This window comes from Empedobacter tilapiae (assembly GCF_004785645.1).
GTDB lineage: Bacteria > Bacteroidota > Bacteroidia > Flavobacteriales > Weeksellaceae > Empedobacter > Empedobacter tilapiae.
Map to the genome: position 1 here is coordinate 173,015 of NZ_SRPE01000006.1, position 115,343 is coordinate 288,357.

Sequence of the window (115,343 nt, forward strand, 5' to 3'; positions counted from 1 at the left end):
GTAATAAACTAACCAATTAAATAAAATTTATAATCTAAATAGCTATGGCATATCATCGAAAAAATTATTTGGAAAAAGTTCTGAAAGTTCAGCAAATAACACTTGAGCATCGTAAACAAGGATTGTATTTTAAAGAAATTTATTATCAATATATAGAAAATTCGTTCAATATAAGTAAACGAACATATGACTCTTATTTGGGAATTAATGTCAAAAAACAACTTAAAGAACTTACAGAGAATGTATAAAATTTTAATGAGTTAAAGAAAAACAGCTATTTATAAGAAAATATAAATAGCTGTTTTTTTTGATTATTACTATATTGATTGTTTAGAAATCATACTTTAATTCATTTTTTAAAGTTACTTTATCATAAGTACCTATGCGTTCAATAGTGTTATTTCGCCCAAAATAACTACATTCATACTGTAATAAATAAACATTAAGTGTTGATTTTTCATCATGGCTAAATCCTTCATCAATTAAACTTAGTTTTCCAGTAGATTTAGTTTCTAAACCTTTTAAAATTTCATGAACTTTATCTATATAAGTTAAGAAGAAATCATCTGTTCCGTGCTCAGAAGTATTATGAAATTGTCCATATGATAATCTACATACAAGAGTTGCTATAGGAGATTTTTCTTTATGATTTACAGTCCAATCAATTAATAAATTATTCTTCGTTACAAGTTCTGTATTTGTTTCATCAAAGTCTTGTTGACTATATAAATCAATATATTGTGGTTGCGAAATTCCTTCTTTCGTAAAAATATTGATAACATCTTCTTTGGAAAATTCATTGACGATTTTATGATATAATTCTTTCATTTTTTATAATTTTATTAGTTAGTTGCATTTTCTGCATTAATGATGATACGTTGGAACATTTCTTTGAACCAAGTTTCTAAATCTGAAGAACTCATTCCATTTCCTTGTCCATTATTAGAAACTTGAACTCCGCCTTTGATGAAAGAATCAATCTTAATTTCAATTCGTTTTTCTTGGCTAGCTTGTTGTGTTACACTGTTGATATCTTCTTTTACTTGTGGAGGTGAAAAGTTTTTGGCGGTTGATTTATTTACTTTGTTTTGATTAGTGTATAAACTTCTTTTTCCTGAGTTGACTTTATTATTAAGAGTGTTTTGTATTTCTGGTGTAAAAATACTTAATAAGGCATCATTGCCTTGTTTCATTAATTTGCTTTTCTCTCCATCTGTAACCAATTTATTCTCTATTCTAATTTGATTAATACGTTTTAAAGCTTTTGTGGACAATCCTGTTGGATCAAACTCTTGAATAGTTTCTAAAATTTGTTGCAATGGTTTAAGAAATCTATCCATTAATACAATGTGAATACGTATTAAACCACCTATTATTCCGTCTGTTTTAAATGCTTCTACAATGCTGTCCCAATGATCTTTTATAGCTATAAAAGCATTAATAACCCATCCTATAGGACCTAAGAATTGTAACATAGCTGCTCCCCATTCATCATAATAATTGATAGCAATAGCAATATAAGCTACTAGAGCCGCAATACCAATTGCTATTGCTCCAACAGGATTTGCAAACATAATTGCATTTAATGAAGTTAATAGAGGAATTAATGTTTCTGCTATTCCAATTACAGTAGAAAGACTTTCCAAATAAGGTAAAATACCACCAACTTTATCTGCTATAGAAGCTTCAATATTTGCCATAATATTTTTTATTCCATCACCAGCACCTTTAAAATTTTCTAATTTATTAGGATCTATGTCTGTACCACCAAGTCCCTGTATAAAATTGACTCCTGCTTCTTGTCCTGTTTCAGCAAAAATTGATGTTAAAGCTGCCTTTTTTGCTGGGTCATTGGCTTCTTTTAGCATTGTTTGTAAAATATCAAAAGAAGATCCAGCTTCTAAATTTTTGGGATTGATGTTTAAGGAAGAAGCTATATCATTTAGTTTATTTTCATCTAGGCTTTCTATTGCAGCAATAGACTGTTCTAATCCACTAAAAATACTATCAGACGAACCTCCTTTTTTAACACCATTGGTCATTACACCTAGGTAATCTTCTACACTTAATCCCATTTCTCTAATTTTGGGAAGGTTTTTTTCTAACTGGTTTAACATATCTCCATTCAAATTACCTCCTTTTTCGTAAAATTGCTCCAAAACGTGCATATTACTTTCCATTGATCCTCCTAACCCATTAGCCATCATATTAGAAGTTTGTAAAATTAGTTTACTTGAATCTCCCCACCTTTTTTCAAGAGAATGTGCTTGGGCATTCATTTCTTCTGGATTTGGAATTCCTATTTGTTGAAGCATCATTTTATTATTTTGTAATCCTTTTGTGAATTGTAATCCATTTTTTAATGTTTCAAAAGAATTTAATAAACCACGTATATTTTTAGAACTAAATGCTTCTCCCATTTGGGAAGAAATAGTGCTAAGACTATTCTTTATTTGAGAAGAAATAGAATTGATAATATTTTTAATATTATTGAATACTTTTCCGAATCTTGTAGTAAAAGGTTCGAGATTAGCCAAGACTTTATTTGTAGCTCCTCTTATCCGTTCGTGTAATATAATAAAGCTAATTCCTGCGTCAAGAGCGAAGGATTTTAATTTAGCTTTCATTTTATCTGTTACATTATTTAATCGTTGTTGAATATTGTTTAATGAATTATTAAACAGCTTGTCAGATAATTCGTGTAGACTTTCTAATTTGTTTACTGCCATACTTGTTTTTTGAGTTAATATTTTACTTGACTTTATAATATATTGTTTGATATATAAAGTTTTCTGATGCAAAATTCCAAGAAAAAACAAGCGATTTGCTAATAAGATTGCAACCCTTGCCGACTATTTTTGATTGGGCAAAATTCCGTCTAATCTTTGCCTTGTCAAATAAATAATTTAATAACTCAATGAGCAATCTTAACGGAATTACAATTCAAAAAGGAAAATTAGGTGCGAACAGAACTAACAATAAAAGAAGCGTTTCTGCTTTGATTATTAGCTCTGCTATAGTAGCAAAACTGGCATACAATACACCTATTACAATTTACAGTACTGACGATTTAGAGCAGTACGGATTAACAGCAGAATTTGATGCTGTAAACAATGTTCATGTTTATCGACATGTTTCAGAGTTTTATCGAATGGCTGGAGCAGGAACAGAACTGCATTTAATGTTAGTCTCACAAACTGAAACATTAAAAACTATTGTTGAAAGTGAAACAGCTAAAACTTTATTAGCTTCTGCAGATTTTGAGATTAGACAATTAGCTATAGCAGTAAATCCAACAGAAGCTCCAACTGTAGTAAAAGGTTTACCAGAGGAGTTAGTGGAATCTATTCCATTGGCACAAGGATTAGCAGATTGGGCATTTAAACAAAATATGCCTTGTCATATTTTCTTAGAAGGTTATCATTTAGATGGAGCATCTAATATAGTAGAAAATTTACGTGAAATTGAGAATGTCCAAGCGACAAAGGTTTCTGTCGTAATTGGGCAGGATTGGAAATATGCTGAAACAAAAACTGGTTTAGCTCAAAAATTCGCAGATGTAGGAACTGTATTAGGAGTTTGTTCAGCTGCATCTATTGAACAAAATATCGGAGATAATGAAGCTTTTGATATTAATGATTCTAAAAAAGATGCTTGGATGATTCCAGGTTTATCTAGTCATAAGAAGAATACAGAGGTTTATTCTCAGCTTCAAAACTTTGAAGATAAAGGATATATTTTCGGTCTAAGTTATTCTGGTTTAGCAGGAATTCGTATCAATAATGATCATGTATGTGCTCCTGTAGTTGTGGATCAAGAAGGAAATATGAACGAACATACTATTGCTTATGGGCGTATTATGGATGATGCAATTAGACAATTAAGATCTGTTTACTTACCAAAAATAAAAAGAACATATCCAGTAGATGAAAATGGAAAATTATTATCAGGATCCCTTGTTTCATTAGAAGGTGTAGGAGACAAAGTATTTGAAGACATGATTGCTTCTGGAGAAATTTCTTATGGAAAAACAACTATTGATTCAACAAGTGATTTATTAGTAGAAAAGGAACTTATTGTAAGCTTTGCTATCGTGCCTATGGGAAGTATTGGAGAAATTAAGGGTACAATTAATATCAAGAATAACATTTAATAATCAAATAAAAATAAAGTTTAATGGCAACAATTAATAGAAACGGAAAAACATATGATAGTGTTGATGTGACAGCATTTATTGATGGAATTCCAATTGAAGTAACATCTTTAACATATGGAAATGAACAAGAACATCAATTAAACTGGACATTAGGATCTTCTCAAGCAACAAGTTGGAGCGCAGGGAAACGCACACCTTCTGCAACAATGGGAGTGATGATGCATGATATTGCTCCAATTGAAATGGCTGCTAAAGGAAGTATTTTGGATATCAAACCATTTAAATTGATTGTAAGTTTTACAAATGAATTTAATGCTCCTGTTTTCGATGAGTTAACAGTTAAGTTTCAGAATGAAGGTAGAGAAGTTACTGGGGAAATGGGCTTGAAAAAAGAATATACAATGTTCGCATTGTCAGTGAAATTAAACACAAAACCTTAATCAATAATTAAAATTTTATAAAGCCTGTTTTAGGCAGGCTTTATTACTTAATAATTTTTAAAATAATCAAAAAATATAAATAAAATGGCAACAAATAAAAATCAAAAAACAGTATCTCAAGAAACAATTGATAAAGTAGGAGGGAAACAAAATTTAAGACGATTGGTTTTACGTGATGAATTTCAAGATTTAGAATTAGAAGTTATTAGCCGTATTCCGGATCGTACAACAATGGGAGAATATTTGAAATATGCGAATGTAAATCCTAAAAAAGCGCAAGAAGTATTGGTAAATGGGTGCTTACTAACTGATCGAGATGAGGTTTTGTCAAGTGATGCTCTATTTAATTCTTGTGTTGCAGGTATTGCCGAAACAATCCCTATGGCTGCAGCAAAAGTGGAAAAGTACTAACCGATTGTACAGGTTTGATAGATGATGACGAATATGATCAGATTTTCAAAATTAATGCATTCATCAGTCATTTTCTACACATACCATTTCCTGAACAATTGGATGATGATACATGGGCCCTAAAATGGGCTCAAGTAAAATGGTTGATGGAAAAAGGAATTATAACCCCTAAAAAAGCAGAGAATGGCTTATAAAAATTATAGCAAAATTTTAAATGATAGCATCAAATCTCCTCAGAATATAACCATTGATTTAGCATCTCGTTTTGCAGCAGCTTTTGGATTAAATGCAGCATCTAAAGTAGTGTCTAAGGTTTTTGGAGAAAAAATGGCAGGTAAAATAAAAGGATTCGAGTACTATCCTTCAACTAATACGAATGTAGAGTATGTTAAACTAATAACTCCTCAAAAAGATTCTTTAGAATTTTCTGCAGTGTTAGATAGTGCTAGAGGTAACGTTTTTGCACCACCATTAATGATGACTTTTTCTCAAGAAAAATCTTTGATTGAAACAGAGGTTAATGATGACGATCCTATTGTAATAGAACGATGGGGAACAAAACCCTGGAATATAGAAATGAAAGGTCTACTTATCGATTTAGATAACCGAATTTATCCAACAGAAGAGATTAAAAAATTAAAAAAGGTCTGGAGCTATAATGGAGTTATAGCAGTTGAAGGAATACAATTTCAAGAAAAAGGAATAGATAGTATTTATTTCAAATCGATTGATTTTTCACCTATAGAAGGATTTCAAGATACGATGCAAGTAAGTATTAGTGCAAGTAGCATTAAGTCTGTAAACTTTATATTGGGTAAGGGTAAAATAATTACAGATGAATTAAATCAAGAGCCAGACCCTGTAGACAAAAGTGAGGAATATGGATACTAACATAAAAAATCATTTATATCATAATATTAATATTAAGATTTTGATTGTTGGTAATGATGATCAAGGTCTTCATTTTTCTAGATGTACATCTGTTCAAATAGAAAAAAGTGTTCAGAACTTGACAAGTACAGCTAAAATTGAATTACCTCGTGAATTTAGAAACGTGTTAAAAGAATCAGATAACCAATTAAATAAGACGATAAGTATAGAAGGTAAATCAATTTTAGATTTTATTCGAAAAGGTGATAGAGTTGAAATAAGATTTGGTTATGATGGAGAATATAACTTAGAGTTTGTAGGGTATATAACAAAAATAAGTGCTGATACTCCTTTAATTATTGAATGTGAAGACGAAATGTATCAACTAAAAAAAGCAAAAAGATATTCTGGTTATTTCAAATCTGGGAATCTCAAAGAAATTTTACAAGCTGTATTACCTGAAAATTTTCAAAAAAGGCATGATTTGGAATATGATGCAGATTATAATGTTGGAAAATGGAAAATAGAAAATGCAACTCCTTACGAAGTATTGCAACAACTGAAAGAAAAAACATTTATTCGATCTTGGTTTTCTAGAGCAGAAGGGTCTGAATATACTAAACAGTTGAATATTGGAATGACTGCTGATTTTTTTACACGAGATTTAAAAACACATAAACTCAATTTCTCTCAAAACATTAGAAGAGGCTCTGATATCAAATTTATAAATGATAAAAATGACACAAAATTATTTTTAACTGTAAAGTCTAAACAAAATAATGGAAAAATTTTAGAAGGGACTGCTGGAGAAAAAGGTGAAATAGAAGAGTCTGTAGAAATGCCTCCGAATATTGATAAAGCTACTTTGCAAGATATGGCGAAGAAATTACATAAAGGTAGAGTAACAAATAGACTTGAAGGTTCTATCAATACATGGTGTTACCCTATCGTAGAACCAGGTGATGCCGTGGATATTGTTCGCCCTTTTTATCCTGATAAACATCAAGATGGAAGATATTTTGTGGAGGGAGTTACTATAAATGTTAACGCTTCAGATGGAATAAAAAGAAATGTAAAAATTAGCTATATACTATAATGGAACTAGGAGAATTATTTGAACAAGCAGTAAAGCTAACCAATAAAAAAGGAGTTCGGAGATTTCCATTAATGATGGAAACTGTTGTAGCTGTAGATGAAAATACTTGCGAAACTTCAGATGGAATAGATGATATAAAACTCAATGCAATAGATGATAAATTAGGTTCAAAACTAACAGTTTATCCAAAAATAGGTTCACAAATCATTTATGGAAGACTTAATGATACAGACGATTTGTTTGTGATTAAATATTCAGAAATAGACCGTGTGGTAATTAGAATAGAAGAGCAGGAATTCGAAATGAAAGAAGGAAAATTCAGAATTTTAAACAAAGAAGCTAATCTAAAAAATATTCTAAATGATCTTTTCCAAACACTCGAGAACGCAATTATTCAGACTCCATCAGGACCAGGAAAATTTATAGAAGTGAATACACAAGTGTTTAAAGACTTAAAACAAAAAACAAATCAACTTTTATTCTAATTATATGGCTTTAAATAAAGAACAATTTGTGCAAAATATTATTGCGATTCAAGATGAAATGATTAGATCCGAAGATTACGAATCAGGAAAAAGGATTTATGCTGAGAAACTAGCATTAGCTATTGAAAGTTATTTATTAACAGCAACAATTCAAATTACAGGAACTTCTAATCAAGGGCCATTTACAGGAACAGGAAAAATTGAATAATGAAAGATTTTTTAAGAAATGAAAAAAATGATTTGGTAATTAACAAATTAGGAGATTTTGATTTAGGAGAAAGTGATCAACAGCATGTGGGAGATATTTTTATTGCTCAGAAAGGAGAGTTTAAAGAGTTTCCCTTACTAGGATTTGGAGCTATAAATTATGTAAAAACAACGATATCTGAATACCAATTTGCAAGAGAACTGAGTATCCAACTTGAATATGATAATTACTTAAATCCTACAATTGATACAACAGAAGGTATTGAAAAAACAAAAATTATAATTTAATGAATGAGATACTCATAACAATAACAGGATTAATCAGTGTTGGAGGCAGCGCTTTTTTTGGATGGATTTTCGGAAGAAGAAAATCAAATGCAGAGGCTCAGACTACAGAAATAGACAATGAAATAAGAATGTCTAATTATTATAAAGAAATGCTTGATGATTTACGAAATCGTTATGAGAAGAAATATCAAGATTATGAAGCATTAATGAATTCGAAAGAAAAAGTATTGAGAGAAGAAGTGACAATCCTCAATAGGAAAATAGAAATGCTCCAAACTGAGAATACTGAATTACGTAAAAGAGTGATAGAACTAGAAAGATTAACAAAACATGGAAATAAAAGTCTTACATAATCAAACCTTACTGGATGTTTCTATCTATCTATTCGGAACCGCCAAAGGAGCATTTCAGTTAGCAGAAGTTAATAATTTATCTGTAACAGATGATATTATAGCTGGACAGATTTTAGAAATTCCGAATGACTTAGATTTTGGCGAACGCTTAACTGTAGAATATTATCAATTAGAAAACTTAAAACCAGCAACAGCTATACAGTTAGAGACCTTAGAAATAATTGAATTACCATCAGGTATCGATTATTGGGCAATACAAATTGACTTTGAAATACAATAAATTATGAGTGTAGAAAGCTATAAAAATGAAATGATTGCAGCTAAAGAAAATAATAGTTCTTTAAGAGGATTAACTAGTAATTCTAAAACCTCTATTTGGGGACAAATGTTTTACGTAATGGCATATAGTCTTGATCTTTTAGCGCAATTATTTACAACACATCGAAAAGAGATTGATGAAAAGATAAAAACTCAAAAAACACATCGGTTAGAATGGATTAGACAGTTATACCTCAACTTTCAATATGGTAAAGCAATAGGAAAAGATATTTATCTAAAACCTGAAACGGATATTTATGATAATACAGGATTAACAGAAGATCAGGTAGAGAGATCTAAAATTATCAAATATTGTGCAGTAAGCGAAAGTAACAGTCAAAAGGAGGTTTTGATAAAAATTGCTACAGAAGATGAAGATAAAGAATTGTCGCCAATTACAGATCAAGATGTTATAAAAGCAGTCGAAGCTTATACTAAAGAAGTAAAAGGAGTTGGTATTCCTTATCGTATCATCAATTCTTTACCAGATTTATTACAATTAATAATTACAATCTATAGAGACCCTCTTGTATTAGATAGTCAAGGAGGATTTGAAGGAGAGTATCCTGTAAACGAAGCTCTAAAAGAATTTATGAGAGAACTCCCTTTTGATGGAGAGTTAAGACTTCAGGACTTATCGAATAAGTTAGAAAAAATAGATGGAGTGAAATTAGTTGATATTGAAGCTGCTAATAGTTCTTGGATTGATGCAAGTACTCGTTCATACGGAGGACTTATAAACTTTAAAGTAAGAAAGACACCTGCAAGTGGATATTTCAAAATAACATTCGATAAGTCAGAAGAATCAATCGATTATAAATCAATTATTAAATATGCGGTATAATATAGATTTTAATAAGCTGATAGTATTATTGCTCCCTACTTTTCTGAGAAATCCTCGCTTAATAGGTTTTTTGAGAGCAGCTGTAAATCCTTTGTCTAAGCTATATGATGATTTTAATAAATATAGAACAGAAGATCATAAAAGATTAGATCATAATTGGCAAAAATGTTACTTCGAAAAAAGGTTAAATGACATTTATGATTCTACAGAGAGAAAAATAAAAATTATAGAAGGTGAAAAATATTCTAGAGAATATATCTATACTCATGGAGAAAGAAAGCCAATAAACTTAGGAATTATTTACATAAGATCAAGTAATGATTTTGCGGATACAGGCTCTGATTTTACAATAGATATGAATAAAGTGAAAGCAAATGAAGACGATTTGAATGCACAAATTAACTTTTACAAATTAGCAGGAACGAGATATAATATTATTAATCTTCCTAAAAGATTTCAATTAACAGACAATATTCAAAGAATATGAATAAAATAGATTTTCAACAAACAGGAGGGTTCCCTCTAGAAACAGATACATTAGATGCTATGCAAACAGCTTACAATATTTTCAATTCCTTAGGAAATATTATAGCTCCTTTAGCAATTATTAGCGGTTGTGACCAAATAGGAAACCAAATATCTAACGGTATAGTTTACATAAATGGAGAGGTTATCGAGTTTCGTGGAGGAACTCCTACACAATTTGTTATTATTGGAGAAGAAGTTAAAAGCAGACTTTTCTATGAAGAAACTAAAGAAAAACCTGTTTACCGCACACGTTATGCAACATTTGGTGAAAGTGCAGGGAATAAAAATTACAGATGGTCAGATTTTCATCGTCCATTTTCTTTGAAAGACATAGGAAATCGTTTGGTACATCCAGGATTTATTCAGGATTATTATGGAGATATTAACCAAATTCCTTATGGTTGGTTTTTATGCAACGGACAAAACGGAACTCCTGATTTACGAGGAATGTTCATTGTTGGATATGACGATAGAAATGCAGATTATAACGCTATTGGTAAAACAGGTGGTGCAAAAGAAGTTACCTTGAATGTTAATCAAATACCTGCACATAAGCATAGTGGTATAACTAATACAGATGGTGATCATGTGCATATTGGACTTAAATTAAGAGGTTCAAATGCTGATAATGGAGATCCTGGTAATTATGTGAATACTTCAAAAGTTCAAGATAATGGTTTACAAGATAATGCTGGTTTTACTGAAAGAGCAGGAGCTCACGGGCATACTTTTGAAACGAATGAAGTTGGAGGTAATCAAGCACATGAAAACAGACCACCATACTATGTTTTAGCAAAAATAATGTACAAAGGATAAGATAATGGCAAATATAGAAAATCAACAACCAGAATATAAGTATACAGAAAAAAGTACTTTAAAAAATTGGTTCAAAAGTAAATTAAAGCCCACTCAAGCTCAATTTTGGGCTTGGATGGACAGTTATTGGCACAAAGGAGAAAAATTGCCAATTAGTACAATTGATGGATTAGGAGAAGCAGTAGATGGAAAAGCTCCATTAGTCCATTATCATGATCAATATGCTACGAATGATGCAACTTCATTATCAAACGAAAATGTAGAACAATGGAAAAAGAAATTGGATGTAGATAATTTACAATTCGATGATCAAGCAATTTCTTTAACGAATGAATATGTAGATTTTGGTTTAACAAATGTTTCAAAACAAGCTCAATTTAACCAAGCAATTTACGAATCAAATGCAAGTAAATTAAAAGAACCTACTTATGAAGGAGATAGCAAAGAATATCCTTATTTGGTAGGAATTGATGAAGAAGGTTATTCAGCCAAGATTTCTGTAAATACAATAGGTAAAGTAAAAACTGTAAACAATCAAGAACCTAATGAAGAAGGAAATATTGAATTAGAGAAAAATGAATTTGTAAAAAATGGTTTAGGTTGGTCTACAAAATACAGAAAAAATAATCCGACATTTTTTGGTATACTAGGGGAAAACGCAGTCGACTTAAGCCATTCTTTAGGGGCTAGTACTGTTGATGGATTTTTGTTTGGGGCTAATGGTATGAATAGTTTTGTTGGGGGGGTATCGAATTCAGCTATGGGAGCAGGTAGTGTAGTTTTTGGAGGGCAAAATTACTCGCAAGGCCAGACTAATCATATTATATCATATAGAAGTATAATAAATGAAAATAGAGGTACCGTTAACAAAGGTAAATATGCCAATGGTATTTTTGGAGGAGAAGCTAATACCATAACTAATAGTATTGGAAGTGTCATAGCTGGAGGTTCTTGGAATGAAATTACAGGAGAATCTGAACCTAGAGCGGGTAATTCTTATAATTCTAATAATGCTATAGTTGGAGGTTATAGAAATAAGATAATATCAGCATCTGGAACTTCAAGACAATCTTATGGGACAGTTATATTTGGAGGAGAAGAAAATATAGCCCAAGGCCATTACAATATGATTGCAGGTTATAAAAACCATGCAGTAACTATTGGTGAGACATTATTTGGAATGTATGCCACTGTACAGAACACATCACTAAGTGGTTTTGATTATATAGTTGATAGTAGGATATTTAGTGTAGGTGTAGGTTATTCAAACTCGAATGGTTCAGTAGTGCGTAGAGATGGTTTATCTATATATAGAAATGGACTTGTGACAGCTCCTACAATAACAAATACACTTATTAATAATAATCCTAAAGCATTAGTAACAAAAGAATTCGTTGAAGATAGAATATCTAATTTCACATTACCAACTAACTGGTCTAATGCTTCTCATACATTTAATGCTATACCTAACAAAAGTAAAGTAGCAACAGCATCAGAGTTTATTGTAAGAGATTCAGTAACTAAAGAGCTAGGTTATGCAGATGGAACAATACCTTTTAAATCTCTACCTGATAATCTTACAGATTTTGAAAAGACAGAATGGAAAACTAAAATGAATGGGGGATGGACAACTGCAACTATGAGTGTAGGTTTGATAACTCCTATGGTGATTAAATTAGAAGATTCACCTTCATGGTTGATGCTGAAAGGTGCTAATTTGAATTTGAATCCAACTAATTTCAAAATTGAGATAATGTCAAAAGATGGTTTGACAGTTTTAGCTACTATTCCTAATTCTCAAGTTCAATTATATACTAATGGTACCGATTTAACATTTTGGTACAATTTCTATTCATTAGGTATCAATGAATATAAAATACGTCTTAATAATGGTATTGCTACTTATATTGCACCTTTAACTTTTCGAGTTTCTCAAAATATTGATTTTATTGATTTATCAAATAACACTTGGGAAGTCAAAGTTTATGATGATAAAATAAACAGTACTGTGCAGACAGGGCAAAGAACTGTGTCATTTACAAATGATTCGAATGTAAAACCTATTGCAATTGATAATAGTATAACTATTACAGCTACTACAAAACCTTTGTGTACAATGGCTGATGATTTTGTTATCGAGTTAAGTATAAAATCAACACCAAAAGGCGCTAGAAGAGGTGGCGCAGGAATAACACTGAATACTGACAACAATCTTGTTAATGATATGTTAGCTTATGCTCGTGAGTCTGATGCAAGTTGGTTCAATAGTGTAAGTAACTCTACTGTAGTTGGTAACATAGATGTTACTTTGTTTTTAGTAAAGCAAGGCAATATATTATCAGCTATTATGGTAGGTGCTTCTAATACAGTGGTAGGTAATATGGCGGTAACATCTGATGTTAATACAGTTGTAAGAGTGAAGCAATATATTGAAAATGGATTTACAGCCACCTACTCAACTAATATAATTAATGCATATAAATTTTAATAAAAACTACTAATGGAACAAATTGTAAAAGGAAGAATACTTTTAAAATAACAAATCTCAAATTTTTAAAAATTCAGTACAACATTCATGATACAAGTTATGGTATTGGAAATCAAGAAATAGATCGTCATATTGTCGATATTATGCTAAAAAACAATATGAAAGATTGGGTATATGCCTATTTTGAAAATAGAATACCAATTAATTGTTATTAATTAATCATCGGATTTTTCGGTTCAATTTCTTCTTTAGAGAAAAATAACAATTTAAACAGCATTTAAATCAATTTAAAAACATGTGTAAAATTACACGTGCAGGATAATTCATTTTAAAAATTAAGGAATGAATATAAAAAAAATGGAACCTAACTTATAAAATATGGCAAATATAGAAAATCAACAACAAGAGCAAATCTATACAGAAAAAAGCACATTAAAGAACTGGTTTAGGAGTAAATTAAAGCCCACTCAAGCTCAATTTTGGGCTTGGATGGACAGTTATTGGCACAAAGGAGAAAAAATGCCAATTAGTACAATTGATGGATTAGGAGAAGCAGTAGATGGTAAAGCACCAATTGTACATTATCATGATCAATATGCAACGAATGATGCAACCTCATTATCAAACGAAAATGTAGAACAATGGAAAAAGAAATTGGATGTAGATAATTTACAATTCGATGATCAAGCAATTTCTTTAACGAATGAATATGTAGATTTTGGTTTAACGAATGTTTCAAAACAAGCTCAATTTAACCAAGCAATTTACGAATCAAATGCAAGTAAATTAAAAGAACCTACTAATGAAGGAGATAGCAAAGAATATCCTTATTTAGTAGGTATTGATGAAGAAGGTTATTCGGCTAAGATTCAGTCAGGAGATATAGGAAAAAACTTTGCGAATACAGATTTAGTTGTAACAACTAATCGTAAACATACAGGTCCAGCGAGTGTTGAATTAGCTATGTCGTTCATTTGTTCTAATTCTTCTGTGCGTTATTCGGGCATTGTTGACAAAAGTGCTGATGCAACTTTTAATATTTTTCCTGTATTAGATAGTAGTGGAAATTTAGCTAAATCGACAAATGCTATTAATGCAATGATAGCTACTATGAAGATAGCTACGCCAGCACAAAAAGTGGCATTTATGAAAGAAATGAATGGGCAATATTCATCTGGTCAAATAACAACTACAATGATATTAATGCCTGTTGTTGCTATTGGTGATAATACAGAAGGTTTATCAAAAATTGACATATATGGAACTGAGCTCAACATAGACCCTGATACTTCTTATGTAAGAATTAAAGAGTTAGGAAATGTTACAAATTGGCAAGATTGTGCATGGCAAAGTATAGATTCAACAAGGTTAGAAGTTTATATTGATAATTCTTTTATAGATGTAAATAAATCTTATGTTTTCGAACTAAAACATGGTATTCAGGTTCATACTACCACAGTATCCTTAGATGTTGTTTCGAATTTAACAGATATTGATTTGTCTACATTAATTTATACACAAACAAAAGATAATGTACCTGATAATTACATAAATGTAACAGTTGATGCTACAGGATTTATTACACACACTGTTAAAAATTCAGCCAACCCAGCAAACTTAGATGGTCAAATTCTTAAAAAAATAAAAACCCAACCAATCGCTAACTATGATGATAACTTAATACTTATAATAGATTTCAATTGGAGTTATCCAACAAAAGGTTATGAGTTTCCTGTTCAATATGATTTTATGGGATTATCTAAAGTGATTGAATATCCTGAAAACGATGTTTCTAATAATATAGTAGCAGGTGTTGGAACAGGATTCCAAAGCAATATTAATTCGAATATGAGAACAAGAATTATAGGCGGTGGATTTATTCCTAAAAGTGGAATAGGACAAGCAATAATAATCAAAAAAGGTTCAGTTTTAACAACGGTGTTAATTATGGGTGGAACTATTATTAGATATACTTCGAACGCTACTATTACTTCTGAATACGCCGTAGAATTTAATTTCGTAGGTAGGTATCTTGATCCGAAACAAGTAGGTACTTATAAGATTTCAAGCATTCAAAAATTTTAAATAATGAACAAAATAATCAGACAAAGAATTTCAAATCATCCTACATTACCTGATTTAGAACGTGATGTAGTTGTTTATCGTTGCGCAGATAATATGGATGTACAACAAATGCCTATTTCTGCAAGAATAGAGCACTTTAAAGAAGTAGATGGAGTAAGAACTCTTTTACCAGAATTTACTAGAGAGGTTAAAGATTGAATTGTCTCAAATGACTATCAGATAAAAAAAAGAGATACTAAAAACCAAATTGGTTTAGATGATGAAGGAAATGAAGTAAAAGTGAATGCTTTTGATACTTATCAAAATTTAATTGTTCAAGCGTTAGAACCTATTCTGAAACAAGGTATATTGAATGATGATACAGAAATGAAACGCTTTGATCGATGAATATTATTTTAGTCATTCTCGCAAAATTGATTTATTTAGCCGTTGAGCCTATCAATTTCATTTATGTGATTCTCGTCAAAAAGAAATTCACTTGGAAAAGACTTAACGGTTATTTCCGTGATGAAGCTCTTGCAATTGACAGATTTGGAAATTCGCAATATCGTTCAATATTTAATACGTGGTTTGTAGCTGAAAAAGGTTACAAACATGGAAACATAAACGAAACTATTTCATCAATTTTAGGGAAAAATGAGTATTTCGATACACTTACAAAAACAGGAAAATTTCTTGTTAAAATTCTAAACTTCATCGATAAAAATCATTGCGCAAAGTCAATCGACTGGGACGTTTAAACATCATTTAAAACACAATTAAAATCAATCAAATTACACTCGTAAAACATACGAGTGAGGATAAACTCATTTAAAATTTTAATATGAAAACAGGTAAAACAGGACTTGAACTCATCAAGAAATATGAAGGTTTTTATTCAAAACCTTATCTCGACCCAATTGGTATTCCAACGATTGGATATGGTGCTACTTATTATCCGAATAAAGTAAAAGTAACGATGAAGGATAAGCCATTGACGGGAAAAGAAGCATCAGAACTATTAGTACAAATGCTAAAAGTATACGAAAATCAAGTAGCATTATTAGTGACAAAACCAATCAATCAAAATCAATTTGATGCTTTAGTTTCTTTTACATATAATCTTGGAGCTACAAATTTTGGAAAATCAACATTGTTGAAGAAAATAAATGTAAACCCAAATGATCCAACAATACGTCAAGAGTTTGAAAAATGGAATCGTGCAGGAGGAATTGTATTGAATGGCTTAACAAAAAGACGTAAAGATGAAGCAGCTTTGTATTTTTCTTAGTATACTTTTTTTGCTCTTTTCATGTGCAACAAAACAAAAGACAAAAGATGTAACTGTAAAAGAAATTAAAACTGAAAAACTATCTAAAACTGATTCAATTTTAGATATAGAAACAAAATTATCAAAGGTAGAAACAGTAGAGGATTATAATCAGTTTGAAAATGTTTTTAATGCATTCTCTATTGAATATAATGGAGATCAGAAAAATGAATTAAAAATTTTAATTAAAAAAAAGAATAATGAAACAGAATTAAATATTAAAGGAAAAGGAAAAATATTATTGAATGAGAATAAGATTAAGACTGAAAATACTCATTATTATAATAGTTTTTTAGCTGTGGATTCTATACATAAATCAAAGTCAGAACAACATGAAATAAAGAAAAAAGAATCATTGATTAATTCTGTACAGAAAAAGACTGAAAAAAGTACAAAAGGCTTACAATTTGGAGTTTATTTATTCATTTTTGGTTTGATTATTTTTATTTTATTAGTCTATATTTCTATTCGATATTTTAAATCATTTAAACGATAAATAACCAAAAGCTTGAAACAAAACCTAGTTGTTTCAAGCTTTTTTGTATTTTTGAGAGATTAAAGTTTAATGATTAGTTAGAAATGAGAAAATTTACTTTATTAATTTGTCTTTTTTTAATTCAATTTTCGTTTGCACAACGCAAAGGATATTGGCAACAAAAGGTAGATTATAAAATTGATGTTGATATGAAAGAAAAATCATATCAGTATGATGGAAAAATGCAATTGAAATATACGAACAATTCAGGACAAAACTTGAATAAAGTTTATTTTCATTTGTATTTTAATGCCTTTCAACCAGGAAGTATGATGGATAATCGTTTGCAAAACATTCCAGATCCGGATAAACGAATGGCAACAAATGTCGGAACAAAAGAAAACCCAAAATATGTTAGCCGTATTTCTGAGTTAAAACCAGATCAAATCGGTTATCAAAAAGTAACTTCTCTAAAACAAGATGGGAAAGTTGTTTCTTATAAAGTAGACGGAACAATCTTAGAAGTTACATTGGCAAAACCAATCGGAGAAGGTCAAACTTCTACTTTCGATATTGTTTGGAATGCTCAAATCCCTGAACAAATTCGTCGTTCTGGACGTAATTCAAAAGATGGTGTAGAATTTTCTATGGCACAATGGTATCCAAAAATGGCAGAATTCGATCCAGAAGGTTGGCATTTAGATGAATATATTGGTCGCGAATTTTTTGCTCCGTTTGGTAATTTTGATGTTACAATCAATATTGATAAAGATTATGTTATTGGTGCTTCTGGAGAACTACAAAATCCAAATAATGTAAAAGGTTATGTGAAAAATCCAATAATTAAAGCAAAAAATGGTAAAGTTGCTTGGAATTTTAAAGCTGAAAATATTCACGATTTTGTTTGGGCTGCAGATAAAGAATTTATCGTTGAACATGCAAAATCAAAACATGGAGTAGATGTCTATTTAGTTTATCAAGATAATGATTCGTCTCCAGCTTGGAAAGAAGCAATGCCTTATGCATTAGGTTTCTTTGATTATAACTCTGAGCATTTTGGTGAATACCCTTGGAAAACATATTCTATTATTCAAGGTGGTGATGGTGGAATGGAGTACGGAACAGCAACTTTAATTGCTGGTGGTAAAAACTTACAGAGTTTAATTGGAACTATTTTTCATGAAGCGGCGCATTCTTGGTATCAACAATTATTTGGTATCAACGAAACATATAACGAATGGTTTGATGAAGGTTTTACATCGTATGTAGAACAAATGGCACATTTAAATGTTGTAGATAAATTAAAAGTAATGCCTTCTAATCCAAATCCAGATGCTTACAAAGGTTATATTGCTTTAGCGCTTTCTGGGAAAGAAGAACCAGCAAGTTTATTGGCAGATTATTACAATACAAATTATGCATATTCTTTGGAAGCTTACTATAAAGGGCAAGTTTTAGCAATTCAGTTAGGATATATTATTGGACAAGATAATTTGAACAAAACATTTTTAAGATTCTATGATGAATGGAAATTCAAACATCCTTCAGGAAACGACTTCAAACGTGTTGCGGAAGAAGTTTCTGGAATAAATCTTAAATGGTACTTCAATTTATTTATTAATACAACTCGAAAAATCGATTACGCTGTAGAAGCTGTAAACGGAAATACAATTACAATTGTTAATAAATCAGATTTTGCAATGCCAATTGATTTATTAGTAGAATATAAAGATGGTTCGAAAGAATTATTCTACATTCCTTTACGTGAAATGAGAGGAGAAAAACCTACTGAAAATTTAGTAGAATATCAAGGTGCAAAAAGAACGATTTTAGAAGACTGGTTTTGGACAAAACCGACGTACGAAGTTAAAGTTTCGAAAGAAGTTAAACAAGTTACTATCGATCCAACAAAACGTTTGGCAGATGTAAATGATAAAAATAACGTATTTACAAAATAATGTTATTAGCAGTAAATATTGGGAATACTAATCTTCGTTTTGCAGTTTTCAAAAGTGAAACGGAGATTATTACATGGACAATTAACTCGAAACCTTATCGTACAGAATATGAATTTTTCGCGAAATTCTCAAATATGTACGAACCTTTCGGGATTTCGAAAGAAGACATTACAGACATTGTAATCGGTTCGGTTGTTCCGCCACTTACAGTAAGTGTCAAAATTGCATTGCATCGCATCCATAAATTCAAACCAATGATTGTTGATCGCAATACCCCTTCAGAGATTGTTCACAGTTCTAATCAAATGGGAACAGATTTGTACGCAAATGCTGTTGCGGCTCATTATCAGAATTATGGAGGAAAAAAAATAGTAATTGATTTTGGAACAGCTTTAACCTTTCTAGGAATTAATGAAGATGGTAAAGTTCGTGGAGTAGTAATTGCTCCTGGAATTATTACTGCGTTAAATTCTTTAGTTGGAGAAACGGCTCAATTACCAACAGTAGAGCTTCGTGCTCCGGAAAGTGTTCTTGGGACAAATACCGAAGCTTGCATGCAATCAGGAATGGTGTACGGATTTTTGAGTATGGTTGAAGGAATGATAGATAGAATCAACGCAGAAGCTGGTGAAAAATCGTATGTGATTTCTACTGGTGGAGTTGGTGGAGTTTATAAATCTCTCACTGATAAAATAGATATTGATGATCGCTTACACACAATAAAAGGTCTTAAAATATTATATGAATTGAATAAAGATTCGTTTGAAAAATAAAAAAGAAACCTCTGCTAATTAGCAGAGGTTTCTTTTTAAAGAAGTTTACTTCCTTGTAAACTCAAATTTTTGATCTGATTCTTCTATCGTAAATGTTTTTTTATCTTTTGCAAAAGTCAATTCAAGTCCAGCTTCCTCGTTTATAAACTTTCCATCTCCTTGATAATCCAGAGGAAAACTTAAACTATTAAAAACTAAATTCAACTTATCATTTTCAGCTTTTAGTACAAACTCAGCATTAATTTGTTTATTTGTAAACGTACCCTCGTACTCTTTTGGATTAATTTTTTCAACAGGTCTTTCATCAGCCATATTGAATGTATTATTTTTAAGATTTGTATCAGGTAAATTTCCTTTTGGATCCAATTTAATCGTCGAAACTTCTTTTGTTGAAGGCACTTTGAATGTCCATTCCGTATTACGTTTCCAAACTTCAATTGGTAATTTTACTTCTTGAGAAGATCCATCTTTAAAATTTACTTGAACTGTTGTCGGCATTGGCAATTGTCCAAAATTCTCAATTTTCAAGATCAAGCCTTTTTTGTAATCACCATCTACATATTTTGCGCTATTAATTCCTTGATCAATCGTCCATTTATTTAAGAACCAGCCTCTCCAGAACCAAGATAATTCTTCTCCTGAGACATTCTCTATTGTACGAAAAAAATCTTCTGGAGTTGGATGTTTGTATGCCCAATATTTGATGTATTGACGTAATGCTTTGTCAAATCTTTCTTCACCTAGAATAGTCTCTCGTAAGATGGTCATTCCAGCTCCTGGTTTATAATACAGTAAAGCACCAATATTTCTTTCACGCATATTATCTGGTTGGGTTGTTACGGGTTCTAAATTCTCACTAAAGAAAAAATTACCCATTCTTTGTAAAGATTGTTTTTTGTAATATTCTCCATTGTTGAAGTTTTTTGTAGAAATATCATTGATAAAAGTATTAAAACCTTCGTCCATCCAACCATGAACACGCTCATTAGAACCAACAATCATTGGAAACCAAATATGTCCAAATTCATGATCGGTTACTCCCCAAAGACTTTCTCCTTTAGAATTCATATGACAGAAAACAATTCCTGGATATTCCATTCCACCCTCATTTCCTGCTACATTTGTCGCCGCTGGATAAGGATATTCTAACCATTGTTTCGAATAATGCTCAATAGAAGCTTTTGTATATTCTGTCGATCTTCCCCAAGCATCATTTCCATCACTCTCTACTGGATAAGCCGAAATTGCCAAAGATTTTTGACCACTTGGAAGGTTGATTTTTGCGGCATCTACGATAAATGAAGATGATGAAGCCCAAGCAAAATCGCGTGTATTCTGAATTTTAAATTTCCACGTTTTTGTTCCTTTTGCAACTTTTGTCGCTTTGTTAACCTCATCAGCAGAACGAATAATAACGGTTTTATCACTCGATTTTGCTTTGTTCCAACGGTTAACTTCTTCTTTCGAGTAAACTTCATTTTGATTCAATAATTCACCTGAACCAACCACATAATGCGTTGATGGAACCGTAATACTAGCTGTTACATCACCGTATTCTAGATAAAATTCTCCCGGGCCTAAATACGGCAAAGTGTTCCATCCCATAATGTCATCGTAAACTGCCATTCGAGGAAACCATTGCGCCATTGTAAAAATCTTTCCATTTTTAGTTGGCTCTACACCCATTCTATCCGCTCCATAGTTGGGCGAAACAAATGAATATTCAATCTTGATTTTCGTTTTTCCTCCACGAGCTTTCAAATGATTAATCAAATCAATTTGCATGCGTGTATCCGAAATCGAATACTTTGCTTCTTTTCCGTCTATTTTAACAGATTTAATTTTATAACCTCCTTCAAACTCAGAAGTTGAATCGCCATAACGGCTTCCAGAAATTGGTAATAAAGCGCTTCCACGAGATTCTTTTTTAAATAAATTTTGATCTAATTGTAACCACAAAAAATCTAAATCATCAAAACTATTGTTGGTATATGTAATTTCAGAAGTTCCTGATATTTCATTTTTTTCTTCGTTAAGACTTACATTTAGATTGTAATCAGCACGATTTTGCCAATAATTATGACCTGGTTTTCCACTCGCTGAACGAGTTTCGGTTGCATTATTCTGATAAAAAAAAGGTTTGAAAGCTTCTTGATAATTATATTTTGGTTTTTCTTGTTGACCAAAAACTGAAATGGAAAATAAACTTATTCCTAAAATTAGAGGTTTGAAATAATTTTTCTTCATGTGTGAAATTTTACAGTAATTATAAAATTACATTTATTTTTCAACTCTTTTAATAAGTTGCAATGATTATATTAATAAATACTTTTAAAGTTGTTTAACTTATTGATTATACATTTTTTTATAAAAAAAACTCATCTGAAAAAGATGAGTTTTTGATATAGAATGATTGTTTAAAATCTATTTTTTGCTTGCATAAAGAACAGGATTTAAATCTTCATCATTATACATTTTCATTTGTTTATATACTTTCATATATTTTTTTCCAGCTTCAAAATCAGCTAATAATTCTTCAATTGCAATTGATAAATCTTGATGTTGTTGATTTAAAATATCTAATTTTGCTTGGCAAGAAGCTTTATGTTCTGGTGTAGCATCTTCACGTTCTACCTCTTGTTTCATATGATAAACCTTAAGCGATAAAATAGAGAAACGGTCTACAGCCCAAGCAGGAGATTCAGTATTGTATGTAGCATCTTTTTTTACCTCAATATTTGAGTATTGTTGTAAAAACCAGCTATCCACATATTCTACCATGTCTGTACGCTCTTGATTAGATTTATCAATCCAACGTTTTAAACTTAATGCTTCAACAGGATCAATTTGTGGATCGCGGATAATATCCTCTAAATGCCACTGAACCGTATCAATCCAATTTTTTTTGTACAATAAGTGAGCGATTAAATCTTCTTCGCTATATGGATTTTCAATTTGACGATTTACATCGTCATACTTATGATAATCATTGATACTTTGATTAAAAATAGACCAAGCCTTATCTGTGAATTTCATGTTTTGTTTTTTGTTTATAAAATAAAAGCATTGTAATTGTATACGCAACTACAATGCTCTATTATTGAATTAAAATATATTTTAATTTTCTTTTTTCTCAGAAGTAGTATCTGTTGCTTCTGATTTGTTATCGTCTTTAGTTGCTTTTTTAAATTCGTTTAATCCAGAACCTAATCCTCTCATTAATTCAGGAATTTTCTTTCCTCCGAATAATAATAACACAACAAGTACGATTACGATCCATTCTTTACCTCCTAATCCCATACTGAATTGATTTTAATGCAAATATATAATTTATTTATTACATTCCTGCTACCCAAGAAGCAGGATTTTGTTTTGTTGTTCCACTCCAAATTTGGAAATTCATAACTGTTTCGCCATCTCCACTTGTATAGACAATTCCTAAAGATTGACCACGTTTTACACCATCACCTTTAGATACGCTAACACTAGATAAATTAGTATAAACAGAGAAATATGAACCATGTTTAACAAGAACAGATTTTCCATTTCCAGAAATACTCATAACAGCTTGTACAACACCTTCATAAACAGATCTTGCTTGTGCACCTCTATATGTCGAAATATCAACTCCACTATTTTGAGTTGTTATATTTGATAGAACAGGATGAGAGTTAGCTCCAAATCTACTCACAACAGTTCCTTTATCAACAGGCCAAGGCAAACGACCTTTATTAGAAGAGAACTCACCTGATAAACCTTCAGAATCTGGGCGTTCAGCAAAAGTCTCTGCAGGTTTTACAGCATCTACTTTTACAACACGTTCTTTTTCAGGAACTTTTGTGACAACTTTCTGCTCAGCTTCTATTTTAGCTTTACGCTCAGCTTCTGCTTTTGCAGCCGCAATTTTACGAGCATCTTCTTCTTTTTGAGCTTTCAAACGAGCTTCCTCTTCTGCTTTACGTTGAGCAATAATTCTTTGACGCTCAGCTTCAGCTTCACGTTCTAATTGTTCAAACTTAGTAATCTCGGTTTTCGCTGTTGAAACAAAACTTCCTTCTGGATGATGTTTTAAATAAGATTGGTATGCTTGTTTTGTATGGGCAGAACGTGCAATATTCCAAGCTTTAGCATCATTTTCAATTCTTAAAATAGCTGTACGAGCTGATTTTGAATAATCACCTTTCGGATTATCTCTTAGGTATTCGTTATAAGATGCAATTGTATTTCCTCGTTTTGCTTCGTTCCAATCTTTTAAATCTTTCTCTGCACGAATTTTCGCTTGACGAATTTCTTCTTCAATGATTGCCTTAATCTGTGCATCAATTTGGCGTTGTTGAGCTTCTTTTGCGTTAATTTCAGCTACAATAACTCCTTCGTTTTTACGAAACTCTTCTACGGCTTTTTCTTTTGTTAATCGTTCTTTTTCAAGGTTTTGACTAAATAAAGTTTGCTGAGAAAGTACTTTTTCTTTTTCGTCCTTCGCTTTTTCTTTTTTTGCTTTTTTCGTTTGAATATCAGTTTGTTTACCGATAATTTCATTTGCTTGTCCTAATTGGAAAGCCGAATATTTCTCTAAATATTTGATACGACGATATGCTTCTCCTAAACTTTTAGAAGAAAGCACAAAAAGTAATTTATTTTCGACAGATTTGTTCTTGTATGCACGAACCAAAACCTGTTTGTAGTCTTTTTTTAGTTCAACCAACTCGCGCGAAAGTTTATTAATCTCTAATTGAGTTAAATAAATTTCATCCTCGATAAAGCGTTTTTCTTTCGATAAATTGTTAACTAATTTTGTTTGTACTTGAATTTTTTTAGTCAAATTCTGCACGTAATCAACATTTAACTTCGAATTTTGCTTATTAACTTCGAGTTGTTTATTTAAGTTTATAATCTCTTTTTTAAGCTGAGCATTCTGTTTTTGTAAGTTCGCTTTATTGTATGGAACCTGCGCAAACACTGATAATGACAACGTTAAAAGTACAGTTGATAAAACAAACTTCATTATTTTATTTCTTTTTTCTTATACCCATCTGGAATTGAGAACGGTGTGTTCGTTTCCTGAAACGTAAAACTATTATATTCCAAGTCTATTTGACGCGTTTTTTTCTCTTTTATAATAATTTTAACATTTTTTGGAAATTCCTCTGCTCCAGCTTTTACCCAATTGTCGTAGGCCAAATCAACTTCCATTTTACGTTTTGGATCTTTCAAGTGCGCTTCTTTCAATCGGAAACCATTATCAAAAACATACGTTTGTATGTATTCGCCTTCTTTCGGAGAGGTTGCAATCGCTTGATTTTTATTATATGTAATCGTGTATTGATTATCTGTAAAAGAGGCTGTATAATCAATAGGATTAAGATCAACGAAAACTTTTCCTAGCATCAAATTTTGTAATTTTTGATAATCGATAAAATCAACTTTCAATAATTTATTTGCGATAGAAAAATCTCCTTCATAATATGTTCCACCTAGCTTTTCGAAAGCCGAAAAACCATCAGGCGTAATCAATGCGCGTGCACCTGTAAATCCAAATTTCGTAGCATTAACCCATATCTTTTGTCCATTTTTTACAGCAATTGTAGCATTTACATCTCCAGAAATTTCTTCTAAATCTGCCGTTACTTTCGCCTTAATCGTTAAATCTTTGAATGATGATTTTTTTGACAAGGTTTGCTGAATAATTTTTGAAGAAGCCGAAACAACTTCTGTATTATCTTTATCTACTTTTGCTACTTTCTGAGTATTACAAGCTGTTGCAAGAACTCCTAAACAAAAGGTATACGTTAATTTTTTGATCATAATTTTTTATGCTTCGTGAGATTTGAAATCCAATTCTGAGTAATCTCCTAAACTGATACTTCGCGAAACACCATAATATTTGGCATTATTTCCGATCATTGTATCTGTAAGATTTGCATTACTGATGATTGAATTTTCTTGAATCAAACTGTTATCAATATTCGAGTTTTCAACAACCGTTCCATTTCCTAATGAAACAAAAGGTCCAATTTTCGAATTTTTAATCACAACATTTTCACCAATAAAACATGGCTCAATGATTAATGAATTGTCAATTTTTGCAGAAGACGAAATAGTTTTGAAATCTTCTTTATCCAGATTCAACACACGTGTATTCGTATCAACTGTAACTGTTTTGTTACCACAATCCATCCATTCGTCCACTTTTCCAAGCGTGAATTTATCACCCGCAGCACGCATATTTTCTAAAGCATCTGTCAATTGATATTCACCTCCTTTTTGAATATCATTTTCCAATAAATATTCAATTTCTTTATATAGCTTTTGTCCATCACGGAAAAAGTAAATCCCGATAATCGCCAAATCTGAAACAAATTCTTTTGGTTTTTCAACAAAATCAGTAATAACACTGTTATCATCTAATTTCACAACGCCAAAAGCCGAAGGATTTTCTACTTGTTTTACCCAAACAACCCCATCTGATTCCATATCTAATTTGAAATCTGCACGGAATAATGTATCTGCATATGCCACAACCGTTGGTCCATCCAAAGCTTCTTTCGCCATCCAAATAGAATGTGCTGTTCCAAGAGGCTCTAATTGATGACAAATTGTTCCTTTTGCACCTAATTTTTCTGCAATTGCAATTAAATCAGCTTCAACTTCTGCTCCAAAATCACCAATTACAAAAGCAATTTCGTCAATTTTTTCTGAACAAACTTTTGCAATATCTTCTACCAAACGATGTACGATTGGTTTTCCGGCAATAGGGATTAATGGTTTTGGTGTTGTTAATGTATGAGGGCGTAAACGTGAACCACGTCCTGCCATTGGGATAATAATTTTCATTTTATTTCTAAAAATATTTTTTGTTAGATTGATATTTTATAATTGAATTAATCCTTTTTTAGATTCTTCGACAAGCTCAGAATGACAAAAAATTTTTATTGTTTTCCTGTACTTCCGAAACCTCCAGCTCCGCGTTCAGTTTCATTTAAAGCATTAGATTCTTCCCACTCAACCGTTTCGTGTTTCGCAATCACTAATTGTGCAATACGTTCACCGTCGTTGATTGTCACTGCTTCGTTAGAAACATTTGCTAAAATAACACCGATTTCTCCACGATAATCTGCATCGATTGTGCCAGGAGAATTTAAACAAGTTAAACCATATTTTAACGCCATTCCACTACGAGGACGAACTTGCGCTTCGTAACCTGCTGGTAATTCAATACTCAATCCTGTTGGAATTAATCTTCTTTCCAAAGGTTTTAATTCAATTGGCGCATCAATGTTAGCTGTTAAATCCATTCCAGCCGATAAAGCTGTTTTATATTCTGGTAAAGCGTGTTTCGAAACGTTGATAACTTTTACTTTCATCTTTATTTTCTTAGTTTTTTAAGTGTTTTTTTTTCCGCAAACGCAATAAACGCAATGTACACGATTAGAATCAGATTACCAATAATCAAATTAGAATCGAGCATATAATAATTTGTGCATGCTAAAGCAATTGCAATTCCCATGTAAAGTAGAATTTTATTCACCTTATATGGAATTGGATAAACTTTCTGTCCCCAAATGTACGAAATCACCATCATTACACCATATGCCAATAAAGTTGTCCAAGCAGAAATCATAAAACCATATTTAGGCAATAAAAAAACATTCAAAATAACTGTAATTGCGCCACCAACCAACGAAATTATAGTTCCAATACTTGTTCTATCCGTTACTTTATACCATGTTGAAAGATTATAATAAATTCCGAAAAATAAATTCGCAATCAAAATTATTGGAACAATGTCTAAAGCATTCCAATACGTAGAATTTGGAACAAATATTTTCTTAATCCAATCTATATTTGCTAAAATTCCAAGAATCACAATATTACAAATGATACTGAAAAAGAACAGAATATTTGCATACGTCTGTTTTGCATCTCCTTTTTTGGCAACTTTAAAGAAAAAAGGTTCTATTCCCATTCGATAAGCTGTTACGAAAAGCGTCATCAATGTTGCTAATTTGTAACAAGCGCCATAAGAACCCGCTGCTGCTGGATCTATTAATTGTCGTTGAACTAATTTATCGAAATTTTCATTCAAAATATAACCCAAACCAGCAATCATAATAGGATAACCATACAAAAACATTTGTTTGAAAAGTGGTTGATCAAATTTGAATTGAACATGACGTACAACGCCTATTAATAATACAAAACCTAAAATACTCGCCAATAAATTCGCTATAAAAGGATAAGAAATCGCATTATCGAAACCTAAACTTAACATAAAATCTTTCGAAACATAATACAACAAACCAATCGTCAAAACTGCTTGAAAAACATTCTGAATTACTCGAACTGCTGTATATAATATCGGTCGATTTTTAAAACGTAGAACTGCAAAAGGTATCACACAAATTGCATCAAAAAAAGCAATCCATGCAAACCATAACAAGTATTCGGGATGATCGCTATAATTTGCAAAATCTGCCAAAGGTTGTAAAAAGAGAAAAACCAAAACGAGCATTGCAGTAGAACTCATTACCATAAACCAAAAAGCTGTATTCAACACTTTTTGATACATTCCTTCTTCGGTTGCGTAGCGAAAAAAGGCTGTTTCGAAACCAAATGTTAAAATGACATTCAGAAAAGAAACCGCAGAATATAATTGAGAAAACATTGCAAAATCTGAATTATCAACTTGCTTGATAATAAAAAAATTCAATGCTAAAATAATTACCCTCGGCAATATAGAGCCAATACCGTAAATAATGGTCTCACTAAAAAGCTTTTTATACAAAGTCGTTAAAATTTTTACAAAATTGAGTTTCTTTTCGTAAAATTCAAAATACCGAAGCTACAAATTAATTAACTTTGTCTGTTCAATACATATATTATGATAGAGTTATCTAATCGTAAAGTTGGATTAATAGGGAATGGAAGCTGGGCAACTGCAATTGCAAAAATGCTTAATAAAAACCTTGAAACTTTCAACTGGTGGGTAAAAGATGAATACGTAAAAGGACATTTGGAACGAAATAGACACAATCCAAATTATTTAACTGATGTCGAATTTAAGTCAGAAAAACTTAAAATTTCAACTGATATTAATGAAGTTGTAATGAATTCGGATATTATCTTTTTGGTTGTACCATCTATTTACGTTGCCGATTGTTTGAGTAAATTAACTGTTCCATTGACAGATAAATTTGTTGTAGCATCAATAAAAGGAATTATTCCAGATCATTATCAATTAGTGGGTCAATATTTATTTGATAAATTCGACTTAAAAGAAGAACAATTAGGAATTGTAAGTGGACCTTGTCACGCAGAAGAAGTAGCTTTAGAGCGTCTTTCTTATTTAACAATTGCTGCGCAAGACGAAAACAAAGCACAGATTGTTGCTGATTGTTTAGCCTGTGATTTTATCAAAACGAAACTTTCAAACGATATTTACGGAACTGAATTTGGCGCGGTATTGAAAAATATTTACGCGATTGCAGCAGGTATTGCACATGGTTTGGGTTATGGAGATAATTTCCAAGCGGTTTTGATGAGTAACGCAATTCGAGAAATGAATCATATCCTAAAAACGGCAAGTCCTATGAAACGTAAAATTAACGAATCTGCTTACTTAGGTGATTTGTTAGTGACAGGTTATTCGTTCTTCTCACGAAATCGTATGTTCGGGAATATGATTGGAAAAGGTTATACTGTAAAATCTGCTATTTTGGAAATGAACATGGTTGCCGAAGGTTATTATGCGACAAAAGGTGTTGCAATTATGAATGAGCAATACCAAATAAAAGCACCAATTATCAACGCTGTTCATAAAATTTTATACGAAGATAAAAATCCGAAGAAAACTTTCGAAAAGTTGTCTAAAAAATTAGATTAAGATGATTAAACAAGATTTTATTTCAAAATATATTCAAGAATTAAACAAAACATTGGCTCGAATTATTTCGTTAGAAATTGGAAATGCTGATGAAGGTTTTTTGATTATTTTCAATCAAATGTTACAATCGTATTACAAAATTGATGATAATAATTTGTCGATTTTACTGGAAGCAAATGAAGAACGCGATCAATTTTTGTTGGCAGATGAATTGAAAAAGAAAAATATTTTGACGTTTATGAAAGCGATTCGTATTTATCTAAATCGAGAAGATATTGCAAAAGCAAAAGCATCTTACGAAGTCTTGAAACGCATTGAAAGCATCAATTCTGGAATTTTTCAATTTCCGACAGAAGAAGATAATTTAATTGGCCAAGAACGAAAAGTTGTGGAAGAAAAAATGAGTAATTTGTAATAAAATCTTACACTTAAAATATTTTGAAAAGCTATTGGTGTTCTAATAGCTTTTTTTGTATCTTAACACAGCTTAAACCAATTTACTATGGATAATATTATCTCACTACTATCATCATTACTTTGTTGTTTTTTACCTTTTGCCTTAATTTTTGGAATTGCTTTTTGGGCGAGTAAATCACGCGAAAAGAAACAAAATGCTTTGTTAGCGCAAGTTCCTCCAAACGCAGATTTTAAAGCAGTTTTGCGTTATAACTTTGGAAATCAACAATCAAAATTCTTGAAAATGAAAGCGTTTCAAGGAAGTGGTGTTTTATATGTTTTAGACGATCAAATACATTATATCACTACAAATAATCCCAATGATAATTTTATTTTCGATCTGAAAACTTCACAAATCAATTGGATTGGTGTTAATCTCTCAAATGGTTTGTTGGAATGGTTTCAATTAAAAAATGGAGAAAAAGATTATTATTTCAATGTTGAAACTGGCATGTTTATTTTTAATACGAATTCCAAAAAAATGAAAACAACGCAAGTTTTTAATTACTTGAAAGAAGCTCAGAAAAAATATCAATAATGCTAAAACCACTTCACGACGAAGTGGTTTTTCTATTTAATCAAAAAATCATCAACTCAAAACTTAATGATTTATTTTCCAATTTGTCCGTATCTTTGCGCAAACACAACAAAACAATGCAAATTTTAGACGGTATTAAACTAGCGAAAGAGATCAAACAAGAGATCAAGGAGCTGGTGCAGAATTACAAGGACCAAGGAGTTCGTGTACCACATTTGGGTGCAATTTTAGTAGGAAGCAATGGAGCTTCTCAAACCTATGTTGACAATAAAATCAAGGATTGTCATTTTGTAGGTTTCGAATCATCAGAATTACGTTTGCCTGATACAATTTCTCAAGAAGATTTAATTGCAGAAATTGAAAAATGGAACAATGATGATACATTGGACGGATTTATCGTACAATTACCATTGCCAAAACACATCGATCAAGAAGCAGTTATCAATGCGATTGATCCTAAGAAAGATGTAGATGGTTTTCATCCAATGAATTTCGGTAAAATGGCGTTAGAAATGGAAACATTTTTACCTGCTACTCCTTACGGAATTATGGAAATGTTAGAGCGTTACAATATTGATACAGCTGGTAAACATACAGTTGTGATTGGTCGTTCTCGCATCGTTGGTCGCCCAATGAGTATTTTGATGAGTAAAAACGGAAATCCTGGAAACAGTACGGTTACATTAACTCATTCAAAAACAAAAAATTTAGAACAATTTACAAAAGAAGCTGACATTGTGATCACTGCTTTAGGTGTTCCAGGTTTCTTAAAAGCAGATATGGTAAAAGATGGAGCGGTTATCGTTGACGTAGGAATTACACGCGTTGATGACGAAACTAATCCACGAGGATTTAGATTAGCTGGTGATGTAGATTTTGATAATGTAAAAGAAAAAGCATCGTGGATAACGCCAGTTCCAGGAGGAGTTGGACCTATGACACGTGCTATGTTATTGAAGAATACATTGTTAGCATGCAACAACAAAAAATAAAATTATGATACACATTGCATCAACAACTGCAGAAGAACAACAATTGATTCAAGAAGGGAAATTATTACCTGTGATGGAGCATTTTTACACAATTCAAGGTGAGGGAATGTATACAGGTGTGGCTTCTTATTTTATTCGATTAGGAGGTTGTGATGTTGGTTGCCATTGGTGCGATGTAAAAGACAGTTGGGATGCTGAAAAGCATCCCTTAACTAATGTGGATGTATTGGTAGATTTGGCAACTTCTCAAGCCAAAACAATCATCATTACTGGAGGAGAACCTTTGATGTGGGATTTGACTTATTTAACAAAAAAACTACACGAAAAAGGTGCAAGAATCCATATTGAAACTTCGGGTGCTTATCCGTTAAGTGGAGAAATTGATTGGGTTTGTCTTTCTCCCAAAAAATTAATGTTGCCGTTAGACGAAGTTTGCGAAGCTGCAAATGAATTGAAGTGTATTGTGTTCAATAATCACGATTTTCAATTTGCTGAAGAACAAGCCGCTCGTGTTGGAAAAGATTGTACACTTTTCTTACAAACAGAATGGAGCAAACGCGACAAAAATCTTCCATTGATTGTGGAATATGTAAAAGAAAATCCGAAATGGCGTTACTCTTTACAAACACACAAATATTTGGATATTCCTTAGGAATTTATCTGTTTAAAATCAGTTCTATTTAGACTGAGTAAACTTTTTTAAGTAACTGAATTTCATTATTTTTATATCAAACAAAAAATTGAATGATGAAAAAAATAGTTTTGATGAGTTTTGCAGCGATTTTGGTGATGAGCTGTGGAGATTCTAAAAAAGAGGAATCTACTCAACCTGAAATTGATTATAGTACAGCTCCAAAAGAAGATTCTGAGGCTTCTACATCAGCACCTGCAACAAATAATCATATTGTCTTGAAAGCTGGTGATGATATGCGCTATGATAAATCTGAATTTACAGTAAAAGCTGGTGAAGAAGTTACCTTAATTCTAATGAATGCTGGTGAAATGTCAAAAGAAGGAATGGGACATAACTTTATTTTATTAAAACCAGGTTCTGATGCTTCTGCTTTTGCGAATACAGCTGCTTCAGCTAAGGCGACAGATTATATTCCGACTGAATTACAATCAGAAATTATTGCACACACAAAATTGTTAGGAGGTAAAGAGAATGATCAAATCAAATTTACCTTAGAAGAAGGTACGTACGACTTTTTGTGCTCTTTCCCTGGACATTTTGCAACAATGAATGGAAAAATAAAAGCTGTTAAATAAAATAAATAATTATTCTTCTGTCAAATTTATTTTTGGCATAAATATTGAAATATACATTAGCGTATAAGATTTAGTAGAGTAAATTTTGTCCTCATGTGTTAATTTTAAGCCTGTTTTTATAACAGGCTTTTTTTTGTAATAATTTGAAATTTAATAATTTAACAGTTTTTATTCTTTTTTTTTTGTGATTATAGTTTTAACTTGTTCATTAACAACAAAAAATTACTATTATGGCAAGAAATGTTTCTCATCAAATTGTAGAATTATTAGAAAAAGCAAATATTAAACGTGTGTATGCTGTTACTGGAGATAGCTTAAACTTTTTTAATATAGCTGTCAAGCAATCCGATAATATAGATTGGGTTCATGTACGTCATGAAGAAGTTGGAGCATATGCAGCGACCGCAGAATCTGAATTAGATGGAATAGGCTGTTGTGCTGGAAGTTCTGGTCCAGGTCACGTTCATTTAATCAATGGAGTTTATGAAGCTCATAAATCTCGAACACCTTTACTTGTTATAGCATCTACTATTCCAACAATTGAATTTGGAACAGATTATTTTCAAGAAACTAATACTATAAAGCTTTTTGATGATTGTAGCTGTTATAATCAAATTATTACTCGTCCAGAGCAAGTTCAACGTATTGTTCAAACAGCTATACAACATGCTATTTCAAAAAAAGATGTTGCCGTTATTGGACTTCCTGGAGATATTGCAGAAATGGATGCTATTGAAGAGGCTTATACTAACACTTTCTTTTTCAATAATCCTATTATTATTCCAAATCAAACTGAATTAGATCTAGCTTCTCAACTTATTAATAAAGCTAAACGAGTAACTTTATTTTGTGGAATCGGAGCTTCTGAAGCAAATCAAGAAATTATTGAATTTTCTAAAAAATTAAATGCACCTGTTGGGTATTCTTTTAAAGGAAAAATGAGCATACAACCAAATAACCCAAATGAAGTAGGAATGACAGGGCTATTAGGTCAACCTTCTGCTTACCATGCAATGCACAAAGCAGATTTGATTATTTTAATTGGTACGGATTTTCCTTATAAGGATTTTATTCCAACTGATAAAAAAATTATCCAGATTGATTCAGAAGGGTCTAAGATAGGAAGACGAGCAAAAGTTGATTTAGGCTTAATTGGAAATGCAAAAGAAACTATACAAGAATTATTAAGATTAGTCGAGACAAAAGAAAATAGAGATTTTCTTGATAGTCAATTAGAATTGTACAAAAAAGTATTAGAAAACAAATTAACATATGTACATGACAAAGGGTCTAATAATGCTATACAACCTGAGTACACAGCATATTTACTTGATGAATTAGCAACAAAAGATGCCATTTTTACAGTTGATACAGGAATGTGTTGTGTTTGGGGAGCTCGTTATATTACAGGAACTGGAGAACGTAAGATGTTGGGTTCGTTTAATCATGGATCTATGGCTAACGCAATGCCTCAGGCCATTGGTGCGCAGATGGTTTATCCAGAAAAACAAGTTATTGCAATGTGTGGAGATGGAGGGATTTCGATGTTATTGGGTGATTTAGCAACAATTAAACAATATAATTTACCTATCAAAATAATTGTTTTTAATAATCGAACACTAGGAATGGTAAAATTAGAGATGGAAGTTGCAGGTCTACCAGATAATGAAACAGATATGGAAAATCCTGATTTTGCTTTAATAGGAAAAGCAATGGGGATAGAAAGTGAAGCAATTAGAAATCCTGATGATTTGCCTGAAGCAATAGGAAGGGCTTTTGCACATAAAGGACCTTATTTATTAAATGTTTTCACGAATCCAAATGCCTTAGCAATGCCCCCAAAAATAGATTTTAATCAAATGATAGGAATGACAAAATCCATGGCTAAATTAATGTTAGGAGGAAAAATGGATGAAGTAATGGATACGATAAAATCAAATTACAAACATCTTAAAGATTTATAATTATGAGTTCGACTTCCATTACACAATCCAGTAAGAAACTCTTTATCATAGCTTGGTCTTTAGGATTAATCTTCTACTTTATTGATTATGCTACTCGTTCTGCTCCATCATTAATGATAAAGGATTTAGTAGAAAACTTTGCTGTCTCTAATGAAAATGTGGTATCCTTAGTAGGAACTTATTATTATACTTATGCGATTTGTGCATTAATTGCAGGGATTTGTTTAGATAAATTTGGAGCTAAATATTCCATGTGTGCTGGGTGTTTTATACTAGGAATTGGATGTCTTCTATTTATTATTTCTTCTGAATTTGTTGGACTAACAGGGAGATTATTACAAGGAGCTGGTAGTGCATTTGCCTTTCCTGGTTGTGTATATTTAGCTACAAAAGGTTTTTCTGCAAAATCATTAGCTACTGCTATTGGTTTTACGCAGTGTATTGGAATGTTAGGTGGTGCAGCAGGACAATTTGTTGTTGAACCAATGTTAGCAAATGGTTTAAGTTATAAAGCTTTTTGGATAAGTGCTGGTATTTTATGTGTAATTCCTGCAATTGCAATGTTAATTATTACTCCAAAAGCTTCGGTAGAAGAAATCGAAAAAAGTAAAAAGACTTCTTTTATTGAACCTTTTAAAATAATTTTTAGTAATAAAGATTCATGGCTTTCTGGAGCTATTTCAGGATTATTATTTATTCCAACAACAATATTTGCGATGACCTGGGCAGTTCCATTCTTTAAATTAGACTTAGGATTTGATGCACATACTGCTGCTATAACTGCCGCTATGGCATCCTTAGGTTGGGTTTTGGTTGTCCTTTAATGGGATATTTAACAGATAGAATAGAAGAGAGAAAGCCTATTATTTTAATAGGTTGTATTGGGATGATTATAATGTTGCTTCAATTAATCTATTTTTCTGATTTAATGAATCCAAAAATTACTTTATTTGTTTTTGGTGTATTTTCTGGAGTAGCAATGATTCCTTATTCAATCATAAAAGAAGCAAATCCTGATTATGTAAAAGGCTCAGCAACTGGAGTTCAAAACTTTTTAACTTTTGGTGTAACTTCTTTCATAAGCCCTATATTTGCTAAAATGTATGGTAATAAAATCACAATCGTTACAGATAAATTAGGACATTTTCATGATGCTATTTGGTTCTGGATAATTGGAATATTTATTGCAATTATTCTCACAGTATTAGTAAAAGAAACTGGTCATAAAACAAAAAGCTCTGCTAATTAGCAGAGCTTTTTTTATTTTCAATAAATTTTCTTAAATTTTGTAACCTTTTTAGAAACCTTGAGTCTATTAAATAAGAAAGCAATTAACACACGTGAAATTATTTGTATTAAATCGAAAAAGTAAAGAAGAAATTTTAGTCGAACGGCTAAAAAAGAACGATGCTTTGGCGCAAAAAGAACTCTACGAACAAAACTCGAAAAAAATGTTGAGTATTTGTAGAAGTTATATAGAAGACATGCATTATGCAGAAGACTGTATGATTAATGGTTTTTGTAAAGTTTTTAATCATATTCAAAAGTTTCAAAGTAAAGGAAGTTTTGAAGGTTGGATGCGTCGTATAATGGTAAATGAATGTTTAACATTTTTGCGTGCAAATAAAACACTTATTTATGTAGATGATGTAAGAGTTGCGAACTATGATGAGGTAGATGATGAAATAGAGGAAACGTGGTTAAATTTTAATGTGCAAGAAGTATTAGATCAACTTTCAGAACCTTATAGATTGGTATTTAATCTTCATATTCTCGAAGATTATTCGCACCAAGAAATTGCAGAAATGCTTAATATTTCGGTATCAACAAGCAAAACACAATTGTTTCGTGCAAAAGCAAAACTGAAAGAGATTGTTCTAAGTAAAAAGAAAATGACAAATGAAAAACAACGATAAAATATCAAACTATATAAAAGGAGATTTGGAAAATCGTGAACTAAATCCTTCTCATGATGCTTGGGATAGAATTCAGGCTCGTATGGATGTCGCTCCAGCACCTCGAAAATCTAATTTCAAATGGTGGTTGTCGGTTGCTGCAGTCGCTTTATTCACTATTTCTACATCAGTTTATCTATTGATGATGAATCAATCTATAAATGATGATCCAAAAGAATTTGTTAATCATCAAGAAGAGAATAATTTTCAACAGATTCAATCAGATTCTAATACAATTCATTCTTCAGAATCAATTTTAGCAAATAATGAAAAAGTTGATTCTTCTAAAAAAGAAGTTGAGATTCCACGAGAAGATGAGAAAAAGCCACTAAAACATGGTAAAGTACAAGTTGCTATCAATGAAGAGTCGCAACAGGTTGAAATGACTTTTCCGACAAAGAAAGAAGTTAGTCAAGTAAAGAAAGAAGATTTGAAAGTTGAAGCTCAACAAAAGAAAAATCTAGCAGCAAATACTGCAACTGATTCTATAAAGAATAATAAAAAGAAAAAGAATTTTGTAGATCCAAATATGTTATTGTATTCTATAGAAAATAAAGAAAATCTAAAAGAGTCTAATCAATCACGAGTGGTTTCTATAGGCTTCAAATAATCATTCAAATTAATTAAATAACAAGATTATGATAAAAAAACTTATCGTAGCAGGATTATTATGTCTATCGGCTACATCTATATACGCTCAGAAATTTACATTTGATTTGAATGATAAAAATGATGAGAAAATTAGTCCAATAGTAAAAGATCGTATTAGTGAATTTACTTTAGTCATTCGCCAAATTGTTCAAGAAGAAAAGTCTGCAATGGAAAAGAAAATTGCAGCTATAGACAAAGAGTTAGCGGAAGGTAAATTAAATGCTTCGGAAGCAACAGCAAAGAAAGAAGCTATTGCAAGTGTATATTCAGGAACTATTAATGATCGTATTCAAGAGGTTAATTTCAATTTAGATGATATTATTAAGCAGCAAGTTGCTTTTTCTATAATGAATGGAGAAGATCCAATAACACCAAAAACGAAACAAGATGTAACGAAACGTTATAGAATTGTTAATCAGATTAATGGGTACGGGTCTTTTGGTTACATGGCATTCACAGGAAAAAAAGATGAAGAATTAAACAAACACGAAAAATTCTCAAGTAATCTTACAGCTGGTTTAATTTATGAAAGACAATTATCATTAACGAGCCCCTTAAATTTTTTAGCAGGAGGTTTATTTTCATGGAGAACATATCGTATTGATGATGATATGCGTTTTAATCGTGATGAAAATGGAAATGTCGGTTTAGTAAAAAATGAAAAGTCATTAGATAAATCAAAATTGCGTTCTGCATATTTTATGGTTCCTGTAGGGTTTAAATATAATTTTTCTAAAGTGAAAAATATAACAGAAGATTTCGCTTATCGTCCGCAAGGAAAACATTATGTAGCAGCTTACTTATATGGAGGAACCTTATTGTCTTCTAATAATATCTATAAAGGAGATGGAGTTCGTAATAAAGAACGTGGAAACTATAATGTAAATAATTTTATCTACGGAGCTGAAATAACAATTGGTTTAGGATTAGTAGATGTATTTGTAAGAAAAGATTTTAATAACTATTTTAAAGATAATACGTTCGATAATCGTAAAATGCTTCAGTTTGGCATAAATCTTGGTTTATAATAAACAACTTAAACATAGTTTTATAACATAACATTTTTATATAATTAGCCTCAGTTTTTTCTGAGGTTTTTTATTTGTAAAAAAATAGAAATCAAAACTCAAAAAAATGTAAATTAGTAAAAACCAAAAACAATGATAAAATCAAAACTTAGTTGGCAAACAATCATTCCAATTATCATTTTTTTAATTTTAATGATAATCAACTTTATGTTTGTTAAAACATTTTGGTTTGGAGGAAGTTTTTGGATTGAGGAACCTTTTTTACGAATTGGGATTTTTATGGTTTCATTATTAGTATCTATGTCCATTTTATATGATTTAACGTTTAACTTAACTTTATTTAAGTTGAAAGAAGAAACTTTTGAAATTAGAACAATTTTTAAAAAAGATGAAATTCCATATCGTGCGATTTATTATTTATACGAAGAAGAGGATATTTTACGTCTCAAAAGAAATCAAATTTTAACTATTCAAACCAAAAAATCAAAATTTAGATTACGTAGTTTTTTTGATTCGAATTATGATGAGGTAAAAAATAAATTGACCGAAAAAGCTGAACAATTTGTAAATTTATTGGCTTAATAACTAAAAAAACGTCGCTTATAGAGCGACGTTTTTTTTAGTTATTACTATTATTTTTTAAGTAAATCAAAACATTCTGTATCAAAACTAATATTGCAAGTGAAGTAAAAAACATAAAGCCAACATAAATAGCAACTTGTTTATCTTGACCAATTTTAATAAAAATAAAATAAGCTAGTAAAGTTCCCATAACTTGCATCAAAACTGCTCGCCAAGCAATCTTTTTAACAATAGCTAAATCTTTTGTTCTAAATCCAGCAATTCCTTGATAAATCGTTGGAAATATCAACATAATGAATGCGATTATTTTTAGAGGTGTATCCATTTATATTTTTATTTCTTTTTGCATTTGTTCCACTACTTCATAAGTCGCAGGGCAAATTAATGTATTCTTTAAGGTTAAATGATTGATTTGATAAAATTTTTTGCGATCAGTATGTGGATATTCTCGACAAGCTTTTGGACGATCTTCATAAACCAAACAATAATTTTCGTTATTTAAAAAAGGACAAGGCAACTGTTGTAAAACGTAATCATTGTCCTCATCAATTCGTAAATATTTATCAATAAACTGACTTGGCTTGATGCGAAAAACATGCGCTAAACGTTCAATATCTTTTTGTGTAAAAAGCGGACCAGTTGTTTTGCAACAATTCGCACAAGAAAGGCAATCAATACGATTGAAAACATCTTCGTGAATTTCTTCCATTTTTTGATCCAAGTTTTTAGGAGGTTTCTTCTTCAACTTCTCTAAAAACTTCTTGTGCTCACGTTGTTTTTCTTTCGCTTTCGCAAAATATTCTTCTAAATCCACTATTTGTCTTTTCTAATCTCTTCAATATTTGTTACATTTCGAAGTTTGCAAAACTCTTCAATTACATTGTGATGAGAAACCGTTTTATCTTTGAAATAGTTTACAAAATATTTCTTTTCTTCTTCAGTTGCTTCTAATTGATTCAAGATATTCATCAAGTGCATTTTCATATGTCCTTTCTGAATACCTGTTGTGACCAAAGAACGTAATGCACCAAAGTTTTGTGCTAATCCTGCAACAGCAACAAATCCCATTAATTCTTTTGCATTTGGTTTTCCAAGAATTCCCATCGCTAATTTTACTAATGGATGCAAAGCTGTCAATCCTCCAATTGTTCCAAGCGCAGTTGGTAAATCAATCCAAAAACGGAAAATTCCATCTTTTACTTCGCAATGTGTTAATGAAGAATATTGACCATCTTTCGCGGCATACGTATGCGCACAAGCCTCTACAGCACGGAAATCGTTCCCTGTAGCAATTACAACAGCATCAATTCCGTTCATAATTCCTTTGTTGTGTGTTGTTGCACGATAAGGCTCTATTTCTGCAATTCGAACAGCGCGAGAAAACTTCTCCACAAACTCTTCTGATGTTACATTTCCTTCTGCTAATTGCTCAACTGGACAAGAAACTTCTGCACGAACAATACAATCTGGCGTATAATTCGATAAAATACACATCACGATTTGAACTGAATCTTTTTCATCATCAGTAAAAGTTGAGTTAGCTTCTATTTCGTTTCGTAATGTTTTGGCGAATTGCTCTAAACAAGAATTGATAAAGTTTGCGCCCATCGAATCCATCGTTTCGAAAGAAGCTTTTATTTGATAATAGTTTTCTAAATCAGCTGTTTTATCAATTAATTCTAAAGCCAAAATTCCACCACCACGCGCACGCATGTTTTTTGTGATATCATTTGTCGTTTCGATTAATTGATTTTTAATCGTTGTTTCAAAAGCATTTTGCAACTTTTCTTTGTCACCTTCGTACATAAAATGAACGTGACCTAATTTTGTTGTAGATAAAATAGTTGTTTTGAAACCACCACGTGTTTGCCAAAACTTCGCAGCCTTAGAAGCCGCAGCAACAACAGACGACTCTTCAACTGCCATTGGAATAGCGTATAATTCGTCGTTGATTAAAAAGTTTGGCGCTAAACCAAACGGCATATAGAAATTAGAAACTGTATTTTCTGAAAATTCGTCGTGCAGTTTTTGTAAATCTGCATCATCATTCCAATATTGTTTCAATACTTTGATGGCAGATTCATCTCCATTTAAATATTCATTGACAACCCATTCAATTTTTCCTTCTTTCGATAATTTCGAAAAACCTTCTACTGCTTGATGCTTCATATTGGATATTTTTTTATAAGACAAAATTACAAACGTTTTGATTGATAGAATGTATAAAAATACTTAAAACTTTTTGTACATCTTCTATTTATGTTCATTATTCGGTTAAATGATATTTCTAAAAAATATAATTGATTATATTTGATAGTTTGAACTCACATTTTAGGTAAAACTATGAAAAAAATTATTTTAAGTTTAGCTGTCTTAGTAATGGGCGCTTATTCTTATGCACAACAAATAACCATTGAAGGAATATATGGCGGAAAATACCGCGAAAATTCATTGTACGGTGTTAACTCATTAAACGATGGAGAAAATTATACAATCTTGACGAAAGATGGATTGGTTAAACGTTCGTACGAATCGACATTAAAAAAAGGTCAGACTTCTGATATTGTTGTCGTTCCTGGAAAGTTTGAAGGATATGAATTTAGTTCTGATGAGCGTTACGTTTTATTACAAACTAATTCGCACCAAATTTATCGCCATTCGTTTACAGCAAAGTTTGAAGTGTATGATACGCAAACAAAATCGAAAGTATTGTTATTTGATGGAAAAGGAATTCAAGAACCTTTGTTTTCGCCGGATGCGTCTAAAGTAGCTTTTGCTTTTGAGAATAATTTATACATTCAAGATTTAAAATCGAATAAAGTAACACAAGTTACAACGGATGGTAAAAAGAATAATATCATTAACGGGATTAACGATTGGGTTTACGAAGAAGAGTTTGGTTTCGTAAGAAATTTTGATTGGAATGCCGACGGAACATCTTTGGCTTATGTTCGTTTTGACGAATCGAAAGTGAAAGAAATTAATATTCCGATTTACCACAATAATCTTTATCCACAAGAATTACGTTACAAATATCCAAAGGCAGGACAAGACAATTCGGAAGTTTCGTTACATGTTTTTGATACGAAGAATAACTCAACTGCAAATGTTAATTTAGGCGGAGTTCAGAATTATTACATTCCGAAAATTAAGTTCTCTACAAAAGCGAATTTATTAACGGTTGTAACGTCTAACCGTCACCAAAATAATGTAGATGTTTCATTTTATGATATCAACACGAAAAAAGTAAATAAATTATTTACTGAAACAAATAAAGCGTGGATTGAAACGGATAATTTAACGTTAGAATTTTTAGCAGATAATTCGTTCTTATGGACTTCTGAGCGCGATGGAAATAACCATATTTACCATTATGCAGATAGCGGAAAGTTAATCAATCAAGTGACGAAAGGAGATTGGGAAGTAACGAATTACTATGGATATAATCCTGGAAATAAAACACTTTATTATCAATCTAACTCAAATAACGGAAAACGTATTTCGACAGAAAGACAAATTTCTTCAGTTAGTTTAGATGGTAAGAAAACTACGATGTTAACGAAAAATAGTGGAACAAATTCGGCTGCTTTCAGTAAGAATTTTTCATATTTCATTAATACTTTTTCTAATACAACGACTCCAAAAACAATTAGTTTAGTAGAATCTAAATCTGGAAAAGATTTGGGTGTTATCGTTGACAATACTTCTTTAAAAGATAAATTGAATACAGATAATATTGGGACAAAAGAATTATTTGTGTTGAAAACTGCTGCAGGAAATGAATTGAATGCCTATGTTATCAAACCAAAAAACTTTGATCCAACTAAAAAATATCCAGTATTGATGTATCAATATTCTGGACCAGGTTCTCAGAATGTAAACAATGCTTATTTCAATTCGAATGATTATTGGCACATGATGTTAGCACAAGAAGGTTATATTGTTTTCTGTGTTGATGGTCGTGGAACGGGATACAAAGGAGAAGCTTTCAAGAAACAAACATATTTGCAATTAGGAAAATATGAAGTAGAAGATCAAATAGCTGCGGCAAAAGAGATTGGTAACTTACCTTATGTAGACAAATCTCGTATCGGAATTTGGGGTTGGTCTTATGGAGGTTTCATGTCTTCGAATGTTTTATTTAAAGGTGCGGATGTGTTCAAAGCAGCAATTGCTGTTGCTCCTGTAACAAATTGGCGTTATTATGATTCTGTTTATACAGAGCGTTTTATGCGTACTCCAGAAGAAAATGCAGCTGGTTATGACGATAATTCACCAATTAATTATGCAAATGAGTTGAAAGGTAATTTCTTATTAATTTCTGGTTCTGCTGATGATAATGTACATCCACAAAATACATTTGAATTGTCGGAAGCATTAGTACAAGCAAACAAAGATTTTGATATGGCAATCTATACCGACAAAGATCACGGAATTTATGGTGGTAATACTCGTATTCAGCTTTACCGTAAAATGACAAATTTTATCAAGAAGAATTTGTAAGAAAAAAGCTTTATTTATTAGAATAAGCCAATGATTGGAATAAATAGTCATTCAAATTGACAAAAATCATGCATTAAACAAAAAAAACCTCGACATTGTCAGAGGTTTTTTTTATTTTCGTTGATTGCTAATAAAATCTAAATGATATATTAGCGCTTAGTTAAAGAAATTATGAGTAAAGAATTAACTTTAGAGGAAATTCAGAATTTTAAAGGAAAGTATCCAAAACAAATATGGAGTCTTTTCTTTTCTGAAATGTGGGAGAGATTTTGCTTCTACGGAATGCGAGGAATGTTAGTATTCTTCATGATTGATCAATTGAAATTTGAAGAAGCTCAGTCTCAATTACAATACGCCGCAATTCAGGCTTTTGTATATGCTTTTACATTTGTAGGAGGTTTATTTGCCGATAAAATTTTAGGATTTAGGAAGTCATTATTTTGGGGAGGATCCTTAATGATTTTAGGAAGTATACTTTTAGCAACAGATCCGCACTCATTATTTTTCTTAGGAATGTCTTTTACTGTAGTAGGTACAGGCTTTTTCAAACCAAATATTTCTACAATGGTTGGAGAGTTATACAAAAAAGGCGACGAAAGAACAGACGCTGGTTTCTCACTTTTCTACGCAGGAATTAACTTAGGAGCTTTCCTTGGAGGATACATCTGTATAGCAATTGGTAAAGGGCATTTGTTTACAGATTTTATTGATGTAGCACACAGATGGAATGTTGCATTTGGTTTAGCTGCTTTTGTAATGTTAATCAGTTTAGTAAATTTCTTTTTTACAGAAAGACATTTAGGTCCAATTGGTTTACAACCTCGTAAAATATTGCCTTCAGGTGAAACGGAAAGAATGCCTTTATGGAAAGAGATAGCTGTTTATGTATGTACACTTCTATCTATTCCATTAATTATGGCAATGGTAAAAAATACTGATTATACTGATTATTTTATGTATACAGTAGGACCAATAACGTTGTTATATTTGTTTTATGAAATGACAAAAGTAACAGCGAATGAACGTAAAAAATTATATGCAGCATTAATTTTTATTTTATTTTCTATTTTATTCTGGGGAATTTATGAACAAGCTGGAGGATCATTAAGTATTTATGCTGCTAAAAACTTAGATTCTAATTTACTAGGTGTTCATTTAGATCCGAATGGAGTAAACAATTCTGGAGGAGCATTCTTCATTATTTTAATAGCTCCTTTATTAGGATTATTATGGTTATGGTTAGCTAAGAGAAAGATTGAACCAAATACAGTTGTAAAGTTTGGTTTAGGATTTATTCTTTTAGGATTAGGATATTATGTATTATTTGCAACAAAATTCTTCGCTAATGCAGAAGGTATTACTTCATTAAATTTCTTTACATTAGCATTATTAGTAATCACATTTGGAGAGTTATGTTTATCACCAATTGGATTATCAATTATGACAAAACTTTCTACACATAACTTACAAGGAATGATGATGGGAATGTGGTTCTTAGCTTCTGCCTATGGACAATATGTTGCAGGAATGATAGGGGCAGGAATGTCAAACTCTACAAATGAAAATGCGAGCAACTTAGAACGTCTTTTTTCTTATGCAGAAGGTTACAAAGAAATTGCTTTATATGCTGTTGTAGCAGGAGTCATTTTAATATTAGTATCACCATTAATTCGTAAATTAATGCAAGACGTAAAATAACTTTTAAGATATACATTTAACAAATAAACATGAGTTCGAAATCGGAAAATTTCTTTGATTCAAAAGTACTTGGGCATCCGTCAGGGTTGTTCGTGCTTTTCTTTACAGAGATGTGGGAGCGTTTTTCATTCTACGGAATGCGCGTTTTATTAATTCAGTTTTTAACAGCTGCAGTTATTGGTTTAAATCCAGGTTGGGAATGGTCTATAGAAAAAGCAACCGCTTTGTATGGGACATACGCAATGTTATTATACATTACACCTATCTTTGGAGGAATTATTGCCGATAAATATATAGGTTATAGATGGGCAGTGGTAGTTGGTGCGATTATTATGACATTAGGTCACGCATTTATGGCTTTTGATACACCTATCTTTTTATATTTAGGATTAGCGTGTTTGGTTATTGGAACAGGATTCTTTAAACCAAATATGACATCTATCTTATCAGAAATGTACAAAGACTTTCCTGAGAAAAAAGATGGTGCTTATACAATTTTCTACATGGGAGTTAACGCTGGTGCATTCTTCGGAATGATGTTGTGTGGATTTTTAGCAGAAAAAGTAGGATGGCACTGGGGATTCGGTTTAGCAGGAATCTTCATGTTATTAGGTACATTACAATTCTGGTTAGCAAAACCATTATTTGGGCATATTGGTGAGGTTCCATCAAAAACAGGAAATCAAATTACTGCAGATGATGAAACACCTAAATACGAACCAGGAGAAAAACCAAATCCTTTCACATTATTAGATCAAGTGTTGATCGTTATTATGACACTTTTAGGATTAGGTTACGCGTTCAATGATCCTTTAAATGCAATTGGAGGAATTAACTTATTTCCATTCTCTATCGGAGGATTATCTGGACAAAATGTAGTTATTTTAGTTGCATTATTCTTATTCTTCTTTGTAGTAATTCGTCGTTTAGCAAATTACACAAAAGTGGTTCGTGATCGTATGATTGCGGTAATTATTTTCGCATTCTTTGTTATTTTCTTCTGGATGTCTTTCGAGCAAGGAGCTACATCATTGGTAATCTTTGCGCGTGATAATACAGAACGTAACTTAATTGGAGGAGCTGCAATGGCATTCAATGTTTTCAATACTTTATTAACAGTTGTTCCATTATTGTTCATCTCGTATGTATTGATTTTATTAGCAAAACAAACATTTAAAAAAGCGGCTTTATCTAATGTCGTTTTAGCGTTTACGTTTTTAGGAATTTGGGCTGCTGCAATTTGGATGTTAAATTATAACTGGACTTCTCACTCTTACGATGTTTCTTACCAAGCAATTGAAACGGCTAAATTAGACGATGCTGGTAAGCAAATTATCAACGAAGAAGGTCAACCTGTTTTTGATAAAACTCCAGTTACAGCCTCTTATTTAGCAAATTCTACAGATAAAATTGTAACTGAAACAATTAATTTAGCTTCTCAAGATGCTTTAACTAAAGGAAGTGAAATCAATATTCATAAAGAAGGAGATAAATTTGTATTAGTTTCTTCTGAAAATTTAGTGAAATTAGATGCTGAATATAAAAATCAAAATAAACCATCTGAAATTGTTCCTGCGAAAGTAGCAGAGATTAAAGATTCTCAAGTAGAAATAACAGTTTCTTGGTTTTCTACATTAAACTCTTTCTTCATTATTGCATTAGCTTCTTTAGTTTCTCGTGTTTGGGATTCTAAATACAACCCGTCAGCTTCTGTAAAATATGGTTTAGGATTAATCATTATGGCAATTGGATTCGGATTCTTAGCTTTCGGTTCTTACGGAATTTCAGAAGGCGTTCGCGTTTCTATCATCTGGTTAGTTTTAGCTTACTTATTCCACACATTGGGCGAGCTCTGTTTATCTCCAGTTGGACTTTCGTACGTATCGAAATTAGTTCCAGCTCGTATGATTGCATTTATGTTCGGAATGTGGTACCTTGCAATTGCAATTGGTAACAAATTGGCAGCCATTTTAGGAGGTCAAATCGAAAATATTACAAAAGAATATTCGTTATCAACTTTCTTCTTAATCTTTACAATTGTACCAATTGTAGCAGGTTTAATCGTTATGGCATTAAATCCAGTAATGAAGAAATTGATGCACGGAGTTAAATAATAAAGATTGAAATTTATGAAATCAAGCTTAGCAATCGCTGCCCTAATTTTATCATCATTTCTTTTCGGACAAGAAATTAAATGGTTGTCATTAGACGAAGCAACAAAAGAAATAAAAGCACATCCAGAAAAACCAGTATTGATTAATTTTTATACAACTTGGTGTGGATTCTGTAAGCGTTTAGATAAAGAAACCTTTGCAGATAATAAAGTAGCAGATTATGTAAACAAAAATTACATTGCGGTAAAATTTGATGCTGAAACAAAGGATATGGTAAAATTTATGGGAATTCAGTACACATATATTGTGCCTGCTAAAGCAAATTACATGGCGTATGCCTTTACAAACGGACAATTGAGTTATCCTGCAACTGTTTTGATGAACGGAAAAGGAGATGTTAACAAAATTGTTTTGGGTTATCGTAGTTCAACAGATTTCATAAACGATATCAAAATTTAATTAAGAAATAACCTTGTTGAGAGGTTTTCCATAAAACAGAATCCGAACTCGTTTCGAGTTCTGTAAGAATAGAAGGGTAGTTGCTGGCATCAGCAATTACCCTTTTTAAATTTTCATTATTTTCGAAAGGATAAAGCTTTGATTGATGAATTAACACATAAAAAGGAAGTGCTGAACCTTCTTCATTTAATAAGAGTTTAAATGACTTCGTTTCAATAGTATTTGGATGTTTGATAAAATGTTGATGTTTAAAGTTTGAATCATAAGAATAGAAACAAACATCTTTAATTCGCTCATGGATTTTATATGGTTTAATAGTGAAATTATATGTTTTCTCATCCAAAGGATTTTCGCTAAAAATGCTTAAACTTCGCTGATTTCTTATTCCGATAATACTATTCTTATATTGATTAAAAACGATTAATTCATTCGAATGGTTGAGTTGATAAACTTGGTAAAATCGCTCCGCTTGAATTAGAAATAAAGAAATTAGACAAACAAATAATGCTAGTTTAGATTTTTTTAGAAATAATGGTTTCAATGCATATAAAATAACGCCAATCAAAATCGCGGTAAATAAACTGATGTAAACATCTTTCGCAATAAACTTGAAACTTGCTAACCAATAAATATATTGATTTGAATAATAGATAAAATGATTGAAAATCCATGTATAGATTGGAATATTAAGATCAAAAATGATGAGAAGGATACTAATTATTCCACCACAAATCATCAAAAAAGAAGCTGGAATCAAAACTAAATTTCCGAATAAAAACAAACCCGAAAATTGATTAAAATACAAGACCGAAATTGGTAAAGTTCCCAGTTGTGCAGATAAACTTGTTTCAATCATAATCTTTATTTTCTTCAGAAAACTATTTTTAACCTTCCAATAATGCTCGAAAATTGGATTGAGCCAAACAATGAAAAAGACCGCCGAAAAACTTAGTTGAAAGCCAACATCAAACAAATAATTGGGTTGAAAAACTAGAATGATAAAAGCAGAAAGCGAAAGTGTATGGAAAATATTTTTTGGACGATTGAGTAATTCACTGATATAATAAATGGTAATCATCAACGCAGAACGAAAAACTGGCGGCTCCAATTCGACATAAAAAGCAAAAACCCAAATGAATATTAAGCTAATAATTATTCTAATTTTCCGACCATTTTTTAGCTTTAATAAAGGTTGTAAAACGAATTGCAAAATCATATAAATCATCATCACATGTAAGCCTGAAATGGATAAAATATGTACAACTCCAGTTGCAATATAACTTTGATTCAGTTCTTGCGACAGTTCTGTTCTATCACCTAAAAGCATAGACGAAATAATCGCTCTACTTTCAAGCGAATAACCTTGTTCTGTTAGCTTTTCTCGAATTTTTACTTTCGATTTTGAAACCCAGTTCTGGAATCCCTTTCCTTCTTTGTAAATAGAAATTATATCATCTGCAAATACTTGAGAATAAATTCTTTTTCTATTTAAGAAACGTTTGTAATCAAATTGATATGGATTCAATGGTTCTTGAATTTCTTTTTTTTCTCCAAAAATGATAATTTCATCATTGGGATATAAAGGTTGTTGGTTAGGTTTGATATGAAGTAAAATCTGCTCATTCGTTTGTATATCTTTTGCAACATAATTGGTGTATTTTTCGGTAGAGTTAGAACTGTAAGCGACTTTAAGTAAATGAATTTTTGAGGTAGAATCTAAATCAATATTTTTATGTTGATTATAGTTTTGATGAATATAGTAGCCTAAAATAATAGAAGTGATTAAAAAAGGTATACTATTTTGGTGATTATTAGATTTTAACAATGAGATAAAAAGTAGAATAATTAGTAAAAAAAATATAATTCGTAAATTTGTTGCAGGAATTAATAATTCAGAAATAATTATTCCAATTGAGAAACAGATTGTTAGGAAAAAAAAGAGATACTTTTTCATTCTAATAATTTATAATTTTATTTACAAATAATAGGTTTTAAGTGTTTGTAAATGAATTGATTAAAAAAATAAAAAAATGAAGAAGATTCTTATATTAGTTGTATTATTTTTTACTCAAATAGCAATGGCTCAAATTGATGTAAAACTATCAATCACAAATCTTAAGAAAATGAAAGGAAATTTGGCTATAGAATTTTATAGAAATGTAGAAAATTATACAAAAGGCCAAAATGCATTTAAAAAATTGTATGTTCCTGTTGCGGAAATAGATAAATACGAAACGGTTTTTAAGGATATTGAACCGACATTTTATGCTGTAAAAGTTTTTTTGGATACAAACAATAATAAAAAATTAGACAAAAGCTTTTTAGGTGTTCGTAAAGAACCTTATGGTTTTTCGAAAAACTTAGATCCTATTTTGAGAGAACCTACTTTTGAAGAAGCAAAAGTGGAAATGACGGAAGAAAATAATACAATTGTAATCAAATTAAACAATAATAAAGGCGAAGAATAATTTCGTCTTTATTTAAAATTTGATCGAAAAACCTAAATTAATGCCTAATAAAGAAGGATTTTTGGCATCAACATTTCGAATAGGATTAAGCATATATTTATAATTAGGTTCAAGATTGATACTTGATTTATGAGATAAATTATATTCTAATTTTACACCAGCATTTGCACTATAACTCATATTATTTAAATTGTTTGCTTTACCAAGTGTATATTGTGATTTTGTATTAGTATCAGCCAAAGAAATTGTATTTTTAGTTACTACATAATAGCTTCCTCCAGCTGTAGCAAGGAGATTAAATTTATCGAAACTAGCCAATTTATACTCAACTTCTAATGGAATCTCAAGATAATGAATTTTTTGTTCCATATCATTTGCTTCAGAAGCCAACATTGTCATTGTAACGTTTTGACTTACATTATCAGAAATCACCCTAATATTGCTATGATACTTAATATTATTAGATAAACTTGGACTAACTGTAGATAATGCATAAACACCAGTATTGATTCCTGAATTTACATTATGTGTGTTTTGTTCCAATTCTACTTTTGCTATTCCTGAACGAATGTTCAATTTATCATTTAAGCGAACAGAGATTTTTGCTCCATATGCAACAGTAATATTATTTTTAATATTGTAATCGTTAAATTCATCATCTAAAATAGATTTTGAATCTAACATCATTGTAGGATTTACATAAGAAGAAACAACTAAAATGGGAGATTTTGATTTCACGTTTATTTCCTCATCTTTCCTGTTTTTTTCTTCTTCAAGTACTAATTCTAATGGTTTTTCTTTTAGAATTTCAGGATTAGCTTCTTTTTCAGAAATTTTATTTTTTGGAATTATTGAAGAACTATTTTGAACAAAATTATCTTTTTGAGTTAATTCTTGTATGTTATCTTCTTTTTGATCCGTAATTGTATTCGAAAATAAAGTTGATTCTCCAATTACATTTTCAAAATATGAACTTGAACTATGATTTGTTTTTTCATTCAATTCAGACGATTTTTTTACAGAAGAAATAATCTTTTTATCAGTCAATTTTTCGTTTATTTTTCCACTATTATCAGATTCTTTATTGATAAATTTTCCTGAAGTTGAGTTAGTTTTTACAATTTCATTAGTTGGAATATGATTAACGTTAACCGCATCATTCTGATATAAATAATAAATTCCAATTCCAGCAACAAAACATGCAGCAGAAGATCCAATCCAATACAAAATAGGAACGATTCGTCGTTTTTTTTCTTCCTTGTCTAATTTTTCTTGAATGTTTTTCCAAGCATCTATTGGAGGAATTTGAGATTGAGATAGTCTATCTTTTATATGTTTATCAAATTTCTTCATCTTTTGTGACAGTTTTTAAAAGGTTTAGTTTTTGTTTTAATAAATTTCTAGCTCTTGATAAGTTGGATTTTGATGTTCCTATAGAAATAGTGAGTATTTTTGCAATTTCTTGATGGGAAAACTCTTCAAAAACATAGAGGTTAAAAACTTGCCTATATTGCGGAGGAAGATTGTGAACAGCTTCTAGCAATTGCTGATAATCAAATTCTTGTTCAAATTCTTGTTCAAATTCATCATTGGTTACAATAAGATTTTCATAATCTTCAAAAGGTAAAGGATTTTTTTTCTTGAGCTTCTCTAAATTTAGATTCACCATTATTCGTTTCATCCAACCTTCGAAAGAACCTTCGAATTTAAATTGATTTATCTTATTAAATATGAGAATAAAACCCTCTTGAAAAACATCTTGCGCGTCTTCGTAATTTTCAGCATAACGTAAACATATCGAAAATAAAATAGGGGAAAACTCAAGATATATTTCTTCTTGAGCTTTTCTATTTTTTTTTTGACATTGCTTGATTAAATATTCAAGAGAATCATTATTCAAAACTTATTGGACTTTATATTATTTAGTTTCTTTGATGTCTAAAATTTTTTCAATATAAATATCTTTTGTTGGATCAACAACATCTTTACCAGCCCAAACTCTTATAGTATTTTTTCCTGTTCTTTTTGGAGTGAATTTGTAGGTTTTAGTAACAGATTTTGTTTCCTTTATACAATTATTTCCACTTGTAAGTGTACCATATGCACCAATATTTTTTACAGAATCGTTACTTTCTTTTAATTCTCTGAAAGTCGCAAAATTCTCACATGAATTATTTGTTGTGAAAGTAACATGGACATTAGTTTGCTTACCTACAGGTTGAATAGAATCCATATTTACCTCTATTTTTGTTCCAACAAAGAATCCATCTGTAGTATATATATTATCATTATCATCGGTATTTAGGCAACTAAATGTTGTTAAACCTAATAACCCCATAAAAGCTAAAGAGCTTAATCTTTTGATTGTTTTCATATTATGATATAATTATTTATTTTTCTTTAATATCTAAAACGATAGAATCGTTAAAAGTATCTTTATTTTCTGAATCTTTACCTGTCCAGAACTTCAATGTGTATTTACCTGCTTTTTTAGGTTTAAATTTTAAATTTTTAGATTCGATACTTGTCGAAGGTAAACAAGATTGCCCACTTCCTTGAGATCCTAAAACACCAATATATTGGATAGAATCATCTTGATTACCTTTTAATAAACTAAATTGTATAAATTCTTGACATGAATTTGTCTTAGAATAATTAACTTTAATATTTGTTATTTCATTTATGGGTTTAATAGAATCTTGGTTAACAGTAACTCCTTCTGTTGTAAAGAAACCATAGTTTACAAAATCTGAATCATCATTATTTAAACAACTAAATGTTGATAAACCTAAAATCCCTACCAAAGCAAACATGCTTAATCTTTTCATTAATTTCATTGTGTAAATTTTAATTGTTATAAAAATAAGATATAGATTTTAAGAAAGGTTGCGTACAAATTTAAATTTTAACATTGTAAAATTAAAAAATCCTCTTGAAAGTCAAGAGGATTGAATTGTTAGAAAAGGTTGTAAACTTTTAGTTAGGTCAATTCGAAACATTTTAATAATTAGATCTGAATGACATCTATGTTTATAAGATTACAAAAACAATAAAAGGTTGCGTGGAACTTTTTATTGTTTTCTATTTTATTTTTTTAAATCCTCAATAATAAGATTTGCAGTTCTTTCAGAAGCGCCAATTCCTCCAAGTTTGTGATATAATTCTTCATAACTATTCATGATTTTTTCACGTTTAGGAGAATTTAAAATTAAATTTAATTCTTGCTTAATATTTTTGTAAGTTAAATCATACTGAATCAATTCTTTCACGACTTCTTCATCCATAATAAGATTGACTAATGAAATAAAGCGAATGTTTTTTACGACACGTTTTCCAATTTCGTACGAAATTGCATTTCCTTTGTAACAAACAACTTCTGGAACTTTTAATAAGGCAGTTTCTAAAGTTGCAGTTCCAGATGTAACCAAAGCTGCATGAGAAACACGTAATAAATCGTAGGTTTTATTTTCTACAATTTTCAAGTTGTTACCTGCAATTTTTTTATAATTTTCGATCGGTTGAGATGGAGCTCCAGCGACAACAAATTGATAATCGGGAAAATCTTTTTCCACAGAAAGCATCAAAGGTAATTTGACTTTAATCTCTTGCGTTCGACTTCCAGGAAGTAAAGCAATAATTGGTCTTTCGTCTAAATTATAATTTTTTCTAAATTGTTGTTCATCAATTGGTGGAAGATTATTCAACGAATCTAATAATGGATTTCCAACAAAATCTACTTTGTAATCGTAACGTTGATAAAATTCTTCTTCAAACGGAAGAATCACAAACATTTTGTCGACAACTTTTTTGATTTTATGAACTCGACCTGTTTTCCAAGCCCAAATTTGTGGCGAAATATAATAGTAAACTTTAATTCCAAGACTTTTTACAAATTCAGCAATTCTCAAATTAAAACCAGGATAATCAACTAAAATAACTGCATCTGGCTGATAAGTTTCGATGTCTTTTTTGGCTACAGAAATATTTCCTAAAATCGTTCTCAAATTCATTACAACTTCGGCAAAACCCATAAAAGCCAAATCTCTGTAATGTTTGACCAAAGTTCCGCCTTGCGCTTGCATCAAATCTCCTCCCCAAAATCTGAATTCAGCTTGTGGATCTTTTAATTTTAATTCTTTCATTAAGTTCGATGCGTGTAAATCGCCCGAAGCTTCACCTGCAATGATATAGTATTTCAATGGAAATAATTTTTCTTCTTACAAAGATAGGAGAAATCTATAAGTAGAGTAGATTTCAATGTTTTTTATTGCGTAAATTTACTCTTTCAAATAAAGAATAATGTCAGACGAAATTATAAATAAAGTTGCCAATAGTAGTTTAGTAACAATCGATTTGCAGGATTTTTATCCAGATGGAGAACGTGTTGTTTTTGACTTGAAAGATTGGTTATATGAAGAGTTGATTCTTAGAGAAAAAGATTTTAGAGAAAATCTTAAAAATCATGATTGGACTCAATACCAAGATAAATATGTGGCATTGACGTGTACTGCGGATGCGATTGTTCCGTCTTGGGCTTACTTATTGGTTGCAACCTACTTGTCGCCAATTGCAAAACGAGTTGTACACGGAAGCTTACAAGATTTAGATACGATTTTGTACACAGAAATTGTAGATCATTTGCCTTATGAAGATTATGTTGATGGAAAAATAATTGTGAAAGGTTGTTCACACAAGCCAGTTCCAGATTCGGCTTATATTCAATTAATTGAACGTTTACAACCAATTGTAAGTTCGTTGATGTTTGGCGAGGCTTGTAGTACAGTTCCGCTTTATAAAAAGAAGAGATAAAAAAAAATCCGCTCTTTGAGCGGATTTTCTACACATGAATAAAATCGTAATATACTTATTGATTAGTTCTGAAAACTAATTTATTATCTCCAGGTTTTTCTTCGAAATAATCGATTAAAACCGCATCATTATCATTTATTGTTCCTTTCAAAATTTCTTTCGAAAGTTCATTTAATACATCTTGCTGAATAACTCGTTTCAATGGTCGTGCTCCAAATTGTGGATCGTAACCTTTTCTTGCTAAATAATCGACAGCTTCTGGCGTAATATCTAATGTAATATCACGTTGTGCTAATTTCTTCGCAACTCCGCTTAAATAGATATTCACGATTCCGGAAATTTGGTTTTCACTCAATGGACGGAACAAAATAATTTCATCAATACGATTCAAAAATTCTGGTCTAAAGTTTTGTTTCAATTCTTCAAAAACTACATCTTTTGTCTCATCATAAACTTGTGCCACATTGTTTTCGTCAATATTTGAGAATTTATCCAAAATCGTATGCGAACCAAAATTCGATGTCATAATGATAATCGTATTTTTAAAGTTAACTACACGACCTTTGTTGTCTGTCAAACGTCCGTCATCCAAAACTTGTAACAAAATATTGAAAACATCTGGATGCGCTTTCTCAATTTCGTCCAACAAAATAACTGAATAAGGACGACGACGAACCGCTTCTGTTAACTGACCACCTTCGTCGTAACCAACGTAACCCGGAGGTGCACCAACCAAGCGAGAAACTGCGTGACGCTCCTGATATTCGGACATGTCGATACGAGTCATTGCATTTTCATCATCGAATAAAAATTCAGCTAAAGCTTTTGCTAACTCAGTTTTCCCAACACCAGTCGAACCTAAGAATAAGAACGAACCAATTGGTTTTCCTTCGTCACTAAGACCTGCGCGAGAACGACGAATTGCATCAGAAACAGCTGTAATTGCTTCTTCTTGTCCAAGGACACGTTTGTGTAATTCGCTTTCTAAATTCAATAATTTTTCGCGGTCTGATTGCATCATTTTCTGAGCTGGAACTCCAGTCCATTTTGATACAACTTCTGCAATATCATCTGCATCAACAAACTCTTTAACCAGTTTATTTTGTTTATTTTCTTCAAGATTATGTTCAGCTTCTTCTAAATTATTTTTTGCATTAACTAAATCTTCAAACTCTAATTTGGAAGCTTTTGCATAATCATAATCACGTTTTGCTCGTTCAATTTCGAATTTGATATTTTCGATAGATTTTCTTAAATCTTGAACTTCATCGGCACGATTTCTTTCCGCTTCCCATTTCGAATTCAATTGATTTCTTTCATCTTGAAGATTAGATAATTCTTCTTTCAAAAGATTCAATTTTTTCTCATCATTTTCACGTTTTATCGCTTCAATTTCGATTTCTAATTGAATAATTCTACGATCTAATTTATCTAAATCTTCTGGTTTAGAATTCATTTCCATTCTCAACTTAGAAGCTGCTTCGTCCATCAAATCGATGGCTTTATCTGGTAAAAAACGATCTGTAATATAACGTGTTGATAATTTTACAGCCGCAATAATTGCTTCGTCTTTAATTCCAATTTTATGGTGTTGCTCGTATTTATCTTTGATTCCACGTAAAATAGAAATTGCTGATTCTTCGTCTGGCTCTTCTACCATTACTTTTTGGAAACGACGCTCTAAAGCTTTATCTTTTTCAAAATATTTTTGATATTCATTCAAAGTTGTAGCACCAATCGAACGTAATTCACCACGAGCTAAAGCAGGTTTCAGTATATTTGCTGCATCCATTGCGCCTTCTCCTCCGCCGCCAGCACCAACAAGCGTGTGAATCTCATCGATGAACAAAATTATTTCTCCATTAGAAGCAGTTACCTCTTTTACAACGGCTTTCAAACGCTCTTCGAACTCACCTTTGTATTTTGCACCCGCAACCAAAGCTCCCATATCCAATGAAAAAATTTGTTTATTCAAAAGATTTTCAGGAACATCTCCATTGATGATACGATGCGCTAAACCTTCTGCTATAGCGGTTTTACCAACACCTGGTTCACCAATAAGGATTGGGTTATTTTTTGTACGACGTGATAGAATTTGTAAAACACGACGAATTTCTTCGTCACGTCCAATTACAGGATCTAATTTTCCTTCTTTTGCTAAATCTGTTAAGTTTTTAGCATATTTGTTTAATGAATTATATGTTCCTTCTGCGTTTTCAGAAGTTACTCTTTCTCCGTTTCTCAATTCTGTTACTAATTTTTTTGTGTTGTCGAATGTTACACCTCTATTTTTTAATAACTGACTTACAGGCGATACATTCTTGATTATACCTAATAATAAATGCTCTAATGTGATAAAATCATCGTTCATCTCTTTTGCAATTTCTTGTGCAGATTGCAAAATTTGGTTAGATGAATTGGAAAGATGATTTCCTTGTTGACCTTCAATTTTTGGATATTTATTGATTTCTAAATCCAGCTCAGGTTTCAACATATCCATTTTTACACCTTGTTTTTCTAAGATTAATGATAATACGTTTTCATCAACATCTATCATTCCGCCTAAAATATGAGCTGGTTCTATTGCTTGATTTTTTTGAGCAACTGCAATTTGCTGCGCTGCTTGAATCGCCTCACGACCCTTTATTGTAAATTGATTAAAATCCATTGGTTTTTAGTTTTTTATATTGGTTTTGTTTGTTGTATTTCATCAAAAAAAATTCCAAAGTAGAAATAAAACCTAAAAACTGACTTTTTGACTTTATTGAATAAAAAAAAGAGACATTTTGACAATATCTCCTTTCGTTTAAAAATTTTTATAGTATTTAAAATAAACCTTCTACTGATAAATAGCGTTCGCCAGTATCGTAGTTGACAGTTAATATTTTCGTATCTTTGTCTACTTCATTCAATGTTTTAGCAACTGCAGCTAGCGAAGCTCCTGTCGAAATTCCGACAAATAAACCTTCTATTTTAGCAGCTTTTTTTGCAAATTCAAATGCTTCTTCTTTTGTAATTTGAATAGAAGAATCAACGATTGAAGTATCTAAATTAGTTGGAATAAAGCCTGCTCCAATTCCTTGAATCGCGTGTGGACCAGGATTTCCTCCTGAAATGACAGGAGAATCTGTTGGTTCTACAGCGATAACTTTTGTTGAAGAATTAACTTCTTTCAATGCTTTTCCAATTCCAGAAAGATGTCCACCTGTTCCAACTCCTGTGATTAAATATTCAACTCCTTGTGGAAAATCAGAAAGAATTTCTTTTGCTGTTGTATTGTAATGAACTGTCGGATTCGAACTATTCTCAAATTGCTGCGGAACCCAAGCGCCTTCTATTGTTTCGGCTAATTCTTGAGCTTTTGCAATAGCGCCTTTCATTCCTAATTCTTTTGGAGTTAAAACAAATTCAGCACCATAAGCTTCCATAATTTTACGACGTTCAATTGACATCGATTCCGGCATTGTGATAATCATTTTGTAACCTTTTACAGCTGCAACAAATGATAAGCCAATTCCTGTATTTCCCGAAGTAGGTTCTATAATTGTTCCTCCAGGTTTTAAAATTCCAGCTTTTTCAGCATCTTCAATCATTGCTAAAGCAATACGATCTTTGATTGATCCACCTGGATTTTGTTTTTCTACTTTAATATAAACATTATGGTTAGGAAATAATTTATTCAGTTTAATAATTGGTGTATTTCCTATAGTTTCTAATACATTATTGTAAATCATTGTTGTAAGGTTTTAGATGATATAATTGATATGTTGTTCTTTTTTTTGTTTTTTTATTTGCGGTTGATTCTCTTGATAGACAACAGAATCTTCTTCTATACTTTCTGTAATCCAAACATTTCCACCGATTACAGAATTTTCTCCAATTACAGTTGTTCCTCCCAAAATAGTTGCTCCAGCATAAATTGTGACATTGTTTTCTATTGTTGGATGACGTTTTTTATCAGCCAAATTCTTCGAAACATAAAACGCTCCTAATGTTACGCCTTGGTAAATTTTTACATTATCACCAATCAATGTTGTTTCTCCAATCACAATTCCTGTACCATGATCGATATAAAAATTTTTTCCAATTGTAGCTCCAGGATGAATATCAATTCCAGTTTTAGAATGTGCATATTCTGAGAAAAAACGTGGAAGAATTGGCGTATTCAGTTTATAGAGAATATGTGCTAAACGATGAATTGCAATTGCAAAAAAGCCAGGATATGCTAAAATGATTTCAATTTCTGATTTAGATGCAGGATCATTTGCATAAAAAACAAAAATCAGTTCTTCTAATTCTTGTCTAAGTTGTTTTAATTGTTCAAAAAAGTATAAACTAATTTGATTCGATTTCTCCTCAGGAACAATTTTTAACAAAATAGAATTGAATTGATAGAGTAAATCTTCTTTCTTGTACAAAGGATTTGGTTGTTGAAAAATCTCATCATAAATAATGGATTCTATCAACGGTTCTACTTCTTGTTTTCTAAATGGTAAACTGTATTTCGTAAGCTGATTCATTCTTAAATCTATAAACTCTATAAAAATAGTAGACAAATGTATTCATTTTTTTATTTTTAAAGAAGAAATTGTCGAATAAATGACAAAAACCATTAAAATGTTTTCGTTTTTATTATTACTATGTAAGCATAATAATACACTATTTTGACTTTTATGAATAAAATAAATAATTATTTATTTAAAATTATTTACCAAATTAAGCAATTGATAATTAATATTATAGGTAAATTTATGTGTTTAAAAGAGATTATTTTAATAAAAAATAAAGCATAGTGTTTTATTTACACTAAAAAATAGTTATTTTAGTGAAATAAATTTTAAAGGATAAAAATATGAAAAAATCAATTTTATTCGGATTATTCTTTATGTTGACATCTTTAATGTATGCGCAATCACCAATTGGAATTTGGAAAACAATTGATGATGAGACAAAACAGGCGAAGTCTTACGTAGAGATTTTCGAGAAAGATGGAAAACTTTATGGTAAAGTCACTAAGATTTTAACGAAAGGAAAAGAAGATGCAAAATGTACAGATTGTTCAGGAGCATTAAAAAATAAACCAATTTTAGGAATGCAAATTCTTTCTGGTCTTAAAAAAGACGGAAAAGAATGGAATGGAGGTAAAATCCTTGATCCTAATAGTGGAAAGGAATACAAAGCAAAAATGTCTCTTAACGGAAATGATAAATTAGACGTAAGAGGTTTTATCGGAATTTCTCTTGTAGGAAGAACGCAAACTTGGCAACGAGTTAAATAAAAATCAAAACAAAAACGAAAAGGTTACTCTGAGTAATCAAACCCACAAAATTTTACTCTATAATGACTATTTCTAAAAGAATAGTCATTATTTTTTTTGCGTAAATTTGTAGCTTCAAAACTAACGTTTTGATTTTTTAAAATACATCAATGAGTTTAATTAAAAGAGCGTTCTCGTACGCAAAACCATATAGAACTTCGTTTGTTACAGCGATTGTATTCAATTTACTCTATGCACTTTTCAATGTAATTGCATTGGCTTTTATGATGCCAATTTTGAGTGTTTTGTTTGGTGAAAAAACAACTGGAGTTATCGCAAAACCTATTTATTCTGGTGATTTGGGTGATCTAAAACAATTTTTTTCAGATTATTCAGCTTATTATATGAATGAGCTTTCTCAAACAGAAGGACCAGTTTATGTGTTAGCGATTTCGTGTGTGATATTTATTATTGCATTTCTATTTCGAAATATTTTCAGTTTTCTTTCCGAAACTTGTTTAGTCGATTTACGTTCTGGTGTAACACGTGATTTACGTGTAGATATTCACAACAAAATTATTGATTTACCAGTTGCTTATCTTACTGAAAAAAGAAAAGGTGATATGATTAATCGTATTTCAAGCGACGTAAACGAAGTAGAATCTAACATCTTAAATTCTATTGTAGAGATTGTTCGTTCACCAATTATGATTATTGTTTTCGTTGTGGTATTATTTACAGTTAGTTATCAATTAACAATTTTCGCTATTTTGGTTTTTCCGATTATGGGAACAATTATTTCGTTGATTGGAAAAAGTCTGAAAAAAGCTGCTGCTCATGCGCAAGACGAATTATCTAACATTATTACTTATGTAGACGAAACACTTTCTTCGCTTAAGATTATCAAAATTTTTAATGCTGAAGATCAAGTAAAAGGACGTTTTGATGAATCGATTAATCGATATCGAAAATATCTTCAAAAAGTAATGAAAAAACGTGCTTTGGCTTCACCAACAAGTGAATTTTTAGGTGCTGTTACAATTGGATTAATTGTATTTTTTGGAGGAAAATTATCGTTAGAAGGAAATGGTTTAACAGGTTCACAATTTATTTTTTATATCGCAACATTTTATACATTATTAGATCCGATTAAACGTTTTTCGAAAGCATTATCAGATGTACAAAAAGGAGAAGTTTCTGCAAAGAGAATTTTTGAAGTTTTGGATGCTGATGTTTCGATAAAAGATGTTCCAGATGCAAAAGGAATTAATGCGTTTGAAGATAAAATTGAGTTTAGAAATGTGACATTTGCTTATGGAAAACATGATGTGATTAAAGATTTTAATTTAACGATTAACAAAGGAGAAACGGTTGCTTTAGTAGGGCAATCTGGTTCTGGAAAATCAACTTTAGCAAATTTAATTACTCGTTTTTGGGATGTTAAATCAGGCCAAATTCTAATTGATGGAATTGATATAAAGCATATAAAACTTTACGATTATAGATTGTTATTTGGATTAGTGACTCAAGATTCTATTCTGTTTAATGATACAATTTTTAATAATATTTCATTAGGAGATAAATCTCCAAGTGAGGATAAAGTAGTAAATGCTGCTCGAATAGCGAACGCAGAAGAATTTATAGTGAAAATGCCTGAAAAATATCAAGAATCGGTAGGAGAGGGAGGAAATAAGCTTTCTGGTGGACAAAAGCAACGTTTAAGTATTGCGCGTGCGGTTTATAAAAACCCACCTATAATGGTTTTAGATGAAGCAACATCTGCATTGGATACTAAGTCAGAGAAGTTAGTACAGGTTGCTTTAAATAATATGATGCAAAACAGAACCTCTTTAGTTATTGCTCATCGTTTATCAACGATTCAGAATGCGGATAAAATAGTGGTAATGGAGGCTGGAAAAATAATAGAAGAGGGAAATCATCATTCGCTTATTGATAAAAAAGGAGTTTATGCGAATTTGGTTAATATGCAGAATTTTAATGATTAAGAAATAAGACAAAAAAAGCTTCGATTATCGAAGCTTTTTTTGTCTTATTAAGAATTACTTTTAGATAATTATTTAACTAAATTAAATTTTTCGTCTGCTTTCCATACTCTATATTCTAATGTATATCCTTTAGGAATATAAACTATGATTGGTAATTTGCTGTTATAACGAGTTTGAATAGATTGTGCGTGAACAATTTTTTCAACAGATTTATTATCAAAACAACCCATTAAAGTTCCTGCGACATTCCCATTAGATTCGAAATTGAAATAATCATAACCCCAACCATCAACAGTTTTCTGTTCAAAGCTTCCTGCTAAAAAGAAGTTATTACATGTATCAACCAATGTTTTTTTTCCTGCAAAAATTTCTATACTATAATTTTCTTCATTAGGTAAAGTTTTTAAAGTGATAATTTTTTGCTCATAACCGTCTTTTGCTTTTGGGTACATTGAATAATCTATTTTATTATTTTTTTGCGCAAAAGATATTGTAAACATTAATAATGCTAAAACGCTAAATACTCTTGTAAGTTTCATACTAAATTGATTTTTTATTTTCTATTACTAAGATGCAAAAGGAGGAAGAATGGTTGCGCGAAGAAATGTTAAATATTTGTAAAATAAAAAAGACAATCATTTTGATTGTCTTTTTTGCTCCTCCTCTTGGGCTCGAACCAAGGACCCTCTGATTAACAGTCAGATGCTCTAACCAACTGAGCTAAGGAGGAAAATCCGATATTTTAAAATTTTATTTTTAAGTCTTTGTTTGACATTTTACTAAAAAAGCTCCTCCTCTTGGGCTCGAACCAAGGACCCTCTGATTAACAGTCAGATGCTCTAACCAACTGAGCTAAGGAGGAATGTTGCTTAATTGTGGGTGCAAATATAGAAGTATTTTTTACACCCACAAAAAATATTTTAAATTTTATTTAAAAATCATGTTCGCAATATCATTCCCGAAGATGAATACCATTAATCCTAAGATAATTACAACTCCAACCATTTGCGCTTTTTCTAAAACTTTTTCACTTGGTTTTTTACCTGTAACCATTTCGTAGATTGCAAAAACAGCATGTCCACCGTCTAAACCTGGAATTGGTAATAAGTTAATGAATGCTAACCAAGCAGAAATCATAGCCGTGAATGACCAGAAAAATAACCAGTTCCATTCTTTCGGCATTTGTTTTACCATTCCAATTGGACCAGCAACTTGTTTACGACCATCTTTTACTTGGAACAATGTTCCAATTCCGCGAACTTGCGTTGCGATAGCTTCAAATGGCTCTACAATTCCTTTTGCGATTCCTTCACCAATTGTATAATCTTCTTGAGAAATTAAAGACTCTAAATATATTCTAGAATTACTAAAACCAATAGTTCCGTCTTTACCAACATTCACCATTAATTCTACAGGCTCACCTTTTCTTTCGATGCTCAAAGAAGTTGTTTTTCCTTTGTACTCTTTTAATTTATTTTTTACATCTGAATATAATGGCGTTGTAAAACCATCAACAGCAACAACTTTATCATCCTTTAGTAGTCCTGCTTTTTGCGCTGCACTATTATTAACAACAGAATCAACTACAGTTGGCATTTGAGGAACAAAGAAAGCTCCTTTTGCATTTAAAATTTCTGTTCTAAAATCTTCTGTAATAGGTAAAGAAACTTCTTTTCCTTGACGTTTTACATTTAAGGTTTCACCACCTAATAAAGCTTCTTTTCCTATTTCATTTAAAGCTTGATATTTAATACCATTTACACCTACTGGAATATCACCTTTTAGTAAGCCAAACTTAGTTTGCGTAGTATCAGCTTCAATTCCGTATTGCATTTTATTTACATCAATAAAACTTTTTCCTTGAGAAATGAATAAGACTGCATAAATAATCATCGCTAAAATGATATTCACAATAATACCACCTAACATAATAATTAATCGTTGCCAAGCTGGTTTTACGCGAAATTCCCATGGTTTTGGCTCTTGTTTCATTTGTTCCAAATCCATACTCTCGTCAATCATTCCCGAAAGTTTTACATATCCACCAAGAGGTAACCAACCGATACCATAAACAGTATCACCAATTTTCTTTTTCCAAATGGCAAATTTTACATCGAAAAAACAAAAGAAGCGTTCTACACGAACACCAAACCATCTCGCTGTTACATAATGTCCAAGTTCGTGCAACATTACTAAAAGCATCAAACTAAGCATTAAAGTAGCTATCTGTATTAACATATTATTTTAAATTTGATTATGTTCTAATTTTTTAATGACTACAAAATTAATTGTTTTTATTTATCAACGCTTTTTATTTTTTCCATTCTAAGGTTTCTAACAATTTTTTTACATCTTTTTTAATGTAATCAACTGCTGGAGCTAAAGAATCTGGTTTTGGTTGAGTTTTGAAATAAACCGAACCTGCCAAGAAATTCTTAACACTATCCGTAGCATGAAATTGAATATTAATGGCTGATTCTCCTCCTAATTCATACATAGTACCAAAAACCTTTTTTTTGGGAAAATAAAATTCTTGTGGAGATATAAAACTTGCTTTAACTGTCTGTTCTTGCACAAAGCTTTCGCTTTCTTTAATTTGGACAATTAAATCTTGTTGAGACTGAACTGGAAAATATGTCAGGTAAATTGTCGCTTTCATTCTTGGATAAACAATATTAAAAGAGTTTGGTTTTTTGCCCGCTACGAGCTTTCCAAAGTTTGAATATTGGAAAGTATAAGGCACATTTTCTTTGAATGATAGATAAGTTTGTTGCGGATATTCGAGACGAACTTGTCCTAAAGGTTTAGCAACTTCCTCATTTTTATTACACGATACAAAAAAAATAGCACTACTACATAATGCTATTATAGTTTTAAAATTCATTGTATAACGTAAAACGTTAAGTTTTGTAAAATTCATTTATTTTTTTAATTTCTAAAAAGGCAAATCGTCTTCTCCTTCATCTATAAAAGGTGGCTCGACAACCGTTGTGTTTTGTTGACTTTGCTGAACTTTGTTCTGATCATTTTGCATGGCTTGACGTTGTTCATTGTCAATTTTTGGTGTCAAAAACTCGATTGAATTTGCTACGATTTCTGTCGTATAACGAGTTTGTCCGTTATCGTCCCATTTGCGCGTTTTGATGCGTCCTTCAACAAAAACTTTATCTCCTTTTTTCAGATAACGATCACATAATTCTGCCAATTTATTGCGTGTCACAATATTGTGCCATTCTGTTTCTGTAATTCGTTCTCCCGTTCTCGAGATATATGATTCTGTCGTTGCAATAGGAAATCGTCCAATACAATTTTGTTCGTCAAAATGATGCAATTTTACATCATCACCCAAATTTCCGATCAAAAGTACTTTATTCGTTGTTCCATTCATAGTTGTAATAGGTTTTTAGTGGCTTGTTACTTACAAAGTTAATCCAAATAATGTTTATTTATAAATTTTTCTATAGGTTTTGGAAGCGGATAATGTTCAAGATCATTTAAAGCAATCATTTCAAAATCATTTTCTGCTTGCAAATTTGTTATATCTCTTAAAGATACGTTTAATTTCCAATATTTTATAAATAAATTTTGATGTGACAATATATGTTTCCCCTCTTCTATAAAAGTTAAATTATTTTCAAGATTTTGATCTAAAATCCAACCTTTATCCAATAAATCAGTTTCAGTTTCGATTTTTGGGAAAGTGAATAAATTTTTCCAAACATCATTTCCAATTCGTTTAGATAGCGCAATTTTATCTTCATTTTCGATGAGAATAAAATGTAGAAAACGATTAGAAATTTTTGTCTTTTTCAATTTGACGGGTAATTCATTTACTCTATTCAATCGAAGTGCTTCACATGACTCATTTAATGGACAAATTTCACACTTTGGTTGTTTTGGCGTACAAATCGTTGCACCCAAATCCATTACTGCCTGATTAAAATCACCTGGACGTTTTTTATCTATGATTTCTAAACCCAAATCCCAGAAAATCTTCTTTGTTTTTGGCGAACTTATATCATCTGTAATATTAAAATATCGTGCAAAAACTCGAAACATATTTCCATCAACAGCAGGAACAGCTTCATTATATACGATAGATGCAATTGCGGCAGCAGTATAATCTCCAACTCCTTTTAACTTTTTTAGATCTTTGAAATTATCAGGAAATTGCCCATTATATTCGTCAGTAATCATTTTTGCAGTGAAGTGTAAATTTCTGGCACGGGAATAATAACCCAATCCTTGCCAGAGTTTTAGGACTTTTTGTTCATCAGCATTTGCTAAATCGAAAATAGTCTCAAATTCTTGTATGAAATTATTGTAAAATTTCATACCTTGGTCAACCCTTGTTTGTTGGAGAATAATTTCTGACAACCAAATGCAAAATGGGTCTTTTGTATATCGCCAAGGCAAATCTCGTTTATTTTCGTCAAAATATGACAAAATCAGATAGTTGAAGTTCATAAAAACTATTAAAATGTTTTTTTGTTGGGATACAATCGTTATATTTGCACCCGCTTTCAAATTTAAGAATAATAAGAGGAATTATGACAAAGGCAGAAATAGTAAATAACATTTCAGGTAAATTAGGACTTGAAAAGAGCGATACTCAAAGAGTGGTAGAATCGTTTATGGAGGAGGTGATTAAATCATTAGTAGAAGGAGAAAATGTATACTTAAGAGGATTTGGTTCTTTTACTATTAAAACTAGAGCTGAAAAAACAGGTAGAAATATTACAAAAGGTACTTCTATTATCATCCCAGCACACAACGTTCCTACATTTAAACCAGCTAAAACTTTCATCGAAGATGTAAAGACTAGCGAAGCAAACGTAATCAAATAACAATAAAATAATTGTATCATGCCAAGCGGAAAAAAACGTAAAAGACATAAGGTAGCGACGCACAAACGCAAAAAACGTCGTCGTCTTAACAGACACAAAAAGAAAAAATAATTAGTAGCAACGCTATTAATATATTTAGTCTTTTTACAAGATAGCACTTTTCAATGGAAATTTTGGAAAGTGCTTTTATCATTTTTAAAAACATAATTTTTTGATGAGTAAAGAATTAGTGATTTCAGCCTTAGCTGATCAAGTACGCATCGCAGTTTTAGATGAAGGTCGCTTGATGGAATTTCATCAAGACACTGCAAATGATGGCTTTGCAGTTGGCGACATTTACTTGGGTAAAATCAAAAAATTAGCTCCCAGTTTAAATGCAACCTTTGTTGATATTGGTTATTCGAAAGATGCATTTTTACATTATCATGACTTAGGTCCACAAATACGTTCGTCAAATGCGTACAACAAAATTGTAGCAAACGGCACGTACAAAACCGAAAAATTGAAAAACTTCCGTATGGAAGAACCGATTGACAAAGATGGACAAATTACAGAAATCTTTGCTCCTGGTGATTCCGTTTTGGTTCAAATTACAAAAGAACCAATCCATACGAAAGGACCAAGAATTACTTCTGAAATTTCAATTGCTGGTCGATATTTAGTTTTAGTTCCATTTTCGGAACGTGTTTCGATTTCGCAAAAAATCAAACAAAAACCAGAACGCGATCGTTTAATCAAAATTTTAGAAGGTTTAACACCAGAAGGCTTCGGAGTAATCATCAGAACAGTTGCTGAAGAGAAGAATGCAGAAGAATTACAGGCAGATTTGACTTATTTATTGAATAAATGGACTCAAATCTTTAAAAATCTTCAAAAAAAGAAAGCGCCAGCTAAAATTCTTAGCGAAATGGACAGAGCTTCTTCTATATTGAGAGATAATTTTAATGATGATTTTGTTAAAATTTCTGTTGATGATGACGAATTAGCGGACGAAATGCGCGAATATTTGGAAGTTATTGCGCCAGATAAAATTAATTTGGTAAAAGAATACGACGATCCATTTGTTCCAATTTTTGAGAAGTTTAATGTCGAAAGACAAATTAAACAAGCTTTTGGTAAAACGGTAACTATTCCACAATCTAAAGGTGCATATCTTGTGATTGAACATACAGAAGCGTTACACGTAATTGATGTGAATTCCGGAAATATTTCTCGTAATTCTAAAAATCAGGAAGATTCAGCTTTTGCCGTAAACAAAATTGCTGCTTCTGAAATTGCACGTCAGTTGCGATTACGTGATATGGGAGGAATTGTTGTGGTCGATTTTATTGACATGACAGATGTAGAACATAAAAAAGAATTGTTCGAGCATCTGAGAGCTGAAATGGCGAAAGATAAAGCAAAACATAAGATTTTGCCACCAAGTAAATTTGGATTGATTCAGATTACAAGACAACGTGTTCGCCCAGAAGTGAATTTCGTTACAACTGAAGAAAATCCTAACCAAGAATCGAATGAAGTTGAAGCACCTATCGTTACAATTGATAAAATTGAACAAGTGCTCTTGAATATCCTTGATAGAAAAGATAAGGATTTACGAAAAATGTCGTTGCACGTACATCCTTTCGTAGCTGCTTATTTACAACATGGATTGCCAAGCATTCAGATGAAATGGTTTTTTAAGCATAAAAAGTGGATTAAGATTGTACCGAGAGATGCGTACAAATACTTACAATTTAATTTCTTGGATAAAGATCATAATACACTTTACAACGAATCAAATTAAAAAGACCTCGCAATTGCGAGGTTTTTTGTTTTATATTCGTTACTCAACAAAATACTATGAAAAAAATCTTTCGAATATTACTGAAATCTTTAGGCGTTTTAGTTTTACTAATTGTGGTGTATCTGCTTGCAGTGGTTTTATTGCCATTAATTCCAGTAAACAAAGAAAAACAAAAACCCAACGATCAAATCACAGCGTATATTTTGACAAATGGTGTACATACGGATATTGTCGTTTCTGTAAAATCTGAAGCAATTGATTGGTCTACTTTTATCCCTTTTTCGGATACTAAATCAAAAAAAGAATACAAATATATTGCCTTTGGTTGGGGTGATAAAGGTTTCTATTTGGATACACCTGAATGGAAAGATCTTAAATTTTCAACCGCTTTCAATGCTGCATTTTGGTTGGGGGACTCCGCAATGCATACCACTTTTTATGATAAAATGACTTTGGGAGAAGATTGTAAAAAAATAAATATGAGTATGGAAGAATATCAGAAGCTAATCACTTATATCAAACAATCTTTTGATTTAAATCAAAATAACAAAGCCGAATTAATAAAAACGGATGCTGTTTATGGAGATAGTGATTCGTTTTACGAAGCAAAAGAAAGTTATAGTCTATTTTTTACTTGCAATACTTGGACAGCAAACGCTTTGAAAGCGGCAAATAAAGAAGCTCCTTTATGGACAGCTACACAACAAGGAATTTTTTATCATTATGAATAAATTTTTTTTTGAATTATTTCTAATTCATTTTCAAAGAGTTGCCTATTAATGCGACTTGTAGAAAGAAAAAAAACACTTTTAAGATTTGGAAGTAATAAAATTTGCTCTATATTTGCAACACAATATCGCTAACGATACTCCTCCTTAGCTCAGTTGGTTAGAGCATCTGACTGTTAATCAGAGGGTCCTTGGTTCGAGCCCAAGAGGAGGAGCAAAAAAAGACAATCATTTTGATTGTCTTTTTTATTTTATACTGATTTTTATAGAATGATTGTTCAACCAATCTTTTGCCATATCAAAGGCTGATATATTCTTATTTAAATTAATAGGTTGATCCTTCAATGCTTTTAGATATTGTTGATTAATTAAATCAATTGTATAACGCTCAGCTTGTTTTAATTGTTGTTTTTCTCTGTTTGTTGAATAATAATTATTCTCATTAATAAAACTAAAATAATCATTCACTAATTCCCAAAGTTCAGGAATTCCTTTTCCAATTAATCCAGAACCTATGATGGATTTTCTTTTCCATTGTGATGATTTTGTAGGTAAAAATTGCAAAGAACGAACGATATCTAGTTTTGCATCTTTCACTAATTTTTCTTGAAACGAATCTGATTTATTAACGAAAATTAAATCTGCCATTTCCATAATTCCACGTTTTATACCTTGTAAATCATCTCCAGATCCAGGAAGTTGTAGAAATAGAAAAAGATCTGAAATTTCGTTCACAAGAGTTTCTGATTGCCCCACACCAACAGTTTCTATTAAGATGTTTTCAAACCCAGCTGCTTCACAAAGTAAAATTGCTTCGTAGGTACGTGATGTAATTCCTCCTAAAGATCCATTTGAAGCGCTTGGGCGAATGTAAGCACCTTCCTCTCTAGATAAGTCTTCCATTCGTGTTTTGTCACCTAAAATACTTCCTTTTGACAAAGAGCTACTCGGATCTATAGCAAGAATGGCAACCTTTTCACCTTGTTGAATGATATATTTACCTAAAGACTCGATAAATGTGCTTTTTCCAACTCCAGGAATCCCAGTGATTGCAATTCTTTTAGATGTATTAGAAGTTGGTAATAAGCTAATTATTTGATGAGCTAAATTTAAGTCATCTAATCGATTACTTTCCGCAAGTGTTATTGCTCTTGATAAAGCAAAACGATCTCCATCTTTTATTTTTTGAGCAAGTATTTCTGGTTCTATTTTTCGCATAAGATTAAATCTTATTTTAAAGATAGAATCTTAATTAAGAATAAAAAAATATGAAAATTTAAATATTGAAATTTTTATATAGGGAGTTACATTTCTAGTAATAAATACTTAATAATATTAAATTTATTTTCATAAAAAAGGGAATCTTAAAGTAGATTCCCGTCAAATTTTCCTGATTGTATTTTACGATCTAATTCTGCTTGAATATCTTCTAGAACAGGACGAACTGTAGATTCGGGGATATCAGAAACCCTAATATACATCAAACCATCAATAGCATCATTAAATTTTGGATCAACATTAAAAGCAATTACTTTTGCGTTTTGTTTAATATATTTCTTGATTAAAACAGGTAATCTCAACATGTTCGGTTCAAGTTCATCTATTAGTTTGTCAAATTTATTTAAATCTGCTTCAGATTCGTCGAAAATAAATTCTTTATCCTCTTCTTTTAGTTTAACCTTAAATTCATTTTTAGCTCTAACATATTGTGCTACAGTAGAGTCGTAATAATGGGATTTCATGAATTCAATCATTAACGATTTTGAAAAATCAGAAAATTGATTACTGATACTTACACCACCAATAATAAATTTTTGATGTGGATTCCTCAATGTTACATGAACGATTCCTCTCCATAATAAGAACAAGGGCATTGGCTTTTGCTGGTATTCAGCTGAAACAAAAGCACGTCCCATTTCAATACACTTCTTGAAAAAAGGATGAATTTCTGGATCAAAATTAAATAATTCGTGTACGTAAAACCCATTAATTCCGTATTTTTCGTATACTTCCGAACCAATTGCCATGCGATAAGCTCCGACAATTTTGTTGGTGTCTTTATCCCATAAAAATAAATGATGATAATGATTATCAAATCGATCAAGATCAATTTCGTCATTTGTACCTTCACCAATCGCTCGGAAAGTAATTTCGCGTAATCGACCAATTTCTCTTAAGATATTTGGAATCTGTTTAGCTGTTGAAAAGAAACATTCATAGTTGTTGTTTGTAAACAGTAATGCTTGCTCATCTTTTCGTAATTCTTCAATATCGTGTGATAATAATTCTAAAGGTGTTTCAGGAATAATCTCTTTTATCTTTTTGTTTGAAGAAGATAAACTAGGTAGATTAGGGATTTTTAACTCAATATTTGTCGGATTTTTCAGAACTTGAGTTAAACTTCTTTTCTGTTTGTAATAAGAAGAAAGCATGTAGGTTTTCTTTCTTAAAAAAGCTGAATAATCTTCTATAGAATCATGTTCATCTTGTTGTTTTTGTAAAATAGGTTTTCCAATTCGAATTTGAATTGGGCGTGTTCTCTTCTTCATCATTTCAGCAGGTAACATTGCTGTTTGAAAGTCTGGATGAAACTTCGCAATACGATAAAAAATATTACTATTTCTTGCTCTAAAAAACATTGGAACAACGGGAACTTTAGACTTCTTCATCAACTTCATTGCTGACTCTTGCCATTCTCTGTCGATAATTCTACTTTCATCATCACGAAAAGATACTTCTCCTGCAGGAAAAATTCCTAAACAACCACCAGCTCTCAAAAGTTTTAGAGCATCACGCATTCCTGAAAGGCTACTGTAAGCGTCTTTTCTTGTTTCGAAAGGATTAACAGGAATAATCATAGGTTCTAAAGGTTTAATTTTTTGCAATAAAAAATTACCCATTACTTTAAAGTCAGGGCGGATTTTTGACATAAAATGCATCAAAATAATTCCGTCCAATGCTCCAAGCGGATGATTAGAAATAATAATAAAAGGACCTTCTTTGGGAATACGTTTTAAATCTTCTTCGTGAATTTCGTAATCCACTCCCAAATCATCAATCAAATAATCCAAAAAAGGTTCACATTGCATATGTTTTCCTCTGTTATATAAATCATTTAGTTGATCTATACTGAAAACCTTTTTCAATGCCCAAGCTACAGGCTTTCCTAAAAAACCTATTTTAGAAAGTCCTGAAGCTGAATAAATATCTTGTGTTGTAATTAAACTCATTTAAGCTTTAGCAACTATTTGTAATGTTTCACGTACTGTCTGACGCAATAATTCATTTTCTTTTGTCACAACTTTATCAGAATTTGCATCGAAATGGCGAATAGTATACAATAAAACATTGTTTTCTTCTTGTACTTTAAACTCTTCGTTCATATCAATAATAAATTTATCAAGGTTATCATATTTGTCCTCTAGACATAAAGATAAGGAAATTGCTGAATTTTGCATCAAATTTACTTTGATTTGATAATCATATAGTTTATTGAAAACTCCACTCAATTTATCTTCTGTAATAAAAGAGAAATCTTTACTTGATAATCTAATTAAATGTTGCTCTCTTTTTAGGATAAAACAAGGTACTTTTGGATCCAATGGTTGACCTTTTGCTACTTCGGTTCCTGCTTCTTTTGGATTTAAAAATGATTTTACAAAGAAAGGAATTTCTTTTTGTTGAAGCGGTTGTAACGTTTTCGGGTGAATAACAGATGCACCATAATAAGCCAACTCTATTGCTTCTTCATAAGAAATATGATTTAACAATTCTGCATTGTCAAAATAACGTGGATCAGCATTTAAAACTCCTGGTACATCTTTCCAAATCGTCATGCTATCAGCATTTAAACAATAAGCAAAAATTGCCGCAGAATAATCTGAACCTTCACGTCCTAAAGTTGTCGTGAAAAAGTTGTTGTCAGAACCTAAAAAACCTTGAGTAATAAATAAACCTGATTGAGGTAATTTAGATATACTTTCTTCTGTTGATACCCAATTTACTTTTCCTTCGCGATATGTATTATCTGTTTTGATATAATCGCGAACATCTAACCATTCATTATTAATTTGTATCGAATTAAGATACATACTGATAATCTTTGTAGAAATCAATTCTCCACAACAAACCACTTGATCGTATACATAACTATAATTTGGTGATTTATTTCTTCTTAAAAATGAAACAATATCATCAAAAAATTGAGAGATTTCATTTGAAACTTCAGTGGGATCATCAAATAATTCTGTCGCTAAAGAAATGTGCTGCTCTTTAACTTCATTAATTGTTTTCTCGAAATTATCATTTTCAAAATAGCGTTTGACTACTTCTTCCAATGCATTAGTTGTCTTGCCCATAGCAGAAACAATGATACATGTATTTTCGTAACCAACAGATTGCAATAAATTTGCAACATTTCTAACGCCGGCTGCATCTTTCACAGAAGCACCACCGAATTTGAAAACTTTCATTTCTATAAAAAAATTTGTAAATATTTAACTTGCAAATATAACCAAACTACAACTTAAATCTTGACCGAATTTAATTAAAATGAAAATAAATTTGAATGATGATTTTCATGTATTTAGAACAAATTCAAACGTTTGAAATTAGCTATTTCTAAGTTTTATTCCGATATTTGAAGCGCAAAACATAATTATGAACACAAATTCTCATCAAACTCTTGGAGAGTTTATCATAGAAAATCAAGCAGATTTTATCTACTCATCTGGTGAACTATCTAGATTATTAAGTTCCATTAAATTAGCAACAAAGGTTGTTAATTACAAAGTTAACAAAGCAGGTTTAGTAAATATTTTAGGTGAATTCGGAAACGAAAATGTGCAAGGTGAAAAACAACAAAAATTGGATGTTTTTGCTAATGAAACATTTATTGATACTTTATCTCAGCGTGAAGTTGTATGTGGAATAGCTTCTGAAGAAAATGAAGATTTTATAGCTATACAACCTTCAAAAAACTCAAAAAACAGTAAATATGTTGTGTTAATTGATCCATTAGATGGATCATCTAATATAGATGTTAATGTTTCTGTTGGAACTATTTTTTCAATCTATCATCGTGTAACAGAACCAGGTACGCCAGTTACGATTGAAGATTTTTTACAACCAGGAAATAAACAAGTTGCAGCAGGTTATGTAATTTATGGTACGTCAACAATGCTAGTTTATACAACAGGAAATGGTGTGAATGGATTTACATTAAATCCTGGAATAGGAACATTTTATTTATCTCATCCTAATATGTGTATTCCAGAAGACGGACATATTTATTCGGTGAATGAAGGTAATTATGTGAAATTTCCTCAAGGAGTTAAAAATTACATTAAATACTGTCAAGCAGCAGAAGAGGATCGTCCTTATACGTCTCGTTATATAGGGTCTCTTTGTTCTGATTTTCATAGAAATATGTTGAAAGGAGGAATTTATATTTATCCTTCTGGAACGAATAATCCAAATGGTAAATTACGTTTGTTGTATGAATGTAACCCGATGGCTTTTATCGCAGAACAAGCAGGAGGAAAAGCTTCAGACGGTTTCCAACGCATTATGGATATTGAACCTACAGAATTACACCAACGTATTCCTTTCTTTTGCGGTTCAAAAAATATGGTTGAAAAAGCGGAAGAATTTATGCGTCAAGAAGAATTGAAGTAATTCTTTTAATAAGACATAATAAAAAAAGCCACTCTATAGAGTGGCTTTTTTTATTATTATAAATTCAATTAAGGAATTGTAATACCTGGATAATTTCCGGGATATACTTTTCTTAATGTAGAATGATATTTTCTGTTAATTGCATCAACAAACATATTTGCTACAATTGCATAACCATTCCCAGTTAAATGTACTCCGTCTAAAGAGAAAGCACCGCCTGAAATAAAAGCTGTAGTATATGTTTGACCGTAATATTTAATTCCAGAATTAGAGCTAAGCTTTTTCATTTCTGAATAAGCGTCAACCAAAGCTAAATCATATTTTGTTGCTAAGCTTGTAATTGCAGCGTTGTATTTTGCTACAGCTGCTTCTGCTTTCGCTGTTTCTTTCGCTGTCAATACATAATTATCTGTCATAGGATAGCTAACGCCAACTACAGATAATTTACCTGCCTCTTCTTGTGATAATCCTAATTTTTTTAATTCATCTACTCTTTTTTCATCAACTTTTCCAATAACGGCAGAAGAAGTTAAGACTAATAAATCTTTTGCGGTAGCTTGACGAGCTTGTCCATAAATCATTCCGAATAAAGTTGCTTTTGCAGCTCCTATTTTTGGAGTAAGTGCAGCAGTAATTGTAGCTGATAAATCAGATAAATCTTTATCTTTAATTACCACAGGACTTGCTTCTGTTTTTGAGAATACTATTTTTCTTTCAGAAGCACCAACTGCATCAAATACTTGATTTAATCCAGCATAAGTAGCGTTTAACTCGTCAATCATTGGAGCGAAACTTGGATTTGCTGGAGACAAAGGGGCATATGGTACTGTTGTAAAATACGGAATAGATGTAACAGAAGGGATATTTGCTATAACTCCTTTTGTCTTTTCCTTAGGATTAGAGGTTGTCATAGCTCCTAATATCTTATCTAATGCTCCTGCAACTACTGTAGCATTTGAAATATCGCTACTTCCATAAGTTGAAGCATCCATATTACCTGTTTCATTGTGATCTACACCTAGCCCTCCACTTGTAGCATAACCTAAAACATCATTGTTTCCAATCCATAAAGAGAAAAATGTAGGGCTTTGTTTAACGGCATCAGCAATAACAGATGTTGAAGGGCTACTAGCAAAGCGAACAAAATAAGGATTTGCTTTACCTGTTGCTAATCCTGCGCTGTTTCCATAGCCTTCAGCTAATAGATGATAAGATTTTGCTCCTGGTACTCCCATATTTTGATAAGGTCCTGCAGCTGCAATATTATCTAATTGCGCACCTGCATCTGTTTGTATAGGAGACATAGAACCTTGTGTTAAAACTAACTTTCCAGGAAACCCAGGTAGACCTATGAAACCTCCTGTGTCGTTAGGCATATAAGGAATATTGAATTCACCTCCACCAGCTGCTTTCATTAATCCAGCTAACATGTTAGGGTAAGAATTTTCTTGTCCAGATTTGTACAATGCATTATCTCTATAACCAGAAGTTAACGAGTTTCCTAATGCTATATATTTTTGAAAATTAGCTTCTCCTGCAGATACTTGAATATCTTCTATTGGATGCTTAAAGTCATCGTCACAACTAAACATCGTAGCAGCTAATGCAACTAATATTATTTTATTTAAATGTTTCATTTTGTAGTCTTATTTAAGGTTGTATGTTAATCCTAAACCAAAGTTGATTGCACGCATTTTAACATCTCCAGAGAAGTTTTGTTCGATATTATTAATATGTCTCTCATCTCCTTGTACATAAGAACCAAACAGATCTAAATAAAAACCATTGTTAAATTTAAATCCTACACCTGCAGAGACAGAGTTTAAATTAGAACTTGGTGTTTCAGAAGACCAGTATGCACCAGGAACAGGAGATTTATCGTGATAATAACCTACACGTCCAACAATCATTTCATTGAATGTATATTCTGCTCCAAAGCGGAATAACGTATTGTCTTTCCAGTTTTTAGTAGAAGATGATGTGTAAAAAGTATTAGAAGCATCATTATATAAATTGATATCTAAACTTTTATAACGTGTCCAGTTTTGCCAAACTACATCTCCAAAAATCTCTAATTGAGGTAAGATTTTGTATGACATTCCGAATGTGAATTCAGATGGTAAAGGCAAAGTAGTATTCCATTTATCTGTATTGAATGGTACATTGTTTGCAATTCCTGAAGGAACATTCATCCAAGTTACATCTCCTTTATTTGCTGAAACATCCACGTTTGAACGATAAGCTAATCCAACACCAAATTTGTCTGTTGGTTTGAACATAGCACCAACATTAAATCCTAAACCATGAGCATCTTTGTCTTCTAATTTTAATTTAATGTCATTTCCTGCAACAGTTTGTACTTTTTCTAATTTAGCTGTTCCATGTGTATAAATAAAACCAATACCTAAACTAAACCAATCTGCAAAACGATATGCTACAGTTGGCTGAATATTGAAAGCTTTTAAATCAATATGTGTGATATTCGATTTATTTTGCCAATCTTCTGGCCAAGTAACAGAGCTTCCAAAAGGTGTTGTTACACTTACTCCAACAGCTAAATCATCAACAGGTTTATAACTAACAGCAAAATACATTGGTGTTCCTAATTTACTGTCTGTCTCTGCTTTTTGTAAAGTAGTTGGATCTTGCCATTTCACATCAGTTTTTACTCCAAAACCTCCAACTGCGATACTTAATTTACTATCTACAAAAGCTAAGCCCGCAGGGTTGTAAAACGCCACACTCGCATCGCGAGTTTGCGTTGCAGAAGTTCCTCCCAAAGCGGCTTGGCGAACTCCTTGTAAAGCAACACGGTAACCTCCTGCAAATGCAGATGTAGATAAACCGATTAGTGCTAATGTTAAGAAAATTTTCTTCATATTTTTTGTTCGTTTTTAATAATTCCTTAAAACAAAAATAACATAATTTTATAATAATGTTATGTTAACATAATAAATTTTAAAAAAATCTTTATACTTAAGGCTTTCAGCCAGAATAATATTTGTGTAAAATGTACACTATTGATAAAATTCTTTGATTTTTTCTGATATAATATGTCCTTCAGACCAACAAGCCTGAAAATTAAATCCTCCCGTAATTGCATCAATATTTAAAACTTCTCCTCCAAAAAACAAATGAGGTAATTTTTTAGCTTGCATCGAATGAAAGTCGATTTCTTTTAAATCTACACCTCCGGCAGTTACAAATTCATCTTTAAATGTACTTTTTCCATTTATTTGATATTTGCCTTGTGTTAATTCAGTAGCAATCTCTTCGATGTGTTTCTTTGATAAATCTGCATAAACTTTGTTTTCATTAATATTGCAATAATTCAGAATACTAAACCAAAAACGTTTCGGAAAATCGAATGGATTATTTTTGTGTACATTTTTCTTAGCATCAACTTGTTTTTTATTATTCAAAAATGAAATTACTTCATCTTTGGATTGATTAACAAAGTTGATTTCTGTCTCGAATTTATAATTACTTTCATTCAATTTTAAAGCCCCCCAAGCCGATAATCTCAAAATTGCTGGACCACTAAATCCCCAATGAGTAATTAATAAAGGTCCTTCTGCATTTAATTTTTTGTGATTGATTTTGACTTCTGCATTTTCAAATGAAATTCCCATCAAACCTTCAATTCGAGGATCTTTGCAATTAAAGGTAAATAAGGAAGGAACAGGTTGAACAATTTTCAAACCTAAATTATTCAAGCTTTTCCAAAATTTAGGTGTACTTCCTGTCGTTACAATAACCGTCTCAAAAAAATGTTTTCCAGATTTTGTAACTAACTCATAACCTCCATCAACCTTTTCGATATCTTGTACACCGTCCGAAAAATTCAATTGTACTTTGTTTTGATCAACAGCTTTTGTTAAAGCATCAATAATTGAAAGAGAAGAGTCACTTACAGGAAAAATACGATTATCGTCTTCGATTTTTAATTCAACTCCTCGCTCATCAAACCAAGCCATTGTATCACCTGGTTGAAAAGTGTAAAAAACACTTAATAATTCCTTTTTTCCTCGCGGATAATATTCAATCAAATCAAGCGGATCAAAACAAGCATGTGTCACATTGCATCTTCCTCCTCCTGATATTCGAACTTTTTGTAAAGGTAAATTTGCTTGTTCAAACAATATAGTTTGTTGTCCTACAGTTTTTCCTAGATTTGCTGCAACAAAATATCCTGCTGCACCGCCTCCAACGATGGCTATTTTTTTCACGAGGCAAAGTTAAAATTTTATTTTTAGCATAGATTTAATAAAAAAAGGAAATGTTTTCACATCTCCTTTTATGCTTTTTGTTCATGAAAAACGAACAAAGGTGTAATATTTTTATTAGCAATTTTTTTTGTAAATCCTGGTGAGAAAATTTTATCGAAGAAACCTTTATTTCTACTAACTACAGTTAATAAATCTATATGTTTTTCTTTGATAAAATCTAAAACTGCATTTACAGGATCTGCATCATTGTATATTTCAAAAATAATTGGATCACCAGCAAATTGATTTTGCCAATCTTTCATTGCTTGTTCATTGTATTTTCCATCTTTGGATACATGCATACAATGAATTTTTGCTTGATGACGATTTGCTATTTCAATTAAATATTTTAAAGCATCCTTATCTTTTTGATCAAAGACAGTTGTAAATCCAATGTTTTTGAATCCTTTAAAAGACATTTCTTTCGGGATACTAAGAATAGGAATTTTCATAGATGTAATTGCATTTATAGTATTTGATCCGAAAAGCATTTTTTCTATTCCTGTATTTCCATCTGTTCCCATTACAACAAAATCTACGCTTTCTTCACCAATGATTTCTCTTAAGATGTAAAGAAAATTTCCTTCTTCTAAAATGAACTTTATAGGAATTTCATTCAAACCATTTTCATCTGCAATTTGTCTTAATTGAGGAATATTATCTTTGAAGTTGTCAAAACTTCCTAATTCTACAGTTTCATAAACATTCTGAATTAACCCAGCGCTCAGACTTCCAGTTATCATAGGTAATTCGTAAACGTGCAATACATAAACTTGTGCATCTATACTTTTTGCAAGGTTTAAAGCATAAAGGAATGCGTTATTGGCAGTTTCGGAAAAATCTGTTGGGAACAATATTTTTTTCATCTTTTCGTGTTTTATACTCAAAAGTTACGAATAATTTTATTTCGACACGAAAAAAGCTCAATCTATTTATGGAGATTGAGCTTTGTATATTCAGTATAAACTAATGTTATTCATGAAAAACTAATAAAGGTACCTTGTTTTGAGAAAGGATTTTCTTAGTGAAACTAGGAGAAAATAACTTTTCGAAGAAGCCTTTGTTGCGACTAACGACTGTTAATAAATCGATTTTTTCTTCTTTGATAAATTCTAAAACAGCATCAACAGATTCTTCTGCTGTATAAATAGAAAAATCTACTGGTTCATCTTTATAATATTCTTTCCAATGATTAAGAGTTGGAATATCATAATTTCCGTCTTTTGATACATGTAAACAATGTACTTTTGCTTTGTATCTATAAGCCATTTCTGTTAAATAGTCTAAAGCTTTTCTGTCTTTATCTTGGAAAATTGTTGTAAAACCGATATTATTTATTCCTTTATATTGGTGTCCATGTGGAACACTTAAAACAGGAATTTTTAAATGTTTAATAGCATTCATTGTATTCGATCCAAAAATCACTTTGTCGAAACCTGTATTTCCAGTCGTTCCCATAACTACAAAGTCTACTTTTTCTTCTTCTATAAAAGTTGGTAAAACAAAAGAAAGCATTCCTTCTTTTATAATAAATTTTAAATCAATATTAGAAAAACCATTATCCTCAGCCATTTTTCTAAGAAAAGGAATATGGTCTTTTAAGTTTTCAAATTTATTTAGTTCTATTGTGTCATACACATTTTGTAAAATAGATGCATCAATTCCTCCGCTTACCATTGGGTATTGAAAGGCATGTAAAACATATAATTCAGCATTTTGATTTTCTGCTAAATTCAAAGCGTATAAAAACGCATTATTAGCAGTTTCTGAAAAGTCTGTTGGAAATAATATTTTTTTCATAATCTCTCTGTTTAATAGCTCCTTAAATATACGAATTTTAATATGTTTATATTTTAATTTGATGTTAAATATTATTGTGTTTCTTTATTTGATGTGATTCAAAATATTAATGATTTTGTTATAAATACTAATCCGTAACTTTGTGCTTCAAATAAATTTTCAATTCATGAATAATAAATATTTTCAGAAAACCATCGTTCGTTGGTCAGATTTAGATGCTAATCGTCATTTAGCGAATGCTTCGTATATGAATTTTACAAGTTTCGCACGTATAGCATTTTTGAGAGATTATGGTATTTCTATGAAAAATTTAGCTGAATATGGAATTGGTCCAGCTATTTTACATGAACAATTTTCTTTCTTTAAGGAAGCAATGGAAGGTGAAGAAATTTATATTTCGGTAGAAATTGGTGGGATGTCGGAAGATGGAATGATTTATCAATTTATTCATAATTTATATAATCAAGATGGTGTACATCTTTGCCATTCTGAATTGACAGGTGTTTGGTTTTCAATGTCGAAAAGAAAAATGCAAGCTCCGCCTGCAGAAATGTTAGAAAATATTAAAAAATCATTTGAAGGAAAAACCGTGAAAACAATGTCGAAACAAGATATTATCAATTTACCTTTTCGTTCAGAAAATATAGATCCTTCAATCTTTACTCAAAAATAAAATCATGTTAGAAGATAAAAACGTTTCAAAAACAAGTTTAGCCGAAATTGGAGAATTTGGTTTAATTAATCAAATCAAAGAAGGTTTTCCAATCAAATTAGAAAGTTCTATCAAAGGAATTGGAGACGATGCAGCTGTTCTTGATTACAAAAAAGATAAAATTGTAGTTTCTACTGATATGTTGGTAGAGGGTGTAAATTTTAGCTGGTCGTATATGCCTTTACGTCACTTGGGTTATAAAGCGGTTGTGACAGCGATTAGTGATATTTTGGCGATGAATGCAATTCCAAAACAATTGTTGGTTTCGATGGCAATTTCGAATCGTTTTACGATAGAAGCTGTGGATGAAATTTACAATGGAATGAAATACGCTTGCGATAAATACAATATTGATATTGTAGGTGGTGATACAACTTCTTCTCTTAGCGGACTTGTGCTAAGTATGACAGCTATTGGTTCAGCTCCAGAAAAAGATATAGCTTATAGAAATGGTGCAAAAGAAAATGATTTGATTGTTCTTTCTGGTGATTTAGGTGCTTCTTTTCTTGGTTTGCAAGTTTTAGAACGCGAAGCGCAAGTATCAAAAGTGAATCCTAATAATCAACCAGATTTCGAAAATTATTCATATTTAATTGAACGCCAATTAAAACCAGAGGCTCGTTTGGATATTATCAATCTTTTGAAAGAATTGAAAGTTAAACCAACTTCTATGATTGATATTTCGGACGGATTATCTTCTGAAATTATTCATCTTTCGAAAGAAAGTGGTGTCGGAATTAATATTTACGAAGAAAAAATTCCGTTAGATTCTATTGTGATTCGTACAGCAGAAGAGTTCAAAATTAATCCAATTACATGTGCATTGAGCGGCGGAGAAGATTATGAATTATTGTTTACAATTGATCAAAAAGATTTTGAAAAAATCAAAGGAAATCCGCATTTAACGGTGATTGGTCATGTAACTGGTAAAAACGAAGAAAACTATTTGATTACACGCGGAAGCGAACAAATGGTTCCATTAACTGCTCAAGGTTGGGGAGTTGAAACAGAAGACGAGGATGATCAACATTAATAAGTTTCTCATCAAATATAAAATCAAAAGCATTCAAGAAATTGGATGCTTTTTTTGTTGAAATAAGTTGTATTTTAGATTTTATAAAACTTAAATGAACACAAAAAAAATAACAGAATTAATAGGTGATTTGACAGTTTTTGATTTGAATATCGATTTCAAAAACAAATCAATTATAGTGAATCTTGGTTATTTACCTTTTGGAAAAAATCCAATTAAGAAAATTACTTTTAATGATGTTATTTGGCAAGATTTCTTTGGTTTTGATAGAGAAAACATTCAAAACGTAATAGAATACACAAATGATTTCAATATTTTTCTTGAACATAAAAAAGATTATATTGAAAAGAATATAAAGTATTTACCAATTGATTTTTTAGAAACTCTAAAAAACAATCAACATCATTACTATTATTCTAAACCAACTCTCGGCTTTGAATTTTTAATTATTACTCAAACAGAAATTATTATTTCAGATATATAAAATTAAAAGCATTCAAGAAATTGGGTGCTTTTTTAGTTGAAATAAGTTGTAATTTTAGATTATTATTAAAATTATGTCTAGAAAATTTTCAATAAAAAATACGTTTTCCTTAACAGGAATTGTTTTGGTATCTTTATCATTCATAATGTTTATTTACACAATCAGTATGTTTACTGCAAGAGGAAATTTCAGTAAGTTCTCTGTGAAAATTTCTGAAATATGTCTTGTCTTTTGGTTTCCAACTTTAATTATTGGTGTCATTATTTTTATAATTGCGGCTGTATTAAAAAACTATAAAAACAAAAAAAGCTCGAACTAATAAGTTCGAGCTTTTATATTGTTAGCATTTTCGCTGTCGAATTATCAATTAAGATAATGGTTCAACTGAAACGTAAGATCTATCGTTACGTTTTTTAGTGAAAACTACTTTTCCGTCAATTAAAGCGAATAATGTGTGATCTTTACCGATTCCTACATTATCACCAGGATGATGTTGAGTACCTCTTTGACGAACAATAATGTTACCAGCGATTGCTGCTTGTCCACCAAAAATTTTAACACCTAAACGTTTCGAATGTGATTCACGACCATTTTTCGAACTTCCGACCCCTTTCTTATGTGCCATTTCGTTTTGTTTTTAAGAGTTAATAATTAATCTCAGCTCAATCTTAACCGATTGAAGCTACTTCAATTTTAGTGAATTGTTGACGATGACCGTTAGACTTTTGGTAACCTTTTCTTCTTTTCTTTTTGAAAACGATTACTTTGTCTCCTTTCACGTGTTCAACGATTTTAGCTACTACGGTAACTCCGTCTATAACTGGGGCGCCGACAGTGATTGTTCCGTTGTCTGTTAATAAAACACGATCGAATTTTACTTCGTCACCTGCTTCACCAGCTAAACGGTTTACAAACAATTGTTGGTCTTTTTCAACTTTGTATTGAAGCCCTGCTATCTCTACAATTGCGTACATAAATTAATGTTTATAAATGAAAATTGAGTGCAAAGATAATCAAAATTTTGAATTTAAAAACTTGAATTGACTGAAATTTAATTAGAAAGATAAAAAACTATGACATATCTTCTATTTGGATTAATTAAAAATAACATATCTTTGCAGTAAGAAAATCAAAGATAGGATGGTAGAAATGGTTGAAAATTATTCTTTAAAAGATTTAAAAATAGGTGAACAAGCTATTGTGACTGGATTTAGTACAGAGGATATTCCTGCAAAGTTTTATGAAATGGGATTTATTCCTGGTACAAATTTATTAGTAAAAAACAAAGCTCCTTTTGGAGGTCCTATTTGCATTAGTATTGTATCAAATAAGTCTGTTTTAGCACTAAGAAGAAACGAAGCCGATAAAATCTTGATAACAAAAAAATAATGAATCATTATAAAATTGCCTTAATCGGTAACCCAAATGTTGGTAAGACTTCATTATTTAATAAACTTACAAACCTTCGTCAGAAAGTAGGAAATTATCCTGGCGTAACGGTAGAAAAGCGCGAAGGAAATATTGAACGTAATGGAAATAAATTTCTGATTACAGATTTTCCAGGAACGTATACGATTTACCCTAGTTCTTTGGACGAAGAAATTGTTTATAAGACTTTAGGAGATAAAACCAATAAGCATTATCCAGATTTGGCTGTTGTTGTTGGAGAACCATCTAATCTTAAACGATCGATTTTGTTGTATCAACAAGTTCGAGATTTAGGAGTGCCTGCAGTTTTTGTCATCAATATGAAAGATGAAATCAAAAGCAAAGGACTTAATATTGATTTGAAAAAGTTAGAAGATTTTCTTCAAACAAAAATATACTTAACAAATGCGCGTTCAAGCGAAGGAATTGATGAGTTGGTAAAAGCTTTTACAAAAGAGGCTACATCTTATACAAACCATTATGAAATTCCGAAAGAATATTTGTCTGTTGTAGAAAAAGTTAAAGATGAGTTTCAACTAAATTCTAATTACGAGGCATGGCAATATCTTTCTCAAAAAGAAGTTTCTTTCGAGTCAAATGAAAACCTAAGTAAATTAGAAACTTTAAAGAAAGAAAATTCTATTGTTTCGAAAAGATTACAAGTTAAAGAAGCTTTAGATAGAAATAAAATTTTAGAAGAAAAGCTAGATGATATTATTTCCTATAATTTTGACGGAAACGATACATTAACGGATAAAATTGATAAAACATTAATTCATCCAATTTTCGGGTACGTTATTTTTTTAGGAATATTATTATTAATCTTTCAAGCTGTTTATGCGTGGTCTGCTCCATTAATGACAATGGTTGAGGATTTATTTGGTTGGATTGATGAGAAAGCAATAAGCTTATTACCAGAAGGTCCGATTAGTGAAATAATAGGAGGAGCAATAATACCTGGAATAGAAGGAATAGCAGTTTTTGTTCCACAGATTGCAATTTTGTTTTTATTCATTTCTATAATGGAAGAAACAGGTTATATGAGCCGTGTTGTTTATTTGATGGACAGATGGTTGAAGCCTTTTGGATTGAGCGGGAAAAGTGTTGTGCCCCTTATTTCTGGTGCAGCTTGTGCAGTTCCTGCGATTATGTCAGCACGTAATATCGAGAATGATAAAGAGCGTCTATTGACTATTCTTGTTACACCTTTTATGACGTGTTCGGCTCGTTTACCTATTTATATTGTTCTGATTGCATTGGTAATTCCAGATGAAAAAGTATTTGGTTTAAGTTATCAAGCTTTGGCCTTGTTTGTGATGTACATTTTAGGTGTTGTTGGTGCTTTGGGAAGTGCTGTTTTGCTGAATTTGATTATTAAAGCAAAACATAAAAGTTACCTAATATTAGAAATGCCAACTTACAAGCTTCCAGATTGGAAGAATGTAGGAATTAATGTTTGGGAAAAAACTCTAGGATTTTTAATAGACGCAGGTAAAATTATATTCGCAATTTCAATTATTCTTTGGGTTTTAGGAACATTTGGACCTGGTGAAAAATTCAAAAATGCTGAAGAAATAGTAACTGCTCATCATCCAAAAATGAATGAAGAAGATTTAGCAAATGAAATAGCTTCTTACAAATTAGAACATTCATATTTAGGTAGATTAGGATCAGTTATAGAACCAATTGTAGAGCCTTTAGGATACGATTGGAAGATGGGAATTGGTTTAATTTCATCGTTTGCTGCTCGTGAAGTTTTTGTAGGAACAATGTCAACTGTTTATAGTTTAGGAGAAGTTGATGTTGAAGATGATGGACAAAAAGATCGTTTACTTCATCGAATGCAAACCGAGATTAATCAAAATACAGGAGAACCTGCATATAATCTTGCGACAGGAGTTTCTTTATTGCTGTTTTATGCTTTCGCAATGCAATGTATGAGTACAATTGCAATTGTAAAACGTGAAACGAATTCATGGAAATGGACTCTGATTCAAACAGGATTTATGACTGGTTTGGCTTACGTTGTTGCATTTGTTGCATATCATATTTTAAAATAAAATTATGGACAATATTTGGATACAATATATTTTTATTGCCTTCCTTTTTGGATTTGCAATTTGGTATGTTATCAAGTTAATAAGAAATTCATTTAGTTCAAAAGGAGGAGGTTGCTCCAAAGGATGTGGTTGTTCCTCTAATAAGGATGAATTTCAAAAAAAGGCTAACTAAAATAGTTAGCCTTTTTTTATTTCGAAATTTAGAAGTATTTTTACGATGTTAATAATCAATTAGAAGAGTTATTCTGTTGATTATTAATGTTTTTAACTTTGTTTATTCGGAATAAAATTCTTAAAAAAAAATGGAAACTTGGGTAATTATTTCTTTAGTTGTTTTGTTTATAATTATTATAGGATTAATTGTTTATTATATTTCTAAAAATAATAATAAAGTTTCTCAAGGTACTATTTTAGTTCCTGATGTTAAATCTAAGATAGATATTGAAGAATCTAGTTCCGATCTAGTAGAAAATAAATTGATTGAAAAAGTTGATTTTAAATCAATTCCTGAAGAAATTACTAAAGATACTAAAGTTGTTAGTTCGCTTAGTATTTCTTCAAAAACAGAAAATGATTTACTAAAAAAATTAGAATTATTCGAAAAAAATAAAGGATTTATTAAAAAGGATGTTAATCTAGCTACACTATCAAAACAATTTGAAACAAATACAAAGTATCTTTCTGAAATTATAAAAATACACCGTCAAAAACCATTTAATTCCTATCTAAATGAATTAAGAGTATATTATATTGTAAATCGTATAAAGAATGAGCCAAAATATATTAATACAAAAGTCAGTTATTTAGCAAGTGATTGTGGATTTACATCTCATAGTACTTTTACCACTATTTTCACACAGATTATGAACGAATCTCCCTCTGTTTTTTTGAAAAGAATAAAAGAAGAACAAAAAAGGATATAAAATAAAAAGTGCGCCTAACTAAGTTAGGCGCACTATATTTTAGCTTCGCTTAAAATTATTTAGCTACTGCTGTAGAATCAGCTGCTGGAGCTACTACTGCTGCAGAGTCAGCTACTGGAGCTACTGCAGAATCAACTACTGCAGAATCAACTACTGCTGTTGCAGAATCTGTAGCTGGCGCTTCTTCTACTGGTGCTTCTTCAGTTTTCTCTCCACAAGATACTGCTCCTAATGATAAAGCTGCTACTGCAACTACTGCGAAAAATTTTTTCATTTTTTTAAATTTAATCGTTAAAACAATTTGTTATTTGATAGACCAAAGTTAAGATGGTTTTGACCTGATCTAATAAAAAATGATTGTAATTACTTTGTAAAACAATTTTTATTTTACAAAGTATAGAAATACAATTCATTAAATCCTTATATTTTCCGAAATTATAAAATTTATAGAACAAAAAAATCCTCAAATTTTATAAATTTAAGGATGATTCTTGATGTGTTAGAAGTGTTTACTTTAAAACTTGCGCTTCTAATTTGAATTTTTCAATTTTATTTGAAATTAAATCTAATCTCAAATTATGAATACTTCCAATATGTGAAGTCTGAAATTCTTTGTGTGGAACATAGGATCCATTTTCTACAGATAAACCAACTTCTCTATAAGCATCACGGAAAGGAGTTCCATTTTTGATGGCTTCATTAATATTTTCAACTGTATATATCGGATTATATTTATCTTGATTCATGTAGTTGTCTTTAATCTGAAGTTGAGGAATCGCAAATGTTAAGATGTCAATAATATTATCAAATTGCATCATTGGTTCGAATAATATTTCTTTCAAAATTTGATAATCGCGATGATATCCGCTTGGAAGATTATTAATCGTCATCATAATATCGTTCGGTAACGCTTGAATTCTATTGCAATGTGCACGTGTTAACTCAAAAACATCTGGGTTTTTCTTGTGCGGCATAATCGAAGAACCTGTTGTCATTTCGTTTGGTAACTTCACAAATGCTAAATCTTGCGAGTTATATAATACTAAATCGTATGACATTTTAGATAACGTTCCACAAATCATAGCTAAAGCAGTCGCGACAGATTTTTCTGTTTTTCCACGTAACATTTGTGCTCCAACTGATGAAACCAAAATTTCTGAAAAACCTAATTCTTGCGTTGTTTGTAAACGATCAATCGGGAAACTTGTTCCGAAACCTGCACCAGAACCCAATGGATTTTGATCAGAAATTTTATATGCAGCCTCGAAAAAGTATAAATCAGTCAATAAACTTTCTGCATATGCCGAAAACCACATTCCGAAACTACTCGGCATTGCTGCCTGAAAATGAGTATATCCTGGTAATTGATGATTTTTGAATTCGTCTGCTTTTTGTAAGAAAATCTCTATTAAATTGACAATTTTTTCAGTTGTATGTTTTAAATACTCTTTTTCAAAAAGTTGAATCGCAACCAAAACTTGATCATTACGTGAACGTGCAACATGAATTTTTTTCCCAGCATCGCCAGTTTTCTCAATTAAAAAAGCCTCAATTTTTGAATGTATATCTTCGTAATTTTCGTCGACTTCGAAATTATTTTCCGCAATCAGAACCAAAACTTCATCCAAAGCAATTTGCAACGCATTATTTTCTTCATTGGTAATCAAACCTGTTTTTGCTAGCATATTTGCCTGCGCTTTCGACGCTAATGCATCATATTTTGCAAGATGAGCATCTAATTCTCTGTCTTTTCCAACAGTAAATTTTTCGATTTTATCATTAATGGTAAAACCTTTGTCCCAAAGTTTCATATCTATAATAATGAATTAAGGGCGCAAAGTTAGTAAAAAGTTGTATAATATCTCATTAAAGTTGTATAATTATTAATAATCATAAATATTTATTCATATTGAGTATTTTCAATTGTTTTTTGAGAATGTTTAGACGATTGATAGCATTTCGAAAGATTGATTATTGAATGTTTATTAATATTTGAAAATAATTCAATTTCGTAAAAAAATGACCCAAAAATTATGGAGTTGATATTTTAAGAACCTTTTAATTTTCAACTTCTATTTATTTATGTTTAAAACATTGTTAAAGTGAAATTTAGATCTTTTTTATAATAATTCTAAATTATTGAAATATAACTAAAATATATCATTCTTTGATGAAAAATCGTTACTATAAACGTAATTTTGTGTACCAATTTATAGCTAAACGCGTATTTGTTTAGATGATTGTTAATGTTAGTTTTAGAATAAAACTCTAGCTCAAATGCTTATGTATGTTGAGTTTGTGTGAGTTAAATTATTAAAAATTACCCTTCGAAAAAATTACATACTTAGTTTGTATCCTGATAACAGTGGTTGCCTATGCCAAAAATGATTTTTATTGAAAATAATTTTTGCATAAGATGTGACGATACAACGAAGTGTTATTATATAATTCATTTTGATTGGATGAAATCAGGTGTAAGTAGCTTGATTTTAAACAATCTTTAATATTAAAAAGAAAAGATAGATAATTATGAGTCTTTACCAAGAGTATCTTAACGAGATTGAAGAAAGAAAAGGTCAAGGTTTACATCCAAAACCAATTGATGGTGCAGAATTACTAAGTGAAATCATTAATCAAATTAAAGATGTTAACAACGAATACCGCGAGGATTCTGTTAAATTCTTTATCTATAACACGTTGCCAGGAACAACTTCTGCTGCAGGTGTAAAAGCAAAATTTTTAAAAGAGATTATTTTAGGAGAAGCTACAGTTGCTGAAATTACACCAACTTACGCTTTCGAATTATTATCTCATATGAAAGGAGGACCATCTATCGAGGTTCTTTTGGACTTAGCTTTAGGAAATGAAGAAGCAACTGCAAAACAAGCTGCTGAAGTTCTTAAAACACAAGTTTTCTTATACGATGCAGATACAGCTCGTTTAGCTGATGCTTTTAAAGCAGGAAATGCTATTGCAAAAGATATTTTAGAAAGTTATGCAAAAGCGGAGTTCTTTACAGAATTACCAGCAGTTGCTGAAGAAATTAAAGTAGTGACGTACATCGCTGCTGAAGGAGATATTTCTACGGATTTATTATCTCCAGGTAACCAAGCGCACTCTCGTTCTGATAGAGAATTGCACGGTCAATGTATGATTACGCCAGCTGCTCAAGAAGAAATAAAAGCACTACAAGCACAACATCCAGATGCTTCTGTGATGTTAATCGCTGAAAAAGGTACAATGGGTGTTGGTTCTTCTCGTATGTCAGGTGTTAACAACGTGGCTTTATGGACAGGAAAACAAGCATCGCCTTATGTTCCTTTCGTAAATATTGCACCAATTGTTGCAGGTACAAACGGAATTTCTCCAATTTTCTTAACAACTGTTGATGTAACAGGTGGTATCGGAATCGATTTGAAAAACTGGAAAAAGCAAGTTGATGCTAACGGTGATGTAGTTCGTAACGAAGCGGGTGATCCTGTTTTAGAAGAAGTTTATTCAGTAGCTACAGGTACTGTTTTAACTATCAATACAAAAACTCAAAAATTATACAACGGAGACCAAGAGTTAATTGATATTTCAAGATCATTGACTCCTCAAAAAATGGAATTTATCAAAGCGGGAGGTTCTTATGCAATCGTTTTTGGTAAAAAAATCCAAACATTTGCTGCTCAAACTTTAGGTATCGAAGCTCCAACAGTTTTCGCTCCTTCAAAAGAGATTTCTAATGACGGTCAAGGTTTAACTGCTGTTGAAAAAATCTTCAATAACAATGCTGTTGGATCGACTCCAGGAAAAGTTTTACATGCTGGTTCTGACGTTCGTGTTAAAGTAAACATCGTAGGTTCTCAAGATACAACTGGTTTGATGACATCGCAAGAATTAGAAGCAATGGCTGCTACGGTTATCGCTCCAACAGTTGATGGTGCTTATCAATCAGGATGTCACACAGCTTCAGTTTGGGATAAAAAGGCGCAAGCAAATATTCCTAAATTGATGAAATTTATGAATGATTTCGGTGTAATTACAGCGCGTGACCCTAAAGGTGAATATCATGCAATGACTGACGTTATTCATAAAGTATTGAATGATATCACGATTGATGAATGGGCGATTATCATTGGTGGTGACTCACACACACGTATGTCTAAAGGTGTTGCTTTTGGTGCCGATTCAGGAACTGTAGCTTTAGCTTTAGCAACTGGTGAAGCATCTATGCCAATTCCAGAATCTGTAAAAGTAACATTCAAAGGAGAGATGAAACAACACATGGATTTCCGTGATGTGGTTCACGCTACTCAAGCTCAAATGTTGAAACAATTTGATGGTGAGAATGTATTCCAAGGTCGTATCATTGAGGTGCACATCGGTACATTATTAGCGGATCAAGCGTTTACATTTACAGACTGGACTGCAGAAATGAAAGCGAAAGCATCTATCTGTATTTCTCAAGATGATACATTAATCCAATCGTTAGAAATTGCTAAATCTCGTATTCAAATCATGATCGAGAAAGGAATGGATAACAAAAACCAAGTGTTACAAGGATTAATCGATAAAGCAAACAAACGTATCGAAGAAATTAAATCGGGTGCTAAACCTGCTTTAACGCCAGATGCAAATGCAAAATATTATGCTGAAGTTGTTATTGACTTAGATATTATCGAAGAGCCAATGATTGCCGATCCAGACGTAAATAATGCTGATGTTTCTAAACGTTATACACACGATACAATCCGTGATTTAACTTACTACGGTGGTGATAAACACGTAGATTTAGGTTTCGTAGGATCTTGTATGGTACATAAAGACGATTTAAAAATCGTTTCTCAAATGTTACGTAACGTAGAAAAAGTGAATGGTAAAGTTGAGTTCAAAGCTCCTTTAGTTGTTGCGGCGCCTACTTACAATATCATCGACGAATTGAAAGCAGAAGGTGATTGGGAAATGTTACAAAAATACTCAGGATTTGAGTTTAGTGACTTATTGCCAAAATCTACTGCTCGTACAGAATATGAAAACATTATGTACTTAGAGCGTCCTGGTTGTAACTTATGTATGGGTAACCAAGAAAAAGCAGAAAAAGGAGATACAGTAATGGCGACATCTACACGTTTATTCCAAGGTCGTGTTGTTGAAGACCGTGATGGTAAAAAAGGAGAATCTTTATTAGCGTCGACTCCGGTGGTTGTTTTATCAGCGATTTTAGGACGTATTCCTTCTATCGAAGAATACAAAACTGCTGTAGAAGGTATCAATTTAACAAAGTTTAAACCAATTTCTATGAACTAATCGTTCGTAGAAAAGAATATATAAAACGAGGTAATCCATATGGATTACCTCGTTTTTTTGTGTATTAATTATAATGTTGCATATAAGTAAGTTAGAATTGATTTAAATAAGAGTATTAACCATTTAGATACGTGAAATATTAAATAATTCAGTATATTGGGGTATGTTTTTTGATAAATTAAAACCAATTAAATAAATCAATTATTATGGCATTTGATATAAATATGATTAAAGGCGTTTATGCTAAAATGCAAGAACGTGTAGATGCTGCGAGAGCTATCGTAGGTCGTCCTTTAACGTACTCAGAGAAAATTTTATATGCTCACTTGTTTAACGGGAAACCAACACAAGCTTATAGAAGAGGAGAATCTTATGTGGATTTTGCTCCAGATCGTGTAGCTATGCAAGATGCAACTGCTCAAATGGCTTTGTTGCAATTTATGCAAGCTGGTAAAACAAAAACTGCGGTTCCTTCTACAGTTCATTGTGATCACTTGATTCAAGCCAAAGTTGGTGCTAAAACAGACTTACAAGAAGCAATCAATAAATCATCAGAAGTATTTAATTTCTTAGAATCGGTTTCAAATAAATATGGAATCGGATTTTGGAAACCAGGTGCAGGAATTATTCACCAAGTAGTTTTAGAAAATTATGCATTTCCTGGAGGAATGATGATTGGTACTGATTCTCACACACCAAATGCAGGAGGGTTAGGAATGGTAGCGATTGGTGTTGGTGGAGCTGATGCTGTTGACGTAATGTCGGGTATGGCCTGGGAATTAAAAATGCCAAAATTAATTGGAGTTAAATTGACAGGTAAATTGTCTGGTTGGTCATCTCCAAAAGACGTTATTTTAGAAGTTGCAGGTCGTTTAACTGTAAAAGGAGGAACAGGAGCGATTGTAGAATATTTTGGAGAAGGAGCAGAGTCATTATCAGCAACAGGTAAAGGGACAATCTGTAATATGGGTGCAGAAATTGGAGCAACAACTTCAATTTTCTCTTATGATGACGCTTCAGAAAGATATTTAAGAGCAACTGATCGTAATGATGTGGCTGATGCTGCAAATGCTCACAAATCTTATTTACGTTCGGATGATGAAGTTTATGCAAATCCAGAAAATTTCTATGATCAATTAATTGAAATCAACTTATCAGAATTAGAGCCACGTATGAATGGTCCTTTTACGCCAGACTTAATGACGCCTGTTTCTAAAATGAAAGAAACAGCAGCAGCTAATGGTTGGCCTTTAGATGTTGAATGGGGATTAATCGGTTCTTGTACAAACTCTTCTTATGAAGATTTATCTCGTGCTGCTTCTATTGCTCAACAGGCTTTAGACAAAGGTTTAGAAGCAAAATCTTCATTTGGAATTAATCCAGGTTCGGAAGTTGTTCGTTATACAGCAGATCGAGATGGTTTCTTAAAAACTTTTGAAGATTTAGATGCAGTTATTTTTACAAATGCTTGTGGACCTTGTATCGGACAATGGGATCGTGAAGGTGCAGATAAAGAAGAAAAAAATACAATCGTTCACTCATTCAACCGTAACTTCAAAAAACGTGCAGATGGTAATCCAAATACTTATGCTTTCGTAACATCTCCAGAAATGGTTGCTGCGATTGCAATTTCTGGACGTTTAGATTTTAATCCATTAACAGATAAATTAATCAATAAATTTGGTGAAGAAGTAATGTTAGACGCTCCAAAAGGAGAGGAGTTACCAACAAAAGGTTATGCATACGAAGATAATGGCTATCAAGCGCCAGTTGAAGATGGTTCAGGTGTTGAAGTTATCGTAAATCCAAATTCTGAGCGTTTACAATTATTAGAAGGTTTCAAACCTTGGAATGGTGAAAATATTACTGGAGCTAAACTATTAATCAAAGCGTTTGGTAAATGTACAACGGATCATATTTCTATGGCTGGTCCTTGGTTACGTTTCCGTGGACACTTGGATAATATTTCGAATAATACATTGATTGGAGCTGTAAATGCTTTCAATCAAGAAACAAATTCAGTTAAAAATCAATTAACAGGAGAATATGGTCCAGTTCCAGACACTGCACGTGCATACAAAGCGGCAGGTGTACTTTCTGTAATTGTTGGTGACGAAAACTATGGAGAAGGTTCTTCTCGTGAGCATGCAGCAATGCAACCACGTCATTTGGGAGCTGTAGCGGTATTGGTGCGTTCTTTTGCACGTATCCACGAAACAAATCTTAAGAAGCAAGGTATGTTGGCGTTGACGTTTGCAGATAAATCGGATTATGATAAAGTGCAAGAAGATGATACAATTAACTTTATTGACTTAACAGAATTTGCTCCTGGAAAACCTTTAACATTAGAGTTTGTACATGCGGATGGTTCTAAAGACTTAGTAGTTGCAAATCATACTTATAATGCTCAACAAATTGAATGGTTTAAAGCTGGTTCAGCATTAAACTTAATTAAAGCGCAACAAGCGAAATAGTTAATTTGATTATAAAATAAAAGCCGATGTAGAAATACATTGGCTTTTTTTATTGAAGAAATATTAAGTGATGATTAATAACTTTAAATAATAAAAAAAACCTCAATCAAATGATTGAGGTTTTTAGCAGTGGTGCCTCCAGGAATCGAACCAGGGACACAAGGATTTTCAGTCCTTTGCTCTACCAACTGAGCTAAGGCACCGCCTTAATTGTGATGCAAATATAGAGCGAAAATCTATTCTACCAAACATTATTTACAATATTTTTTAGACTAAAAAGCTATCTTGTTCATTTACCGAGAAATAAATTTAAAAGTTTTTTTATCTTTACAAAAAAAATGAAGTTTTTGATATTTTAATAGATAATTAACAACTCATTTTTGCAATCTAATTTTTACAATTCGCAACAAATCATCATATTTGCGTCTTAGAATTCTATTATACATTCATAATGAAGTGGATTATTTGTAGTTTATCACTATTTAGTGTGGTAACAATAAAAGCTCAATCGATATCAGTTTCTCCTTATTCAGCATATGGAGTCGGCGAACAATTATTTGATAATAATACAGAACAGGCTGGTATGGGCGGTATTTCAACAGTTCCTACGAATCCTTTTGGACAAAGTGCAAACTTTTCAAATCCAGCAGCTAACCAAAACTTGCGTATGACAACTTTTAATGCAAGTGGAAGTGGAACAAATTATAATTTTAAATCTGGAACAGATAAAGAAAGTGCTGGACGCTTTAATGTTTCTAATATTTCATTGGCTTTTCCTGTAGGTGAAAAAGGAAGTTTTGGATTAGGTTTTCAACCATATTCTGCTTTAGGATATGATATTTTAAATGAATCTGAAAGAAATGATATCAAACAAACTGTTCAAATGAAAGGTGATGGAGGTCTAAATAGTATCCATGCTTTTTATTCAAGAAACATTTCGAAAGAGTTCTCGTTAGGATTACGTGTGAATTATCTATTTGGAGAATTGAGGAGAAATGAAATATTAGCAGTAGATGGAGCTAGTTTAGCAGTAGATTATAGTGATAAATCAAATTATCGTGGAGCTCAGTTTACTTTAGGATCAATGTATACAAAGAGAATTGGTAAAACAAATAGTCTGAATATAGGGGCAACTTATACATTGGGAACTAACTTAAGAACAGATGTTACAGATCTTACAACAACTTATACATACATTGGAACAGCACAATCTTCTTTGGATACAATTTCAATGATTAGAATTGATAATGGAAAAACAAAGATCCCACAACAATTTACTTTGGGAGCATCATATTCTAAAGATAATACGTGGTCGTTAGCAGTAGAAGCGAAATATAATAGCTGGAAAGATTTTTCTCAGCCATTAGAAGGTCAAAATACAACAATGTCTTCTGCTGTAGATTACAAAAACAATGTACGTTTAGCTGTTGGTGGATATTGGATTCCAGATTATAATAGTTACAAAAGTTACTTTAACCGTGTAACTTATCGTGCTGGTATGTATTATCAATCAGCTCAATATTCTATTCATGGAACAGATATTGACGCTTATGGAGCTACATTAGGATTTGGATTTCCAGTTGGAAAACAAAATGATGGCTCTATGATGAATGTTTCATTGGAGTATGGACAAAGAGGAAAAACAGCAAACAACTTAATCAAAGAAAATTATTTCGGTTTGAAAGTTGGATTTGATATTAACGATATTTGGTTTAGAAAAAGAGTTATTGACTAATTTTGGACAAACAAAAATTGTATAAAAAAGCAAATGAAAAAGCCTTAATTAAATCAAGTATTGTATTTGGTTTAGTAGGTATTTTCGTTTTGCTTTTTTCTTGTAAAAAAGAACTTCCTCCTATCAATAATAAGAAAGTAGTATTTCCTACTCGTACGCTTTTCAATGCGAATATTATTAATAGAGATTCAGGCAGGATCTCAATGAATGTTCGTTCGCCATTAATAGAAGAATTTACAACAGTAGATTCACCTTACACGATTTTTAGAAAAGGTGTAGACCTTGATTTTTATCAAAAAGGAAGTTTGAAACCTGGATATTTTCAGGCAGATTGGGCAAGATTAAGCGATGCAACAGGAATATACGAGGGTAGAGGAAATGTAATTATCGTAAATGAGAAAGGTGATTCGTTGAAAAGCGAACAATTATTTTGGAATAAGAAAAATAAAACAGTTTATACATCGAAAGAAGTTTACTTAATTAGCAGCGAAGGCGATTCGTTAACAGCGAAAAACGGTTTGCAAGCTACGGACGATTTAGAAACCTATACTTTATTCAATAATCAAGGATTTAAGTATGTTGATGATAATCAAAAATTCTAAATAGCGTTAAAAAAATTAACAAAAAAGTGAATACTTGTCGATTCTTCTATTTTATTATTCAATGTATTGTCGTATTTTCGCCACCTATTATAGAAATAACATTAAAACAAAACAATGGCAGTTTTAGGAGAAATTCGTAAAAAAACTTGGCTGATCTTCGTTGTAATCGGAGTAGCAATGTTAGCTTTCGTTGCAGGAGATTTATTCGGAGAGAATTCAAAGATTAAACAATTATTTACTGGAGATCCGTCTGTAGTTGGTACAGTAAACGGAGAATCTATTGGTATTACAGAATATCAAAGTGCATACGATCAAACACAAAAGATGTATGAAAATCAAGGTCAATCTGCAACTCCAAATCAAATTGCTCAACAAACTTGGAACAGCTTAGTTAGTCAGAAAGTGTTGAAACAACATGCTGAAAAATTAGGTTTAAAAGTTTCTGATGATGAATTTTGGAGCTATACAGCTCAAAACTTCGGAATGGCATCTGGTGCAGAAGCACAACAACAGATTGCTCAATTAGAAGCAAATGCTGCATCAAGTCCAGAAGCGCAACAACAATATAGAGGTTGGTTACAAACTGCTGAACAAATAAAATTACAGATTTTATCTCAAAAATATTTTGGTTATGTAATGGCTGGAACAGCGGTTACAGGTAAAGAAGCGGATATTCAACAAGGATACAATATTTCTAATGCAAATATTCAGTATGCATTTGTAGATTACGCAACTTTGGCTAAAAAATTAAATGTAAAAGTAACAGACGAAGAAATTTCTGCTTACGAAGCGAAATATCCAAAATTATTCAAAGCAGAAGGTTTAGTAAAATTAAGTTACACTTATTTCCCTGCGGGAGCGTCTACTGCTGATGAAACTGTTGCTTTAGCAAACATCAACAAATATTTGTCAACTCAAATTGTTCATGACGAAGTGAACAATGTTACAGATACAATTGCAGCTTTTGGTTCTGCAAAAAGTGATTCGGTTTATGTGACTCAAAATTCTGAGAAACCATTTATTCCAAATTATTTCACAAAAGCAGAATTAGAACAAGCGCAATTAGGCCCAGAAGCTACAAACTTCTTAAAAACTGCTGCGGTTGGTCAAATTGGTGGTCCTTTCAAAATTGGAAATACATATCAATTATACAAACTTTCTAAATCGAAAGAAGTAAAAGATTCTGTAAAATCTAGTCACATATTAGTTTCTTATACAGGAAGCGCTGCTGGAAACGGAGTAAAACGTACAAAAGACGAAGCAAAAAAATTAGCTGAACAAATTTTAGCTGAAGTAAAAGCAAATCCAGCTTCTTTTGGAGAAGTTGCTTCAACAAAATCGGATGATAAATCATCTGCTGTACAAAAAGGAAGCATTGGTTGGGTTGGAAAAAACAATCAATTAGATCAAACTTATAACGGATTTATTTTTACAAAACCAGTTGGTACAGTTGATTTGGTTGAATCACAATTTGGGTTCCATATCATCAAAGTTGATGACGCGAAAAACAAAACAGCTTATCAAGTTGCAAACATTGTAAAAACAATTGAGCCTTCTAAAGCGACAACAGAAAAAGCATTTACAAATGCAAGAACGTATGTTCAGAATGTTGAAGGAAAATCATTGAATGATTTCAAAAATACTGCGAAAAAAGGTGGTTATTTAAATAATACAACAGAAGGTATTGAGCGTTATGCTGCAATTGGTCAAGATATTCCAAACGATCAGGACGGAGATATCTTAAAATGGGCTTTTGATAAGAAAACAGATAAAGGAGCAACAAACTTGTTTACATCTTCTACAGGAGATTACATCGTTGTTCATTTAGTTGAAAAATTTGACAAAGGATTGGCTCATCCAAGTGTTGTTCGTCAATATGTAGAACCAGTTTTGATGCATGAAAAAGTTGCTAAATTGGTTGATGAGCAAATTGCAAATGGAGGATTAAATGCTTTTGCATCTAAATTTGGAGCGAAAAAAGGAAATGCTACGGTTAACTTCTCTAATTCTAATTTAACTGGAATTGGTTTAGAGCCTAAAGTTGTAGGAGCTGCGTTTGGTGTAAAACCAAATCAATCTTCTAAAGCGATTGCAGGTAATGCAGGAGTTTTCTACATTATTCCTTCAAACCAACAAATTCAAAAGAATCAAAAAGGTTCAATGATTTTGGATAATTTAAACCGTCAATTACAAGGTAAATTCCAACAAACATTGTTACAATCATTGATTCAAGCTGCTGATGTGGTTGATAACCGCGATAGAGCTTTACGTTAAGATTTAAAATTTCGTATAATAAAAAAAACTCCCAAGCTGTAAAGTTTGGGAGTTTTTGGTTATTGAAAATTCGTTTATATTTAATCAATTACCATAACAACTCCATATAAGTAAAGGGTTGTTTTGTAATGTCTGTCGATAGGGTTTCATTATAATCATATGTGTTTGTAATGTTCGCTGATAGGATTTCATTGTAATCATATGCGTTCGTAATGTTCACCAATAGGGTTTCATTATAATTATATGTGTTTTTAATGTCCGCCGATAGGATTTCATTATAATCATATGCGTTTGTAATGTTCGCCGATAGGATTTCATTGTAATCATATGCGTTTGTAATGTTCGCCGATAGGATTTCATTGTAATCATATGCGTTTGTAATGTTCGCCGATAGGATTTCATTATAATCATATGCGTTTGTAATGTTCGCCAATAGGATTTCATTATAATCATATGCGTTTGTAATGTTCGTCAAGAAAATTTGATTACAAATCGGTTATTTTTAAATAAAAGTAAGTTGTTGATTGTCATAAAAAACTCCCAAGCTGTAAAGTTTAGGAGTTTTTGGTTTATGGAAATTGATTATTTATTCTTTTTCAATTTCTGATAAAAAAGATTGAATGGAATCTATTTTATCTTTAGTTGTTAAGATTTTGAAGAAAATAATATCACGATCATCATTGTCTTTAGAAATTTCAATTTTATGATAAGAATCTGATTCGGATAATTCAAACCATATTTCTTTATCGCAATTAGTTTGAAAAAGATTATATTTTATTAAATCTAAATTCTTTTGAAAACTAAATTCTTGTTTAAGGAGTTTGATAAATTTATTTAGATAAGTAGAATATATCCAAAAATTATTTTCTTCCATAATTTTTAATAGATTAGCTTACCTATCAAACCCATTCGGATATTCGCTTTTTACAAGTTCTATCTTCGCTTCTACAGCTTTTTGTAAATCTTCTTGATATTTGATTAATCTTTCTTGCAAAGTTGGATTAGTAGCTCCTAAAATACGCGCAGCCAAAATTCCTGCATTCTTCGCTGCATTTACAGCAACTGTTGCAACTGGAATTCCATTTGGCATTTGCAAAATAGATAAAATCGAATCCCACCCATCAATCGAATTTGATGATTTAATTGGAACACCAACCACAGGAAGCGGTGTAATAGACGCAACCATTCCTGGTAAATGTGCAGCGCCACCAGCTCCAGCTATAATGACATTTATTCCACGTTCGTGCGCTGTTTTTGCATAATCAAACATACGTTGTGGCGTACGATGTGCCGAAACAATTGTCAATTCGAAAGGGATATTTAATTCTGTTAATAGATCAGCAGCTTGTTTCATGATAGGCAAATCGCTATCACTTCCCATTATAATTCCTACCATAGTTGTTACTTTTTTGCGACGACTTTCACCGTTGCATTAACTTGTTTTATGTTTTGTTTTAATTGTTCTAAATCATCGTTCACCAATGTAACGTGCCCCATTTTTCGACCTGGTTTTGTGATAGTTTTTGCGTACCAATGCAAAAATGTTCCTGGAATCGTCAATAATTCTTCAATATTTTCGATTTCTGCTTGTCCAGTTTGACCTTCGGTTCCAATCAAATTGACCATTGCAGAAGTTGTAAACAATTTTGTAGAACCAAGTGGTAATTGCATTAAGGTTCTTAACATTTGATCAAATTGTGATGAATAAGCAGCTTCTATTGTTGAATGTCCAGAATTGTGAACACGAGAAGCTGTTTCGTTTACCCAAATCGATTGATCTTTGTTCAAGAATAATTCTACTGCGAAAACTCCTGGAGATTTCAATGCTTTTACAACATCACGCGCAATTTGTTCAGCTCGATCAGTGATTTCTTTCGGAAGTGTAGAAGGCATCAATAAATAATCTAACAAATTATATTCTTCGTTGATGACAAATTCTACGGTTGGATAAGTGACAATATTTCCTAAATGATCGGCAACGGTAACAACCGCGATTTCGCGATCTAAATCAGCTGGCGTTTCGAAAATTGAAGGAGCTTGAAGCATTTTGTCTAAATCAGCTTCAGATTTTAGGAATTGAACACCTTTTCCATCATAACCATCTTTTCGAGATTTTTGAAAAATCGGATAATTGATATCTTGTTTCGATTTTAAATCTTCCCAATTATCTAATCCAAAATAAGGCGCAGTCGGAATATTATTATTAACATAAAATTCTTTTTGAATTCCTTTGTCTTGAATAATAGCTAACGCTTCAGGATCTGGAACAACACGCTTTCCAATTGATTTTAGATAACGTAACGCTTCAACATTTACATGCTCAATTTCAATTCCGATTGCATCTAAATCCTTTCCAAATGCAACAACCGTTTCATAATCTTTGAAATCGCCTTGTATAAAATGATGTGCATGTGGCGCGCAAGGTGCATCAGCAGCTGGATCTAAAATACTAATCTCGCAAGGATATTGCAATGCATTTTGCAAAAACATATACCCCAATTGTCCTCCTCCTAAAATTCCGATTTTTATCATATTGCGAAGTTAATGAATAATATAATTTCTATTTTTACGAGAATTAAAAAAGTATTGACGAGATGTTAACAAAATGGAGTAGAATTTTATTTTTTGTATTTGCTGGAATTTATTTAACGAGCAAAAGTTTTTATCAATATTTTGTATTCGATATGTTGGTGCAATATTCTATATATGTGCTGATTATTGCTTTTTTCTTGTGTTTGATTTACAATTATTCAATTCGAAAAGAGGAAAAGAAAAATATTTTGTGGTTAATTCCTTTGCTAGCAATTCCATATATTGTTTATCAAAGCATGGGAAATTTTTACTTTGGAGAAAATGCAAAAGGTGAAAAATCTAATTTTAAAATTACGTCAATCAATATTTTTTCTCAGAATGAAGAATTTCAACATCTGAAAGATTATTTAACTAAAGATAAAAGTGATGTAATTGTTTTACAAGAATTAACGCCTGCTTGGCAAAAACATGTAGAGTTTATCCGAAAAGAATATCCATATTATAAAGAAGAAGTTAGAAGTAACAATTTCGGAATTGCAATTTATTCTAAAATACCGTTTACAAAAGTGTCTACAAAAAACTATATTGATGAAATGCATCCGTCTATTTTAGCGGAAATTATTGTAGACGCTAAACCATTAAGTATTTTAGCAACGCATCCTGTTCCACCTTTACCAAATCAGGCTCGTTTTGAAAGACGAAATAAACAATACGAATTGATGAAACAAGAAATAGATGTTTTACCGAATGAAAATATCATTTTAGTTGGAGATTTGAATTCTACGGTTTATTCTCCGAATTTCAAATTGGTTCAATCAGATAAGTTGAAAGATGCTCGTTCTGGTTTTGGATTGAATAATTCTTGGAATGCTTTTATTCCAATTTTTCGTACAAATATTGACCAATGTTGGGTTTCGAAGAAAATAAAAGTGACTAATTTTTATCGTGGAGATGATATAAAATCAGATCATTTTCCAATTGTTGCAGAACTGAAAATAGAATAATAAAAAATGTAGATTAACTATCTACATTTTTATGCAAATAAACTTTGGATAAATGATTGTAAATCAATATTCTTTTCTAATCCAATTTTTTGTTTTAAACGATATTTTGCCATTCGAACAGTTTTTGTTTCTACTTTCATCACATTTGCGATTTGCATATTATCCATATTTAAGTATAAATATGCAGCATATTTTAGGTCTTGATTAGTTAGTTTATTTTTTGAAACGTCAATTAATTTATTAAAAAAACTCGGATGAACGTCTTTTATGATATTTTGAATCTTATTAAAATCATCATCCATTAATCGTTCATCTTTTAAAATTCTTTCCAAATTTATTGTTGCTTTTTCTTTTACCTTTTCTTTTAAATCATTTAAGAAAGAGTTTTTTTGTTTTAATTGTAAAGAAGCAGCTAAAGCCTGTTTGTTTAACTGTTCTTGTTGTAATTCTAATAATTCTTGTTCAGCTTTTATACGAGCTTTTTCTTCTTTTTCTAATTGAAGATTCAATTCTGCTTCATGTCGTTCTGCTTGTAATAAATCTGTTTTTTGTTTATTAGATTTTAATTTGTAATAAAGCATATATGATAAAAAGAAAATACCAGCGATAGCTAACAGAATAATTCCTATATAAAGAAATTTTTGTTTAGAATAAATATTATTTTTCTCTTCTAATTGTTTTATCTGTTGATTTTTCTTTTCAGTATTATAAAAAATTTCTAATGACTTTGTATTATTATCAAATTGTTCTTGATTTGATTCTATAATTAATTGTTTCGCTTTCCTTTCATATTCTAAAGCTTTCGATAAGTCATTTTTTGTTTCATAAATACGTGCAATATTTCCTAAAATAATGGTTTTAACTTGAGGAAAAACATCTTTATTATCTTTTGCTAGAGTGTAAGATTTTAAATAATATTTTTCTGCTGAATCAATTTCGCCTTTATTTTCATATGCTGAACCAATATTATTATAAGTGAAAGCTGTAATCTCATTGAATTTAGGATCGTTTTCTGTTAATTTTAAAATTGTATGATAGTTTTTCATAGTTTCATCAAAAGTATTTTGATGATTTAAAGTTGTTACTAAACTTCCATAATTTAAATAATAAACAATAGTGGATCTTTTTTTAGCGATTGGATTTTGAATTTTTTCAGCATAAACTAACGATTGTTGGTAATTATATTTTGCAGAATCAATATATTCTATTTTATTCGTTTGATTATATTTTTGTTTATAAAAATAACCTAAATTACTGTAAGTGAAATTTATAAGAATATTGTTTTTCGATTTTATAGCATGTTGATTTGCTAGAATTGCGTCCTTTCTTATGTCTTTTTCTAATGGATTTTTGGACTTAAAATTAAATCTTAGAAAATATAATTGAGTAAGAACAAAATGCTCGTTTGAATGTTTAGAAAATTCTTTAATACTTTCATTTATATATTTTATAAATAAATCGTTTTTGTTTAGTTTTTCGTAATATCTAGCATAGCCAAACTTTACATAAGCATTATCAATGGAAGATTTTGTTTTCCTCGCTATATTTTTTGCTTTTTCTAGAGCTTCACTTTTCTTGGCTTCATCATTTTTAACATTATAATAATCAGCCATATAAATATAACCAATAATCTGCTTGTTAAGATCATTGTTTTTTATGAATTTATTTTCTAATAAATCTTTAGCTTGATCATATTCCTTGCTGTATAAATAAGTATATACAAGTTGTTGATCTTTATCTAAATCACTCTGTGCTTTTCCTATTTGTATAAATAAGAAAAAAAGTAATAGCCAAATTTTTCTTTTCATTTTTATTAAATGGTTTGTTTATATAGCTTTCATAATTTTTTGAATGCTTTTCTTGAAAAAAAAGAGAAAATTATCCCTGAGAAAAGAATAAAAAAGATACAAATAATTCAAGTTCTTTTAATTTGTATGTCATAAAGTAGCAATTTATAATTATAGGTAAAGAGTTAAAAGATAGAGTATAAAGATATATAAAAAAATATTGTAGACAGTTGGTAGACGCTTTTTTTTAAACTGTAGACACTATGAGGTGTTGTTTTTTTTGAAACTTTTTTTTTCTAGCCTTTCTTTGCTACATAATTTATGAATTAATAAAAAATTCATACCAAACTAGACCAGTTGATTTTTTTATAAAAATCAATCAATCTATCTTCTATTACTAAACCCGAAAAACCTTCAGCATACCAACATGAAGGTTTTTTTTATACTTTATAATTTTAAAGTAAAAAAGAAAGGTGATTTTTAGATTTCAAAAAAATACTTACCTTTGAACTTCAATCGAAAGGGGTGCTTCTAAATTAGAGGCTGAGATTATACCCAAAGAACCTGAGCAGGTAATGCTGCTAAGGGAAATGGTACTTCACCAAATTACATTCGCGCGTAAATTTTAAAAAAGTGTAAGATGGCTCCTTTCATAATATTTATTAAAATAAATTATGAAAAGGTCGATTTTTTTATTGTCATTATTTGGTGCATCAATTTTATATGCACAAGAGAACGATTCAATCCAAAAAGAAGAAATTAAACTTCAAGAAGTTTCTATAGTGGAGAAACTTCCGATTACAGTGGAAAAAGTAACAGATAAAATGTTACAAAAAAAGAATTTAGGACAAGATATTCCAACTTTATTAAATTCTGCTACTTCAGTTTCTATTACATCTGATACAGGAACTGGAATTGGTTACTCATCTATCAAAATACGTGGTCTTAACGAGCAATCAATTAATGTTACATTAAATGGAATTCCGTTAAATAATCCTGAATCTCAAGGTGTATTTTGGGTAAATATGCCAGATTTAGTTTCATCTACAAAGTCCATGATAATTCAGCGAGGAGTGGGAACTTCATCAAATGGAATGGCTTCCTTTGGAGCAAGTGTTAATATTGAATCTCAAAATCCATCGTCTGTACCTTTTGTAGAAGGAAACTTTTCTTTCGGGAGTTTTAAAACTCAAAAATATACAGTTCAAGCTGGTACAGGTAAAATTCTTAATAATAAATTAAGTATAGATGGACGTTTTTCCAAGATAGATTCTGACGGTTATGTAGATAGATCTTGGGCAGATTTAATTTCTTATGATGTTACGGCTTTATATGAATTGAATGATAAGACGAAATTTAGATTTCAGAATATGTTTGGAAAAGAACAAACGTATCAAGCTTGGAGTGGTGTAGATGGAGAGACTTTGAGAGCAAATAGAAGATATAATTCTGAAGGAGAAATTAAAGATGATTCTGGGAAAATAATAGATTTTTATGATAATCACACAGATAATTACAAACAGAATCATTATTTTCTTTCGTGGCTTCAAGATTTTGGAAATAATTGGAAATCTAATTTAACGGTTCATTACACAAAAGGTAAAGGTTATTACGAGAGCTATAAAAATAAAAAAGAATTGAAACGTTATAAGATATTTGGTTATGAAAATGAATTTAGAAATTTAATTAATAGAGAATATCTCGATAATGATTTTTATGGATTTAATTTTGAAGTGGAAAATCAACGTCTAAATGATTTTAAAGTTTTTTTTGGATTATCTGCAAATGAATATGATGGAGATCATTACGGAAATGTTTTGTTGGTAAAAGATATAGAGTGGAATAATAAGAATTTTAAGTATTATAACAATCGTTCAGTAAAAAGACAATTGACAGCGTATGCAAAAGTGTTGTATCAATTGAATAAGTTTGAATTTTTTGGTGATCTACAATATCGTTATGTTGATTATGATGCGAAATATTTACCAAATGGAGAAAATGATGATGAAAAGTTTAGACCATTTTCAGACACATTCAATTTTGTGAATCCGAAAGCTGGAATAAATTATAAAATTAATTCTTCACAAGTTTTGTATGCTTCTTATGGTATTTCACATCGTGAGCCTTTGAGAAATGATTATGTAGATTCTAAATCTAAACCAAAAGAAGAATTTCTACAAGATTATGAATTGGGTTATAGAAAAGTAGGACAACTTTCTTTGAGTGCAAATTTGTATTATATGGATTACCAAAATCAGTTGGTTGCAACAGGAGAGTTAAATGAAGTAGGTGCAAGAAAGCGTGTTAACTCAGGAAATAGCTATAGAAGAGGGATAGAGTTGGATGCGAATTATAAGGTTATCCCGAATCACTTGAATATTTTTGGAAATTTAACTCTAAGTCAAAATAGAAATATAAATTACGAAGAGGAGGTTTGGGATGAAAAAGGAATCTCTTCTATAAAAAATTATGGGAAAACAAAAATTTCAATGTCTCCTGATGTAATTTCTGCTTTCGGTTTTGAAGCTATACCATTCAAAAATGTATTGATTAATTTAACCAATAAATATATTGGAGAACAATATTTATCAAATACAGAACCAGTAGATGGTAAATTAGATAGTTATTTAGTTTCGGACTTATTGATTCGTTACTCCCCAAAAGTAAGAGGAATTAAAAATCTTGAATTTTCGTTCATGATTAATAATTTATTTGATGTTGAATATGAATCAAATGGTTATTATTACGGAAAAGCATTTTATTTTCCTCAAGCCGGAATTAATGTTTTGGGTGGTGTTAGCATTCGATTATAGTTGTTTCTATTACTAATTGTTGTTTTTTTAAAAAAAACTATATTTTAGCTGAATAAACAATTTAAATTACAGTAATATGAAAAAATCATTTAGTTTACTACTTGTAGGAGCTCTATCATTAAATTTTTTTAGTTGTAAAGATGATGATGATTCAGGAAAATCTTTAGATGAAAAAATCGTAGGAGTATGGAAACTTGAAAAAACTCTTTATCAAGAAATAGGAGAAGCGGATGAAGTAGAATACCCTGATGATTGTGAAAAGAAGTCTACAACAACTTTCAACAAAGACAAAACTTATAAAAATGATGAGTATTATAACGATAATAATAGTAATCAATGTATGAACGATGTTTATGGTGGAGTTTATAAGATTGAAAATGGAAACTTACATGTTCTAGATGATGAAACTATATTCAAAATACAAGAAATTACATCTAACAAAATGGTTTTAGTTCTTGAAGAAGATACAAATTCAGATGGAAAAATTGATTATAAAGTTATTGCGACTTTTATAAAATAAATAAAAAGCTCGAGAATTCCTCGAGCTTTTTTATTCTTCAATATATTCTAATGGAATTTTCCATAATTCATTTTTATACTTTTCTCGAAAAAAATCTAAATGTCCAATCTTAGTTAATCCATATTCCCTAGGAATAATATTTAATCGTTTCTTTTTTGCATTTTTCAATACTATTTTTGCAAATAAATCAACTGACTTTGGAGTTGCCATAAAATCGTCATCTAAACTAATAATTAAAATAGGTTTTGTAATTTCATCATACAAATTCTGCGTTTCTTCAGCGTAACCTAAAATAGATTGTTCTTTTGTAATTAATTTTTTCCAATCGCTTGCAATTCCACGCGGAATAGGTTCACCCATTCCAACTTTTTGGGAAGGAAAAAATCCATAGATTGATGATAAAACAGGTATAGCAATTCTAAAAAAGAAATTTACTTTTGGTTTATCTTTTTGATGAAAATTCTTGATATAACCAAATTGAGATCCAATAGTAATAATTTTGTCATACGCTCTATAAGCTCGTGTTAGACCAATCATAATTCCTCCAATACTATGACCAATTAGATATTTTTCATGGCTAGGATAAAATTCTTCAATGTATTGTGTTAAACTTAAAAAATCCTTATCAGCCCAATCTATGAAATGCGCATGGAAATCTTTCATTTTATCAGGTTTTGATTCTCCAATTCCGCGATAGTCATATGTGAAAATTAAATAACCTTTGTTGGCTAAATAAGTTGCATATTTTGCATAAAAAGTTTGTTTAACGCCAATTGCAGATGAGATAACAATGATTTTATTAGTTGCATTATTTTCTCCAAAAGAGGTTACGGCAATTGGATATTTGTCGGAAGTTTCTAATATGAATTCTTTCATTCTTTTTATTTGATAAGATAAAAATATACCTTTACAAGGTAAATCAATCTTATGAAAAAAATTATTTTAATTCTATTAATATTATTCTCTTCAAAAATGTTTTCTCAACAATTAAATCCTGATAATGTGATTGGTTTTTGGAAATTACAAGAATCTGGCTTTTATGAAAATGGCAAAAAAGTGTCTAAAGAATTTGATGATTGTCGGTTAATGAGAAATTATACAATTTGGGATAATGGATATTCTATTTATAATTATGTAGAAGGAAGTAATGGTAATTGTTTTCCTAGTGAGCCTCGATTAACACTCTGGCGAATTGTTGATAATAGAATTCAATTTTACATTGATGATTATATTTTTGAAGATAGAATTGTGAAAATTAATCAAGATAAAACGATAACTTTTGAAACATATATTGATAAAAAAATTGTAGATTCAGATAAGGAATTCGAGAAAATAGCAAACACAATCAGTTATGATATTTTACGTAAACAATAAATAAAGAAAATAAGTTTTCAGGTTTATTTTTTATATTCACTTTACATCATTCAAAATCTTTATTTTTACCAGATAATTATTGAACCGAATGAAAAATATATTCAGCCTATTTTTAGCATCAATTTTATTACTTTCTGTTTTTTCTTGTAAAGAAGACGATTCATTGGCAATTTCTCAAGATCAATTATTACGTGGGAATAAATGGCAATTGAAACAGACTATAAAAGTTTCAGGGAATAAGAATATTGTAGATAAGCTATTGGCTTGTGAAAGACAATCTACATTAGATTTTAGAGATGTAGAAAAATATTATGCAGTATCATATAAAACGTTAGAAGGGAAATGTGTAGAGGAACAAGAAGAAGGGAATTATGTTTATGTAACTTCCAAAGATAAAAGAACTTTGACTATGACTCCTGTTAATGGAGATGTTAAAGAATATTATATGTATGAGATTAATCCAAAATCGTTAATAATTCAAAAGGAATTTATGGAAAACGATTCTGTAAAATATATGAGATATGTATATCAATCTATGCAATAAAAAAATGCTCGAATTTTCGAGCATTTTTTTATTCGAACATTTTTCGTGTAATAAAATCTTTATCTAAGCTCCAAGCGCGTGCAGGAGAATATTCTCTTCCATAATAAATGATTTGAATATGCAACTTGTTCCACAACTGTTTTGGAAAGATTTTTTTTGCATCTTTTTCAGTTTCCTCAACATTTTTACCTTTTGTCAATTTCCATAATTTCATCAAACGATGAATATGTGTGTCTACTGGGAATGCAGGATGACCAAACCATTGCGACATCACAACTGAAGCTGTTTTGTGTCCAACACCAGGTAATTCTTCTAATTCTTCAAAACTTTCAGGAACTTCGCCATTATGTTTTTCAAGTAATATTTCTGATAATCGTTTGATGTTTTTGGCTTTTGTGTTTGATAAGCCAATTTCGCGGATATAATATTTTATTTCATCTACTTCTAATAAGGACATTGCTTTTGCATTAGAAGCTTTTGCAAATAATTCGGGTGTTACTTGATTCACTTTTTTATCTGTTGTTTGAGCAGATAATAAAACAGCGATCAATAATGTAAAAGCATCTTGATGGTCTAATGGTATAGGTGGAACTGGATATAATTTTTCCAATTCATCAATCACAAATAGGATACGCTCTTTCTTTAACATCATAAGTTCTGGAACTTTTTGTGTAAAAATAAGCAAACATATTTTAATATCTTGATTGGATTGTTTATAACATAAGATATAGAGAATAAGAACTTACTCTAAATTTTTAAAACTTTAATTTATTTAATTCGAATAATCTTGTAACATCAAAATATAATTCAACTTCTTTATTTTCTTTAGTTTTTCCTTTCAATATATCATAAGATCTTCCTTTATCATGTGTTAAAGCTTGATTTTCTATATCAACTCCAAAAAGATGCATTAAGTTATATTCATTTCTTGTATTAATAACATCTATTGCAGTTCCTTTTGTAAATCCGTCACCAGTTATCAATAAAGTATCGATTAACTTGTAAAATATATGAAGTAATGATTTTATTTTTTCTTCATTTTCTTCAAAAGAATAGATAATTGCCAAAGTTTCTATATTTCTTAAATCTGTAAAAGGTTTTGTTTTATAGATATCTGTATAAAATTTTTTCAAAATTTGAACTTCTTCAGAAGTTGGTACATTTGTATTTTCCTCTATTTTTTCAACAATTTTATTTTTTTCAATAAAATCGTAAGGATCATAATTGGGTTGCAATGTACTTCCGTAGTATAAATGATACATGTGTTCTATTGTTAATGTTGTATCTATTTTTTGAAATCGATCCATCAAAGTTGAGTAGTAATATTCAGAATTTTTATTTTTGATTTCTTTTTCTATAGCTTTATAATCAACTTTTCGAAATTCAGTTTCTTGGGCAATTATAAAAGAATACAATAAAAAGAATGATGTAGCTAGAAATGTTTTCATAAGTTTAGTTTTCCATAAAGATAACTTTTAAAAAAAAAATTTAGTAGAAAATTTAAGCGACTCATTTTGTCGTTATGTAGTGTTACATTTGTATTATAAATAAAAGATTAATTAATTAAATCAGTAATGATTCAAGATTTAATCATTATTTTTACGAGAAGTTCTAAAGATAAATCAAGATGTTAAAAATAGGAGATAAAGTTCCAGATTTTAAAGGAATTGATCAAGATGGAAACGAAGTTTCGTACCAAGATTTTGCAGGAAAAAAATTAGTCGTTTTCTTTTATCCAAAAGCAAGTACACCAGGTTGTACAGCCGAAGCATGTGATTTGCGCGATAACGAAAATGCGTTAAACGCACAAGGTTATCATTTGGTTGGAGTAAGCGCAGATTCTGTGAAAAGACAAAAGAATTTTGCCGAGAAAAACAATTTACCTTTTCCTTTGCTTGCAGACGAAAGTCATGATATTTTGAATGCTTTTGGAGTTTGGGGACCAAAGAAATTTATGGGACGCGAATTTGATGGAATTCATCGTACAACTTTCATTATTGATGAAAAAGGAATAATTACAGATGTAATTGAAAAAGTGAAAACAAAAGAACACGCAAAACAAATTTTAGAAAAATAAAAAATAATATAATGAGCGATTTAGACAATAAAAAGAAAGCGTTACAGCTAATCTTAGATAAGATGGACAAAGCTTACGGAAAAGGAACTGTAATGCGTATGGGAGATTCTGCTGTTGATGATAAAATAGAAGTAATTCCTTCAGGGTCATTAGGATTAGATTTAGCGTTAGGTGTAGGAGGTTATCCTCGTGGACGTGTCATCGAAATCTACGGACCAGAATCATCAGGTAAAACGACTTTAACACTACATGCAATTGCAGAAGCTCAGAAAGCTGGTGGTATTGCCGCTTTTATTGATGCAGAGCATGCATTTGATCGTTTTTATGCAGCAAAATTAGGTATTGATGTTGAAAACTTGATTATTTCTCAACCAGATAATGGTGAACAAGCTTTAGAAATTGCAGATAATTTAATTCGTTCAGGTGCGATAGATATTATCGTAATTGACTCTGTTGCTGCGCTTACACCAAAAGCGGAAATCGAAGGCGAAATGGGGGATTCTCGTATGGGATTACAAGCTCGTTTGATGTCTCAAGCTTTACGTAAGTTGACAGGAACAATCAATAAAACGAAATGTACAGCGATTTTTATTAACCAATTACGTGAAAAAATTGGGGTTATGTTCGGTAATCCAGAAACAACAACTGGAGGTAACGCATTGAAGTTTTATGCTTCTGTTCGTATTGATATTCGTCGTTCAACTCAAATTAAAAATGGAGATGAGGTAATCGGAAATCATTCGAAAGTAAAAGTGGTTAAAAATAAAGTTGCTCCTCCATTCCGTCAAGCAGAATTTGATATTATGTATGGTGAAGGAATTTCTAAAGTTGGAGAAGTTTTGGATATGGGCGTTGAGAAAGGCATTGTAAACAAATCTGGTTCTTGGTATTCGTACAACGATAGCAAATTAGGGCAAGGTCGCGATGCTGTAAAAGAAGTATTGAAAGATAATCCTGAATTAGCAGAAGAAATTGAAGCTAAAATTGTCGCATTAATCAAAGGTGAACCAGTAGATGGAAAACCTTCTGTTGATAATCCAGCTGACGAAGCAGAATTATTTGCTGAAGATTAATTCGAAAGAATTTTTATATAATGATTTTTAAGCTCTGAGTTTACTCAGAGCTTTTTTTATTATCTTTAAAAGACATTAATATTTATGTATGAGAAAATTATTTTTATTTGGTTGTATTTTATGCTTTTTTTAATTCTTGTTACTCACCAAAATATGCATTAACAGATGTATTATTGAATCCTGAAAAGAAATCAATTCAACTTGACAAAACTTTTTTATTGGTTAAAAATAATTTTCCATTTAATGCTGTAAAATTTAATGAAAAGGTTGATAATGATTTCAAATCTCTTTTTGGTTCTCAGTTATATCTTCAACAAAATTTTATAGATTTTGATGTGAATGATTTTAAATATCAATTAACAAAAGATGAATTAATTTTAATAAAAGATCAGACAAATAAAGATTATTTATTACTGTTGAAAACATTATTAAAGCCTGCTTATAAAAATGGTAAAAAAGATAATTCAATGAACAATAATCAGATGAAAAGAGAGTATCATATTATTCTTGAAGTTTATGATTTACAAAATTTGGAAAAGATTTATGCGAAAGAATCAGGATCAATTTTAGAGTTTAAACATGAAGGAGTTTCGGCTTCTACTACTTCAGATGTTCAATTGGAAAAGACTTTTCAGCTTTTATTTAATGATTTTAAAAATTTTATTAATAAATAACGAGATAATTAAAATAAAAAACCACTTCTGCAGAAGTGGTTTGTCATGTTGAATTTATTTAAACATTGCATATTATTTATGATGAGAATCTGAAAAGAATTCAGATTTACATACTATATAGTTTACTCCAAAATATATTTCAATTTATAGCCAAACATTCCACGATCTTTGATCATGTCTGCAACACCTTCTGGACATTCGTTTTCCCAATCTTGTTCGGCATTGGCAATTTTTTCTAAAATTCGACGCGAATAAGAATCTAAATAACCTCTGTTGTAATTCAAAATATCT

116 protein-coding genes and 4 tRNA genes (2 of these 120 running past the window's edge) are annotated in these 115,343 nt (G+C 31.0%); 69 read left to right on the forward strand and 51 right to left on the reverse strand.

The genetic code is table 11. The features are described 5' to 3' along the window. Both E4J94_RS17605 and E4J94_RS09865 read left to right on the forward strand, forming a co-directional pair. Positions 1-12: the end of a hypothetical protein gene (locus tag E4J94_RS17605; RefSeq protein WP_168801855.1), read on the forward strand. The gene continues 153 nt to the left of window position 1, outside the view; 12 of the gene's 165 nt are visible here — the last part of the coding sequence; its start codon lies beyond the left edge, outside the window; it ends in the stop codon at positions 10-12. Positions 13-44: 32 nt separating this feature from the next. After that, positions 45-248, forward strand: a complete 204-nt coding sequence (locus tag E4J94_RS09865; protein WP_135835641.1) for a hypothetical protein — start codon at positions 45-47, stop codon at positions 246-248. 82 nt (positions 249-330) lie between these two features. Here the strand turns inward: E4J94_RS09865 and E4J94_RS09870 are convergent, their stop codons facing one another. Together E4J94_RS09870 and E4J94_RS09875 are read right to left on the reverse strand one after the other, a co-directional pair. Beyond that, a complete protein-coding gene (locus tag E4J94_RS09870; RefSeq protein WP_135835642.1) occupies positions 331-828 on the reverse strand; it encodes a hypothetical protein in 498 nt (165 codons plus the stop codon). Positions 829-842: 14 nt separating this feature from the next. After that, positions 843-2,729, reverse strand: a complete 1,887-nt coding sequence (locus E4J94_RS09875) for a phage tail tape measure protein (RefSeq protein ID WP_135835643.1) — start codon at positions 2,727-2,729, stop codon at positions 843-845. Positions 2,730-2,917: 188 nt separating this feature from the next. Here E4J94_RS09875 and E4J94_RS09880 point away from each other — a divergent pair, with 188 nt between their 5' ends. The 22 genes from E4J94_RS09880 (at position 2,918) to E4J94_RS09985 (ending at position 19,900) form a co-directional block, all read left to right on the forward strand. Then, positions 2,918-4,153: a DUF2586 family protein gene (locus E4J94_RS09880; protein ID WP_135835644.1), complete on the forward strand. Its 1,236-nt coding sequence runs from the start codon at positions 2,918-2,920 to the stop codon at positions 4,151-4,153. Between the two features lie 23 nt (positions 4,154-4,176). Next, positions 4,177-4,596: a hypothetical protein gene (locus E4J94_RS09885; RefSeq protein ID WP_135835645.1), complete on the forward strand. Its 420-nt coding sequence runs from the start codon at positions 4,177-4,179 to the stop codon at positions 4,594-4,596. An 84-nt stretch (positions 4,597-4,680) separates the two neighbouring features. Beyond that, positions 4,681-5,007: a hypothetical protein gene (locus E4J94_RS09890; RefSeq protein ID WP_135835646.1), complete on the forward strand. Its 327-nt coding sequence runs from the start codon at positions 4,681-4,683 to the stop codon at positions 5,005-5,007. Between the two features lie 14 nt (positions 5,008-5,021). Further along, the gene (locus E4J94_RS09895) at positions 5,022-5,201 is read left to right on the forward strand and encodes a hypothetical protein (RefSeq protein WP_135835647.1); all 180 of its coding nucleotides are present in this window, start codon (positions 5,022-5,024) and stop codon (positions 5,199-5,201) included. After that, on the forward strand, positions 5,191-5,898 hold the full coding sequence (locus tag E4J94_RS09900; RefSeq protein WP_135835648.1) for a DUF6046 domain-containing protein: 708 nt from the start codon (positions 5,191-5,193) through the stop codon (positions 5,896-5,898). The genes E4J94_RS09895 and E4J94_RS09900 overlap by 11 nt, the downstream gene beginning before the upstream one ends. Further along, on the forward strand, positions 5,888-6,973 hold the full coding sequence (locus tag E4J94_RS09905) for a hypothetical protein (RefSeq protein WP_135835649.1): 1,086 nt from the start codon (positions 5,888-5,890) through the stop codon (positions 6,971-6,973). The genes E4J94_RS09900 and E4J94_RS09905 overlap by 11 nt, the downstream gene beginning before the upstream one ends. Then, on the forward strand, positions 6,973-7,458 hold the full coding sequence (locus E4J94_RS09910; RefSeq protein ID WP_135835650.1) for a hypothetical protein: 486 nt from the start codon (positions 6,973-6,975) through the stop codon (positions 7,456-7,458). Before E4J94_RS09905 ends, E4J94_RS09910 begins: the two co-directional genes overlap by 1 nt. Positions 7,459-7,462: 4 nt before the next feature. Then, on the forward strand, positions 7,463-7,666 hold the full coding sequence (locus E4J94_RS09915; protein WP_135835651.1) for a hypothetical protein: 204 nt from the start codon (positions 7,463-7,465) through the stop codon (positions 7,664-7,666). Next, the gene (locus E4J94_RS09920) at positions 7,666-7,953 is read left to right on the forward strand and encodes an oxidase (RefSeq protein ID WP_135835652.1); all 288 of its coding nucleotides are present in this window, start codon (positions 7,666-7,668) and stop codon (positions 7,951-7,953) included. The genes E4J94_RS09915 and E4J94_RS09920 overlap by 1 nt, the downstream gene beginning before the upstream one ends. Further along, positions 7,953-8,306: a hypothetical protein gene (locus E4J94_RS09925; RefSeq protein WP_135835653.1), complete on the forward strand. Its 354-nt coding sequence runs from the start codon at positions 7,953-7,955 to the stop codon at positions 8,304-8,306. Before E4J94_RS09920 ends, E4J94_RS09925 begins: the two co-directional genes overlap by 1 nt. After that, complete coding sequence (locus tag E4J94_RS09930) at positions 8,284-8,586, forward strand: hypothetical protein (RefSeq protein ID WP_135835654.1); 303 nt, start codon at positions 8,284-8,286, stop codon at positions 8,584-8,586. Before E4J94_RS09925 ends, E4J94_RS09930 begins: the two co-directional genes overlap by 23 nt. 3 nt (positions 8,587-8,589) lie before the next feature. After that, on the forward strand, positions 8,590-9,468 hold the full coding sequence (locus tag E4J94_RS09935) for a hypothetical protein (RefSeq protein ID WP_135835655.1): 879 nt from the start codon (positions 8,590-8,592) through the stop codon (positions 9,466-9,468). Beyond that, positions 9,458-9,955 carry a hypothetical protein gene (locus E4J94_RS09940; protein ID WP_135835656.1) on the forward strand — a complete coding sequence of 166 codons (498 nt, stop codon included), beginning with the start codon at positions 9,458-9,460 and terminating at the stop codon, positions 9,953-9,955. The genes E4J94_RS09935 and E4J94_RS09940 overlap by 11 nt, the downstream gene beginning before the upstream one ends. Continuing rightward, positions 9,952-10,812, forward strand: coding sequence for a phage baseplate protein (locus E4J94_RS09945; protein ID WP_135835657.1), 861 nt, complete (start codon positions 9,952-9,954; stop codon positions 10,810-10,812). Before E4J94_RS09940 ends, E4J94_RS09945 begins: the two co-directional genes overlap by 4 nt. Before the next feature lie 4 nt (positions 10,813-10,816). After that, the gene (locus E4J94_RS09950) at positions 10,817-13,300 is read left to right on the forward strand and encodes a hypothetical protein (RefSeq protein ID WP_135835658.1); all 2,484 of its coding nucleotides are present in this window, start codon (positions 10,817-10,819) and stop codon (positions 13,298-13,300) included. A gap of 378 nt (positions 13,301-13,678) precedes the next feature. Next, positions 13,679-15,385: a hypothetical protein gene (locus E4J94_RS09955; protein ID WP_135835659.1), complete on the forward strand. Its 1,707-nt coding sequence runs from the start codon at positions 13,679-13,681 to the stop codon at positions 15,383-15,385. Between the two features lie 3 nt (positions 15,386-15,388). Continuing rightward, positions 15,389-15,583: a hypothetical protein gene (locus E4J94_RS09960; protein WP_135835660.1), complete on the forward strand. Its 195-nt coding sequence runs from the start codon at positions 15,389-15,391 to the stop codon at positions 15,581-15,583. A gap of 185 nt (positions 15,584-15,768) precedes the next feature. Beyond that, complete coding sequence (locus tag E4J94_RS09965; protein WP_135835661.1) at positions 15,769-16,125, forward strand: hypothetical protein; 357 nt, start codon at positions 15,769-15,771, stop codon at positions 16,123-16,125. An 83-nt stretch (positions 16,126-16,208) separates the two neighbouring features. Then, on the forward strand, positions 16,209-16,655 hold the full coding sequence (locus tag E4J94_RS09970; protein WP_135835662.1) for a lysozyme: 447 nt from the start codon (positions 16,209-16,211) through the stop codon (positions 16,653-16,655). Next, positions 16,630-17,190 carry a hypothetical protein gene (locus tag E4J94_RS09975; RefSeq protein ID WP_135835663.1) on the forward strand — a complete coding sequence of 187 codons (561 nt, stop codon included), beginning with the start codon at positions 16,630-16,632 and terminating at the stop codon, positions 17,188-17,190. Before E4J94_RS09970 ends, E4J94_RS09975 begins: the two co-directional genes overlap by 26 nt. 83 nt (positions 17,191-17,273) lie before the next feature. Continuing rightward, positions 17,274-19,127 (forward strand): M1 family metallopeptidase, encoded by a 1,854-nt coding sequence (locus E4J94_RS09980; RefSeq protein ID WP_135835664.1) that lies wholly within the window; start codon positions 17,274-17,276, stop codon positions 19,125-19,127. Next, positions 19,127-19,900: a type III pantothenate kinase gene (locus tag E4J94_RS09985; protein ID WP_135835665.1), complete on the forward strand. Its 774-nt coding sequence runs from the start codon at positions 19,127-19,129 to the stop codon at positions 19,898-19,900. Before E4J94_RS09980 ends, E4J94_RS09985 begins: the two co-directional genes overlap by 1 nt. 45 nt (positions 19,901-19,945) lie before the next feature. Here the strand turns inward: E4J94_RS09985 and E4J94_RS09990 are convergent, their stop codons facing one another. From E4J94_RS09990 to E4J94_RS10025, 8 genes are all read right to left on the reverse strand, one after another. Next, positions 19,946-22,147: a M1 family metallopeptidase gene (locus tag E4J94_RS09990; protein WP_135835666.1), complete on the reverse strand. Its 2,202-nt coding sequence runs from the start codon at positions 22,145-22,147 to the stop codon at positions 19,946-19,948. Between the two features lie 177 nt (positions 22,148-22,324). After that, entirely contained in the window at positions 22,325-22,936 is a 612-nt protein-coding gene (locus E4J94_RS09995; RefSeq protein ID WP_135835667.1) for a DUF4254 domain-containing protein, read from the reverse strand. A gap of 81 nt (positions 22,937-23,017) precedes the next feature. Beyond that, positions 23,018-23,200, reverse strand: coding sequence for a twin-arginine translocase TatA/TatE family subunit (tatA, locus tag E4J94_RS10000; protein ID WP_135835668.1), 183 nt, complete (start codon positions 23,198-23,200; stop codon positions 23,018-23,020). A 37-nt stretch (positions 23,201-23,237) separates the two neighbouring features. After that, positions 23,238-24,905, reverse strand: coding sequence for a murein hydrolase activator EnvC family protein (locus E4J94_RS10005; protein WP_246034295.1), 1,668 nt, complete (start codon positions 24,903-24,905; stop codon positions 23,238-23,240). Continuing rightward, positions 24,905-25,705, reverse strand: coding sequence for a DUF4292 domain-containing protein (locus E4J94_RS10010; RefSeq protein ID WP_135835669.1), 801 nt, complete (start codon positions 25,703-25,705; stop codon positions 24,905-24,907). Before E4J94_RS10010 ends, E4J94_RS10005 begins: the two co-directional genes overlap by 1 nt. A gap of 6 nt (positions 25,706-25,711) precedes the next feature. Further along, positions 25,712-26,734, reverse strand: a complete 1,023-nt coding sequence (locus E4J94_RS10015; protein WP_135835670.1) for a sugar phosphate nucleotidyltransferase — start codon at positions 26,732-26,734, stop codon at positions 25,712-25,714. A 95-nt stretch (positions 26,735-26,829) separates the two neighbouring features. After that, complete coding sequence (gene dut / locus E4J94_RS10020; protein WP_135835671.1) at positions 26,830-27,264, reverse strand: dUTP diphosphatase; 435 nt, start codon at positions 27,262-27,264, stop codon at positions 26,830-26,832. A 2-nt stretch (positions 27,265-27,266) separates the two neighbouring features. Then, positions 27,267-28,685, reverse strand: coding sequence for a lipopolysaccharide biosynthesis protein (locus E4J94_RS10025; protein ID WP_135835672.1), 1,419 nt, complete (start codon positions 28,683-28,685; stop codon positions 27,267-27,269). Between the two features lie 96 nt (positions 28,686-28,781). On the opposite strand from E4J94_RS10025, the gene E4J94_RS10030 reads away from it, so the two are divergent. From E4J94_RS10030 to E4J94_RS10085, 13 genes are all read left to right on the forward strand, one after another. Beyond that, positions 28,782-29,783 carry an NAD(P)H-dependent glycerol-3-phosphate dehydrogenase gene (locus E4J94_RS10030; protein WP_135835673.1) on the forward strand — a complete coding sequence of 334 codons (1,002 nt, stop codon included), beginning with the start codon at positions 28,782-28,784 and terminating at the stop codon, positions 29,781-29,783. A gap of 1 nt (position 29,784) precedes the next feature. After that, positions 29,785-30,198 carry a hypothetical protein gene (locus E4J94_RS10035; RefSeq protein ID WP_135835674.1) on the forward strand — a complete coding sequence of 138 codons (414 nt, stop codon included), beginning with the start codon at positions 29,785-29,787 and terminating at the stop codon, positions 30,196-30,198. Between the two features lie 87 nt (positions 30,199-30,285). Next, on the forward strand, positions 30,286-30,777 hold the full coding sequence (locus E4J94_RS10040; protein ID WP_135835675.1) for a hypothetical protein: 492 nt from the start codon (positions 30,286-30,288) through the stop codon (positions 30,775-30,777). A 116-nt stretch (positions 30,778-30,893) separates the two neighbouring features. Then, positions 30,894-31,769 (forward strand): bifunctional 5,10-methylenetetrahydrofolate dehydrogenase/5,10-methenyltetrahydrofolate cyclohydrolase, encoded by an 876-nt coding sequence (locus E4J94_RS10045; RefSeq protein ID WP_135835761.1) that lies wholly within the window; start codon positions 30,894-30,896, stop codon positions 31,767-31,769. 4 nt (positions 31,770-31,773) lie between these two features. Then, complete coding sequence (locus E4J94_RS10050; RefSeq protein WP_135835676.1) at positions 31,774-32,421, forward strand: 7-carboxy-7-deazaguanine synthase QueE; 648 nt, start codon at positions 31,774-31,776, stop codon at positions 32,419-32,421. Positions 32,422-32,516: 95 nt separating this feature from the next. Next, positions 32,517-33,038: a plastocyanin/azurin family copper-binding protein gene (locus E4J94_RS10055; protein ID WP_168801856.1), complete on the forward strand. Its 522-nt coding sequence runs from the start codon at positions 32,517-32,519 to the stop codon at positions 33,036-33,038. A 230-nt stretch (positions 33,039-33,268) separates the two neighbouring features. Further along, positions 33,269-35,002 (forward strand): thiamine pyrophosphate-dependent enzyme, encoded by a 1,734-nt coding sequence (locus E4J94_RS10060; RefSeq protein WP_135835678.1) that lies wholly within the window; start codon positions 33,269-33,271, stop codon positions 35,000-35,002. Positions 35,003-35,004: 2 nt separating this feature from the next. Next, complete coding sequence (locus E4J94_RS10065; protein WP_246034296.1) at positions 35,005-35,826, forward strand: MFS transporter; 822 nt, start codon at positions 35,005-35,007, stop codon at positions 35,824-35,826. After that, positions 35,826-36,251, forward strand: a complete 426-nt coding sequence (locus E4J94_RS17840; protein ID WP_246034297.1) for an MFS transporter — start codon at positions 35,826-35,828, stop codon at positions 36,249-36,251. Before E4J94_RS10065 ends, E4J94_RS17840 begins: the two co-directional genes overlap by 1 nt. 91 nt (positions 36,252-36,342) lie before the next feature. Beyond that, a complete protein-coding gene (locus tag E4J94_RS10070) occupies positions 36,343-36,918 on the forward strand; it encodes an RNA polymerase sigma factor (protein ID WP_135835679.1) in 576 nt (191 codons plus the stop codon). Beyond that, complete coding sequence (locus E4J94_RS10075; RefSeq protein ID WP_135835680.1) at positions 36,902-37,567, forward strand: hypothetical protein; 666 nt, start codon at positions 36,902-36,904, stop codon at positions 37,565-37,567. The genes E4J94_RS10070 and E4J94_RS10075 overlap by 17 nt, the downstream gene beginning before the upstream one ends. A gap of 28 nt (positions 37,568-37,595) precedes the next feature. Further along, a complete protein-coding gene (locus E4J94_RS10080) occupies positions 37,596-38,636 on the forward strand; it encodes a PorT family protein (protein WP_135835681.1) in 1,041 nt (346 codons plus the stop codon). A 207-nt stretch (positions 38,637-38,843) separates the two neighbouring features. Further along, positions 38,844-39,218: a hypothetical protein gene (locus E4J94_RS10085; RefSeq protein ID WP_221411287.1), complete on the forward strand. Its 375-nt coding sequence runs from the start codon at positions 38,844-38,846 to the stop codon at positions 39,216-39,218. Positions 39,219-39,255: 37 nt separating this feature from the next. On the opposite strand, the gene E4J94_RS10090 is transcribed toward E4J94_RS10085, so the two are convergent. Genes E4J94_RS10090 through E4J94_RS10100 form a run of 3 tightly spaced genes read right to left on the reverse strand, consistent with a single transcriptional unit; the run spans position 39,256 to position 41,387 of the window. Further along, a complete protein-coding gene (locus E4J94_RS10090) occupies positions 39,256-39,543 on the reverse strand; it encodes a hypothetical protein (protein ID WP_135835683.1) in 288 nt (95 codons plus the stop codon). Further along, on the reverse strand, positions 39,544-40,032 hold the full coding sequence (locus E4J94_RS10095; protein WP_135835684.1) for a YkgJ family cysteine cluster protein: 489 nt from the start codon (positions 40,030-40,032) through the stop codon (positions 39,544-39,546). Beyond that, a complete protein-coding gene (locus tag E4J94_RS10100) occupies positions 40,032-41,387 on the reverse strand; it encodes a hydroxymethylglutaryl-CoA reductase, degradative (RefSeq protein WP_135835685.1) in 1,356 nt (451 codons plus the stop codon). The genes E4J94_RS10095 and E4J94_RS10100 overlap by 1 nt, the downstream gene beginning before the upstream one ends. 174 nt (positions 41,388-41,561) lie before the next feature. Here E4J94_RS10100 and E4J94_RS10105 point away from each other — a divergent pair, with 174 nt between their 5' ends. The 4 genes from E4J94_RS10105 to E4J94_RS10120 all read left to right on the forward strand — a co-directional run bounded on the left by E4J94_RS10105 (position 41,562) and on the right by E4J94_RS10120 (position 47,992). Then, entirely contained in the window at positions 41,562-43,721 is a 2,160-nt protein-coding gene (locus E4J94_RS10105) for a S9 family peptidase (protein WP_135835686.1), read from the forward strand. A gap of 171 nt (positions 43,722-43,892) precedes the next feature. Beyond that, positions 43,893-45,419: a peptide MFS transporter gene (locus E4J94_RS10110; RefSeq protein WP_135835687.1), complete on the forward strand. Its 1,527-nt coding sequence runs from the start codon at positions 43,893-43,895 to the stop codon at positions 45,417-45,419. 29 nt (positions 45,420-45,448) lie between these two features. Further along, a complete protein-coding gene (locus tag E4J94_RS10115; RefSeq protein WP_135835688.1) occupies positions 45,449-47,533 on the forward strand; it encodes a peptide MFS transporter in 2,085 nt (694 codons plus the stop codon). A 15-nt stretch (positions 47,534-47,548) separates the two neighbouring features. Next, positions 47,549-47,992 (forward strand): thioredoxin family protein, encoded by a 444-nt coding sequence (locus E4J94_RS10120; protein WP_135835689.1) that lies wholly within the window; start codon positions 47,549-47,551, stop codon positions 47,990-47,992. On the opposite strand, the gene E4J94_RS10125 is transcribed toward E4J94_RS10120, so the two are convergent. Then, entirely contained in the window at positions 47,982-49,946 is a 1,965-nt protein-coding gene (locus E4J94_RS10125) for a ComEC/Rec2 family competence protein (protein WP_135835690.1), read from the reverse strand. The genes E4J94_RS10120 and E4J94_RS10125 overlap by 11 nt on opposite strands. 76 nt (positions 49,947-50,022) lie before the next feature. On the opposite strand from E4J94_RS10125, the gene E4J94_RS10130 reads away from it, so the two are divergent. Next, on the forward strand, positions 50,023-50,460 hold the full coding sequence (locus E4J94_RS10130) for a DUF2141 domain-containing protein (protein ID WP_246034298.1): 438 nt from the start codon (positions 50,023-50,025) through the stop codon (positions 50,458-50,460). Positions 50,461-50,472: 12 nt separating this feature from the next. Here the strand turns inward: E4J94_RS10130 and E4J94_RS10135 are convergent, their stop codons facing one another. From E4J94_RS10135 to lpxB, 5 genes are all read right to left on the reverse strand, one after another. Continuing rightward, entirely contained in the window at positions 50,473-51,813 is a 1,341-nt protein-coding gene (locus E4J94_RS10135) for a porin family protein (RefSeq protein WP_135835691.1), read from the reverse strand. Then, positions 51,800-52,360 carry an RNA polymerase sigma factor gene (locus E4J94_RS10140; protein WP_135835692.1) on the reverse strand — a complete coding sequence of 187 codons (561 nt, stop codon included), beginning with the start codon at positions 52,358-52,360 and terminating at the stop codon, positions 51,800-51,802. The genes E4J94_RS10135 and E4J94_RS10140 overlap by 14 nt, the downstream gene beginning before the upstream one ends. Positions 52,361-52,378: 18 nt before the next feature. Next, entirely contained in the window at positions 52,379-52,834 is a 456-nt protein-coding gene (locus E4J94_RS10145; RefSeq protein WP_135835693.1) for a hypothetical protein, read from the reverse strand. A gap of 16 nt (positions 52,835-52,850) precedes the next feature. Continuing rightward, positions 52,851-53,297 (reverse strand): hypothetical protein, encoded by a 447-nt coding sequence (locus tag E4J94_RS10150; RefSeq protein ID WP_135835694.1) that lies wholly within the window; start codon positions 53,295-53,297, stop codon positions 52,851-52,853. A gap of 249 nt (positions 53,298-53,546) precedes the next feature. After that, complete coding sequence (gene lpxB, locus E4J94_RS10155; RefSeq protein WP_135835695.1) at positions 53,547-54,659, reverse strand: lipid-A-disaccharide synthase; 1,113 nt, start codon at positions 54,657-54,659, stop codon at positions 53,547-53,549. 100 nt (positions 54,660-54,759) lie between these two features. Between lpxB and E4J94_RS10160 the strand changes: the two genes are divergently transcribed. Beyond that, positions 54,760-55,269 (forward strand): DUF2480 family protein, encoded by a 510-nt coding sequence (locus E4J94_RS10160; protein WP_135835696.1) that lies wholly within the window; start codon positions 54,760-54,762, stop codon positions 55,267-55,269. A 55-nt stretch (positions 55,270-55,324) separates the two neighbouring features. Here the strand turns inward: E4J94_RS10160 and clpB are convergent, their stop codons facing one another. The 3 genes from clpB to epsC all read right to left on the reverse strand — a co-directional run bounded on the left by clpB (position 55,325) and on the right by epsC (position 59,789). Next, complete coding sequence (gene clpB, locus E4J94_RS10165) at positions 55,325-57,937, reverse strand: ATP-dependent chaperone ClpB (protein WP_038333249.1); 2,613 nt, start codon at positions 57,935-57,937, stop codon at positions 55,325-55,327. Positions 57,938-58,094: 157 nt separating this feature from the next. Next, positions 58,095-59,003 carry a cysteine synthase A gene (cysK, locus tag E4J94_RS10170; protein WP_135835697.1) on the reverse strand — a complete coding sequence of 303 codons (909 nt, stop codon included), beginning with the start codon at positions 59,001-59,003 and terminating at the stop codon, positions 58,095-58,097. Positions 59,004-59,015: 12 nt separating this feature from the next. Continuing rightward, on the reverse strand, positions 59,016-59,789 hold the full coding sequence (epsC, locus tag E4J94_RS10175; protein WP_135835698.1) for a serine O-acetyltransferase EpsC: 774 nt from the start codon (positions 59,787-59,789) through the stop codon (positions 59,016-59,018). Positions 59,790-60,121: 332 nt separating this feature from the next. On the opposite strand from epsC, the gene E4J94_RS10180 reads away from it, so the two are divergent. Continuing rightward, the gene (locus tag E4J94_RS10180; protein WP_135835699.1) at positions 60,122-60,547 is read left to right on the forward strand and encodes a DUF2147 domain-containing protein; all 426 of its coding nucleotides are present in this window, start codon (positions 60,122-60,124) and stop codon (positions 60,545-60,547) included. Positions 60,548-60,696: 149 nt separating this feature from the next. Further along, positions 60,697-62,532 (forward strand): ABC transporter ATP-binding protein, encoded by a 1,836-nt coding sequence (locus tag E4J94_RS10185; protein WP_135835700.1) that lies wholly within the window; start codon positions 60,697-60,699, stop codon positions 62,530-62,532. 68 nt (positions 62,533-62,600) lie between these two features. Here the strand turns inward: E4J94_RS10185 and E4J94_RS10190 are convergent, their stop codons facing one another. The 7 genes from E4J94_RS10190 to mutY all read right to left on the reverse strand — a co-directional run bounded on the left by E4J94_RS10190 (position 62,601) and on the right by mutY (position 66,999). Then, positions 62,601-63,071: an ecotin family protein gene (locus E4J94_RS10190; protein WP_135835701.1), complete on the reverse strand. Its 471-nt coding sequence runs from the start codon at positions 63,069-63,071 to the stop codon at positions 62,601-62,603. Between the two features lie 117 nt (positions 63,072-63,188). Continuing rightward, positions 63,189-63,262, reverse strand: a tRNA-Asn gene (locus tag E4J94_RS10195). Between the two features lie 58 nt (positions 63,263-63,320). After that, positions 63,321-63,394, reverse strand: a tRNA-Asn gene (locus E4J94_RS10200). 65 nt (positions 63,395-63,459) lie between these two features. Continuing rightward, the gene (rseP, locus tag E4J94_RS10205; protein ID WP_135835702.1) at positions 63,460-64,770 is read right to left on the reverse strand and encodes an RIP metalloprotease RseP; all 1,311 of its coding nucleotides are present in this window, start codon (positions 64,768-64,770) and stop codon (positions 63,460-63,462) included. Between the two features lie 73 nt (positions 64,771-64,843). Beyond that, complete coding sequence (gldD, locus tag E4J94_RS10210; protein ID WP_246034299.1) at positions 64,844-65,452, reverse strand: gliding motility lipoprotein GldD; 609 nt, start codon at positions 65,450-65,452, stop codon at positions 64,844-64,846. Positions 65,453-65,467: 15 nt separating this feature from the next. Beyond that, positions 65,468-65,920 carry a single-stranded DNA-binding protein gene (locus E4J94_RS10215; RefSeq protein WP_038334855.1) on the reverse strand — a complete coding sequence of 151 codons (453 nt, stop codon included), beginning with the start codon at positions 65,918-65,920 and terminating at the stop codon, positions 65,468-65,470. Positions 65,921-65,958: 38 nt separating this feature from the next. Beyond that, complete coding sequence (gene mutY / locus E4J94_RS10220) at positions 65,959-66,999, reverse strand: A/G-specific adenine glycosylase (protein ID WP_246034300.1); 1,041 nt, start codon at positions 66,997-66,999, stop codon at positions 65,959-65,961. A gap of 83 nt (positions 67,000-67,082) precedes the next feature. Here mutY and E4J94_RS10225 point away from each other — a divergent pair, with 83 nt between their 5' ends. The 4 genes from E4J94_RS10225 to E4J94_RS10240 all read left to right on the forward strand — a co-directional run bounded on the left by E4J94_RS10225 (position 67,083) and on the right by E4J94_RS10240 (position 70,108). Continuing rightward, positions 67,083-67,379: an HU family DNA-binding protein gene (locus tag E4J94_RS10225; RefSeq protein ID WP_019975652.1), complete on the forward strand. Its 297-nt coding sequence runs from the start codon at positions 67,083-67,085 to the stop codon at positions 67,377-67,379. Positions 67,380-67,593: 214 nt separating this feature from the next. Further along, positions 67,594-69,165 (forward strand): Rne/Rng family ribonuclease, encoded by a 1,572-nt coding sequence (locus E4J94_RS10230; RefSeq protein ID WP_135835704.1) that lies wholly within the window; start codon positions 67,594-67,596, stop codon positions 69,163-69,165. A 56-nt stretch (positions 69,166-69,221) separates the two neighbouring features. Beyond that, positions 69,222-69,896: a TIGR02117 family protein gene (locus E4J94_RS10235; RefSeq protein ID WP_135835705.1), complete on the forward strand. Its 675-nt coding sequence runs from the start codon at positions 69,222-69,224 to the stop codon at positions 69,894-69,896. 138 nt (positions 69,897-70,034) lie between these two features. Next, a tRNA-Asn gene (locus E4J94_RS10240) sits at positions 70,035-70,108 on the forward strand. Between the two features lie 31 nt (positions 70,109-70,139). On the opposite strand, the gene meaB is transcribed toward E4J94_RS10240, so the two are convergent. From meaB to E4J94_RS10255, 3 genes are all read right to left on the reverse strand, one after another. Continuing rightward, positions 70,140-71,111: a methylmalonyl Co-A mutase-associated GTPase MeaB gene (gene meaB, locus E4J94_RS10245; protein WP_135835706.1), complete on the reverse strand. Its 972-nt coding sequence runs from the start codon at positions 71,109-71,111 to the stop codon at positions 70,140-70,142. Between the two features lie 146 nt (positions 71,112-71,257). Further along, entirely contained in the window at positions 71,258-73,123 is a 1,866-nt protein-coding gene (locus tag E4J94_RS10250) for a GNAT family N-acyltransferase (protein WP_135835707.1), read from the reverse strand. After that, positions 73,124-74,365 carry an aspartate kinase gene (locus E4J94_RS10255; protein WP_135835708.1) on the reverse strand — a complete coding sequence of 414 codons (1,242 nt, stop codon included), beginning with the start codon at positions 74,363-74,365 and terminating at the stop codon, positions 73,124-73,126. Between the two features lie 187 nt (positions 74,366-74,552). Here E4J94_RS10255 and fbp point away from each other — a divergent pair, with 187 nt between their 5' ends. Then, positions 74,553-75,569, forward strand: a complete 1,017-nt coding sequence (gene fbp, locus E4J94_RS10260) for a class 1 fructose-bisphosphatase (RefSeq protein ID WP_135835709.1) — start codon at positions 74,553-74,555, stop codon at positions 75,567-75,569. A gap of 68 nt (positions 75,570-75,637) precedes the next feature. Here the strand turns inward: fbp and E4J94_RS10265 are convergent, their stop codons facing one another. The 5 genes from E4J94_RS10265 to E4J94_RS10285 all read right to left on the reverse strand — a co-directional run bounded on the left by E4J94_RS10265 (position 75,638) and on the right by E4J94_RS10285 (position 81,637). Continuing rightward, on the reverse strand, positions 75,638-77,206 hold the full coding sequence (locus tag E4J94_RS10265; protein WP_135835710.1) for an SGNH/GDSL hydrolase family protein: 1,569 nt from the start codon (positions 77,204-77,206) through the stop codon (positions 75,638-75,640). Between the two features lie 9 nt (positions 77,207-77,215). Next, positions 77,216-78,448, reverse strand: coding sequence for an OmpP1/FadL family transporter (locus E4J94_RS10270; RefSeq protein ID WP_135835711.1), 1,233 nt, complete (start codon positions 78,446-78,448; stop codon positions 77,216-77,218). A 138-nt stretch (positions 78,449-78,586) separates the two neighbouring features. Then, positions 78,587-79,798, reverse strand: coding sequence for a BaiN/RdsA family NAD(P)/FAD-dependent oxidoreductase (locus E4J94_RS10275; protein ID WP_135835712.1), 1,212 nt, complete (start codon positions 79,796-79,798; stop codon positions 78,587-78,589). Between the two features lie 68 nt (positions 79,799-79,866). Next, the gene (locus E4J94_RS10280) at positions 79,867-80,703 is read right to left on the reverse strand and encodes a universal stress protein (protein ID WP_135835713.1); all 837 of its coding nucleotides are present in this window, start codon (positions 80,701-80,703) and stop codon (positions 79,867-79,869) included. Between the two features lie 106 nt (positions 80,704-80,809). Beyond that, complete coding sequence (locus E4J94_RS10285; protein WP_135835714.1) at positions 80,810-81,637, reverse strand: universal stress protein; 828 nt, start codon at positions 81,635-81,637, stop codon at positions 80,810-80,812. Positions 81,638-81,803: 166 nt separating this feature from the next. Here E4J94_RS10285 and E4J94_RS10290 point away from each other — a divergent pair, with 166 nt between their 5' ends. From E4J94_RS10290 to E4J94_RS10300, 3 genes are all read left to right on the forward strand, one after another. Beyond that, positions 81,804-82,310, forward strand: a complete 507-nt coding sequence (locus tag E4J94_RS10290) for an acyl-CoA thioesterase (protein WP_135835715.1) — start codon at positions 81,804-81,806, stop codon at positions 82,308-82,310. A 4-nt stretch (positions 82,311-82,314) separates the two neighbouring features. Continuing rightward, positions 82,315-83,382, forward strand: coding sequence for a thiamine-phosphate kinase (thiL, locus tag E4J94_RS10295; RefSeq protein ID WP_135835716.1), 1,068 nt, complete (start codon positions 82,315-82,317; stop codon positions 83,380-83,382). Positions 83,383-83,476: 94 nt separating this feature from the next. Further along, complete coding sequence (locus E4J94_RS10300; RefSeq protein WP_135835717.1) at positions 83,477-83,866, forward strand: hypothetical protein; 390 nt, start codon at positions 83,477-83,479, stop codon at positions 83,864-83,866. Positions 83,867-84,233: 367 nt separating this feature from the next. On the opposite strand, the gene rpmA is transcribed toward E4J94_RS10300, so the two are convergent. Continuing rightward, positions 84,234-84,491 (reverse strand): 50S ribosomal protein L27, encoded by a 258-nt coding sequence (rpmA, locus tag E4J94_RS10305; RefSeq protein WP_038334883.1) that lies wholly within the window; start codon positions 84,489-84,491, stop codon positions 84,234-84,236. A 43-nt stretch (positions 84,492-84,534) separates the two neighbouring features. Then, a complete protein-coding gene (rplU, locus tag E4J94_RS10310) occupies positions 84,535-84,840 on the reverse strand; it encodes a 50S ribosomal protein L21 (protein WP_038334878.1) in 306 nt (101 codons plus the stop codon). Between the two features lie 166 nt (positions 84,841-85,006). Here rplU and E4J94_RS10315 point away from each other — a divergent pair, with 166 nt between their 5' ends. From E4J94_RS10315 to E4J94_RS10330, 3 genes are all read left to right on the forward strand, one after another. Then, positions 85,007-85,255, forward strand: coding sequence for a FeoA family protein (locus E4J94_RS10315; protein ID WP_246034301.1), 249 nt, complete (start codon positions 85,007-85,009; stop codon positions 85,253-85,255). After that, on the forward strand, positions 85,255-87,354 hold the full coding sequence (gene feoB, locus E4J94_RS10320) for a ferrous iron transport protein B (RefSeq protein ID WP_135835718.1): 2,100 nt from the start codon (positions 85,255-85,257) through the stop codon (positions 87,352-87,354). The genes E4J94_RS10315 and feoB overlap by 1 nt, the downstream gene beginning before the upstream one ends. A 302-nt stretch (positions 87,355-87,656) precedes the next feature. Continuing rightward, on the forward strand, positions 87,657-88,277 hold the full coding sequence (locus tag E4J94_RS10330) for a helix-turn-helix domain-containing protein (protein ID WP_135835720.1): 621 nt from the start codon (positions 87,657-87,659) through the stop codon (positions 88,275-88,277). A gap of 55 nt (positions 88,278-88,332) precedes the next feature. On the opposite strand, the gene E4J94_RS10335 is transcribed toward E4J94_RS10330, so the two are convergent. Together E4J94_RS10335 and argH are read right to left on the reverse strand one after the other, a co-directional pair. Further along, positions 88,333-88,551 carry a hypothetical protein gene (locus E4J94_RS10335; RefSeq protein WP_135835721.1) on the reverse strand — a complete coding sequence of 73 codons (219 nt, stop codon included), beginning with the start codon at positions 88,549-88,551 and terminating at the stop codon, positions 88,333-88,335. Between the two features lie 235 nt (positions 88,552-88,786). Further along, the gene (gene argH / locus E4J94_RS10340) at positions 88,787-90,088 is read right to left on the reverse strand and encodes an argininosuccinate lyase (protein WP_135835722.1); all 1,302 of its coding nucleotides are present in this window, start codon (positions 90,086-90,088) and stop codon (positions 88,787-88,789) included. Between the two features lie 718 nt (positions 90,089-90,806). Here argH and E4J94_RS10345 point away from each other — a divergent pair. Beyond that, positions 90,807-93,569, forward strand: coding sequence for a bifunctional aconitate hydratase 2/2-methylisocitrate dehydratase (locus E4J94_RS10345; protein WP_135835723.1), 2,763 nt, complete (start codon positions 90,807-90,809; stop codon positions 93,567-93,569). Positions 93,570-93,775: 206 nt separating this feature from the next. Further along, positions 93,776-96,043, forward strand: coding sequence for an aconitate hydratase (locus tag E4J94_RS10350; RefSeq protein WP_135835724.1), 2,268 nt, complete (start codon positions 93,776-93,778; stop codon positions 96,041-96,043). A 130-nt stretch (positions 96,044-96,173) separates the two neighbouring features. On the opposite strand, the gene E4J94_RS10355 is transcribed toward E4J94_RS10350, so the two are convergent. Continuing rightward, positions 96,174-96,246, reverse strand: a tRNA-Phe gene (locus E4J94_RS10355). A gap of 248 nt (positions 96,247-96,494) precedes the next feature. Between E4J94_RS10355 and E4J94_RS10360 the strand changes: the two genes are divergently transcribed. The 3 genes from E4J94_RS10360 (at position 96,495) to E4J94_RS10370 (ending at position 100,654) form a co-directional block, all read left to right on the forward strand. Beyond that, a complete protein-coding gene (locus E4J94_RS10360) occupies positions 96,495-97,778 on the forward strand; it encodes an OmpP1/FadL family transporter (RefSeq protein WP_246034302.1) in 1,284 nt (427 codons plus the stop codon). Between the two features lie 17 nt (positions 97,779-97,795). Then, the gene (lptC, locus tag E4J94_RS10365) at positions 97,796-98,380 is read left to right on the forward strand and encodes an LPS export ABC transporter periplasmic protein LptC (RefSeq protein WP_246034303.1); all 585 of its coding nucleotides are present in this window, start codon (positions 97,796-97,798) and stop codon (positions 98,378-98,380) included. Positions 98,381-98,494: 114 nt separating this feature from the next. Beyond that, positions 98,495-100,654: a peptidylprolyl isomerase gene (locus tag E4J94_RS10370; RefSeq protein ID WP_135835726.1), complete on the forward strand. Its 2,160-nt coding sequence runs from the start codon at positions 98,495-98,497 to the stop codon at positions 100,652-100,654. An 88-nt stretch (positions 100,655-100,742) separates the two neighbouring features. On the opposite strand, the gene E4J94_RS10375 is transcribed toward E4J94_RS10370, so the two are convergent. The 4 genes from E4J94_RS10375 to E4J94_RS10390 form a co-directional block, all read right to left on the reverse strand. After that, entirely contained in the window at positions 100,743-101,129 is a 387-nt protein-coding gene (locus E4J94_RS10375; protein ID WP_135835727.1) for a hypothetical protein, read from the reverse strand. A gap of 111 nt (positions 101,130-101,240) precedes the next feature. After that, on the reverse strand, positions 101,241-101,528 hold the full coding sequence (locus tag E4J94_RS10380; RefSeq protein ID WP_135835728.1) for a hypothetical protein: 288 nt from the start codon (positions 101,526-101,528) through the stop codon (positions 101,241-101,243). Between the two features lie 18 nt (positions 101,529-101,546). Then, positions 101,547-102,050, reverse strand: a complete 504-nt coding sequence (gene purE / locus E4J94_RS10385; protein ID WP_135835729.1) for a 5-(carboxyamino)imidazole ribonucleotide mutase — start codon at positions 102,048-102,050, stop codon at positions 101,547-101,549. 5 nt (positions 102,051-102,055) lie between these two features. After that, a complete protein-coding gene (locus E4J94_RS10390) occupies positions 102,056-103,186 on the reverse strand; it encodes a 5-(carboxyamino)imidazole ribonucleotide synthase (protein ID WP_135835730.1) in 1,131 nt (376 codons plus the stop codon). 62 nt (positions 103,187-103,248) lie between these two features. On the opposite strand from E4J94_RS10390, the gene E4J94_RS10395 reads away from it, so the two are divergent. Further along, a complete protein-coding gene (locus E4J94_RS10395; protein WP_135835731.1) occupies positions 103,249-104,190 on the forward strand; it encodes an endonuclease/exonuclease/phosphatase family protein in 942 nt (313 codons plus the stop codon). Positions 104,191-104,219: 29 nt separating this feature from the next. Here the strand turns inward: E4J94_RS10395 and E4J94_RS10400 are convergent, their stop codons facing one another. Then, a complete protein-coding gene (locus E4J94_RS10400; protein ID WP_135835732.1) occupies positions 104,220-105,998 on the reverse strand; it encodes a tetratricopeptide repeat protein in 1,779 nt (592 codons plus the stop codon). A gap of 653 nt (positions 105,999-106,651) precedes the next feature. On the opposite strand from E4J94_RS10400, the gene E4J94_RS10405 reads away from it, so the two are divergent. Both E4J94_RS10405 and E4J94_RS10410 read left to right on the forward strand, forming a co-directional pair. After that, positions 106,652-108,790 (forward strand): TonB-dependent receptor, encoded by a 2,139-nt coding sequence (locus E4J94_RS10405; protein ID WP_135835733.1) that lies wholly within the window; start codon positions 106,652-106,654, stop codon positions 108,788-108,790. Positions 108,791-108,866: 76 nt separating this feature from the next. Next, the gene (locus E4J94_RS10410; protein ID WP_135835734.1) at positions 108,867-109,310 is read left to right on the forward strand and encodes a lipocalin-like domain-containing protein; all 444 of its coding nucleotides are present in this window, start codon (positions 108,867-108,869) and stop codon (positions 109,308-109,310) included. Between the two features lie 30 nt (positions 109,311-109,340). Here the strand turns inward: E4J94_RS10410 and E4J94_RS10415 are convergent, their stop codons facing one another. Further along, entirely contained in the window at positions 109,341-110,186 is an 846-nt protein-coding gene (locus tag E4J94_RS10415) for an alpha/beta hydrolase family protein (protein WP_135835735.1), read from the reverse strand. Between the two features lie 51 nt (positions 110,187-110,237). Here E4J94_RS10415 and E4J94_RS10420 point away from each other — a divergent pair, with 51 nt between their 5' ends. Both E4J94_RS10420 and E4J94_RS10425 read left to right on the forward strand, forming a co-directional pair. Then, positions 110,238-110,684, forward strand: a complete 447-nt coding sequence (locus tag E4J94_RS10420) for a lipocalin-like domain-containing protein (protein WP_135835736.1) — start codon at positions 110,238-110,240, stop codon at positions 110,682-110,684. 88 nt (positions 110,685-110,772) lie between these two features. Next, positions 110,773-111,228, forward strand: a complete 456-nt coding sequence (locus E4J94_RS10425; protein WP_135835737.1) for a lipocalin-like domain-containing protein — start codon at positions 110,773-110,775, stop codon at positions 111,226-111,228. A 28-nt stretch (positions 111,229-111,256) separates the two neighbouring features. Here E4J94_RS10425 and nth read toward each other — a convergent pair whose 3' ends face one another. Both nth and E4J94_RS10435 read right to left on the reverse strand, forming a co-directional pair. Next, positions 111,257-111,877 (reverse strand): endonuclease III, encoded by a 621-nt coding sequence (gene nth, locus E4J94_RS10430; protein ID WP_135835766.1) that lies wholly within the window; start codon positions 111,875-111,877, stop codon positions 111,257-111,259. A 106-nt stretch (positions 111,878-111,983) separates the two neighbouring features. Next, positions 111,984-112,676 carry a DUF4919 domain-containing protein gene (locus E4J94_RS10435; RefSeq protein WP_135835738.1) on the reverse strand — a complete coding sequence of 231 codons (693 nt, stop codon included), beginning with the start codon at positions 112,674-112,676 and terminating at the stop codon, positions 111,984-111,986. 173 nt (positions 112,677-112,849) lie between these two features. Here E4J94_RS10435 and bcp point away from each other — a divergent pair, with 173 nt between their 5' ends. The 3 genes from bcp (at position 112,850) to E4J94_RS10450 (ending at position 115,052) form a co-directional block, all read left to right on the forward strand. After that, positions 112,850-113,305, forward strand: a complete 456-nt coding sequence (bcp, locus tag E4J94_RS10440) for a thioredoxin-dependent thiol peroxidase (protein WP_135835739.1) — start codon at positions 112,850-112,852, stop codon at positions 113,303-113,305. An 11-nt stretch (positions 113,306-113,316) separates the two neighbouring features. After that, the gene (recA, locus tag E4J94_RS10445) at positions 113,317-114,378 is read left to right on the forward strand and encodes a recombinase RecA (RefSeq protein ID WP_135835740.1); all 1,062 of its coding nucleotides are present in this window, start codon (positions 113,317-113,319) and stop codon (positions 114,376-114,378) included. 107 nt (positions 114,379-114,485) lie between these two features. After that, a complete protein-coding gene (locus tag E4J94_RS10450) occupies positions 114,486-115,052 on the forward strand; it encodes a hypothetical protein (protein WP_135835741.1) in 567 nt (188 codons plus the stop codon). Between the two features lie 122 nt (positions 115,053-115,174). On the opposite strand, the gene E4J94_RS10455 is transcribed toward E4J94_RS10450, so the two are convergent. Next, on the reverse strand, positions 115,175-115,343 hold the 3' end of the coding sequence (locus tag E4J94_RS10455; RefSeq protein ID WP_135835742.1) for a TonB-dependent receptor. It continues 1,274 nt past the right edge of the window; 169 of the gene's 1,443 nt are visible here — the last part of the coding sequence; its start codon lies beyond the right edge, outside the window — the gene reads right to left on this strand; its stop codon occupies positions 115,175-115,177.

Excerpts from the sequence above, each read along its gene's own strand:
- E4J94_RS10125 (WP_135835690.1), bottom strand. The coding sequence starts at position 49,946 with ATGAAAAAGTATCTCTTTTTTTTCCTAACAATCTGTTTCTCAATTGGA.
- E4J94_RS10090 (WP_135835683.1), bottom strand. The coding sequence starts at position 39,543 with ATGGATACACCTCTAAAAATAATCGCATTCATTATGTTGATATTTCCA.
- E4J94_RS09965 (WP_135835661.1), top strand. The coding sequence starts at position 15,769 with ATGAATATTATTTTAGTCATTCTCGCAAAATTGATTTATTTAGCCGTT.
- E4J94_RS10400 (WP_135835732.1), bottom strand. The coding sequence starts at position 105,998 with ATGAAAAGAAAAATTTGGCTATTACTTTTTTTCTTATTTATACAAATA.
- E4J94_RS10370 (WP_135835726.1), top strand. The coding sequence starts at position 98,495 with ATGGCAGTTTTAGGAGAAATTCGTAAAAAAACTTGGCTGATCTTCGTT.
- E4J94_RS10110 (WP_135835687.1), top strand. The coding sequence starts at position 43,893 with ATGAGTAAAGAATTAACTTTAGAGGAAATTCAGAATTTTAAAGGAAAG.
- E4J94_RS09870 (WP_135835642.1), bottom strand. The coding sequence starts at position 828 with ATGAAAGAATTATATCATAAAATCGTCAATGAATTTTCCAAAGAAGAT.
- E4J94_RS10105 (WP_135835686.1), top strand. The coding sequence starts at position 41,562 with ATGAAAAAAATTATTTTAAGTTTAGCTGTCTTAGTAATGGGCGCTTAT.
- E4J94_RS10080 (WP_135835681.1), top strand. The coding sequence starts at position 37,596 with ATGATAAAAAAACTTATCGTAGCAGGATTATTATGTCTATCGGCTACA.
- E4J94_RS09880 (WP_135835644.1), top strand. The coding sequence starts at position 2,918 with ATGAGCAATCTTAACGGAATTACAATTCAAAAAGGAAAATTAGGTGCG.
- purE (WP_135835729.1), bottom strand. The coding sequence starts at position 102,050 with ATGGTAGGAATTATAATGGGAAGTGATAGCGATTTGCCTATCATGAAA.
- E4J94_RS10130 (WP_246034298.1), top strand. The coding sequence starts at position 50,023 with ATGAAGAAGATTCTTATATTAGTTGTATTATTTTTTACTCAAATAGCA.
- E4J94_RS09970 (WP_135835662.1), top strand. The coding sequence starts at position 16,209 with ATGAAAACAGGTAAAACAGGACTTGAACTCATCAAGAAATATGAAGGT.
- rplU (WP_038334878.1), bottom strand. The coding sequence starts at position 84,840 with ATGTACGCAATTGTAGAGATAGCAGGGCTTCAATACAAAGTTGAAAAA.
- E4J94_RS10085 (WP_221411287.1), top strand. The coding sequence starts at position 38,844 with ATGTTTGTTAAAACATTTTGGTTTGGAGGAAGTTTTTGGATTGAGGAA.
- E4J94_RS09920 (WP_135835652.1), top strand. The coding sequence starts at position 7,666 with ATGAAAGATTTTTTAAGAAATGAAAAAAATGATTTGGTAATTAACAAA.
- E4J94_RS09980 (WP_135835664.1), top strand. The coding sequence starts at position 17,274 with ATGAGAAAATTTACTTTATTAATTTGTCTTTTTTTAATTCAATTTTCG.
- E4J94_RS10330 (WP_135835720.1), top strand. The coding sequence starts at position 87,657 with ATGGAAACTTGGGTAATTATTTCTTTAGTTGTTTTGTTTATAATTATT.
- E4J94_RS10150 (WP_135835694.1), bottom strand. The coding sequence starts at position 53,297 with ATGAAATTAATGAAAAGATTAAGCATGTTTGCTTTGGTAGGGATTTTA.
- E4J94_RS10145 (WP_135835693.1), bottom strand. The coding sequence starts at position 52,834 with ATGAAAACAATCAAAAGATTAAGCTCTTTAGCTTTTATGGGGTTATTA.
- dut (WP_135835671.1), bottom strand. The coding sequence starts at position 27,264 with ATGAAAGTAAAAGTTATCAACGTTTCGAAACACGCTTTACCAGAATAT.
- E4J94_RS10040 (WP_135835675.1), top strand. The coding sequence starts at position 30,286 with ATGGATAATATTATCTCACTACTATCATCATTACTTTGTTGTTTTTTA.
- E4J94_RS10005 (WP_246034295.1), bottom strand. The coding sequence starts at position 24,905 with ATGAAGTTTGTTTTATCAACTGTACTTTTAACGTTGTCATTATCAGTG.
- E4J94_RS10335 (WP_135835721.1), bottom strand. The coding sequence starts at position 88,551 with ATGAAAAAATTTTTCGCAGTAGTTGCAGTAGCAGCTTTATCATTAGGA.
- E4J94_RS10350 (WP_135835724.1), top strand. The coding sequence starts at position 93,776 with ATGGCATTTGATATAAATATGATTAAAGGCGTTTATGCTAAAATGCAA.
- E4J94_RS17840 (WP_246034297.1), top strand. The coding sequence starts at position 35,826 with ATGGGATATTTAACAGATAGAATAGAAGAGAGAAAGCCTATTATTTTA.
- E4J94_RS09940 (WP_135835656.1), top strand. The coding sequence starts at position 9,458 with ATGCGGTATAATATAGATTTTAATAAGCTGATAGTATTATTGCTCCCT.
- E4J94_RS10415 (WP_135835735.1), bottom strand. The coding sequence starts at position 110,186 with ATGAAAGAATTCATATTAGAAACTTCCGACAAATATCCAATTGCCGTA.
- E4J94_RS10270 (WP_135835711.1), bottom strand. The coding sequence starts at position 78,448 with ATGAAGAAAATTTTCTTAACATTAGCACTAATCGGTTTATCTACATCT.
- gldD (WP_246034299.1), bottom strand. The coding sequence starts at position 65,452 with ATGAATTTTACAAAACTTAACGTTTTACGTTATACAATGAATTTTAAA.
- E4J94_RS09915 (WP_135835651.1), top strand. The coding sequence starts at position 7,463 with ATGGCTTTAAATAAAGAACAATTTGTGCAAAATATTATTGCGATTCAA.
- E4J94_RS09910 (WP_135835650.1), top strand. The coding sequence starts at position 6,973 with ATGGAACTAGGAGAATTATTTGAACAAGCAGTAAAGCTAACCAATAAA.
- E4J94_RS10015 (WP_135835670.1), bottom strand. The coding sequence starts at position 26,734 with ATGAAAATTATTATCCCAATGGCAGGACGTGGTTCACGTTTACGCCCT.
- E4J94_RS10100 (WP_135835685.1), bottom strand. The coding sequence starts at position 41,387 with ATGAAGCATCAAGCAGTAGAAGGTTTTTCGAAATTATCGAAAGAAGGA.
- E4J94_RS10285 (WP_135835714.1), bottom strand. The coding sequence starts at position 81,637 with ATGAAAAAAATATTATTTCCAACAGACTTTTCAGAAACTGCTAATAAT.
- recA (WP_135835740.1), top strand. The coding sequence starts at position 113,317 with ATGAGCGATTTAGACAATAAAAAGAAAGCGTTACAGCTAATCTTAGAT.
- E4J94_RS10420 (WP_135835736.1), top strand. The coding sequence starts at position 110,238 with ATGAAAAAAATTATTTTAATTCTATTAATATTATTCTCTTCAAAAATG.
- rpmA (WP_038334883.1), bottom strand. The coding sequence starts at position 84,491 with ATGGCACATAAGAAAGGGGTCGGAAGTTCGAAAAATGGTCGTGAATCA.
- E4J94_RS10425 (WP_135835737.1), top strand. The coding sequence starts at position 110,773 with ATGAAAAATATATTCAGCCTATTTTTAGCATCAATTTTATTACTTTCT.
- E4J94_RS10250 (WP_135835707.1), bottom strand. The coding sequence starts at position 73,123 with ATGAGTTTAATTACAACACAAGATATTTATTCAGCTTCAGGACTTTCT.
- E4J94_RS10315 (WP_246034301.1), top strand. The coding sequence starts at position 85,007 with ATGGTAGAAATGGTTGAAAATTATTCTTTAAAAGATTTAAAAATAGGT.
- E4J94_RS10160 (WP_135835696.1), top strand. The coding sequence starts at position 54,760 with ATGTCAGACGAAATTATAAATAAAGTTGCCAATAGTAGTTTAGTAACA.
- E4J94_RS10410 (WP_135835734.1), top strand. The coding sequence starts at position 108,867 with ATGAAAAAATCATTTAGTTTACTACTTGTAGGAGCTCTATCATTAAAT.
- E4J94_RS10435 (WP_135835738.1), bottom strand. The coding sequence starts at position 112,676 with ATGAAAACATTTCTAGCTACATCATTCTTTTTATTGTATTCTTTTATA.
- E4J94_RS10380 (WP_135835728.1), bottom strand. The coding sequence starts at position 101,528 with ATGGAAGAAAATAATTTTTGGATATATTCTACTTATCTAAATAAATTT.
- E4J94_RS10265 (WP_135835710.1), bottom strand. The coding sequence starts at position 77,206 with ATGAAACATTTAAATAAAATAATATTAGTTGCATTAGCTGCTACGATG.
- E4J94_RS09960 (WP_135835660.1), top strand. The coding sequence starts at position 15,389 with ATGAACAAAATAATCAGACAAAGAATTTCAAATCATCCTACATTACCT.
- E4J94_RS10215 (WP_038334855.1), bottom strand. The coding sequence starts at position 65,920 with ATGAATGGAACAACGAATAAAGTACTTTTGATCGGAAATTTGGGTGAT.
- E4J94_RS09990 (WP_135835666.1), bottom strand. The coding sequence starts at position 22,147 with ATGAAGAAAAATTATTTCAAACCTCTAATTTTAGGAATAAGTTTATTT.
- E4J94_RS10055 (WP_168801856.1), top strand. The coding sequence starts at position 32,517 with ATGAAAAAAATAGTTTTGATGAGTTTTGCAGCGATTTTGGTGATGAGC.
- E4J94_RS09995 (WP_135835667.1), bottom strand. The coding sequence starts at position 22,936 with ATGAAATTCACAGATAAGGCTTGGTCTATTTTTAATCAAAGTATCAAT.
- clpB (WP_038333249.1), bottom strand. The coding sequence starts at position 57,937 with ATGGATTTTAATCAATTTACAATAAAGGGTCGTGAGGCGATTCAAGCA.
- E4J94_RS09865 (WP_135835641.1), top strand. The coding sequence starts at position 45 with ATGGCATATCATCGAAAAAATTATTTGGAAAAAGTTCTGAAAGTTCAG.
- E4J94_RS09905 (WP_135835649.1), top strand. The coding sequence starts at position 5,888 with ATGGATACTAACATAAAAAATCATTTATATCATAATATTAATATTAAG.
- cysK (WP_135835697.1), bottom strand. The coding sequence starts at position 59,003 with ATGATTTACAATAATGTATTAGAAACTATAGGAAATACACCAATTATT.
- nth (WP_135835766.1), bottom strand. The coding sequence starts at position 111,877 with ATGTTAAAGAAAGAGCGTATCCTATTTGTGATTGATGAATTGGAAAAA.
- E4J94_RS10235 (WP_135835705.1), top strand. The coding sequence starts at position 69,222 with ATGAAAAAAATCTTTCGAATATTACTGAAATCTTTAGGCGTTTTAGTT.
- E4J94_RS09985 (WP_135835665.1), top strand. The coding sequence starts at position 19,127 with ATGTTATTAGCAGTAAATATTGGGAATACTAATCTTCGTTTTGCAGTT.
- E4J94_RS10060 (WP_135835678.1), top strand. The coding sequence starts at position 33,269 with ATGGCAAGAAATGTTTCTCATCAAATTGTAGAATTATTAGAAAAAGCA.
- E4J94_RS10395 (WP_135835731.1), top strand. The coding sequence starts at position 103,249 with ATGTTAACAAAATGGAGTAGAATTTTATTTTTTGTATTTGCTGGAATT.
- E4J94_RS10300 (WP_135835717.1), top strand. The coding sequence starts at position 83,477 with ATGAACACAAAAAAAATAACAGAATTAATAGGTGATTTGACAGTTTTT.
- E4J94_RS09955 (WP_135835659.1), top strand. The coding sequence starts at position 13,679 with ATGGCAAATATAGAAAATCAACAACAAGAGCAAATCTATACAGAAAAA.
- E4J94_RS10345 (WP_135835723.1), top strand. The coding sequence starts at position 90,807 with ATGAGTCTTTACCAAGAGTATCTTAACGAGATTGAAGAAAGAAAAGGT.
- E4J94_RS10035 (WP_135835674.1), top strand. The coding sequence starts at position 29,785 with ATGATTAAACAAGATTTTATTTCAAAATATATTCAAGAATTAAACAAA.
- E4J94_RS10405 (WP_135835733.1), top strand. The coding sequence starts at position 106,652 with ATGAAAAGGTCGATTTTTTTATTGTCATTATTTGGTGCATCAATTTTA.
- mutY (WP_246034300.1), bottom strand. The coding sequence starts at position 66,999 with ATGAACTTCAACTATCTGATTTTGTCATATTTTGACGAAAATAAACGA.
- E4J94_RS09875 (WP_135835643.1), bottom strand. The coding sequence starts at position 2,729 with ATGGCAGTAAACAAATTAGAAAGTCTACACGAATTATCTGACAAGCTG.
- E4J94_RS10230 (WP_135835704.1), top strand. The coding sequence starts at position 67,594 with ATGAGTAAAGAATTAGTGATTTCAGCCTTAGCTGATCAAGTACGCATC.
- E4J94_RS09950 (WP_135835658.1), top strand. The coding sequence starts at position 10,817 with ATGGCAAATATAGAAAATCAACAACCAGAATATAAGTATACAGAAAAA.
- E4J94_RS10075 (WP_135835680.1), top strand. The coding sequence starts at position 36,902 with ATGAAAAACAACGATAAAATATCAAACTATATAAAAGGAGATTTGGAA.
- E4J94_RS09885 (WP_135835645.1), top strand. The coding sequence starts at position 4,177 with ATGGCAACAATTAATAGAAACGGAAAAACATATGATAGTGTTGATGTG.
- E4J94_RS09925 (WP_135835653.1), top strand. The coding sequence starts at position 7,953 with ATGAATGAGATACTCATAACAATAACAGGATTAATCAGTGTTGGAGGC.
- E4J94_RS10190 (WP_135835701.1), bottom strand. The coding sequence starts at position 63,071 with ATGAAACTTACAAGAGTATTTAGCGTTTTAGCATTATTAATGTTTACA.
- feoB (WP_135835718.1), top strand. The coding sequence starts at position 85,255 with ATGAATCATTATAAAATTGCCTTAATCGGTAACCCAAATGTTGGTAAG.
- argH (WP_135835722.1), bottom strand. The coding sequence starts at position 90,088 with ATGAAACTTTGGGACAAAGGTTTTACCATTAATGATAAAATCGAAAAA.
- E4J94_RS09930 (WP_135835654.1), top strand. The coding sequence starts at position 8,284 with ATGGAAATAAAAGTCTTACATAATCAAACCTTACTGGATGTTTCTATC.
- E4J94_RS10290 (WP_135835715.1), top strand. The coding sequence starts at position 81,804 with ATGAATAATAAATATTTTCAGAAAACCATCGTTCGTTGGTCAGATTTA.
- E4J94_RS10135 (WP_135835691.1), bottom strand. The coding sequence starts at position 51,813 with ATGAAGAAATTTGATAAACATATAAAAGATAGACTATCTCAATCTCAA.
- tatA (WP_135835668.1), bottom strand. The coding sequence starts at position 23,200 with ATGGGATTAGGAGGTAAAGAATGGATCGTAATCGTACTTGTTGTGTTA.
- E4J94_RS10045 (WP_135835761.1), top strand. The coding sequence starts at position 30,894 with ATGCAAATTTTAGACGGTATTAAACTAGCGAAAGAGATCAAACAAGAG.
- E4J94_RS10180 (WP_135835699.1), top strand. The coding sequence starts at position 60,122 with ATGAAAAAATCAATTTTATTCGGATTATTCTTTATGTTGACATCTTTA.
- E4J94_RS10280 (WP_135835713.1), bottom strand. The coding sequence starts at position 80,703 with ATGAAAAAAATATTGTTCCCAACAGATTTTTCCGAAACTGCCAATAAC.
- epsC (WP_135835698.1), bottom strand. The coding sequence starts at position 59,789 with ATGAATCAGCTTACGAAATACAGTTTACCATTTAGAAAACAAGAAGTA.
- E4J94_RS10120 (WP_135835689.1), top strand. The coding sequence starts at position 47,549 with ATGAAATCAAGCTTAGCAATCGCTGCCCTAATTTTATCATCATTTCTT.
- fbp (WP_135835709.1), top strand. The coding sequence starts at position 74,553 with ATGAACACAAATTCTCATCAAACTCTTGGAGAGTTTATCATAGAAAAT.
- thiL (WP_135835716.1), top strand. The coding sequence starts at position 82,315 with ATGTTAGAAGATAAAAACGTTTCAAAAACAAGTTTAGCCGAAATTGGA.
- E4J94_RS10390 (WP_135835730.1), bottom strand. The coding sequence starts at position 103,186 with ATGATAAAAATCGGAATTTTAGGAGGAGGACAATTGGGGTATATGTTT.
- E4J94_RS10185 (WP_135835700.1), top strand. The coding sequence starts at position 60,697 with ATGAGTTTAATTAAAAGAGCGTTCTCGTACGCAAAACCATATAGAACT.
- E4J94_RS10360 (WP_246034302.1), top strand. The coding sequence starts at position 96,495 with ATGAAGTGGATTATTTGTAGTTTATCACTATTTAGTGTGGTAACAATA.
- E4J94_RS10050 (WP_135835676.1), top strand. The coding sequence starts at position 31,774 with ATGATACACATTGCATCAACAACTGCAGAAGAACAACAATTGATTCAA.
- E4J94_RS09890 (WP_135835646.1), top strand. The coding sequence starts at position 4,681 with ATGGCAACAAATAAAAATCAAAAAACAGTATCTCAAGAAACAATTGAT.
- E4J94_RS10255 (WP_135835708.1), bottom strand. The coding sequence starts at position 74,365 with ATGAAAGTTTTCAAATTCGGTGGTGCTTCTGTGAAAGATGCAGCCGGC.
- rseP (WP_135835702.1), bottom strand. The coding sequence starts at position 64,770 with ATGTTAATACAGATAGCTACTTTAATGCTTAGTTTGATGCTTTTAGTA.
- meaB (WP_135835706.1), bottom strand. The coding sequence starts at position 71,111 with ATGCGAAAAATAGAACCAGAAATACTTGCTCAAAAAATAAAAGATGGA.
- E4J94_RS10030 (WP_135835673.1), top strand. The coding sequence starts at position 28,782 with ATGATAGAGTTATCTAATCGTAAAGTTGGATTAATAGGGAATGGAAGC.
- E4J94_RS10010 (WP_135835669.1), bottom strand. The coding sequence starts at position 25,705 with ATGATCAAAAAATTAACGTATACCTTTTGTTTAGGAGTTCTTGCAACA.
- E4J94_RS10115 (WP_135835688.1), top strand. The coding sequence starts at position 45,449 with ATGAGTTCGAAATCGGAAAATTTCTTTGATTCAAAAGTACTTGGGCAT.
- E4J94_RS10065 (WP_246034296.1), top strand. The coding sequence starts at position 35,005 with ATGAGTTCGACTTCCATTACACAATCCAGTAAGAAACTCTTTATCATA.
- E4J94_RS10225 (WP_019975652.1), top strand. The coding sequence starts at position 67,083 with ATGACAAAGGCAGAAATAGTAAATAACATTTCAGGTAAATTAGGACTT.
- E4J94_RS09945 (WP_135835657.1), top strand. The coding sequence starts at position 9,952 with ATGAATAAAATAGATTTTCAACAAACAGGAGGGTTCCCTCTAGAAACA.
- E4J94_RS09975 (WP_135835663.1), top strand. The coding sequence starts at position 16,630 with ATGAAGCAGCTTTGTATTTTTCTTAGTATACTTTTTTTGCTCTTTTCA.
- E4J94_RS09935 (WP_135835655.1), top strand. The coding sequence starts at position 8,590 with ATGAGTGTAGAAAGCTATAAAAATGAAATGATTGCAGCTAAAGAAAAT.
- E4J94_RS09900 (WP_135835648.1), top strand. The coding sequence starts at position 5,191 with ATGGCTTATAAAAATTATAGCAAAATTTTAAATGATAGCATCAAATCT.